The sequence below is a fragment of the Pseudomonas sp. UBA6323 genome (genome assembly GCF_002439135.1).
Lineage (GTDB): Bacteria > Pseudomonadota > Gammaproteobacteria > Pseudomonadales > Pseudomonadaceae > Aquipseudomonas.
In genome coordinates, this window is record NZ_DJSX01000066.1 from 1 (window position 1) to 111,782 (window position 111,782).

General features: G+C 62.6%; 108 protein-coding genes and 2 pseudogenes (1 of these 110 running past the window's edge). 76 read left to right on the plus strand and 34 right to left on the minus strand.

Annotated elements, in window-relative coordinates:
• From guaA to B3P22_RS15740, 4 genes are all read left to right on the plus strand, one after another.
• The coding region (gene guaA, locus B3P22_RS15725; RefSeq protein WP_296271629.1) for a glutamine-hydrolyzing GMP synthase at nt 1–846 on the plus strand (846 nt) is incomplete at its 5' end.
• A gap of 301 nt (nt 847–1,147) precedes the next feature.
• A complete protein-coding gene (locus B3P22_RS15730) occupies nt 1,148–2,404 on the plus strand; it encodes a site-specific integrase (RefSeq protein ID WP_296271630.1) in 1,257 nt (418 codons plus the stop codon).
• 60 nt (nt 2,405–2,464) lie between these two features.
• A complete protein-coding gene (locus B3P22_RS15735; protein WP_012019489.1) occupies nt 2,465–2,740 on the plus strand; it encodes a hypothetical protein in 276 nt (91 codons plus the stop codon).
• A 4-nt stretch (nt 2,741–2,744) separates the two neighbouring features.
• Nucleotides 2,745–3,269 (plus strand): helix-turn-helix transcriptional regulator, encoded by a 525-nt coding sequence (locus B3P22_RS15740; protein ID WP_296271631.1) that lies wholly within the window; start codon nt 2,745–2,747, stop codon nt 3,267–3,269.
• 14 nt (nt 3,270–3,283) lie between these two features.
• On the opposite strand, the gene B3P22_RS15745 is transcribed toward B3P22_RS15740, so the two are convergent.
• From B3P22_RS15745 to B3P22_RS15800, 12 genes and pseudogenes are all read right to left on the minus strand, one after another.
• Nucleotides 3,284–3,667, minus strand: coding sequence for an AlpA family phage regulatory protein (locus tag B3P22_RS15745; protein ID WP_349681635.1), 384 nt, complete (start codon nt 3,665–3,667; stop codon nt 3,284–3,286).
• 212 nt (nt 3,668–3,879) lie between these two features.
• Nucleotides 3,880–5,343: a restriction endonuclease subunit S gene (locus B3P22_RS15750; protein WP_296271632.1), complete on the minus strand. Its 1,464-nt coding sequence runs from the start codon at nt 5,341–5,343 to the stop codon at nt 3,880–3,882.
• On the minus strand, nt 5,336–6,883 hold the full coding sequence (locus B3P22_RS15755; RefSeq protein ID WP_296271633.1) for an HsdM family class I SAM-dependent methyltransferase: 1,548 nt from the start codon (nt 6,881–6,883) through the stop codon (nt 5,336–5,338). Before B3P22_RS15755 ends, B3P22_RS15750 begins: the two co-directional genes overlap by 8 nt.
• 132 nt (nt 6,884–7,015) lie before the next feature.
• Complete coding sequence (locus tag B3P22_RS15760) at nt 7,016–7,549, minus strand: hypothetical protein (RefSeq protein ID WP_296271634.1); 534 nt, start codon at nt 7,547–7,549, stop codon at nt 7,016–7,018.
• Entirely contained in the window at nt 7,546–8,733 is a 1,188-nt protein-coding gene (locus tag B3P22_RS15765; RefSeq protein WP_296271635.1) for an AAA family ATPase, read from the minus strand. Before B3P22_RS15765 ends, B3P22_RS15760 begins: the two co-directional genes overlap by 4 nt.
• A gap of 249 nt (nt 8,734–8,982) precedes the next feature.
• Nucleotides 8,983–9,642, minus strand: coding sequence for a hypothetical protein (locus tag B3P22_RS15770; RefSeq protein WP_296271636.1), 660 nt, complete (start codon nt 9,640–9,642; stop codon nt 8,983–8,985).
• A gap of 21 nt (nt 9,643–9,663) precedes the next feature.
• Nucleotides 9,664–13,140, minus strand: a complete 3,477-nt coding sequence (gene hsdR, locus B3P22_RS15775; protein WP_296271637.1) for a type I restriction-modification system endonuclease — start codon at nt 13,138–13,140, stop codon at nt 9,664–9,666.
• Between the two features lie 794 nt (nt 13,141–13,934).
• Nucleotides 13,935–14,180, minus strand: coding sequence for a hypothetical protein (locus tag B3P22_RS15780; protein ID WP_296271638.1), 246 nt, complete (start codon nt 14,178–14,180; stop codon nt 13,935–13,937).
• Nucleotides 14,177–14,410 (minus strand): hypothetical protein, encoded by a 234-nt coding sequence (locus tag B3P22_RS15785; protein ID WP_296271639.1) that lies wholly within the window; start codon nt 14,408–14,410, stop codon nt 14,177–14,179. The genes B3P22_RS15780 and B3P22_RS15785 overlap by 4 nt, the downstream gene beginning before the upstream one ends.
• Nucleotides 14,407–15,045, minus strand: coding sequence for a ParA family partition ATPase (gene parA / locus B3P22_RS15790; protein WP_296271640.1), 639 nt, complete (start codon nt 15,043–15,045; stop codon nt 14,407–14,409). The genes B3P22_RS15785 and parA overlap by 4 nt, the downstream gene beginning before the upstream one ends.
• Nucleotides 15,046–16,034: 989 nt before the next feature.
• Entirely contained in the window at nt 16,035–16,547 is a 513-nt protein-coding gene (locus tag B3P22_RS15795; RefSeq protein WP_296271641.1) for an antirestriction protein ArdA, read from the minus strand.
• Between the two features lie 372 nt (nt 16,548–16,919).
• Nucleotides 16,920–17,189 (minus strand): annotated as a pseudogene (locus tag B3P22_RS15800) (IS30 family transposase); the annotation flags it as partial.
• Here B3P22_RS15800 and B3P22_RS15805 point away from each other — a divergent pair.
• The 8 genes and pseudogenes from B3P22_RS15805 to B3P22_RS15835 form a co-directional block, all read left to right on the plus strand.
• Nucleotides 17,172–17,374: pseudogene (locus B3P22_RS15805) on the plus strand (transposase); the annotation flags it as partial. The pseudogenes B3P22_RS15800 and B3P22_RS15805 overlap by 18 nt on opposite strands.
• A 236-nt stretch (nt 17,375–17,610) precedes the next feature.
• Nucleotides 17,611–18,825, plus strand: a complete 1,215-nt coding sequence (locus B3P22_RS15810; RefSeq protein ID WP_296271642.1) for an ABC-three component system protein — start codon at nt 17,611–17,613, stop codon at nt 18,823–18,825.
• A gap of 4 nt (nt 18,826–18,829) precedes the next feature.
• Nucleotides 18,830–19,315: a three component ABC system middle component gene (locus B3P22_RS15815; protein WP_296271643.1), complete on the plus strand. Its 486-nt coding sequence runs from the start codon at nt 18,830–18,832 to the stop codon at nt 19,313–19,315.
• Entirely contained in the window at nt 19,312–21,252 is a 1,941-nt protein-coding gene (locus tag B3P22_RS15820; protein ID WP_296271644.1) for a DUF3732 domain-containing protein, read from the plus strand. The genes B3P22_RS15815 and B3P22_RS15820 overlap by 4 nt, the downstream gene beginning before the upstream one ends.
• An 84-nt stretch (nt 21,253–21,336) precedes the next feature.
• On the plus strand, nt 21,337–22,029 hold the full coding sequence (locus B3P22_RS15825; RefSeq protein WP_296271645.1) for an HNH endonuclease: 693 nt from the start codon (nt 21,337–21,339) through the stop codon (nt 22,027–22,029).
• The gene (locus B3P22_RS15830; protein WP_296271646.1) at nt 22,026–22,664 is read left to right on the plus strand and encodes a hypothetical protein; all 639 of its coding nucleotides are present in this window, start codon (nt 22,026–22,028) and stop codon (nt 22,662–22,664) included. Before B3P22_RS15825 ends, B3P22_RS15830 begins: the two co-directional genes overlap by 4 nt.
• On the plus strand, nt 22,664–23,050 hold the full coding sequence (locus B3P22_RS23740) for a nucleotidyltransferase domain-containing protein (RefSeq protein WP_349681637.1): 387 nt from the start codon (nt 22,664–22,666) through the stop codon (nt 23,048–23,050). Before B3P22_RS15830 ends, B3P22_RS23740 begins: the two co-directional genes overlap by 1 nt.
• Nucleotides 23,051–23,117: 67 nt before the next feature.
• On the plus strand, nt 23,118–25,832 hold the full coding sequence (locus tag B3P22_RS15835) for an ATP-dependent DNA helicase (RefSeq protein ID WP_296271647.1): 2,715 nt from the start codon (nt 23,118–23,120) through the stop codon (nt 25,830–25,832).
• 313 nt (nt 25,833–26,145) lie between these two features.
• Here B3P22_RS15835 and B3P22_RS15840 read toward each other — a convergent pair whose 3' ends face one another.
• On the minus strand, nt 26,146–26,442 hold the full coding sequence (locus B3P22_RS15840) for a LasR-specific antiactivator QslA (protein WP_296271648.1): 297 nt from the start codon (nt 26,440–26,442) through the stop codon (nt 26,146–26,148).
• Entirely contained in the window at nt 26,439–26,708 is a 270-nt protein-coding gene (locus B3P22_RS15845) for a hypothetical protein (protein ID WP_296271649.1), read from the minus strand. The genes B3P22_RS15840 and B3P22_RS15845 overlap by 4 nt, the downstream gene beginning before the upstream one ends.
• 778 nt (nt 26,709–27,486) lie before the next feature.
• On the opposite strand from B3P22_RS15845, the gene B3P22_RS15850 reads away from it, so the two are divergent.
• Nucleotides 27,487–28,113 carry a hypothetical protein gene (locus tag B3P22_RS15850; protein WP_296271650.1) on the plus strand — a complete coding sequence of 209 codons (627 nt, stop codon included), beginning with the start codon at nt 27,487–27,489 and terminating at the stop codon, nt 28,111–28,113.
• Between the two features lie 60 nt (nt 28,114–28,173).
• Here the strand turns inward: B3P22_RS15850 and B3P22_RS15855 are convergent, their stop codons facing one another.
• On the minus strand, nt 28,174–28,689 hold the full coding sequence (locus B3P22_RS15855) for a hypothetical protein (protein ID WP_296271651.1): 516 nt from the start codon (nt 28,687–28,689) through the stop codon (nt 28,174–28,176).
• 2 nt (nt 28,690–28,691) lie between these two features.
• Nucleotides 28,692–29,162, minus strand: coding sequence for a hypothetical protein (locus tag B3P22_RS15860; RefSeq protein ID WP_296271652.1), 471 nt, complete (start codon nt 29,160–29,162; stop codon nt 28,692–28,694).
• 180 nt (nt 29,163–29,342) lie between these two features.
• Here B3P22_RS15860 and B3P22_RS15865 point away from each other — a divergent pair, with 180 nt between their 5' ends.
• From B3P22_RS15865 to B3P22_RS15875, 3 genes are read left to right on the plus strand one after another with little or no spacing between them, the layout of a single operon-like run.
• Nucleotides 29,343–30,713 (plus strand): multicopper oxidase family protein, encoded by a 1,371-nt coding sequence (locus B3P22_RS15865; protein WP_296271653.1) that lies wholly within the window; start codon nt 29,343–29,345, stop codon nt 30,711–30,713.
• 40 nt (nt 30,714–30,753) lie between these two features.
• Nucleotides 30,754–31,230 (plus strand): tRNA adenosine(34) deaminase TadA, encoded by a 477-nt coding sequence (gene tadA / locus B3P22_RS15870; protein ID WP_296271654.1) that lies wholly within the window; start codon nt 30,754–30,756, stop codon nt 31,228–31,230.
• Nucleotides 31,231–31,263: 33 nt separating this feature from the next.
• Entirely contained in the window at nt 31,264–31,719 is a 456-nt protein-coding gene (locus B3P22_RS15875; RefSeq protein WP_197858523.1) for a hypothetical protein, read from the plus strand.
• 4 nt (nt 31,720–31,723) lie between these two features.
• Here the strand turns inward: B3P22_RS15875 and mltF are convergent, their stop codons facing one another.
• Nucleotides 31,724–33,190, minus strand: a complete 1,467-nt coding sequence (gene mltF / locus B3P22_RS15880; RefSeq protein WP_275545961.1) for a membrane-bound lytic murein transglycosylase MltF — start codon at nt 33,188–33,190, stop codon at nt 31,724–31,726.
• A 167-nt stretch (nt 33,191–33,357) separates the two neighbouring features.
• Here mltF and purL point away from each other — a divergent pair, with 167 nt between their 5' ends.
• The 3 genes from purL to B3P22_RS15895 all read left to right on the plus strand — a co-directional run bounded on the left by purL (nt 33,358) and on the right by B3P22_RS15895 (nt 38,355).
• Nucleotides 33,358–37,254 carry a phosphoribosylformylglycinamidine synthase gene (purL, locus tag B3P22_RS15885; RefSeq protein ID WP_296271655.1) on the plus strand — a complete coding sequence of 1,299 codons (3,897 nt, stop codon included), beginning with the start codon at nt 33,358–33,360 and terminating at the stop codon, nt 37,252–37,254.
• Between the two features lie 437 nt (nt 37,255–37,691).
• Entirely contained in the window at nt 37,692–37,868 is a 177-nt protein-coding gene (locus B3P22_RS15890) for a CDGSH iron-sulfur domain-containing protein (RefSeq protein WP_296271719.1), read from the plus strand.
• Between the two features lie 169 nt (nt 37,869–38,037).
• Complete coding sequence (locus B3P22_RS15895; protein ID WP_197858490.1) at nt 38,038–38,355, plus strand: YqfO family protein; 318 nt, start codon at nt 38,038–38,040, stop codon at nt 38,353–38,355.
• A 50-nt stretch (nt 38,356–38,405) separates the two neighbouring features.
• Here the strand turns inward: B3P22_RS15895 and tatC are convergent, their stop codons facing one another.
• From tatC to tatA, 3 genes are read right to left on the minus strand one after another with little or no spacing between them, the layout of a single operon-like run.
• Nucleotides 38,406–39,155, minus strand: a complete 750-nt coding sequence (tatC, locus tag B3P22_RS15900; RefSeq protein WP_275545958.1) for a twin-arginine translocase subunit TatC — start codon at nt 39,153–39,155, stop codon at nt 38,406–38,408.
• A complete protein-coding gene (gene tatB, locus B3P22_RS15905) occupies nt 39,152–39,451 on the minus strand; it encodes a Sec-independent protein translocase protein TatB (protein WP_296271656.1) in 300 nt (99 codons plus the stop codon). Before tatB ends, tatC begins: the two co-directional genes overlap by 4 nt.
• Nucleotides 39,451–39,693 carry a twin-arginine translocase TatA/TatE family subunit gene (gene tatA, locus B3P22_RS15910; protein WP_296271720.1) on the minus strand — a complete coding sequence of 81 codons (243 nt, stop codon included), beginning with the start codon at nt 39,691–39,693 and terminating at the stop codon, nt 39,451–39,453. Before tatA ends, tatB begins: the two co-directional genes overlap by 1 nt.
• A 143-nt stretch (nt 39,694–39,836) precedes the next feature.
• Between tatA and gspK the strand changes: the two genes are divergently transcribed.
• The gene (gene gspK, locus B3P22_RS15915) at nt 39,837–40,802 is read left to right on the plus strand and encodes a type II secretion system minor pseudopilin GspK (RefSeq protein WP_296271721.1); all 966 of its coding nucleotides are present in this window, start codon (nt 39,837–39,839) and stop codon (nt 40,800–40,802) included.
• A 91-nt stretch (nt 40,803–40,893) separates the two neighbouring features.
• Here gspK and B3P22_RS15920 read toward each other — a convergent pair whose 3' ends face one another.
• A complete protein-coding gene (locus B3P22_RS15920; RefSeq protein WP_275545957.1) occupies nt 40,894–42,942 on the minus strand; it encodes a PhoX family protein in 2,049 nt (682 codons plus the stop codon).
• 250 nt (nt 42,943–43,192) lie between these two features.
• Between B3P22_RS15920 and B3P22_RS15925 the strand changes: the two genes are divergently transcribed.
• The 12 genes from B3P22_RS15925 to B3P22_RS15980 all read left to right on the plus strand — a co-directional run bounded on the left by B3P22_RS15925 (nt 43,193) and on the right by B3P22_RS15980 (nt 53,834).
• Nucleotides 43,193–44,824, plus strand: coding sequence for a lipoprotein UxpA (locus B3P22_RS15925; RefSeq protein ID WP_296271657.1), 1,632 nt, complete (start codon nt 43,193–43,195; stop codon nt 44,822–44,824).
• Nucleotides 44,821–45,243 (plus strand): pilus assembly protein PilZ, encoded by a 423-nt coding sequence (locus B3P22_RS15930; protein WP_296271658.1) that lies wholly within the window; start codon nt 44,821–44,823, stop codon nt 45,241–45,243. The genes B3P22_RS15925 and B3P22_RS15930 overlap by 4 nt, the downstream gene beginning before the upstream one ends.
• 57 nt (nt 45,244–45,300) lie before the next feature.
• On the plus strand, nt 45,301–47,193 hold the full coding sequence (gspD, locus tag B3P22_RS15935; RefSeq protein ID WP_296271722.1) for a type II secretion system secretin GspD: 1,893 nt from the start codon (nt 45,301–45,303) through the stop codon (nt 47,191–47,193).
• 5 nt (nt 47,194–47,198) lie between these two features.
• The gene (locus B3P22_RS15940) at nt 47,199–48,647 is read left to right on the plus strand and encodes a GspE/PulE family protein (RefSeq protein ID WP_296271723.1); all 1,449 of its coding nucleotides are present in this window, start codon (nt 47,199–47,201) and stop codon (nt 48,645–48,647) included.
• Between the two features lie 3 nt (nt 48,648–48,650).
• Nucleotides 48,651–49,853, plus strand: a complete 1,203-nt coding sequence (gene gspF, locus B3P22_RS15945) for a type II secretion system inner membrane protein GspF (RefSeq protein WP_296271659.1) — start codon at nt 48,651–48,653, stop codon at nt 49,851–49,853.
• A gap of 14 nt (nt 49,854–49,867) precedes the next feature.
• Entirely contained in the window at nt 49,868–50,302 is a 435-nt protein-coding gene (gspG, locus tag B3P22_RS15950; RefSeq protein ID WP_197858498.1) for a type II secretion system major pseudopilin GspG, read from the plus strand.
• A 3-nt stretch (nt 50,303–50,305) separates the two neighbouring features.
• The gene (gene gspH, locus B3P22_RS15955) at nt 50,306–50,752 is read left to right on the plus strand and encodes a type II secretion system minor pseudopilin GspH (RefSeq protein ID WP_296271660.1); all 447 of its coding nucleotides are present in this window, start codon (nt 50,306–50,308) and stop codon (nt 50,750–50,752) included.
• A complete protein-coding gene (locus tag B3P22_RS15960) occupies nt 50,749–51,114 on the plus strand; it encodes a type II secretion system protein (RefSeq protein WP_296271661.1) in 366 nt (121 codons plus the stop codon). Before gspH ends, B3P22_RS15960 begins: the two co-directional genes overlap by 4 nt.
• The gene (locus B3P22_RS15965; protein ID WP_296271662.1) at nt 51,111–51,701 is read left to right on the plus strand and encodes a type II secretion system protein; all 591 of its coding nucleotides are present in this window, start codon (nt 51,111–51,113) and stop codon (nt 51,699–51,701) included. Before B3P22_RS15960 ends, B3P22_RS15965 begins: the two co-directional genes overlap by 4 nt.
• A 131-nt stretch (nt 51,702–51,832) precedes the next feature.
• On the plus strand, nt 51,833–52,798 hold the full coding sequence (locus B3P22_RS15970; protein WP_296271663.1) for a GspL/Epsl periplasmic domain-containing protein: 966 nt from the start codon (nt 51,833–51,835) through the stop codon (nt 52,796–52,798).
• Nucleotides 52,795–53,181, plus strand: a complete 387-nt coding sequence (gspM, locus tag B3P22_RS15975) for a type II secretion system protein GspM (RefSeq protein WP_275545948.1) — start codon at nt 52,795–52,797, stop codon at nt 53,179–53,181. Before B3P22_RS15970 ends, gspM begins: the two co-directional genes overlap by 4 nt.
• Nucleotides 53,178–53,834, plus strand: a complete 657-nt coding sequence (locus B3P22_RS15980) for a general secretion pathway protein GspN (RefSeq protein WP_296271664.1) — start codon at nt 53,178–53,180, stop codon at nt 53,832–53,834. Before gspM ends, B3P22_RS15980 begins: the two co-directional genes overlap by 4 nt.
• A gap of 4 nt (nt 53,835–53,838) precedes the next feature.
• On the opposite strand, the gene B3P22_RS15985 is transcribed toward B3P22_RS15980, so the two are convergent.
• Both B3P22_RS15985 and B3P22_RS15990 read right to left on the minus strand, forming a co-directional pair.
• Nucleotides 53,839–54,342: a L,D-transpeptidase family protein gene (locus B3P22_RS15985; protein ID WP_275545946.1), complete on the minus strand. Its 504-nt coding sequence runs from the start codon at nt 54,340–54,342 to the stop codon at nt 53,839–53,841.
• A 19-nt stretch (nt 54,343–54,361) separates the two neighbouring features.
• Complete coding sequence (locus B3P22_RS15990; protein ID WP_296271665.1) at nt 54,362–54,916, minus strand: NUDIX hydrolase; 555 nt, start codon at nt 54,914–54,916, stop codon at nt 54,362–54,364.
• A 150-nt stretch (nt 54,917–55,066) separates the two neighbouring features.
• Between B3P22_RS15990 and B3P22_RS15995 the strand changes: the two genes are divergently transcribed.
• Genes B3P22_RS15995 through B3P22_RS16015 form a run of 5 tightly spaced genes read left to right on the plus strand, consistent with a single transcriptional unit; the run spans nt 55,067 to nt 58,343 of the window.
• On the plus strand, nt 55,067–55,672 hold the full coding sequence (locus B3P22_RS15995) for a CoA pyrophosphatase (protein WP_275545944.1): 606 nt from the start codon (nt 55,067–55,069) through the stop codon (nt 55,670–55,672).
• A 22-nt stretch (nt 55,673–55,694) separates the two neighbouring features.
• Nucleotides 55,695–56,219: a gamma carbonic anhydrase family protein gene (locus B3P22_RS16000; protein ID WP_197858507.1), complete on the plus strand. Its 525-nt coding sequence runs from the start codon at nt 55,695–55,697 to the stop codon at nt 56,217–56,219.
• Nucleotides 56,212–56,409 carry a DUF1289 domain-containing protein gene (locus B3P22_RS16005; protein WP_296271666.1) on the plus strand — a complete coding sequence of 66 codons (198 nt, stop codon included), beginning with the start codon at nt 56,212–56,214 and terminating at the stop codon, nt 56,407–56,409. The genes B3P22_RS16000 and B3P22_RS16005 overlap by 8 nt, the downstream gene beginning before the upstream one ends.
• A 21-nt stretch (nt 56,410–56,430) precedes the next feature.
• Nucleotides 56,431–57,612: a formate-dependent phosphoribosylglycinamide formyltransferase gene (gene purT, locus B3P22_RS16010; RefSeq protein WP_296271667.1), complete on the plus strand. Its 1,182-nt coding sequence runs from the start codon at nt 56,431–56,433 to the stop codon at nt 57,610–57,612.
• Nucleotides 57,609–58,343 carry an SGNH/GDSL hydrolase family protein gene (locus tag B3P22_RS16015; protein WP_296271668.1) on the plus strand — a complete coding sequence of 245 codons (735 nt, stop codon included), beginning with the start codon at nt 57,609–57,611 and terminating at the stop codon, nt 58,341–58,343. The genes purT and B3P22_RS16015 overlap by 4 nt, the downstream gene beginning before the upstream one ends.
• Here the strand turns inward: B3P22_RS16015 and B3P22_RS16020 are convergent.
• Entirely contained in the window at nt 58,315–59,601 is a 1,287-nt protein-coding gene (locus B3P22_RS16020) for an HlyC/CorC family transporter (RefSeq protein WP_296271669.1), read from the minus strand. The genes B3P22_RS16015 and B3P22_RS16020 overlap by 29 nt on opposite strands.
• A 10-nt stretch (nt 59,602–59,611) precedes the next feature.
• Nucleotides 59,612–60,412: a cytochrome C assembly family protein gene (locus tag B3P22_RS16025; RefSeq protein ID WP_197858512.1), complete on the minus strand. Its 801-nt coding sequence runs from the start codon at nt 60,410–60,412 to the stop codon at nt 59,612–59,614.
• A gap of 157 nt (nt 60,413–60,569) precedes the next feature.
• Between B3P22_RS16025 and ffh the strand changes: the two genes are divergently transcribed.
• The 7 genes from ffh (at nt 60,570) to xerD (ending at nt 65,555) form a co-directional block, all read left to right on the plus strand.
• Nucleotides 60,570–61,949 carry a signal recognition particle protein gene (ffh, locus tag B3P22_RS16030; protein WP_197858513.1) on the plus strand — a complete coding sequence of 460 codons (1,380 nt, stop codon included), beginning with the start codon at nt 60,570–60,572 and terminating at the stop codon, nt 61,947–61,949.
• Nucleotides 61,950–62,133: 184 nt separating this feature from the next.
• On the plus strand, nt 62,134–62,385 hold the full coding sequence (rpsP, locus tag B3P22_RS16035; protein ID WP_009403592.1) for a 30S ribosomal protein S16: 252 nt from the start codon (nt 62,134–62,136) through the stop codon (nt 62,383–62,385).
• A 9-nt stretch (nt 62,386–62,394) separates the two neighbouring features.
• Nucleotides 62,395–62,931, plus strand: a complete 537-nt coding sequence (rimM, locus tag B3P22_RS16040; protein WP_090336176.1) for a ribosome maturation factor RimM — start codon at nt 62,395–62,397, stop codon at nt 62,929–62,931.
• 5 nt (nt 62,932–62,936) lie between these two features.
• Entirely contained in the window at nt 62,937–63,680 is a 744-nt protein-coding gene (gene trmD, locus B3P22_RS16045; protein WP_090336177.1) for a tRNA (guanosine(37)-N1)-methyltransferase TrmD, read from the plus strand.
• 42 nt (nt 63,681–63,722) lie between these two features.
• Nucleotides 63,723–64,073, plus strand: coding sequence for a 50S ribosomal protein L19 (rplS, locus tag B3P22_RS16050; protein WP_003246155.1), 351 nt, complete (start codon nt 63,723–63,725; stop codon nt 64,071–64,073).
• 80 nt (nt 64,074–64,153) lie between these two features.
• A complete protein-coding gene (locus B3P22_RS16055; protein ID WP_090336178.1) occupies nt 64,154–64,567 on the plus strand; it encodes an acyl-CoA thioesterase in 414 nt (137 codons plus the stop codon).
• 91 nt (nt 64,568–64,658) lie between these two features.
• Nucleotides 64,659–65,555 (plus strand): site-specific tyrosine recombinase XerD, encoded by an 897-nt coding sequence (xerD, locus tag B3P22_RS16060; RefSeq protein ID WP_090336180.1) that lies wholly within the window; start codon nt 64,659–64,661, stop codon nt 65,553–65,555.
• 74 nt (nt 65,556–65,629) lie between these two features.
• Here the strand turns inward: xerD and B3P22_RS16065 are convergent, their stop codons facing one another.
• Entirely contained in the window at nt 65,630–65,890 is a 261-nt protein-coding gene (locus B3P22_RS16065) for a DUF2790 domain-containing protein (protein WP_090336182.1), read from the minus strand.
• Nucleotides 65,891–65,948: 58 nt separating this feature from the next.
• Nucleotides 65,949–66,374 carry an organic hydroperoxide resistance protein gene (locus B3P22_RS16070; protein ID WP_090336184.1) on the minus strand — a complete coding sequence of 142 codons (426 nt, stop codon included), beginning with the start codon at nt 66,372–66,374 and terminating at the stop codon, nt 65,949–65,951.
• 302 nt (nt 66,375–66,676) lie between these two features.
• On the opposite strand from B3P22_RS16070, the gene B3P22_RS16075 reads away from it, so the two are divergent.
• The 3 genes from B3P22_RS16075 to thrC all read left to right on the plus strand — a co-directional run bounded on the left by B3P22_RS16075 (nt 66,677) and on the right by thrC (nt 70,280).
• A complete protein-coding gene (locus B3P22_RS16075) occupies nt 66,677–67,405 on the plus strand; it encodes a thioredoxin fold domain-containing protein (RefSeq protein WP_197856304.1) in 729 nt (242 codons plus the stop codon).
• 103 nt (nt 67,406–67,508) lie between these two features.
• On the plus strand, nt 67,509–68,813 hold the full coding sequence (locus B3P22_RS16080) for a homoserine dehydrogenase (protein WP_296271670.1): 1,305 nt from the start codon (nt 67,509–67,511) through the stop codon (nt 68,811–68,813).
• A gap of 57 nt (nt 68,814–68,870) precedes the next feature.
• Nucleotides 68,871–70,280 (plus strand): threonine synthase, encoded by a 1,410-nt coding sequence (gene thrC / locus B3P22_RS16085; protein WP_296271671.1) that lies wholly within the window; start codon nt 68,871–68,873, stop codon nt 70,278–70,280.
• Between the two features lie 45 nt (nt 70,281–70,325).
• On the opposite strand, the gene B3P22_RS16090 is transcribed toward thrC, so the two are convergent.
• Entirely contained in the window at nt 70,326–70,577 is a 252-nt protein-coding gene (locus B3P22_RS16090; protein WP_197856301.1) for a hypothetical protein, read from the minus strand.
• A gap of 294 nt (nt 70,578–70,871) precedes the next feature.
• Here B3P22_RS16090 and B3P22_RS16095 point away from each other — a divergent pair, with 294 nt between their 5' ends.
• The 10 genes from B3P22_RS16095 to B3P22_RS16140 all read left to right on the plus strand — a co-directional run bounded on the left by B3P22_RS16095 (nt 70,872) and on the right by B3P22_RS16140 (nt 85,158).
• Nucleotides 70,872–71,492 (plus strand): YjfI family protein, encoded by a 621-nt coding sequence (locus B3P22_RS16095; RefSeq protein WP_296271672.1) that lies wholly within the window; start codon nt 70,872–70,874, stop codon nt 71,490–71,492.
• A gap of 14 nt (nt 71,493–71,506) precedes the next feature.
• Nucleotides 71,507–72,202, plus strand: coding sequence for a PspA/IM30 family protein (locus B3P22_RS16100; protein ID WP_296271673.1), 696 nt, complete (start codon nt 71,507–71,509; stop codon nt 72,200–72,202).
• A gap of 50 nt (nt 72,203–72,252) precedes the next feature.
• Nucleotides 72,253–72,891, plus strand: coding sequence for an OB-fold-containig protein (locus B3P22_RS16105; RefSeq protein ID WP_296271674.1), 639 nt, complete (start codon nt 72,253–72,255; stop codon nt 72,889–72,891).
• An 83-nt stretch (nt 72,892–72,974) separates the two neighbouring features.
• Nucleotides 72,975–75,029 carry a flotillin family protein gene (locus B3P22_RS16110; RefSeq protein WP_296271675.1) on the plus strand — a complete coding sequence of 685 codons (2,055 nt, stop codon included), beginning with the start codon at nt 72,975–72,977 and terminating at the stop codon, nt 75,027–75,029.
• 56 nt (nt 75,030–75,085) lie between these two features.
• Nucleotides 75,086–75,415 carry a DUF4156 domain-containing protein gene (locus tag B3P22_RS16115; protein ID WP_296271676.1) on the plus strand — a complete coding sequence of 110 codons (330 nt, stop codon included), beginning with the start codon at nt 75,086–75,088 and terminating at the stop codon, nt 75,413–75,415.
• Between the two features lie 192 nt (nt 75,416–75,607).
• Nucleotides 75,608–75,847 (plus strand): hypothetical protein, encoded by a 240-nt coding sequence (locus B3P22_RS16120; RefSeq protein WP_296271677.1) that lies wholly within the window; start codon nt 75,608–75,610, stop codon nt 75,845–75,847.
• Nucleotides 75,848–75,947: 100 nt separating this feature from the next.
• On the plus strand, nt 75,948–81,200 hold the full coding sequence (locus tag B3P22_RS16125; protein ID WP_296271678.1) for a DNA repair ATPase: 5,253 nt from the start codon (nt 75,948–75,950) through the stop codon (nt 81,198–81,200).
• On the plus strand, nt 81,197–81,745 hold the full coding sequence (locus B3P22_RS16130) for a rhomboid family intramembrane serine protease (RefSeq protein ID WP_275545925.1): 549 nt from the start codon (nt 81,197–81,199) through the stop codon (nt 81,743–81,745). Before B3P22_RS16125 ends, B3P22_RS16130 begins: the two co-directional genes overlap by 4 nt.
• Before the next feature lie 15 nt (nt 81,746–81,760).
• Nucleotides 81,761–82,447 (plus strand): phospholipase D-like domain-containing protein, encoded by a 687-nt coding sequence (locus tag B3P22_RS16135; RefSeq protein WP_275545924.1) that lies wholly within the window; start codon nt 81,761–81,763, stop codon nt 82,445–82,447.
• Nucleotides 82,447–85,158: a DEAD/DEAH box helicase gene (locus tag B3P22_RS16140; protein WP_296271679.1), complete on the plus strand. Its 2,712-nt coding sequence runs from the start codon at nt 82,447–82,449 to the stop codon at nt 85,156–85,158. The genes B3P22_RS16135 and B3P22_RS16140 overlap by 1 nt, the downstream gene beginning before the upstream one ends.
• Before the next feature lie 8 nt (nt 85,159–85,166).
• Here the strand turns inward: B3P22_RS16140 and B3P22_RS16145 are convergent, their stop codons facing one another.
• Nucleotides 85,167–86,885, minus strand: a complete 1,719-nt coding sequence (locus B3P22_RS16145) for a hypothetical protein (protein ID WP_296271680.1) — start codon at nt 86,883–86,885, stop codon at nt 85,167–85,169.
• 190 nt (nt 86,886–87,075) lie between these two features.
• Between B3P22_RS16145 and B3P22_RS16150 the strand changes: the two genes are divergently transcribed.
• Both B3P22_RS16150 and recJ read left to right on the plus strand, forming a co-directional pair.
• A complete protein-coding gene (locus B3P22_RS16150; RefSeq protein WP_275545921.1) occupies nt 87,076–87,621 on the plus strand; it encodes a YaeQ family protein in 546 nt (181 codons plus the stop codon).
• Between the two features lie 276 nt (nt 87,622–87,897).
• Nucleotides 87,898–89,607 (plus strand): single-stranded-DNA-specific exonuclease RecJ, encoded by a 1,710-nt coding sequence (gene recJ / locus B3P22_RS16155; protein WP_296271681.1) that lies wholly within the window; start codon nt 87,898–87,900, stop codon nt 89,605–89,607.
• Between the two features lie 18 nt (nt 89,608–89,625).
• Here recJ and dapA read toward each other — a convergent pair whose 3' ends face one another.
• Nucleotides 89,626–90,492, minus strand: a complete 867-nt coding sequence (gene dapA / locus B3P22_RS16160) for a 4-hydroxy-tetrahydrodipicolinate synthase (protein WP_296271682.1) — start codon at nt 90,490–90,492, stop codon at nt 89,626–89,628.
• A 384-nt stretch (nt 90,493–90,876) separates the two neighbouring features.
• Here dapA and B3P22_RS16165 point away from each other — a divergent pair, with 384 nt between their 5' ends.
• Both B3P22_RS16165 and B3P22_RS16170 read left to right on the plus strand, forming a co-directional pair.
• On the plus strand, nt 90,877–91,611 hold the full coding sequence (locus B3P22_RS16165) for a tellurite resistance TerB family protein (protein ID WP_296271683.1): 735 nt from the start codon (nt 90,877–90,879) through the stop codon (nt 91,609–91,611).
• Between the two features lie 78 nt (nt 91,612–91,689).
• On the plus strand, nt 91,690–93,306 hold the full coding sequence (locus B3P22_RS16170; RefSeq protein ID WP_296271684.1) for a GMC family oxidoreductase: 1,617 nt from the start codon (nt 91,690–91,692) through the stop codon (nt 93,304–93,306).
• Here the strand turns inward: B3P22_RS16170 and B3P22_RS16175 are convergent.
• Entirely contained in the window at nt 93,301–94,944 is a 1,644-nt protein-coding gene (locus B3P22_RS16175; protein WP_197856287.1) for a diguanylate cyclase domain-containing protein, read from the minus strand. The two genes, B3P22_RS16170 and B3P22_RS16175, sit on opposite strands and share 6 nt — an antisense overlap.
• 165 nt (nt 94,945–95,109) lie before the next feature.
• Between B3P22_RS16175 and prfB the strand changes: the two genes are divergently transcribed.
• The 8 genes from prfB (at nt 95,110) to B3P22_RS16215 (ending at nt 102,588) form a co-directional block, all read left to right on the plus strand.
• Nucleotides 95,110–96,205, plus strand: a protein-coding gene (gene prfB / locus B3P22_RS16180) for a peptide chain release factor 2 (RefSeq protein WP_275545916.1) whose coding sequence is annotated in 2 segments (ribosomal slippage) — nt 95,110–95,181 and nt 95,183–96,205 — 1,095 coding nt in all. Because the reading frame shifts where the segments join, the coding sequence is not laid out codon by codon here.
• Nucleotides 96,206–96,285: 80 nt separating this feature from the next.
• A complete protein-coding gene (gene lysS, locus B3P22_RS16185) occupies nt 96,286–97,788 on the plus strand; it encodes a lysine--tRNA ligase (protein ID WP_296271685.1) in 1,503 nt (500 codons plus the stop codon).
• A gap of 166 nt (nt 97,789–97,954) precedes the next feature.
• Nucleotides 97,955–98,668, plus strand: a complete 714-nt coding sequence (locus B3P22_RS16190) for a TetR/AcrR family transcriptional regulator (protein ID WP_197856284.1) — start codon at nt 97,955–97,957, stop codon at nt 98,666–98,668.
• Nucleotides 98,669–98,710: 42 nt separating this feature from the next.
• Nucleotides 98,711–99,262, plus strand: a complete 552-nt coding sequence (locus B3P22_RS16195) for a hypothetical protein (RefSeq protein ID WP_197856283.1) — start codon at nt 98,711–98,713, stop codon at nt 99,260–99,262.
• A gap of 8 nt (nt 99,263–99,270) precedes the next feature.
• Entirely contained in the window at nt 99,271–100,560 is a 1,290-nt protein-coding gene (locus B3P22_RS16200) for a flavohemoglobin expression-modulating QEGLA motif protein (protein WP_296271686.1), read from the plus strand.
• 78 nt (nt 100,561–100,638) lie between these two features.
• The gene (locus B3P22_RS16205; RefSeq protein ID WP_296271687.1) at nt 100,639–101,385 is read left to right on the plus strand and encodes a TIGR00266 family protein; all 747 of its coding nucleotides are present in this window, start codon (nt 100,639–100,641) and stop codon (nt 101,383–101,385) included.
• Complete coding sequence (locus B3P22_RS16210) at nt 101,375–102,265, plus strand: alpha/beta hydrolase (protein ID WP_296271688.1); 891 nt, start codon at nt 101,375–101,377, stop codon at nt 102,263–102,265. The genes B3P22_RS16205 and B3P22_RS16210 overlap by 11 nt, the downstream gene beginning before the upstream one ends.
• Nucleotides 102,265–102,588, plus strand: a complete 324-nt coding sequence (locus B3P22_RS16215; protein WP_197856280.1) for a hypothetical protein — start codon at nt 102,265–102,267, stop codon at nt 102,586–102,588. Before B3P22_RS16210 ends, B3P22_RS16215 begins: the two co-directional genes overlap by 1 nt.
• 58 nt (nt 102,589–102,646) lie before the next feature.
• Here the strand turns inward: B3P22_RS16215 and B3P22_RS16220 are convergent, their stop codons facing one another.
• The 3 genes from B3P22_RS16220 to B3P22_RS16230 all read right to left on the minus strand — a co-directional run bounded on the left by B3P22_RS16220 (nt 102,647) and on the right by B3P22_RS16230 (nt 104,647).
• On the minus strand, nt 102,647–103,432 hold the full coding sequence (locus B3P22_RS16220) for an OmpA family protein (protein WP_275545915.1): 786 nt from the start codon (nt 103,430–103,432) through the stop codon (nt 102,647–102,649).
• Nucleotides 103,433–103,479: 47 nt separating this feature from the next.
• Nucleotides 103,480–103,893 (minus strand): DUF4398 domain-containing protein, encoded by a 414-nt coding sequence (locus tag B3P22_RS16225; protein ID WP_197856278.1) that lies wholly within the window; start codon nt 103,891–103,893, stop codon nt 103,480–103,482.
• A gap of 409 nt (nt 103,894–104,302) precedes the next feature.
• On the minus strand, nt 104,303–104,647 hold the full coding sequence (locus B3P22_RS16230; protein ID WP_275545914.1) for a pilin assembly protein: 345 nt from the start codon (nt 104,645–104,647) through the stop codon (nt 104,303–104,305).
• Between the two features lie 166 nt (nt 104,648–104,813).
• Here B3P22_RS16230 and ppc point away from each other — a divergent pair, with 166 nt between their 5' ends.
• The 7 genes from ppc to B3P22_RS16265 form a co-directional block, all read left to right on the plus strand.
• Nucleotides 104,814–107,450, plus strand: coding sequence for a phosphoenolpyruvate carboxylase (gene ppc / locus B3P22_RS16235; RefSeq protein WP_296271689.1), 2,637 nt, complete (start codon nt 104,814–104,816; stop codon nt 107,448–107,450).
• Between the two features lie 224 nt (nt 107,451–107,674).
• Complete coding sequence (gene adk, locus B3P22_RS16240) at nt 107,675–108,322, plus strand: adenylate kinase (RefSeq protein WP_197856275.1); 648 nt, start codon at nt 107,675–107,677, stop codon at nt 108,320–108,322.
• 182 nt (nt 108,323–108,504) lie between these two features.
• Nucleotides 108,505–109,278, plus strand: a complete 774-nt coding sequence (locus B3P22_RS16245) for a 5'-nucleotidase, lipoprotein e(P4) family (RefSeq protein ID WP_296271690.1) — start codon at nt 108,505–108,507, stop codon at nt 109,276–109,278.
• A gap of 115 nt (nt 109,279–109,393) precedes the next feature.
• Nucleotides 109,394–110,077 (plus strand): tRNA (adenosine(37)-N6)-threonylcarbamoyltransferase complex dimerization subunit type 1 TsaB, encoded by a 684-nt coding sequence (gene tsaB / locus B3P22_RS16250; protein WP_296271691.1) that lies wholly within the window; start codon nt 109,394–109,396, stop codon nt 110,075–110,077.
• A gap of 109 nt (nt 110,078–110,186) precedes the next feature.
• On the plus strand, nt 110,187–110,531 hold the full coding sequence (locus B3P22_RS16255) for a hypothetical protein (RefSeq protein ID WP_296271692.1): 345 nt from the start codon (nt 110,187–110,189) through the stop codon (nt 110,529–110,531).
• A gap of 53 nt (nt 110,532–110,584) precedes the next feature.
• The gene (locus B3P22_RS16260) at nt 110,585–111,454 is read left to right on the plus strand and encodes a DUF72 domain-containing protein (RefSeq protein WP_296271693.1); all 870 of its coding nucleotides are present in this window, start codon (nt 110,585–110,587) and stop codon (nt 111,452–111,454) included.
• 12 nt (nt 111,455–111,466) lie between these two features.
• On the plus strand, nt 111,467–111,782 hold the beginning of the coding sequence (locus tag B3P22_RS16265; RefSeq protein ID WP_296271694.1) for an extensin family protein. It continues 386 nt past the right edge of the window; 316 of the gene's 702 nt are visible here — the first part of the coding sequence; its start codon is at nt 111,467–111,469; its stop codon lies beyond the right edge, outside the window.

Below are 111,782 nucleotides of genomic sequence, written 5' to 3' on the forward strand. Positions count from 1 at the left end.
GCGCTGCTGCACAAGGCCATCGGCCCGCAGCTGACCTGCGTGTTCGTCGACAACGGCCTGCTGCGCCTGCACGAAGGTGACCAGGTCATGGCCATGTTCGCCGAGAACATGGGCGTCAAGGTCATCCGTGCCAACGCCGAAGAACAGTTCCTCGGCAACCTGGCCGGCGAAGCGGATCCAGAGAAGAAGCGCAAGATCATCGGACGCACCTTCATCGACGTGTTCGATGCCGAGGCCAGCAAGCTGGACAACATCCAGTTCCTCGCCCAGGGCACCATCTACCCGGACGTGATCGAGTCGGCTGGCGCCAAGAGCGGCAAGGCCCACGTGATCAAATCGCACCACAACGTCGGTGGCCTGCCGGAGGAGATGAACCTCAAGCTGGTAGAACCGCTGCGTGAACTGTTCAAGGACGAAGTGCGCAAGATCGGCCTGGAGCTGGGCCTGCCCTACGACATGGTCTACCGCCACCCGTTCCCGGGCCCTGGCCTGGGTGTGCGCATCCTCGGCGAGGTGAAGAAGGAATACGCCGACATCCTGCGCCGCGCCGATCACATCTTCATCGAAGAGCTGCGCAAGGCCGACTGGTACCACAAGACCAGCCAGGCGTTCGTGGTGTTCCAGCCGGTGAAATCGGTCGGCGTGGTCGGTGACGGTCGCCGCTACGCCTGGGTCGTCGCCCTGCGCGCCGTGGAAACCGTGGACTTCATGACCGCTCGCTGGGCGCACCTGCCCTACGAGCTGCTGGAAACCGTCAGCGGCCGGATCATCAACGAGATCGACGGCATCTCCCGCGTCACCTACGACGTGTCGAGCAAGCCGCCTGCGACCATCGAGTGGGAGTGATGTAGGGTCCTTCTGGGCTCATTGAGATGTATCGATAGCCAATTGCAACGTGTTGATTTAAAAGAAAATTCGTTGCAATGGTTATCGAGGCCTATCGCCGATCAGCAGAACGGATTGGCGGTAGCGGTGACGGTAGTAAACAGCGGTCGGATTGAGACCGTTCTGTTTACTATCCGGTCAAAACCGGTCTTTGACGGTAAATCGCTCCTTGGGAAAGCTTGCCCTGTGCGGCTTTCCCGGCATCAACAGGTCTCCTGACCCTTGACGGTAAAAGCCGTCATGAACAGGAGTAAAAACCTCGATGCTTACTGATACCAAACTGCGCAATCTCAAGCCCAAGTCCAAGCTGTACAAGGCTTCCGACCGCGATGGTATGTACGTGACGGTATCGCCTACCGGTACCGTCACCTTTCGCTACGACTACCGTCTCAATGGACGCAGAGAAACGCTGACCATCGGGCGCTATGGGCCAACTGGCATTTCCCTGGCCATGGCTCGCGAGAAGCTGCTCGATGCCAAGCGCATGGTCGCTCTGGGCAAGTCTCCCTCCCTGGAGAAGCAGCGCGCTAAGCGGCGCCTGAACGCTGCCAAGAATTTCGGTGAAACGCTGACGAAGTGGTTGGCCGGTGCGCGCATGGCGGACAGCACTCGCGCGATGCGTAGAAGCATCATCGACCGCGACATCCTGCCGGTCTTCGAAAATCGGCTGCTGACCGAAATCACCCCTGACGATCTGCGAGCCCTATGTGCCAAGGTGAAGGCTCGCGGGGCACCGGCAACTGCGGTCCATATTCGCGACATCGTAAAACAGGTCTATGCGTTCGCGATCCTGCATGGCGAGAAGGTCGAGAATCCGGCTGACGACGTTAAGGCGTCTTCCATCGCTATTTTCGCGCCGAAGGACCGGGCGCTGAGCCCGACCGAAATTCGGCTGGCCTTCCACCAACTGGAGACTATCGCCGCGTATCCCACGATCAAGCTGGCCTTGCGGCTGGTGCTGCTGACCTTGGTTCGCAAGAGCGAGTTGATCGAGGCGACCTGGGACGAGGTGGACTTCGAGAATGCCACCTGGACGATCTCCAAGGAGCGGATGAAGGGGCGTAACCCGCACGTTGTCTACTTGTCGCGCCAGGCCTTGGATATCTTCGTGGCCCTGCACACCTGTGCGGCCGGTTCCCGCTATGTGTTGCCCTCGCGCTATGACATCTACCGCTGCATGTCGCACGCCACCCTGAACCGCATCACCCAGCTCATTGCCTCACGTGCGAAGGAAGCAGGCCTGCCGTTGGAGCCGTTCACCGTCCACGACCTGCGCAGGACGGGTTCCACGCTACTCAACGAGGTGGGCTTCAACGGCGATTGGATCGAGAAATGCCTGGCTCACGAGGATGGTCGCTCCTCGCGCTCGGTCTACAACAAGGCCGAGTACGCGGAGCAGCGCCGGCACATGCTGCAGGAGTGGGCGGACATGATCGACGCTTGGATCGACGGCCGCACTCATGTTCCCAAGCTGCTGCCGGACAGCGTTGTAGTGCCGGTGTTGAGTGCCACGGTTTAAGGAAAGCGAAAGGTTGTCAGTTGACAACCTTGCCGATCATGCGAATACTGGAGATCACTGATGACCCGTCCTTCTCACTCGAAGAAAGAGGTCGAAGAAGCACTCAGGCATGCCGAAGAGCAGGGCTGGCGCATAGAGCTGGGTGGTAGCCACGCTTGGGGACGAATCTATTGTCCCTACAACGATGAAGAGTGCCGCTGCGGCGAGTTCTGCATCACCAGTGTGTGGAGTACACCGAAGAACCCAGGCAACCATGCGCGTGCCCTTCGGCGCGTCGTCGACAACTGCACCACGCACCGTAAACAGCGGCAGACCGCTGAAGGCGCAGAGGAGTAGCGCTATGGAATACATCTTCACACTGAAATACCAACTGGCCGACGATGACCGTGACCCGGAAGCGTTGGTCGAGCGCCTCGGCGAGGCCGGCTGCGACGATGCCTTGATCGGCATTGGTCAGCCAGGCCGACTGGCGCTGGAGTTCACCCGTGAAGCGGAGAATGCTGAGGCGGCTGTGTGCAGCGCACTGGCCGACGTGCGCAGTGCGGTACCGTCGGCAAGGCTGATCGAGGTGGCGCCGGATCTGGTCGGTCTCACCGATGTGGCGGAGATCGTCGGCGTATCGCGCCAGAACATGCGCAAGCTGATGCTGGCTTATCCGGGCAGTTTCCCTGCGCCGGTGCATGAGGGCAGTGCATCGATCTGGCACCTGGCGGACGTGCTGACCTGGCTGCAGGCCAAAGGCAGCTATTTGCTGCCTGGCGGTGTCTTGGACGTGGCTCAGGTGGCCCTGCAGGTCAATCTAGCCAAGGAAGAACGACGACTCACTCGCCCGACCTCCAAGGAACTTCAGGCCCTTGTCGGATGAGGCCGGCGCCGACTTCATGTTTGGCTTGAGCCCGCCCGGACAGGGCGGGTTTTCCTGAGGTAAACATCCGGCTTGCTGATATTGACCCGAGGCGCCCGCTTGCGCTCCTCGATCCAGGCTTCTACCTCGGCCAGGTCCCAGACCACGCAACGTGGTGTGAGGTTGAAGCGCCTGGGGAACTCGCCACGACGCTCCATCTCGTAGATCGTTGATTCAGCCAGGGGCACGATCTGTCTTAGCTCATGCTTGCGAATCGTGCGCCGGAAGGGCAGAGGACTGCCCTTCGGGAACTGCGGAAGCGACTCGTAGGCTTCCGTGCCCGGTAAGGGGAGGGACTGATCAGAGTCGGTATCAAAACTCTCGGTTGTACGCGAAGAAGTATCCATCTCTATCTCCATGATTACGCTCCATGGGGAGATGGTGGATGCCGGTATTTATCGGAACAACATGCTGTGGCGTAGCCTGGTGCAGATGCTGCTCCGTGTAGTGGTCAAGACCAGGGCCAGAAGTGCTACAGGAAAAATTTAGGGTTCATATATGCTGACCTCTCATGTTTGGCTATGAAGGGCACCATAACGAACCCCAAACCTATTTCAAGTCCTTACCTTGTTTATGCCGAAGCCTTTCTGCCGCGCTTGGCCTTGGGGGCGGCAGCGCGTTGGGCTTGGATGCGTTCCAGCAGCACGCTGGCCGGTTCGTCGCTCGGGTCTTGCGGCACCAGTTCACCACGGAAGGCTTTGGCCAAGATGCTTTGGGTCAGATGGTCGATACGGCTTTTGGCTGAGGCGACCTTGGCTTCCAGTTGGTCGGCGAAGGCAAACAGCTGCTCGACGCGGCGGACGATTTCGGTCTGTTCGACGCGAGGTGGCAATGGAATTTGGAGGGCTCTCACATCCCCGATGTTTATGCCGCGAACGGCTACACCACGGGTGGCGTTTTTCATTCGGCGCTGTGTTGAGTCCGCCAGCAATGCCCAATAGACGAAGTCAGCTGAAACTAGCGGTGATATTGATAGGCGGGCCGTATCCTGCGTGATATTCGCACCTTCAAGGTTCGCTGGAATTTTGATCAGACGCCCCACACTACCTCGAATGGATAACAGCAGGTCTCCCTCCATAAGACGCGCTCGCTTGAACTGCTCATCAATTTCTGAGCTGGTCTTTTTGATGTTTGCCATGTTGAGTTTGTTGCCTGGGAAGTCCGCAACTCGGATATACGGAATTCCCTCGTCCAACTCTGGGCCCGGCTTCAGAATGCCGTACGTGATCGGTCGTCCTGGGACACAAATGTCACGTAGTTCGGCTATATCCCAAGTCTCCGGTAAATCCTCCGGGCTTAGATCATGGGCTTCCTCTGTTGGGTCGGAGGCATTGCCACGGGCATGCCCACCTTCCGCTGCATGAGCCTCTTTAATTTGGCGGTGCAGTACATAGCCGTTATCAATGGAGACGCCATTTGAGCGCCACTCCTCCGTCAACCTCCCAGAAGCCGCTGCGGCGAGGACGGATTGGCGGAAGCGTTTGAGCAGTGCGGGGATGCTGTCGATGCGGACTTTGAGGGTGTCGACCTGGGTCAGTAGTTCATCCAGCTTGGTGGTGATGCGGGTTTGTTCGGCGAGCGGTGGAAGGCTCACTTCATGCGCTTTTATCACCGCTTGTGAAATATTTGGTTGAGCCCCTCCTTTCCCTTTCTTGATGAACGCATCTTTTTCGTTCTGCAGCAGTCGGTATAGGAACTCTGAAGAGGTCAAACCTTCGATTGGAGCACCCACAGCACAGGCTTGGTTCGTTGCAGCATCCACTCCAAGAATGGCCGTTTTTCCGATTGTGGCTCCGTACATAGCAATGGCTACTGAGCCCGCAGGAAAGATTTTGGCGCTGGATCCACTCACGGCAGCTTCAGTGATGTTCTCTTCAGTGCTTTTCACGTAGCGAGCATTTAGCTCGCCACTTTTAATCCAGGGTATTGAACCACCGTAGAAGTTCGACTCACTGCGCGAAGGAGTTCCGCCTGATCCCCACGTTGCGATCTCACCGAGTGAGCATTGAACCCACCCCTCTGGCAACTCACTCATCCCCCGCCTCCTGAACCACTGAAAGCCCCATCACCTCCGCCATCAGTTGCTTCTGCGCCGCCACTTCATCGCCGGCACCCAGCGCTTTCATCAGCTCTTCCAGCTCGTGCAGGGCTTCGGTCAGTTCGGCCATGGCTTCGCCGGCCAGCACTTCCGGGGCGGGCAAATCGGCCGCATCCAGGCTATCGGCATCCTTTAGCCAGCTGATGTCCAGGGAGTCGCCACGCTCGCGGATCTGCTCGCGGGTAAACACTCGGAAGCGGCTCAGTTCGCCGACACCTTCGACATTTTCGGCGCGTGGGCTGTTGCCGTTGGGGTCATCGCCGTAAGCGTCCTCGAAGGGCTTGAGGTGTTGAGCGCCGAACGGCGTGCGTTTGCCGAAGGTGGGCATATTGCTGCGCAGGTCATAGACCCATACGCGCTGGGTGCAGCCTTGTTCCTGTCGCGGGTTGGCGGCAGTGCCTTTCTGGAAGAACAGCACATTGGTCTTCACGCCCTGGGCATAGAAGATGCCGGTGGGCAGGCGCAGGATGGTGTGCAGGTTGCACTTGTCCATCAGGTCGCGGCGTACCTCGGTGCCGACGCCGGCTTCGAACAGCACGTTATCCGGCAGTACCACGGCGGCCCGGCCACCGGGTTTGAGGCCACGGTAGATGTGCTGCAGGAAGGCCAACTGCTTGTTGCTGGTCTTGTAGGTGAGGTCGTCGCGGGTTGGGCCGCCGCCGCCTTTGGCGGTGCCGAACGGCGGGTTGGAGAGAATCACCTCGACCTTGGGCTGGCTGGCGCCGACCTGGCCAAGGGCATTGCCGAGGTGCACCACGCCTTCCTCGTCGCCTTCCATGCCGTGCAGCAGGGTGTTCATCAGGGCCAGGCGGCGAGTGCCGGGCACCAGTTCGATGCCAACAAAGGCCTTGTTGCGCTGAAAGCTGCGGGCTTTCTCATCGAGGTCGTAGAGGTCGTCGGTGTGGCGCTTGATATACGCGTCGGCGGCAATCAGGAAGCCTGCGGTGCCAGCGGCTGGGTCCTGGATGGTTTCACCGGGCTGCGGCTTGAGGCAGTTGATGATGCTGTCGATCAGCGGGCGCGGGGTGAAGTACTGGCCAGCGCCAGATTTGGTTTCGTTGGCGTTCTTTTCCAGCAGGCCTTCGTACAGATCGCCGAGACCATCCTGGCGAGCGCTGAACCAGTCGATGCCGTCCAGGCTTTTGATCAACTGCTCCAGGTGGCGCGGCTCTTTCAGACGCGTTTGAGCATCGGCGTAGATGGCGGCGATCAGTGGGTCGCTGTTCTTGCCCAAATCCAGCAGCATCTGCCGATAGTGGTCGAGCAGGTTGAGACCGGATTTGTCGGTGAGATCCGGCCAGCGTGCGCCTGCGGGTAGCTTGTGCTCGAACTGGTTGCCGCTCTGGGCCTGTTCGAATTCCATCTTGATAAACAGCAGCAGCACCAGTTCGGTGACGTAGTCGCTGTAGTTGATGCCGTCGTCGCGCAGCACGTCGCAGAGGTTCCAGAGCTTCTGGACGATGTCGGAGTTGGTCATGGGGCTTCCTAGCAGAAATAAAAAACCCGCACGATTTGTGCGTGGCTGCCGGGGCAGTCAGAGGCATGGCGGGTATGTGGTTGCCGAGGGTAGTGGCCGAGGCAGGGCTTTTCAAGGATGGCCATATGAGCCTTAGTTGCCCGCTGGGGGCTGCAGTGCGGTACGTACCTGGGTGACGGCGGCATTGCGTCCGGCATCCAGTATCTGTCGGGTGAAGAGCGTTGCGTAGGCCGAGGCGTCAGTGTGCCTGCCATCCAGGCGGGGATGCAGGCGAGCCTTCAGCTGTTGGCTGTTCTCATGTTGGCCTACCGCTTCCCCCAGCGTATCGAGCAAAGCCCCTTCAAGGCATTGTGGCTGCCAAAGAATGATTTCATAGCCCTCTTTGGCAGCGCGTTTGTAGTCCGCTTCGTCAGGTGGCAGGTCGGCATCCAGCAGGAACAGGCGTCGGTCATAGTCCTTGCCCTGGTATTTGCGAATGGCGTGGGTGATGACGTTGCCCGGTGAGCCGCCATCACCTGCTTCGACCTTGACGCTGATGCCGCTGTCGCGTGGGCAGTAGAGCTGTTTCATATGGCTTATGAAGGCTCGGTCATCCGCACCTTCACCCACTACTAGCAGGGTGCTGCGCATAAGGTTGCGCTGCGCCTTGCGCACTGCTCGCTTCATAGATCCGGCACCCCACCGAGGGCACCTGCCATGTATTTGGCATAGAGGTTGTCGTCGGCTCGTAGGCCCTGAACTTCATCCAGGCGCCAGGCTTCGGAGCACTGGTCACGCTTCTCGCAGAGGTAGACCTGATGCTTCTGCAAATGGTTGAGCAACTCCGGTGTGTGACAGGTGAAGATCAATTGGGCTTGATGCGGGTTGCTGTGTTCGAAACGGAACCAGTCGAGCATGCGTGGCATCAGGTGCGGGTGCAGGTCGTTGTCGATTTCATCGATAACGGCGATACCGCCAAACTCCAAGGCATGCAGGATTTTCCCTAGCAGCACGAAAGCGGACTGTGTACCGCTGGATTCGTCAAAGAAGCTCAGCTCGAACTCGTAACCAGCGTTGTTTCGGTGCAGTCCAACGGGCTCATGCAGCGTACTTGTGCTGCCATCTTCACGGGTGATTTCGCGCTGGCGAATGGCGATGTCGCTCAAGCCAAGGTCAAACTCGCGCATGGCTTCTACCATGCGTGCCTTGATCTGCGGCGCCTGCTCATAATCCCGCGCAGCGACAAACACCTCCCCATGCTGGAAATGCTGCCGGCCCATGGCGTTGACGTTGCTGGTCACCCGCTCGAAATACTCGATGAAAGGCCTTGCTTCGCGAATGTCGTAGCTGTGGGCGGCGGCCAGCAGCGACGCATTGGCACGAATGCTTTCGGCCTGCGCCTTGGGGAAGGGAAAGCCTTTTTGCTTGAAGCTGAAGCCTTCGCCATTGCGCTCGCGGCGGAACAGGTAACTGAACTGGCTGCTGGTTCGTTGAAGCAGGACTTCTCGGATCACCTGCCCCGACTGAAGGGCGAGCTGGTAGCGATGTTCGACACCGGCCAGTAGGAAGTCGACTTCAATACGTGTCTCTTCAGCGGCGAGCAGGCGATGAGGGCGGTAGAGAATCGCGCTGTCCGGGTCGTTAGCCAGAAACGAATCACAGACAAACCAACCGAGAAACGCCAGCGGCTTGATGAGCTGTGTCTTGCCTGAACCATTGGCGCCAACCACCGCTATGACTTTATTCAGTCGGCTGCCATCAGCCAGGTCGATATCGAAGCCGGAGGGAGTGGGTTTTTTGCCGAGGGTGAAGTCGACTTCGGTTTCGTCAGCAAAGCTGTAGAAGTTCGAGATACGGATGGACTTGATCATATTCTTCGGCTTCTAACGAAATTTTGTCGATTCTTTGCTTTAACTAATTTTTTAGCAAGCTTAAAAATAGAGGGGTCTTAGCGTTTCGAGGCGAGCGAGTTGTGCTTGGCGCTCCCGCAGCGGGGGAGGCTGTGCGGCCGGGGGCAGGATGGGGTGCCGACGGGTTGCTCACCCAATGAGCCGATTAGCAGGTTTATTCGGCTCATTGGGTGAGCTGATTGTGTGGGCTAACCGGCTCTGCGTTTCGTTTCAGCAGCCAGGTACCCGCAGTTGCTGGCCGACAGTGACGGCTGTGACCTGAACAGCGTTGAGGGCTTGGCGGGCAACGGGGTCGAACTGGCGGTTGCAGTTGAACTGGCCATCCATAACCCAGTCCTCGCCCATGGTCTTGATCATCTGGTTACGCCAGATATCGGCGGCCTCAATGGCAGCGTCCTCAACCTGCACGGCTTCCAGCAGCACTTCCATAAAATCGACAGCGCGCGGGCCTTCCCAGTGGCCGTAAACGGATGGGTCGTATGAGTTTCCGCAACCGCTCAGGCAATCGGCGTGGTAGCTCAAGCCGCCGCCAGAGGCTTGTTCAAAAGCACCGAAAGTCAGGGGTTGGCCAGGGGCCGGAGCGTAGTCGCCAACGAATTGGGTCAGGTCAGCTTGGCACTGGGGGGTTAGTTCCAGGCGCAACGCACTGACGGTGTCTTCAGTAATGGTGGCGGTGATGTTGCAGCCCTGAACGCGGAACTTGTGCTCGTCGCCAAAAGATTCGCGGGGAATGCCCGCAATGGACTCGAAGTAGCGCTGGTTAGTGCCGAGCATTTCGCCGTTGAACACTTCAGCCACGGTGGTCGCCTGAACCAGGGTGCAGGCACCGAGCAGCACGCTGCCAATTAGGGTTTGGGGGAGCTTTTGCATGGGGACTTCCTTGCCGTTGGGTTAGCTGGCCTGGGGCCAGAGATGTTGGTTGAGCGTGTCCAGTACTGTATCCAGGTTGCCGCCTAGGTTGCGATCCAGCGCCTTGAGGCCGCCGTCATTACGGAAGGCATCGTTGACCTGCTGCGGATCAATGACCACTTCATGCACCAGTTGCTTGGCCAGGCGATCCAGCCATTTGCGTTGCACAGGCGTCCAGGGTTGCAGGGAGTAGATAGTCTGCATGGCCTTGGCCACACGTTGGTCGAAGGGCAGCAGGGCTTCGCCGATGGCCGCCTGGCGAATGTAGCCGATGATGCTGGCGGCGATTTCCTGGTTGGTCTGGTTGCGCCAGGCGCTTTTCAGGCTGGCTTCGCTGAAACCGTGCTGGTCGAGCAGCAGGCGGACTTCGCGCAGTTGCTCGCGAGTCAGATCCTTGGGGCGGTTGACCACAACGCCAAGGGCCGCTGACTGGTTGAGTTGGCTGCGAATAAAGTCGTTGAAGCTTTCCAGGTAGTCAGCCGGCTTCTGGTTTTGTCCGTAGTTTTGCTCGCGCAGCAGCAGTTCGTCGCTGTGGGTGGAGATAACCGGGTAGTTCTCCGAACCGAGCAGGGCGCTGACGGCAGCGAGCTGGTTGAGCAACTGGCTGTGTTGGCGGACGAAGTTGGCCGCTTGCTGCGGGCCAAGGTCGTGCAGGTGTTTGTGCAGTTGGGCAGGTTCGACCCCCCAGGCATCCTGCAGCTCATCGAGCTTTTGCTTCAGCGTGGGTTTGTCCTCGGCCTTGTGCTGGGCCTTGCGCAGGATGCGCATGACGCGCTGGCTCAGCTGGTCAAGCACGTCATGGGCGTGGCTGCTGTCGTCCTGACTGCCAGGGGCGTCATGGCTGGCTCCGCTGGTGAGTTCGCTGACCAGTTGCTCCAGGCTGATGTTGGGGTTCTTCACCAGGGGTTTCATGGTGTCGACCGCTTCCAGGCTGGCGTAAAGATCGACGGGGTCGTAGATGCGGAATACGGTTTTGCCGATGTCGTCGCAGCGGCGGGTGGCACGGCCTTTCATCTGCTCGTAGAGGATGCGTGAGCGCACCCGGCGCATGAAGACCAGGTTGCAGATCTTCGGTACGTCGATACCGGTGGTGAGCAGGTCGACGGTGATGGCGATATTGGGGTTGGGCTCGTTCTTGTAGCGGCGAATAAGCTGCTCAACCTTGTCGCTTTGCCCGGTGATGATGCGCACGGCCGCTTCGTTGTATTGCTCGCCGTAGGCCTCTTTGAAGGCATCGTCGAGCAGGTTCTTCACCCGTTCGGCGTGGGCCTGGTTGACGCAGAAGATCATGGTCTTCTCTTCGCCAAAGGGGTCCAGCTCCTTGGCCAGTTCAGCACAGATGACCTTGTCGAAGGCTGGGGTGATCACGCGGCGGTTGAACGACTCGATGTTGAAGTTGAGTTCATCTTCCAGCTCGGCTACGTCGACTTCGCCGGTCTGGGTGTTGATGACGCTGACCGACTCGCCTTTCTCGAAGCGGATACCGTGCTTGCTGAGCTGGGTTTCATAGCGGATCGGTGGTTCGTGATCCACCAGCCAGGCGTCGGCCACTGCTTCGCGGTAGCTGTAGGTGAATACCGGTTTGCCGAAAATTTCGCTGGTGTGCTTGGCCGGGGTGGCGGTGAGGCCGATGCGGCAGGCGTCGAAGTGGTCGAGCACGCGGCGGTATTGCGAGAGGTACTGGCTGTGATCACGCACGGCCAACTCACCTTCGGTCATTTCCTGGTCGAGGGTATAACCCCGGTGGGCTTCGTCAACGATGATGCAGTCGAATTCGCCCACGGGCGGCGGGTTATCCGAGCGGAAGATGCGGCTGACCATGGCTTGCACGGTAGCGACCTGGACGCGGGTCTCCGCCTCGGCGGCCATGTCGCCCAACTCTTTGATGTCGTAGATCTGCGCCAGGGTGTGGTTCTGCTCAAGCGTGGTGTCGTTGAACGAGTCAATGGCCTGTTGGCCGAGGGCGCTGCGGTCGACCAGAAACAGGATGCGTTTGAAGCGCTCGGCTTTCAGGAATCGGTACATCAGGCCAATGATGGTGCGGGTTTTACCGGTGCCGGTGGCCATGGCCAGCAGGCAGTCACGCTGATTGTTGGCCAGGGCCTGCTCCACGGCCTGGATGGCTTTCTCCTGGTAGTCGCGCAGCTTGAGGTAGGAGAAGCCTTCGGCCTTGAGCTTGGCCTCGGCGTCTGCCTGGCTCCGTTTGAGCAGGTCGAGCAGGTCATTCGGGGTGTGGAAATCAGGCAGCGGCCTGCGCGTGTTGGCCGGGCTACGTAGGTCACGGAACCAGGTTCCGGACTGTTCGGCGAGCTGCTTGATAAAGGGCCGGCCGTTGCAGGCAAAGGCAAAGGGCACGCGGAAGTGACCACCCTGGCCATCGTTCCAGGGCTGCGTCTGACCTGCCAGCAGCCAGGGCTGTTGATGCTCGGCCGCCAAGTTGAACTCGCGGGCATAGCGCTCGGCTTGGGGGATGCGGTCGGCGATATTGATGCGCTTACGCTTGGCTTCAACGATGGCGATGGGCGTGAGACCGGCGAACAGTACGTAGTCGGCGCATGCTTTGGGGCTACTGGTGGGCCACTCGGCGATGGCCTTGTTCTTGCCCTTCTCCGGGCGCGCTCCCTTGCCGTAGGTGAGGTCGAGAGAGTCGGCTTCCCAGCCGGCGTCGATCAACTGCTGGTCGATCAGGATGCGGGTGAGGTCCTCGGATAGATCGAAGCTGCTGCTGGCCTGCTGAGTCAGCTTGGCGACCTGTTGGCTGGCTTGTGGCTGGGCCGCCAGTTGTTGCTGCAGGGCTTTGAGGCTTTTTTCGTGCTCACTGCGCAGCTTTTGCAACGCGGCTTCGTGTTCAGCTGCTAGTTGCTTATGGCTGCGTGATTCGGCATCCATCTGCTCGGCAAGCACGGCGTATTCTTCAGCCTCCTGCTTGAGCAGGTCGGCCAGCTTCTGGTTGCTCTCCAGTTGCTGGCTGGACTCGCTGAGCTGCGTCTTGAGCTGTTCGATCTGGCTTTGCAGATCGCGCAGCGGTGCGCTGGGATCTGAGGGGGTGACGAAGGGGCCAGGTTTGAACGCATGAGCATTCTTGCCGAACGACTGGTGATACCAGATGGCCAGAGCGCGGGCGACCTTCAAACCATCCATTGCCTCGCGATGCTGGGTGCGGAACTCATGGGTGGCTCGGTTGCCCTCGACGCGCAGGGTATGGAACAGGCTGCGGATGTTCTGATCCAGCTGGATCTCGCGGCTGAGCTTGTAGAGTAGGTCGGACTGCGTGGTGGTGGCATCGAACTCGATACCAGCGCGGCTGGCCAAGTCCTGAGCCAACGCTTCGCCGAGTTGGCGCAGTTTGATCAGTGTGGTGTTGGGGTCGCTGGCGAAGACCTGCTCGGCTGTGCTCGCAAGCTGCAGGAAGACGGGGTCGTGCTCCTGGAGAAAGGCAAAGTTACTGCTGGCCGCCATGATCGATCCTTCGGTTGCGTTCCCACTTAATAAGCCCTGTATGGCTTTATCGTGCGTAAGTGAGGGCAGCTTAACCAAGATGAGCCGAGTTTGACCATGGCATTGAGCCACTCGGTGATCCAGTGCGTATCGGCTAGCTGGTCGGACAGCTAACCGTCAATGCAAGACCATTCAGAGAACCTCCAGCCTGATCGTAGTTTGGCGTGTTAGGCACGCTTCAGAGCCAGTGCTGGCGCAGGTTTGCGGTGTAGGCGGCACGCAGACGCATTGATTGGGTGCCGTCTCCAACCCCCGTGCAGACTGCTTTCCAGGCCAACGAAGTGCCGCCTCCTTTTATCTTGCCCTCCGCTTTTTTCGTGCCTTTGTGCTCCTGAACAGGGTAATCAGGCTGGGGGATACTAAGGATCTCGCAGTCGCTGGGTGGTAGCCGAGGGCAGAGGTATCCGCGGGGCCGCGGTGCTTGAATGCGCAGGCTGAACACACGCTATCGACATCCAGATCGACGCGACAATCGACAGCTCATCAGACATGAGTCTGACCTCAAGAGCTGCGCCCGAACGATCACCGCGCCGACAGACAACGGAACGAAGTGGCGGCTGTCGAATGACTTCGGGTTGATGCTGCTGAGCAGGAGCAGTTCATCGCCAACCAGGCGTCGACAGGCCTGCCAGACTAGCAGCGCGCGACTCTGTCGATCCCTGCGCAAGAGCCAGGCAATAAGGACGCCATTGATGTGCACAGCACCTGACTCTCTTGCATGCACATGTGTTGTGGCACCATCGCCGCCACGGTCTTCAATGGCGGTGCATTCGCCGGCAGGTGGCCGTGCTGCGCAGCCATTGTGGTAGGTGAACCAGCATCAGATTGCCAAGCGCCAGTGAGTTGGCCGGCGAAGTGCGATACCAGCCGACGGGCACGCTGTCGGACGCGTTGTAGACCAACTGCGGTGGCGACGTTGTGAGCGCCGCCCAACCCAGGGCGAATGTGCTGCCTGAGGGCAGTGTCAGCGGTCGCCATGCCTGGTGAGTCACCGGCGTCATGACCTGTCCTGCTGTTTCAGCACTTCGCGCAGCATCTCCGCCATCGTCACGCCACGGTCGAAGGCCGCCAGCTTGATCCGTGTGCGCAGCGCCGGCGTCACGTCCAGCGTCAGCCGGGCGCTGTAGCGCTCGACCTTGCCTTGATCGATGGCGACGCCCTGGCGTATCCAGGCTTCGGCCTGTGGATTTGCCAGTGGACGTGCACCGATACCGATGCGCTTGCCGCTCATGGCGACCACCTCAGCAACTCGTCCACCAGGCTGCTGACCTTCCGCGCGGCGGCACTGTCCGGCGCCAGTTCACGTGCCAGGCGACCGGCTGCCACGCTCTCGGCGAAGACGATGCGCTGGCGTACCTCGGCCTGCAGTGCAAGCATCGGTTGGTCGGCCAAAGCCCCGCGCGCTTCGCGGCCAATCACCGTGGTACTGACGCGGCGGTTGATAGCGAACGCCGCGCGCAGCGTCGGCCTGAACACCTGCGCCTCGCGGATCAGGTTGACCATCTCCGCGCTGGCCCACAGGTCGTAGGGGCTGGGCTGTACCGGGATCAATACGCGATCTGCTGCCAGCAACGCCGAGCGGGCGAGGGCGGCGATGCGCGGTGGCCCGTCGATGATGATGTGATCGGCGCGACGCGCTAGCTCTGGGGCTTCCTGGTGCAGCGTCTCGCGCGCCAGGCCGACAGCACTGAACAATCGCGGCAAACCTTGCTGGCTACGCCGTTGTGTCCAGTCCAGTGCCGAGCCCTGTGGATCGGCATCGAGCAGGATGACGTTCTTTCCACGCAGGGCCAGTTCACCGGCGATATGGGTGGCGAGGGTGGTCTTGCCCGCCCCGCCTTTCTGGTTGAGCAGGGCGACGATCATGGCCGGGTCTCCCTGGCCAAACCGCCCCGATCAGCACCTGTCCACACACAGGCGCTGCCCCAATAACAAGTTAGAGCTTTTAAGTTAGTTAAGTTAAGGGGAGCTGAAAGGCCCGCCAGCCGTGGCCTGTAGAGAAGTTTGTGCGCCTGATAGCACGAGAGTGGTGCGCCTGATAGCACGTGCAGTCGTGCGCCTGATAGCACGACTGCATTCACAGCTTTTCCCGAAGTTATCCCCGTGCCGTCTACGGCACGCGCCGGAGATCCGTTCGCCTGGAGGGCAAGCGCTGAGATGTTTCAGCGGTTTTCTAGGCATGGGCTGGCGCCGATCCCGGAGCAGGGTGCGGGCAGGCTCGAGATAACTTCGCTCAGGATAGGTGTCACAGATCTGCTGTGCATCGTCCTTGTGCTGGCGTTAGCGCCGATGGCTGCCCTCCGGGCCTGTGCGCGTTTGCCGGAAACGGTCCAGGAGCGCGTTGAGGCGCTTCAGGTGACTTGGGAAAGGACGCAGTTGGGGTAAAGCGGCTGGAGCGTTCAAAGGGGCTCTGGAGGCGTTTCTGGCCGCTGTCGTTGAGCGTGGCTCAAGGGTGAACAGGCGGGCCTAACTGGTAGACCCTGGCCTATTCGTGTGCGAACTCGCGTCTCGCAGTCTCGCCCAACGGGCGGCATATGGCGTGTGTGGCTGCAGTCTCCGAAGGTTCGGTTCTACGGCTTTCTGCAAAACCGGACAACCGCATCGGCGGGTTTCCGTAAATCCGTAAAAACGTAAATCCGCTTCCTCACAGATCCGTGGATACGGATCGACGGATTTGGGCAAAACCGTAAGGCCGTAACGGTCTCAATCAACTGGCAGCAAAACGCGGTTGCTCCAGGCTGATCGCCGGAAGCGCGCCCCCGCGCATCAGCCTTGCGGGTGGGGCGCGCGGGTGGCCGGCAGGACAGGGGCGCAAAAAAACAGGGCACCGGGTAGCCCCGGTGCCTTTCGCTGGTCTAGCGATTCCAGAACACATGCACCTGCTCGAAGCCGGTCTCCAAAGTGAATACGTCGCCGCTGTATTCCATGTCACGGGCCATAGCGCGGTAATCGATGTACATGACCAGGTGCGGCGGAATGCTGCTGGTTTCCTCGGTCAGCTCCTGGACGTAGTCAGCCAGCGAGGTGTAGCAGCCGCAGTAATCCTCCTCGGCCGCCTTGCGCGCTTGCTCCAGGTCGTTGAAATGAGCGAGCAGGGCACCGCCGAATTCGGGGTACTCCTCGATGAAACACGCGATCTCATGGGCGTTTTCGAGGCCGTCGTATTCGCCGATGCGGTAGCCCTCGAAGCCCTCGAAGTCGTGAATGGCATATTCCTCCGCACCCTCGACCGGCGAAGCCGCCAGCATGGCGTCGACCTGCGCCTGGATGTCGTCCAGCTCCAGGGTGGCGTCGAGCCAGACGCCATGCAGGTGACCGGCGTTGTAGGCGGCTAGGTCGGCAACGTAGATCCTGATGTGTTCGCTCATGGCTTTCGCTCCTTCGTCTTCAGGGTTCTGCGCTTGCGCTGCGCATGAACCCCTGCCGACTAGGGCGACTAAGGCGGTCGTGAAAAAATCAGGAAAAATCGCGGAGGCTCCACCCAGCGCAGCGGCCGGGTGGAAACCGTCTATTTTTCTTGATTTTGAGGGGGCAAGAACCCCTGTTTTTGCAACGTGGGGAACGTCACCACGTGTGGTGACCGCAACATGCTCCGTTAGTTAGCAACTGGCCGGAGCCGACTAGGAGTTGCCGCTCGCCTATCGCAGCTCCCGATTCCAAGCCCTCATTAAGGGTTTAGAAGCAGGAGCAAATCTCGCCGGAATTACCCTTGGCGGTTGCAGGAGCTGAGTACAACACGTTCATTGAATTGAAGCCGGCGCATCATGCCCCATAGCTATGGCCTTCTGCATCACCTCACCATAACTTCGATGGGGCGCTTGAAGTCGAAGCGCTTACGCGGTCGAATGTTCAGTTGTGGCGCGATGGCATTCAGTTCCTCTTGGCTGTGCGCCGACAAATCTGTTCCCTTGGGCACGTACTGGCGGGATCAGGCCATTAATTTTTTCGTTGCTACCGCGCTGCCAAGGGCTGTGGGGACCGCAAAAGAAAATCTCCAAGCCGGTTCTCTTTCCCGTCCTTCCTTGGGGGCGCGACGCGTCGCCGAGAAGGCGCTCGCGGCAGTGATCCAGGAGGCCTACGCCCAGGGCGCCTCGACCCGCGCGGTCGACATCTGGTCAAGGCCATGGGCAGCATCTTCAAGAGCCAGATGCCGCGCCTAGCGGGAGAGATCGACGAGCGCCTCCACGCCTTCCTCGACCTGAATGCGTGGTTCGGTGATGTTCCACCATTCGCAAACAGGCGTCATCGCCAGCCCCTGATCCGGCTTTGTTGCCTTCTATCTGACCGATGTGGAGGTAGAGCGCATCGACCAGCGTGAATGTCCGGCGGCGGTGAGAGGAAGCGCCCAGACTGCCTTATGTGATGGCACTCTGTTACTGTTTTCTAATGCAGGAATGTGGATCAAGTGCAGCAGAGGGAGGCGCTGGAGAGATGACGGAAAATATTGACTCGAACGCTGTTCATGAAGCGACAGCCGCTGCCCTTGGGTTTTATTTTCAGAGCCAGTTTGCGTTACTGACGCTCATTTCTCAGACGAATAGCGAAGCCGCCGTAGCGGTGGAGCGTTTGGACGATGTTGAGCTAAAGGTCGACGGGCAAAGCCTGCTGTATCAGCTCAAGCACTCCATCCAAAGCAATCCTCCCGCCGTAACTCTGGCATCCGTAGCATTCTGGAAAACCATCAAGGTCTGGATTGATGCCCTGCCTCTTGTTTCGCTTCCGGATACCACATTCCACCTTGTCTCAGTTGGCAAGGTACCCGCTGACTCACCACTAGCTGCCCTATGCAATCTGACCAGCGATCGCAATGCCCTGCTGCTGGCGATGGAAGAGGAAGCAGAACGCGTAGCCACTCAGCGAGCCAATGCTGAGAAAGCGGGTACCAAGCTTCCGCATGCGGCTCGGGCTTCTGGGTGTGATGCTTTTCTTAAGCTCGCCCCCAGCGTCAGGTTGAGCTTGATGCGCCGAGTCATTATTCAGCAGCGCAGCGTGACTATTGGGCAAATACCTGATGAGTTGGCCAAGTGGTTACATCTCATTCCGCGCCATCTACGGCAGCAGGCAGCGGAGCGACTGCTGCAGTGGTGGGATCAACAAGTCGTATTCGGGTTGTGTGATAGGCGCCAACGAGTAATTCAGCGTAGCGAAATGGAGCAGCAAATATCCTCCATCATCGCGGATCTGGAGGAGGGAGCTCTGGTTGCCGAATTCGCAAGCTTCACGCACCCTGAGAATTACGAGCCCGACGGAATGCTGACTCGCCAAATCGAGCTTGTGCATGGAAAACCCTCAGATATCGCGAAGGCTATTCGCGCACAATGGCGGGCCAAAGAGCAGCGATCCAGCTGGATCAACAGTAATCCGAAAATGCGCTCCACAATCGCGGGCTACGACAGCCTGCTAACCGAGCGCTGGTTTGATCGTCATAGCCAGATGGTAGAGGATTGCGCGGACCTTGAGCCGGCCCAAGTCGAAGCCAAGGGACTCGAGCTTCTTCGTTGGTCTCATGAGCTCGCGCCAAATCAAGTCGAACCTATCGCTCATGGCTGGAGTGCTCATTACTACGTACAAGGCACTTACCAGGTGCTTGCAATCGACCTTCACGTTGGCTGGCATGCAGACTACCTGAAGCTTCTCAAGGATTAGAGCGATGGGGATTGCCCACGACATTTTCGCCGAAACCAATCCGGCTTATTGCGCTTGTCTGTTGGCCACATTCGTCCGAGCTTATCGTGCCCAAAGTGGATCAGTGCCTGACATCACGTTGTGCTACGCCGCTCTGCCTTTGGCATTGTCCGGTGACCTGGCTCCAACGTTCGACAGCTCCAATCGCAAGACAGGATTATTGGAATGGCTGCGCCGCAGTCCCGTTATTCAGATCCGTCTTGCTGATCGGGTGAATGGGTCGTTGGAAATCGTTACGGAGGCGATCAGATTTGCTTGTTTCAGCAAGCTCTTGGCAATCACTACCGAGGGCAAAGTAGCCCCAGGCGCCTCGCCTGTACCTAAACATCTCAAGGCACAGCTGACTCAGGACACCCAGAACATTTTCGACAACATCGATCGCCTCGGTCATTGGTTCGCCCTGGCGGGCTCGACAAGGACGGTATTCAACCTCATGGGGCTTGAGCTATGAGCCGATGGAATATTTTAAACATCTTCTTCCTTGGCGAGGGAGGCCGCGTCCGTGTTCTCGACCTGAAGCGCGGCGAGGTGAACATCATCACCGGTGCATCGGGAACCGGTAAGTCGACGCTCATCAAAGCCATTGACTATTGCCTGGGGTCGAAAGAGTGTGAGCTTGCTGCCCATGTGAAACGCCACAGTATTGCTGTGGGCGTCAAATGGGTGCTGGGCGATGCGCAGATGATCACGGGCCGGGTCATTCCGCCTCTGGGACAAAACACCAGTACCAAAATGTTTGTGAGCAGTGGGCGCAATCTCCCAATCCCAGCGTCGTTGAAGGAGTTTGAAGGTGCGACAAACCTTCAGGCGGGCAAATCCTTTATCGAGCGGGCATTTGGGATCGGCGGAGTAGCAGACGCTTCGGATGAAAGCACTGTCCGAAAATGGCGACCAACATTGCGCCATGCAACGGCTTACATGTTTGTCCCCAAAGACGTGATCTATAACGAGACCGCTCTGCTTCATGGTCTGGATCAGGCCGATGAGGCACCGGCCATTATTGAAACGATGCCTTACTTCCTCGGGGTCGTCACTCCAGACACAGTGATTCAGGAGCGACAGCTACGCGATCTGCGCAAGCGGCTTGATCGGGAAGAACGTCAGCTTCGGGTTCGCCAGGCCGACGGTAGCGATTACAGAAAGCATGCAATGCGCTTGCTGATGGATGCCCATCGTTTTGGATTATGCGATCTCCCACCTGACGATGCTTCTGAAACTGATCTTCAGGACGCGCTCCAGAGGGTCAAGCGGCTTAAGATCGACAAAGGGCAGAACCCGAACGAAAGCGAACTATCCAGTCTCCACACGCAGCGGCGCAGCCTGCTCAGCGATATCGAAAACGCGAGGCGCAGTTCGCGAGCAACACAAGCGGCGCTCCAGGAAATGTTGGGGTTCGAGGGGGCGGTACGGCGGCAATACGAGAAGCTGAAAATTGCAGAGCATCTTCAGCCGGTGGCCCACTCATGCCCTTTGTGTGCTTCACCTAGTGAGCGCGGGATCGTTGCCGCTCAGGCCATCCGCCAATCAATGGAGGTCGTTCGTTCTGAAGGCGTAGCGGTTGAGAATGTACGACCTCGACTTGTGGAGCACGAGGACTCACTTCAGTTGGAGCTTGCGAGGCTCAACGACAAGCTCAAGGGCGTCGACGAGCGCATAAAAACCTGGATCCGGCAAAGTGGTGAAGCCAAGGAAATGGCTGACCTCGCCCAGTATCACGCACACCTGATGGGCAAGGTTTCGCAGTTCTTGGAAATGAATCCGGCGAAGCCGCTTCCAGGCCCTGACTTGGATGTCCTGCGCGGGCAGATTGAGGGGCTGGAGGCGCTCATCGATAACGACGCCAAGCAAGTGCTGCTCACACGCGCTGAGCGAAAGGTCTCGCAGTACCTGTCAGAAGCATTCGCTTTGCTGCCCACGGTTGATCCGTGCATTGGGGCCGATTTGGAGTTCTCCTCCAAACCGCCGGCCATCGCAATCATCGAGAAGGGTACTGAGGCGGTATTGCGGCTACCCGATGCTGGATCGGATGAAAACTACCTGGCAATCCACATCGCGTTGTCATTCGCTCTGCAGAAGTATCTCGGGACAATCAACGCACCGGTACCTGGCTTTCTGGTATTCGATCAGATCAGCCGGCCTTACTACCCCCAGCGCGGGGAGGACGAGGAAAGCATTGGTGAAAATGAGGAGGTCCTGGCAATGCGTCGGCACCTGGACTTCCTATTCAAAGCTACCTCTCAGCAACGTGACCTTCAGGTTCTGCTGATTGAGCATGCTTATTTCGGCGATGATCCCCGATATGTGGCTGCTACCCGTATGAGGTGGAACAAGTTATCTGGGGATGCCTTGATTCCTTTGGACTGGCCAAAGAGGGAGGGCAGCCTATGAGGATATCTGGCATGCAGCGGCCTGCCTCCTTGGGCTGTACCTTCAACGTCATTCCTAGTCACGTCGGATTTTAGGCTTCCAACCATGGCAGATCGCAAACATATACCTGCAGAGACGAAACTGCGGCTGTTTTCGGAGGCTGCAGGTCACTGCCAACATCCCAGCTGCCTCCAGCCCCTTTTCCCCGCTGAAATGGGCGGAGACAAACATATAGCCGAAATGGCCCATGTGATTCCGCACGGAGAAACAGGACCGCGCCACGAGGACAGACCCGCTGGTGTTTTTGAGGCTGACTCTTTTGAAAACCTGATCCTGTTGTGTCCAACCTGCCATACGATCATCGACAAGGATCCTGACGGATATAGCCGGGCCACCCTGCTAGGTTGGAAAAGTAATCACCTCGCTGCCTTGGCGCTTAAGCAAGGAATTTTTGCCTACGATGAGCGAAGCAAAGTTAGAGAGGCCGTGACCGCTGGCATGGCCGAAAACAAGGCTATATGGGAAGAGTTTGCTCCCGCCGATGGCTCCAGCTTTGAGTACGATCCTGAATCTGAATCTGCCCTGATGTGGGGGCAGAGGATGCGAAATGTCATTCTGCCAAACCATTTCCGCATTCAAGCCATTATCAAGGCGAACCTGCACCACATGACTGACGCAGAAAAGCAGACATTTGCTCGATACCAAGAACATGTTCGAGGTCTCTCAGAGCGTCACGTTTGTGGTGTCGCCGGCGGCGCTATTCGCTATCCCGAAGAAATGGATGAGGTTCTCACATGAGCTGGCAAGTGAATTACGCTCTAGAAAACATCCAACAAAACCGGAAGGTTACGTCGGCGCAATATATTCGTGGTGATGCTATTAGGATCACGATTCAAGAGCAGCCCGACGTAATTGCAGTCATCTCGGCCGATCGCACGATTAACGAAGAGATAGCGAGGCAGTATCATGCTGAGTTCCCTGATATGGATTTCCTGTGCGGATATCGAAAGGAATGTGCATGGGAAGGCGGTGCGATCACCTATCTCGAGAACAACGGAATAGGCTGGGGGAACTCAAGCACGCTCAGTTCCGCCATTCGCGATAACGACATAAATACTGCCGCCCATAAGGACTACTTCTTCTCGTACCGACTCATCAGGCAGAAGAGATCCGTTGCGAATATCATGCGAGAGTTTGATCGCGTCTTTACGATGACTCTCGTCGATGGGCGCTGCCTCAGGATAGGCATGATTATGGAGTACGAGCCAACTGCCGATGCCATTCGCACTTTCTGGGATCGGTTTGGCCGCATCGATATTGCCTGGCACATTAATCCCAACGGACATCCCACCCAGAACGCCATTGACGCAGGGCGGGAACTTGGATGCGGAGTAATGAAATGGGACGAACTGAGGGTGTTGATGGAGCGTTGATGACGGCATGTGAAGTCGCGAGGCACCTCATTCGAACCTGCGAGTCACTGCGGGAGTTCGAAGCCTTCATGTTCGGCTCGTCACTGTTGGGTGTGGGCAGCGATTTCGACATTTTGATAGTTGGCCCGTCTGGCGAGCCCCTGTCCCGACTGAAGGCGGAGTTAAGACATGCAGGAAAGGAGTTGCCGCTCGACGTTCTATATATGCTGCCGCAGGAGGCGGAGGAGACGGGATTTGTTACGAGCGAAGGATGCATAGCTCTAACACAATTGGCCGACTCCAAGAACGCGGACTTCTGTCGTGCAGACGGGTGCCAACCGGTTGAGCCTAACAGCGAAAGCGGGCAGTCCCTACTGAATTCAATAGAACGCATTATGAGTTTGTGATTCTCTAGGTAAGCGAGGGCTACTCAATCTACCGTGCATTCTTGAGCTAGAGGGGGCTGAAGAGCGTATGACTACGGTCACAAAGCAGATCCAGAACGCTGATGAGGCGATTTGTCGAAATATCGAATCGCTTGCTGACCAGCGGGCACTGCTCTCGCAGAATGTGCTCGCTCAGCTACGGAACTTAGTCGAGGGTGTAGCCGTTCGTCTACATACAAGTTCTCCCGATGCCGAATTTAATTACGCCGCAGTGGATCCAGGGCTGGCCTTCGTCAAAAGCAAGGGAAAGTTCAACTTCATCGGCCGGTTCCACAAACTGATCCAGCAAAGTGCTTCTCACTATACGTTGGACGGGGACGCTTCCGAGCGGTTGATGCTCAAGTACTATGAGTACCTCTGCCGCATCCGCAGCTTGCTTCAAGACAGCTGTAAATTGGCCGTACTGGCAAACTTAGAGGACTTCCCAGTCGACCTTGATCCCTCTCTTCGGGAGTATCACGAGAAGATCGCCGCACGGATTGATATGGCCCGCTTATCCCCGCCGGCGGCCAACAGCTCTCGTGATCGATACTACATCCATAAAACACGCCCGTTTTTCCTCTTCGGTCGGATTTACTACGAGGCTACCCTCTATCGCGCCGTAAACAAGGTGAGCAAGTTCGACCGCATCATCGCCTTCACTGATATCGACATGACGGATAAGTACGCGGCCATGTTAACGCTCCGGCGGGATTCGATTGAGGTGCTCGGCCAGACGATGCCGATCACGATCATCAGTGAGTGGGAAGTTTCAATCCGCCCGTGTGAGTTCGACAATTTCGCGCGTCTTCTGGGCTTTGCCTCTAAAGTGCGAGCCGCCTCGACGGAGTATCGTTACCTGATGTATCGGCTGACAGCTGGCTCAGGCAGTCTGCTTGATCTTCTGGACATCTCTGACGGCAGCTACGCTACGGCAAGAGCAGAGGCGACGGCTGGCGGCGCACAGCCACTGATCTTCCCGGTGCTGGATAAAGCGCGGCGGATTGTGAGGTCGCGAGCTCCGGGCCACAACGTCCTTCGGTATCTCATGCTGCGGATGCAGAACCAGATACTCAAGTCGCAGTACGACCGAGATGACTGCCGCATTCTGTCTGGACTGAAGCTTCGGTACGGCTGTGCTCCCTTTGACACTATGCCGTTTTGTACCTCGTTGTCCTCCCATAATCCGCGGTACTGGGATCTAGTCGAAAGCCTTGATACGACTGGAAGGGTTCATGAATTGCTCGCTCGACGCGTGAAGAACAACGTGGAGCGTCACGGAAACCTTTACACACCCGTGACTGCCCTTGAGGCGTTCGGAGATGTCAGTGGGTTGATCTCGACTTACAACATGAGGCTCTACTACAAGCATACAGAGCGCCAACTCCTGCTCGACAGAGGGCACGTCTTTGTCCGAGGGTATGAGAACGAGACTGTCTCCATCGTTGAGCTGCTTCAGAAATACTCATCGTCGAGGATCGAAGGCTTCACTCAGGCCGTCGAGCGCTGGCTCGATGAAACACCACGTCGAATCGACGATCCGATAAAAAAGGATGCTCTCAAGCAGTTGTTCAGCCATTCGCGCGTCGCACTGATCTATGGGGCAGCCGGTACTGGAAAATCAACGATGGTTGATCACATCGCTCACTATTTCAACGATAAAGAAAAGCTGTTCCTGGCGCACACAAACCCAGCGATCGACAACCTAAAACGCAAAGTGACCGCGCAGAACGCCGACTTCCGAACAATCAGCAGTCAGATTGGCAAGAAGACCTCTACCACGGAGTACGACCTTCTCGTTATCGACGAATGCAGCACCGTCAGCAATGCAGATCTCATCAAGGTGCTGGAGAAAACCTCCTTCAAGCTGCTTGTATTGGTTGGCGACGTCTACCAGATCGAGTCGATCCAGTTCGGCAACTGGTTCGAGATTATCCGATCATTTATTCCAAGCACGTCGGTGTTCGAGCTGACAACCCCCTTCAGAACCAAGAACGACTCATTATTAGGCTTCTGGAATAAGGTCCGTGCAATTGAAGATGACCTCACAGAGGTCATGGCCCGCAACGGGTATTCCACCGTGCTCGACAAGACGCTATTCGAGCCTCAAGGGCAGGATGAGATCATCCTGTGCCTGAACTACGATGGCCTCTATGGAATCAACAATATCAATCGATTTTTGCAGGCCAGCAATCCTGGTACGGCGACTACCTGGCGTGTCTCCACGTACAAAATTGGAGACCCAGTGCTCTTTCATGAGACCGAGCGGTTCCGACCAGTGATCTACAACAACCTCAAGGGGCGTATCGTTGGCATCGACAGCGTTCGTGGCCGGATTCAGTTCGACGTAGAGCTTGATCGACCGCTTAGCGAGTTCGACGTAGATAATGATGAGCTTGAATGGATAGAGGGATCGACCGTGCGCTTTTCTGTCTACGACTTGAATACTAGCGACGAAGACGACGACTCGCTAAACACTACCGTACCATTCCAAGTTGCTTATGCCGTGTCGATACACAAGGCGCAGGGTCTCGAGTACGACTCTGTCAAAGTCGTCATCACCGACGCCAACGACGACGACATTACTCACAGCATCTTTTACACAGCAATAACCCGGGCACGCGAGCGTCTGCGGATATTTTGGACTCCCGAAACGCAGCAAAAAGTTTTAGAGCGGATCCATCACGACGCGAATTCAAAGGATGTAGCTATTCTCTCTGCCCGGCGCGGTCTTACGCCGGCGCGAAACAGAGGCCTGACGTGAAGGACTGCTTTTGGCCAATTCTGTTGAAAAGGTCGGCTTCTGAGAGAACTGCTTTTCAGCAGCTCAAAAAATGCTCTATTTCGGCGTTGCTACGTAATAAATCAAGGCCGCTCCGTCTTCTGAGCGGACCAGATATCAACGTCGCTCGCGCTCTTTTATGGGTAAAGAACTCGACGGGACTTTTTCAACAGAATCGGCCGTTCTCGGCCTGTTCTAGGACGCCCTCACTATGGGGGCGATTCAGGTGTTCCCAAAATTTGAAGGCATGTGACGGTTAGCGCGAGCCGGCAAGGCCGGCTCGCGAACATCAGCTTTACAGCTCCAAGGAAAAGGGATTAGCCGACTGCCCGCAGCACTTGTGAGAGCAAAGCCGCTGATGAATGCGGCTTAGGAATCCAACCTCGAACGCGCGCCTTTCCATCGCGCAGGGCAGTAGATCTCGCTCGGCGATCATTACTGCCCAGAGCCAGCCGCTGCGGGCGTTGTCGAGCCAGGTCTGGGCTAGCTTCACGCCCTGGTTGAAGGCTTCTCTGCAGTCAGCAGCCCAGATGATTTCTACGCCTGGATGGCCATCATGAGGAGGCAGGCATGTCATGACACCCTTGCTCATGCGGCACCTCCTCGCACTTCGGAGAGAGCGCGGCGATAAAGCACGACCATCTCGTCGAGTAGATCCAGGGCTGAATATGCAGCGATCCGTACGCGCAGGTCTGCCGGCTGCAGCCCATCAGGTTCAGCCAGTTGATCCAGCAGATTGCCGAGCATGACGCCGCGCAGTTCAGCGGCAGCTTCAGAGGGTAGGGTAGAGCGTTCGGATTCATGCAGCGGGCTTCGCTGCAGCGGGAAAGGTACAACGCAGGATTCGAACTCAGCCATGGCGCACCTCCGGGTCAGAGGTGGACAGCAAGACCTGAAGCCCAAGGCGGAGCTCTCGGGTAAAAAAGGGGTAGCGCATTTTCCTTGTGCTCCTCAGACGATTAAGGAGCCGTCACCCGCCGTTGTCACTCGGATATGGGTGGCGGACCGTGCGGGGGTGACAAACCGGCGTCCGAGGGAACCGGCCAGGCAAAAGCCTGCCCCACACGGCCCGCCATAGAAGTTAAGCAACCAAGCAATCGTATTGCTGGCTACCTAAGCTATGGCGCTACCGCGCCTCGAACGAATCAGGTTGTCACACCCGGTCGTGGGATTTACCACGACGGGCGCACTCTAGCCCGAGGGTTTCAGGATGGCAACCTACTGTGGCGTAGGTGAGATTGAAGACGGGCAACACCTCGGCCCTGATTCAGCGACGGCATGTTCGGGTTCGTCTCGGGGGCGGCTTGCGGATAATATGTAGGCTGATTGATGATGGCGTTACCAGATCCGTCGCCCCGCAAATCGATCTATCTCTCGCCTTAGTAAAGCTCTGCGCGATTGACGGTAGAAGTGGCGGTAACGCCCATGTCAATTTCAGCCAGTCCCTTAAGCCAAGCGGGTTCGGGCGGCTTGTTGATGATCGAGTGGGAATGATGACCCTCCGAGCGTAGCTCGTGTGACGAAACCCCGGCCATGGTGCCGGGGTTTTGTTTTTCAGCGGTATGTGGCGTGTTTTCTGTCGTGCGCCGGCAGCTTTGGCTAGGGTTAGGCTTTTACTTTGTAAAAGGAAGCGCCCATGCCTGCCTGCTCGCCATCTGCCTCGTGCTCGCCCACTTTCCTGGCAGCGCTGCTGTTGTTCCTGGCACCCTGCGCATTGGCTCAGGACATCATCGAGCGTTTCGGCGAGCGCGCCTACACCGGTCGGGTCGACTTCAAGGTGGCGCCTCCCTCCGGCAAGTCGGCCACGCACTACGGTAGGGGAAGTGTGCTGCTGCAGCGCAGTGCACCAGGCAAGGCGAGCCTGCAGTTGCAGGGTAAGGTGCCGGACAGTACTACGCAGACCGAGCTTACTGTCCCCGGCATCTATGACGAGACCGGCTGGCGTAGCGAGCCGGGTGACGTGCAGATGAGCATCACTGCCGACGGGCGTGTCAGCGGTGGGGGCGTCAGCAACGGACGTACTTTCCTTTTTTCGGGCACGTTCAGCCCGACCGATGTGCGGCTGGAGGTGCGTGTCACGACGGCTCGTGAAGAAGGTGGTGCGCCTGCCGGAACCACCCTGACGTTCGATTACCGGGTCAAACGCGAATCGCTCGAGGCGCAGGCCGGTCAGGATGTAGAGGAAGGCTGCCGGCTGGTCATGCGACCCATCGCCAATTTCGGTGGCGGCATGACCATGGCTCAGGTGCCTGAGTGCGATTGAGCGAAGACACTCTGTCGGGCGGATACGGGCTCTATAAACCTGGAGCACCGCAGTGGGCGGTCAGCTCTGCAGTAATGACAGCGTCACTAGAAGGACGAACAGGCTCAGGCTCAGAAAGCCGATCAGCAGGATGCGTCTGTCCTGACGAATCTGGCTGGTGAGTATCGCCTGGCGCTGCTGCCAGTCGCAGGCGATCGTGACCCAGCGATTTTCCAGCAGCTGGCGCCAATCCTCGTCGCTCAGCCAGCAGGCAATGTGGTGTGCGGGTAGATCCAGGGCGGGAAACAACTCCTCGCACGTCAATGGGCCGAGGGATATCTGAAAGCGCAGACCATGGCGCTCACAGTCCAGTTCGAGGCGGACTTGTGGACGGGTATCCTGAACGTGAACGTCTTCGGGATCGGGTGTGAAGATTTCATAGGACGTGATTTGCGCCGTGCCCGGGCGCAGTAAGGCTCGGCGGATTTTTTCCCACAGTAGTCGCGCCAGCTTGTAGAAGCCCCAGGCGGAAAAGGCGGAAAGCAGCAAACTGATCAGCCACAGCAGGCCGCCGAACAGGATGAACAGCACGATCATGATCAATACCCTGCCAGCAGCGTCGGCGCGGCTTCCCAGATTAGGTAGCCCATGATCATCAGCATGATCGCGGCGAAGGGCGATGCGGCGTTTGGGGCTTCGGGCGTGGCATCGGCCGGGTTGGCTTTGGGTACATAGAGCAGGAAGGTGCCGGCCTGCTCGTTGAGCTCGACATGCTCCTGGTTGAGCACGAGGTGCTCCACTTCGTAGGTGCGCTGTGCGTACTCGTAACGTAGGCGATAGACCGGCTTGAGGGTGACCATTGTGGTTTTACCCACGCTGATGCGCGCGTTGACGAGCTTCTGATCGATGATCGCCGCGTTCACGATGTCGTGCGGACGGCTGAGCCTGTAGCAGTCCGACCAGATCATTTCGCCAAATGCGGCCATTAGCCCGATCCACATGAGCAGGATCATCGGGGTTATCGCCACCATCATGATGGCCAGGGGGGGGTCGAAGAAGAAACTGTCCATGTCCGGGGTAGCGCTTCCTGTGGATTGCCTGGCAATTCTATCCCTTTGAGCCTGTTCTATTCCCGGTGTTATCTCTCAGCCGCGGCCGCGGCAATTTGTCTTTGCAGATGCTCGTCTGCCTACGCATGAAAATGAGAAGATACCGCAATTGAGTATGCCTGCAGATTATCGAGGAAGAAGATGTCGTTTACCCGCAGACAAGTGCTCGCCGGCCTGGCCGGTCTGGGTGTGGTCGGCCTGGGCGCTGGCGGTGTGCGCTACTGGCTGGGACGCCCGGAAAATGTTGCCACCCATGATTACGAGCTGATCGCCGCACCACTGGATCTGCAACTGGTGCCAGGGCATGTGACGCCGGCCTGGGCCTATGGCGGCCAGGCGCCGGGGTTGGAGCTGCGTTGTCGTCAGGGCGAGCGCTTGCGGGTGCGCTTCATCAACAAGCTGGACGTGCAGAGCACCATCCATTGGCATGGCATCCGCCTGCCGCTGGAGATGGATGGCGTGCCCTACGTCTCCCAGGCACCGGTGCTGCCGGGCGAATACTTCGACTACGACTTCATCTGCCATGACGCCGGCAGCTTCTGGTATCACCCGCATACCGCCAGTGCCGAGCAACTGGGGCGCGGCCTGGTCGGGCCGCTGATCGTCGAGGAACGCGAGCCGACCGGCTTTCGCCATGAGCGCACACTGAGCCTGAAAACCTGGCATATCGACGAGCAGGGCGCCTTCACCGATTTTCTGGTGCCGCGCCAGGCCGCGCGCGAAGGCACGCGTGGGCGCCTGACCACCATCAACGGCGTGCCCAACCCGACCCTTGAACTGCCGCAAGGGCAGGTGGTGCGGCTGCGTCTTATCAATGTCGACAACACCATCACCTACCGCCTCAACCTGCCGGGCGGCGAGGCTCGCATCTATGCGCTGGACGGCAATCCGGTGCAGCCGCGGCCGCTGGGCAAGGATTACTGGCTGGGGCCGGGCATGCGCATCGATCTGGCGCTGAAGGTGCCTGCAGCCGGCGAGGAACTGTCCCTGCGCAACGGACCGCTGCGCCTGGCCACCTTGAAAGGCGTCGCCAGTGGCGACGCCGCCGGGGACTGGCCGCCACCCTTGCCCGCCAACCCCGTCGCCGAACCGGATCTGGCCCGCGCCGAAACCCTGCGCTTCAACTTCGAATGGGCGGCCATGCTGTCCGGCGATGTCGAGCGTGGCGGCAGCTACAGGTACTGGCAGATCAACGGCCAGGCCTGGGACATCAACGACAAAACCTGCGCCGATCGCCCTATCGCCACGCTGAAGAAGGACGGCCACTACGTTTTCGTGCTGCGCAACATGGCGCAGTACCAGCACCCCATCCATCTGCACGGCATGACCTTCAAGGTGCTGGGTTCGGATCGGCGCAAGATCATTCCGTACTTCACCGATACCTATCTGCTGGGCAAGAACGAGACGGCGCGCATCGCCTTCGTCGCCGATAATCCCGGTGTTTGGATGTTCCATTGCCACGTGATCGACCATATGGAAACGGGGCTGATGGCGGCCGTCGAAGTGGTGTAGGGTAGGCGCCGTTTTTCGCCGGCGCCTACGGATTGTTGCAATGAAAAGACCGCAGATCATCGACCGCTCGCGTGACGAGCACTTCATGCGCCTGGCGCTGGCGCAGGCGCGCCTGGGGGCCGAGCAGGGTGAAGTGCCGGTCGGCGCCGTGCTGGTGCAGGCTGGCGAGGTGCTGGGCCAGGGGTTCAATTGCCCGATTGTGCGGCATGACCCCAGTGCCCACGCCGAGATGGTGGCCATCCGCGCGGCGGCGCAGAGTGTGCAGAACTATCGGCTGCCCGGTAGCACGTTGTACGTCACCCTGGAGCCCTGCAGCATGTGCGCCGGCTTGATCGTGCATGCGCGCATCGCCCGTGTGGTGTTCGCTGCCAGCGAGCCGCGTGCGGGCGTGGCGATCAGTCAGGGGCAGTTCTTCGATCAGGGCTTTCTCAACCACCGCGTACTGGTTGAGGGTGGCTTGCTGGCGGAGGAGAGCGGGGCACTGCTGAAAGATTTCTTCAAGGCCCGGCGCGGCTGAGCGTCTTTAACGGGAGCGATCATGAACAAAGGGATGTTGAGCCTGCTGGCACTGCTGGCTGCGCCAGTTGTCGCGGCGCAGCCGGAGGTGTATCTGGTGGCCAGTGTGCAGTTGGGCGGCTCGAACCTGGCGCAGAGCATTTTCCTGCACGAGCCACAGATCACCACGCTGGAAGATTGCCAGGAGGCCGTGCGCGTCGGCCAGCGTGACCGCGACTGGCAGCGTTACCACCATATCTTCATGCGTGATCGCTTCCAGGGCTTTACCGGACACCTGGATTACCGCTGCGTATTCGCCACTCAACGTTTCAGCGACTGGAACGATCGCGCGCGCTACAACCATCCGTACCTGATCAGCATCGATGCGCAGGCCAACCTGCAGGTCGAGCGGGTGTCGAGTCAGGCGCAGTGCGCCACGCGTTTGAAGGGGCTGCCAGCGGCGCGCCAGGCCATCAGTCGCTGTGCGGCAGGCAATCAGAGCTTGTTGTAGGCAGTTACAGCGGCGGGGTTTCTTCTTCGGGCTTGCGCTTGTCGATGCCGGGCAGGTGGATACCGCTCTCGGCCACCTGGTTGCCTTCCAGCTGCGGCTGGGTCACCCAGGTGAGAATGTCGTAGTAGCGGCGGATGTTGCGCACGAAGTGCACGGGCTCGCCACCACGCGCATAGCCGTAGCGGGTCTTGCTGTACCACTGCTTCTGCGCCAGGCGCGGCAGGATCTTCTGCACGTCGGCCCATTTGTTCGGGTCCAGGCCTTCGGCCTCGGTCAGCTTGCGGGCATCTTCCAGATGGCCGCCGCCGACGTTGTAGGCGGCCAGGGCAAACCAGGTGCGGTCCGGCTCGGCGATGCTTTCCGGCAGTTGCTGGTGCACCTGGATGAAATAGCGGGCGCCGCCGTCGATGCTCTGTTTGGGGTCGAGACGGTTGGACACGCCGACCGACTGCGCGGTGCGCTGGGTCAGCATCATCAGGCCGCGTACGCCGGTCTTGGAGGTGGCGTTGGGTTGCCACAAGGATTCCTGATAGCCCATGGCTGCCAGCAGGCGCCAGTCGATCTGGTTGGTCTGGCCAGCGTTGCGGAACATCTTCTCGTAACGCGGCAGGCGCTTCTGCAAGTGCTGCGCGAAGGTGTAGGCGCCGACATAACCCAGCACGTCGACATGGCCGTAATAGCGCTCTTTCAAACGCTGCAGGGTGCCGTTGGCCTCGGAGCGTTCGAGGAAGGCGTCGATTTCTACCAGTAGGCTGTCGTCCTCACCGGCAGCCACCGCCCAGCGCATGGTATTGGTATCGCCCAGGTCGAAGGCGACCCGCACGTTGGGGAAGTACACCTGGTTCATCGCCAGTTCGTTGGAGTCCACCAGGGTCAGGTCGATCTGTCCTTCGTCGACCATGCGCAGCAGGTCGACCACCTCGACCGCGTCGGAGACTTCGAACTCCAGTTCCGGCTGTTCCAGCTTGAGGGCGGCCAGCTGTTCGGCGTGGCTGCTGCCGGCCAGCACCAGGATGCGCTTGCCGACCAGGTCTTCAGGCTTGGTCGGGCGGCTTTCACCCTGGCGATAGATGACCTGCGGCGTGACCTCAAGGTAGGGAATCGAGAAGCGCGCCTCACGCTGACGCTGTGGCGTGTCCACCAGGCCGGCGGCGGCCATGACCGGGCCCTTGTCGCGGCCCAGGCTGGCGAACAAATTATCTAGGTTGTCCGCGGTTTCGATCTTCAGTTCCAGGCCGAGATCGGTGGCGAAGCGCTTGGCCAGTTCGTATTCGAAACCGGTCGCGCCGTTGCGGTCCTGGAAGTAGGTGGCGGGGCTGTTACGAGTAACCACGCGCAGCTCACCCTCCGCCTTTGCCTGCTCGAGTACGCTGGGTTGGGCTTCTTCGCCACAGCCAGCAAGCATCAGGAGGGTTCCAATCGCCAACAGCCTTGTGGCGCAACGCATGCGTATCGCAGGTCGTGCAAACATCGGCGCAGTATACGCAAAGCGCAGGCGGCGCCATATCTCGACAGCGCTGCGCTTCTCTGATAGTGCGCGTTCGTCCTGAAAGCGCCTGGCTACAGGTGCCGCAGACCGCCGCTTTAAGGTAGAATGCCCGGCCTCCAGCACACCCCTTCCCAGAGGCTGTTCCGACGATGTTGATTCTGCGCGGCGCTCCCGCCCTTTCCGCTTTCCGCCATGGCAAATTGCTTGAGCAACTGACCAGCAAGGTGCCGGCCGTGACCGGGCTGTACGCCGAGTTCGCGCATTTCGCCGACGTGACGGGCGTGCTCAACGCCGACGAAGAACAAGTGCTGGCGCGGCTGCTCAAGTACGGCCCGAGCGTGCCGGTGCAGGAGCCCAGCGGCAAGCTGTTCCTGACCATTCCGCGTTTCGGCACCATTTCGCCCTGGTCGAGCAAGGCCAGCGACATCGCCCGCAACTGCGGCCTGGCCAAGGTCCAGCGCCTGGAGCGCGGTATTGCCTATTACGTCAGTGGCGAGCTGAGCGAGAGCGACAGCGCCGCCGTCGCCGCCCTGCTGCATGACCGCATGACCCAGCTGGTGCTGAGCGCCCTCGAGGACGCCGCCGCGCTGTTCAGCCACGCCCAGCCCAAGCCGCTGACCGCCGTGGACGTGCTCGGCGGTGGTCGCGCCGCGCTGGAGCAGGCCAATCAGGACCTGGGCCTGGCCCTGGCCGAGGACGAAATCGACTACCTGGTGAAGAGCTTCAATGACCTGGGACGCAATCCGCACGACATCGAACTGATGATGTTCGCCCAGGCCAACTCCGAGCACTGCCGCCACAAGATCTTCAATGCCAGCTGGGACATCGACGGCGAGAGCCAGGACAAATCGCTGTTCGGCATGATCAAGAACACCTACCAGATGCACAGCGAAGGCGTGCTGTCCGCCTACAAGGACAACGCCTCGGTCATCGTTGGGCACACCGCCGGGCGTTTCTTCCCGAACCCGGAAACCCGCCAATACGGCGCGGTGCAGGAGCCGGTGCACATCCTGATGAAGGTGGAGACGCACAACCACCCGACCGCCATCGCTCCGTTCCCCGGCGCGTCCACCGGCTCCGGTGGTGAGATTCGCGACGAAGGCGCTACCGGTCGTGGCGCCAAGCCGAAGGCCGGCCTGACCGGTTTTTCGGTCTCCAACCTGAACATCCCCGACTTCCTCCAGCCCTGGGAAAAACCCTACGGCAAGCCCGAGCGCATCGTCAGCGCGCTGGACATCATGATCGAAGGCCCGCTGGGCGGCGCTGCGTTCAACAACGAATTCGGTCGCCCGGCGCTCAATGGCTACTTCCGTACCTTCGAGCAGGCGGTCAGCAGCCCACGTGGCGAAGAAGTGCGCGGCTACCACAAGCCGATCATGCTCGCTGGCGGTCTCGGCAACATTCGTGAAGACCACGTGCAGAAGGGCGAGATCTCGGTCGGCGCCAAGCTGATCGTGCTCGGCGGCCCAGCCATGCTCATCGGCCTGGGCGGCGGTGCCGCTTCGTCGATGGCCACCGGTGCCAGTTCGGCCGACCTGGACTTCGCCTCGGTGCAGCGCGAGAACCCGGAAATGGAACGCCGCTGCCAGGAGGTCATCGACCGCTGCTGGCAGCTGGGCGATGCCAACCCGATCAAGTTCATCCACGACGTCGGCGCAGGCGGTATCTCCAACGCCCTGCCGGAGCTGATCAACGACGGCGGCCGTGGCGGTCGTTTCGAATTGCGCAAGGTGCCCAATGACGAGCCAGGCATGGCCCCGCACGAGATCTGGTGCAACGAGTCGCAGGAGCGCTACGTGCTGTCGGTCGATGCGGCCGACTTCGAGCGCTTCCAGGCCATCTGCGAACGCGAGCGCTGCCCCTTCGCCGTGGTCGGCGAAGCCACTGCCGAGCCGCACCTGACCGTTACCGACAGCCATTTCAGCAACACCCCGGTGGACATGCCGCTGGAAGTGCTGCTGGGCAAGCCGCCGCGCATGCACCGCAGCGTCAGCCGTGAGGCGGAGCAGGGCGATGACTTCAGCGCCGCCAGTGTCGATATCGAAGAAGCGCTGGGCCGTGTGCTGCGTCATCCGGCCGTGGCCAGCAAGAGCTTCCTGATCACCATCGGCGACCGCACCATCACCGGCCTGGTAGCCCGCGACCAGATGGTCGGCCCGTGGCAGGTGCCGGTGGCCGACTGCGCCGTTACCGCCACCAGCTTCGACGTCTACACCGGTGAAGCCATGGCCATGGGCGAGCGCACACCGCTGGCGCTGCTCGACGCGCCGGCATCCGGGCGTATGGCCGTTGGCGAGACCATCACCAACCTGGCCGCGGCGCGTATCGGCAAGCTGTCCGACATCAAACTGTCGGCCAACTGGATGGCCGCTGCTGGCCACCCGGGTGAAGATGCCCGTCTGTATGACACCGTCAAGGCCGTGGGCATGGAGCTGTGCCCGCAGCTGGGCATCACCATCCCGGTGGGCAAGGACTCCATGTCCATGAAGACCCGTTGGCAGGACGAGGGCGTCGACAAGAGCGTGACCGCGCCGCTGTCTCTGGTGATCTCCGGCTTCGCTCCGGTGCAGGACATCCGCAATACCCTGACCCCGCAACTGCGCATGGACAAGGGCGAGACCGACCTGATCCTGATCGACCTCGGCCGCGGCCAGAACCGCATGGGCGCCTCGATCCTGGCGCAGGTCTACGCGCAGATCGGCCAGCAGGTGGCGGACCTTGACGACGCCGAAGACCTCAAGGCCTTCTTCGCCGTGATCCAGGGTCTGAATGCCGACGGCCATCTGCTGGCCTACCACGACCGCTCCGACGGCGGCCTGCTGACCACCGTGCTGGAAATGGCCTTCGCCGGTCACTGCGGCCTGTCGCTGAACCTCGATGCGCTGGCAGACGAAGCCGCAGAACTGCCGGCCGTGCTGTTCAACGAAGAGCTGGGCGCGGTGATCCAGGTGCGCCAGGACGCCACCCCAGAAGTGCTGGCGCAGTTCAGCGCCGCCGGTCTGGACGACTGCGTGGCCGTGATCGGCCAGGCCGTCAATAACGGCGAGGTCAGCATCAGTTTCAACGGTGAGCCGGTATTCGCCGGTGAGCGCCGTCTGCTGCAGCGCCAGTGGGCCGAGACCAGCTATCGCATCCAGCGCCTGCGCGACAACGCGCAGGGTGCCGACCAGGAATTCGATCTGCTGCTGGAAGAAGACAACCCCGGCCTGTCGGTCAAGCTCGGTTTCGACGTCAACCAGGACATCGCCGCGCCCTACATCAAGAAGGGCGTGCGACCACAAGTGGCGATCCTGCGTGAGCAGGGCGTCAACGGCCAGGTGGAAATGGCGGCTGCCTTCGACCGCGCCGGTTTCTCGGCGATCGATGTGCATATGAGTGACATCCTGGCTGGCCGCGTCAGCCTCGAAGAATTCAAGGGCCTGGTGGCCTGCGGCGGTTTCTCCTACGGTGACGTGCTTGGCGCCGGCGAAGGCTGGGCCAAGTCGGTGCTGTTCAACACCCGCGCGCGTGATGCCTTCGCCGGCTTCTTCGAGCGCAAGGACAGCTTTGCCCTCGGTGTGTGCAACGGCTGCCAGATGATGAGCAACCTGCACGAGCTGATTCCGGGCAGCGAGTTCTGGCCGCACTTCGTGCGCAACCGTTCCGAGCAGTTCGAGGCGCGCGTGGCCATGGTGCAGATCCAGGAGTCGGCCTCGATCTTCCTGCAGGGCATGGCCGGTTCGCGCATGCCAATCGCTATCGCCCACGGTGAAGGCCATGCCGAGTTCGAAAGCGAGGAGGCGTTGCTGGAGGCCGATCTGTCCGGCACCGTGGCCCTGCGTTACGTCGACAACCACGGCAAGGTCACCGAAGCCTACCCGGCCAACCCCAACGGTTCGCCGCGTGGGATCACCGGCCTGACCAGTCGCGACGGCCGCGTCACCATCATGATGCCGCACCCGGAGCGCGTGTTCCGCGCCGTGCAGAACTCCTGGCGCCCGGACGAGTGGCAGGAAGACGGCGGCTGGATGCGCATGTTCCGCAACGCCCGCGTCTGGGTGAACTGATAGCGGCCTTCTGCTGAACCTCTCCCGCTCGCGGGGCAAAGAGGCGCGCTTTGGAAGCACCGCTTCCTGCGCCGATGAGCGCCTGATCGCGAAGCGATCAGGCCGGGGCGCGGAGCGGGGTGCCCGAAGGGCGGGAGAGGGAAAGCGGCCGCGCTCCGATCCAGCTTGAGCTTGTAAGTATTAGCGTCGGGGCGGGAGATGGGGTTATAGCCAACACCAAACCCTCTCCCCAGCCCTCTCCCATAAATGGGAGAGGGAGCCGATCGTGGAATAGGCCGTAGCCCGGATGCAATCCGGGAGAATCCACCCTTCCCGGATTTCATCCGGGCTACATGGGCCCAGCCATGGCCGATGATTTCCAGCAGATCCTTCCCGAAGTTCGCCTGGTCAAACCCGGTGAGACTCATCGCCTGTGCCGCTGCGGCCACTCCCCCGAGATGCCCAACTGCCCACCCGACTGCGCCCAATCCCTGATCCTGCATCCTGAACGTGAGCAGCGCCTGCTACTCTGCCGCTGCACTCGCTCTGCAAACCTCCCTTACTGTGACGGCAGCCATAACCCGCCGGCTCCCGCTCTGCGCGACAAATGGCGGCGCTTTTTCGGCAGGGGCTGACCCCTCTCCTGAACGCTATCGAGCTGATCGAGTCCAAACGGAATCGTCGGAACATTTCCTCTTTTTTTGCTTTCCTGATGGAGTTCTCGGAAACAAATTGAGGCAAAATGCCATCATTCTGGCGTCATTGTTGTGCCTGTTGTCGTGTTGCCCAATTGCGGAGAACTTGATGTACAAACTGTGCTTCTACGTACCGGAAAGTCACCTTGAGCCGGTGAAAAAAGCGGTCTTCGCCGCTGGTGGCGGTCGTATCGGTCGCTACGACAGTTGCTGCTGGCAGTCGCTGGGGCAAGGGCAGTTCCGGGCACTGGAAGGCAGCCAGCCGTTCCTGGGTACGGTAGGGCGAGTGGAGCAGGTTGCCGAGTGGAAAGTCGAACTCGTGGTGGCCGACGAGCTGATCCACGATGCCGTCAAGGCCCTGAAAAAGAGCCACCCCTACGAGACGCCGGCCTTCGACGTTTGGCGTCTATCGGACATGCAGTTCTGAGACCGATGATCAGGCCGTAGGCAGTTTCGCTGCCCGCGGCCTGATGCCCTTTATGGTTGTTCAACCAGTTCCTGAGCGCTGTCTTGTTCGGCGCGACGTTGCACAGTGGCGCAGGTCAGCAAGCCAAGTTCGAACAGCAGCCACATCGGTACCGCCAGCATGGTCTGAGAGAACACGTCCGGCGGTGTCAGCAGCATGCCGGCCAGGAAGCAGCCGACGACCACGTACGGCCGGCTCTGGCGCAGGGTCTGTACATCGGTAAGGCCAGCCCAGACCACGAGGAAAGTGGCCACCGGGATCTCGAACGCCAGGCCGAAGGCCAGAAACAGCGCCATGATGAAATCCAGATAGAGACTGATGTCGGTCATCATCGCCACGCCGGCGGGGGTGACGCTGGCGAGGAAGCCGAACATCATCGGGAACACCAGGAAGAACGCGAAGGCCATGCCGCTGTAGAACAGCACGATGCTCGAAACCAGCAGGGGCACGGCGATGCGCTTTTCCCGCCGATACAGACCGGGTGCAACGAAGCCCCAGGCCTGGTGCAACAGCAGCGGCATGGCGATGAACAGGGCGAGCATCATGGTCAGCTTGAACGGCGCCAGGAAGGGCGACGTGACGCTGGTGGCGATCATGCTTGCGCCTTCGGGCAGATAGCGGCGCAGCGGCTCCGATGCCAGTGTGTAGAGCGTCTGGGCGAAGGGAAACAGGCAGGCGAATACCAGGATTATCGCCAGAAGGCTGCGCAGCAGACGTCTACGCAATTCGCCCAGGTGGGCCGTCAGGGGCATCTCGCTCATGAGGCGCGCTCCAGGTTTTCCGTTTTGGCAATGTCGTTACCGGTTGGTGGTTGCAGGCTCACGCTGCGCCGCAGGTCCTGTTCGAGCTGGCGCAGAGGCGCTGCATCGAATTCCTTGTTCAGCGCCTCGGCGTTGAGTTCCTTCTCGAACTGGTCGCGCAGCATGCCCATGGCGCGCTTGGCCTTGCCCAGGCCGCGGCCTAGGGTACGGGCTGCGGCGGGCAGACGGTGCGGGCCAAGTACCAGCAGCGCCACGACGCCGACCAGCAGCATTTCGGTGAAGCCGATCTCGAACATCAGGCGTGACGATCCGCGTGTGCCTGGGGTTGGGTGGTGGCCTCAGCCTGCGCGGGCACGTGCTGCTGGACCTGCGCCGTGGCCTGCTCGTCGGTATCGGAGGTGGCCATGGATTTGCGGAAGCCCTGGATGGTTTCGCCCAGGTCTCCGCCCAGGCTCTTGAGCCGTTTGCTGCCGAACAACAGGAACACGATCAACAGCACGATGACCAGTTGCCAGATACCGATGCCACCCATGGAAATCTCCAAGCTCATGAAATTGAAGGCCTAATCCTGCCTGCGCTTTGTGACGCGAAAGTGACGTGGCGATTGCTGTCGGCAGTGGCTGCCATGCGCCTGAAACATCGGCGGTGTTGACTGGCGGCTTTCTCTACAAGGCGCTGAAGATGGTTGGTCAAAGGCAGCGAGGTGCGGCCCTGCTGATGGTGTTGGTGGTTCTGGCGATGCTGGCGGGTGGCCTGACCTGGATGGTCCAGGACGGCCGCCGCCAGGTCGATGCGGTGCGCCTGCAGCAGCAGCGCGTGCAGGCGCGGGCGATGGAGGTGGCAGGTCTGGCCTTTGCCGAGCAGGCGCTCCGGGACGCAACCTGGCGGCTGAGCCCGCTGTTCTGGCAGGCGCTGCGTGGGCAGCCACTAAGCTACGGTCTGGCCGACGGTTCGGCGAGCCTGCGCATTCGCGATCTGCACACCTGTTTCAACGTCAATGCCCTGGTCGGCGAAGAGGCGCAGCGCGCTGAGCGCCAGCTCAAGTACCTACTCGGTGATGACATGGCGGCCGAGCGGCTGGTGGATCGTCTGAGTGACTGGATCGATGCGGACAGCCAGAGTCGCCTGCAGGGCACGGAGAGTGATCATTATCTGCGTCGCTCACCACCGCATCTGGCGGCCGATCAGCCGATGGTGGACATGAGCGAGCTGAATGTCCTGCTGGCCGAGCAGGGTATCGCGCATACGCACTACCCACAGCTCTGCGCCCTGCCGCAGACGAGCGGGTGGCGGCTCAATGCCAACTCGCTGACCCAGGCGCACCTGCCGCTGCTCGACGCGCTTTACGAGGGTGCGTTTCCCCGCTCGCTGCTGAGCCGGATCCTCAGTGGCCGACCCGCCGGCGGCTATCCTGATGCATCCGCATTGCGTCAGGCGCTGGGGGCGGTGGACGATCAGACTTTCGAACGCCTGAGCGAAGGGTTGCTGCTCAACAGTGGCAATTTCCTCCTGCAGATGAGCTTCGAGCAGGACGGGCAGATCATGCGCAGCCAGTTCCAGGTGCAGGCCGAGGGCGTGGTACAGTGGCATGCGCAAGTGCCGGTGCAGCGTGTCAGAGTGATTACCCGCGAAGTACGGCCCTGGTAGAAGGTATTGGCGCAGCGGCGCGCCACTTGATCGCACAGGTAAAAAGAAACGGCCCGGGAAGTCCCGGGCCGTTGTTTTTGCATGCCTGACGTCAGACGCCGATTTCACCACCGTCATCGCGCTGGATGACCACCGTGGCAGCGCGTGGACGCACTGTGGTGGCGGATGGCGTGGCTTCGGTTGCGTCATCCGAGTACGGCCAGTTGCCCGGGTGCTGGATGTTGATGAACATCGTCTTGTTGTCCGGGGTGAAGGCGATACCCGTCACTTCGCAGCCATTGGGACCGACGAAGAAGCGACGCAGGTCGGCCTGGTTCTGGGCGTTGACCGGCACCTGGTCGCCATTGCTGTCGACGAGGTTGGTGGGGATGACCGCAAGCATCTGGTCGTTGGTGTAGCTGGTGAGGGTGGATTCGCCATTGTCGGTCTGGATCCACAGGATGCCGCGGCTGTCGAAGCTCATGCCGTCAGGGCTGGCGAACTGGTTGAGTTCGGTCAGGCCGGAGCGGTTGATGTCGGCGGTACCGGCAGCGTTGGCGCCGAACACGAAGATGTCCCACTCGAAGCTGGTGTGGTCGTCGTTGTCGTGCCAGCGGATGATGTGGCCGTGGCGGTTGTTGATGCGTGGGTTGGCCGGGTTGGCGACCGGACGGCTGTTGTTGTTGGTCAGGGTCAGGTACACGTCACCGTTGAGCGGGTTGACGGCCGTCCACTCCGGGCGGTCCATCGGCGTGGCGCCCAGCGCATCGGCTGCGCCGCGGGTGTTAAGGATGATGCCCGGCAGGTCGGTGAACTTGGCCCCCAGGGTGCTGTTGTCCAGGGTGGGGCTGTTCACGGTCAGCGGCAGCCACACGCCCTTGCCGTCTTCGTCGAAGCGGGCAACGTAGAGGGTGCCGCTATCCATGTACTTGGCGCCGGTGGCGAGGCGATCGCTGGGGTTGGCGTCGGCTTCATCCCACAGGGCGTCGGAGACGAACTTGTACAGGTACTCGTTGTTCGAGTCGTCACCGGTGTAGAACACGATTGGCTTGCCGGCCACTGCCAGGCCTGGCCAGCAGCCTTCGTGACGGATACGGCCAAGCGCGGTGCGCTTCACCGCACGGCTGGTGGCCGAGTAAGGATCGATCTCGACGATGTAGCCATAGGTGCTGGCTTCGTTGCGGTAGTCGTCGGTGGCGCTGGCGCCGTAAGGCTCCAGGTTGAAACGGGCGAACTCTTCGTTCTGCTCGCTTGGGTCGCCAGCGGCGGTTTCCCAGCGATAGCGTCCTTGGCGGGTGCTGACACCGATGCGCTGCTGGTCGACGGGCACCGAGCCGGTGGTGTTGATGAACACCGACGGCCAGTTCTCTTCACAGGTCAGGTACGTGCCCCACGGGGTGTAGCCGTTGCCGCAGTTGTTGTTGGTGCCGCGGGTTTCGGTGCCGTCGACCGAGAACTTGGTCTTGACGTGATCGGTGCCGCGCAGCGGGCCGGCGATGTCCATCACGGTGGCAGTGGTGAAGCGGCGGTTCAGCGGATCGTTGTCGACGACCTGCCAGCGGCCATTGACCTTGCGGATGTGCAGTACGCCAGCGCCATGGGCGTTGATTTCCTTGCGTACTTCCTCGGCCGGGCGATTGCCGGAGGCATCGTCGGTCTGGCCGTTGGGGTGCAGGGCGTCTTCATCGATGTATTCGTAGTTGATCGCCAGCAGGCCATCTTCGGAGCTGCCGTTGATCGGGAAGAAGTGCATGCCGTCATGGTGCATGCCTGCCGAGTTGGCCTGCTCATCGGCGCTGTTGCTTCCGTCATTCATCCAGGTGCCGCCGTTGCTGTTGAACGGAGTGCCCCAGGGCGCCAGGACATGGGCGCTGTAGCCAGCGGCCACGACGCAAGCATCGGTACGCGAGCCGGCGATGGATGCGAAGCCCAGAGCCAGTTTCGGCTCGGCAGGCGTATCGGGAGAGTTGTCGCTGCTGTTATTGCTGCTGCCGCCGCTGTCGAAGCAGCCGGTGAGGCCGGTGCCCGCGATCATGGCAATCGCGGCTCCCAGAGTGCCGCGCATTACGCTGCGGCGGCTCAGGTAGGCATCCATGACTGCAGCCATGGGGCGGTTGCCACTGAGGTTGCGGTCAAGGTTGTCGCCGGTATCTCGACTCATCAGGTCATGTCCTTTTTCTAGTGAAACGGCTTGAGGAAACCGGGACTGTAATGACCGTTTGTGATGATTCCTTGGCAGTTCCGTTAACGGAAATTGAACACTTGGTTACTGCCACCTGGCTGATTTACAAAGACTTTTCTGACGGTTTCGAAAAATTCCTGTCGATTAACTGCCATTAAACTGTCATGCAAGCTGCCCAGTATCGCGCCCCGACATTCGATCAAGGCAGGCGAGCATTACGATGGTGGACATGGCTAGGCGTGAGGTACTGGGCGGGATCGGCATGCTGGCGATGGCGCCCTTGCTCAGCGCCTGTTCTGGCCTGGCGACTCATGCCGGCGATTCGGCGCCGGGGCTGAATCTGCTTTATGTGGCCGACACGCTGGACGCACGCCTGCCAGGCCTGCCAGTGGTACCGGCGACGCGCCTGGGGCCGGTTTCGCATCTGGGGCGTGCACCTTGGATCAGTGGCGCCAGTGCCCGTCAGGGACAGGCTGAACTCGATGCCTTGCTCGATGCCCGGCTGGGCGCGCAGGCCACCACGGGCGGCTATGCCGTACTCGGCGCCCTGCTGGCCGATCTGCGCCAGCGTCTGGGCCGGGAAAACTGCCTGACCCTGGAAAACGGCCAATGCTGGAACGGCAGTGGCCTGGCTTACCTGACGCAGGGTGAAAGCGGGTTGCAGGGCAGCCAGTTACTGGGTTCCGAGGTGCGCGTCAGCAGCGACGAGCGCGTGCTCTGGCCGCAGAGTGGCGCTTCGCTGTATCGCCGCTTCGAGCGCCCGGTACTGGGGGCCGGTCTCGCGGCCGACCAGGCCGAGTCGCTCGGCGTGCAGCCTTATACGGTGCTGCGCAGGGCCGGCGTGAGGATCGCCATCGTCGGCATCACCGATCCCTATGCGCAGGATCAGCAGGCGTCGCTGAAACAGTGGTACCAGTCGCTGCTACCCGTTATCGAGGCTGCGCGCGGCGAAGCCGACCTGGTGGTGGCGCTGGCGGATGTCGGCACCGGCCCCGGCCTGTGGCTGGCCGAGCGCATGCCCGGGGTCGACTTGCTGCTGTGCGCGCGCGGGCAGGATTTCTGGCCGGCGCCGGTCCCGGTCTGGCAGGCAGGCGGGCGTCAGGTGCCGGTGATCTTCGCCGGTTGTCGGGCCAGCGGTGCCTTTCATATCAACTGTCGGCAACAGGGCGGGCGTTGGCAGTTCAGCGCGCAGTTCCATCCGGCCTTCGAGCGCGGCCTGTCCGCGGCTGCGCGCAGTGAGATGCAGAGACTGCAGCTCACCCTCGAGCAACAGCGCGCCGGGCATGCCGCCTGGCTGGACCAGCCGCTGGCGCGGGCGCCTGAGGCGCTCTGGCGCCGCGATACGCGCGCAGGCTCCTGGGATCGCTTGCTCTACCAGGCCCTGCGCGGCGACGAGCAGATCCCGGTGCTTTTGCCCGGGCTGCGCTACGACAGCCCCCTGGCGAGCGGGCAGACCATCACCCGTGAACACCTGATCAACCTGACGGGTGGCTATTCGGCGCCGGTGCTCGATGTCCCCGGCGAGCGCCTGGAACAGGTGCTGGAAAGCGCTGCCGAGCAACTGTTCGGCGACCCGTTGCTGCTCGACAACAGCCAGGATCTGCCGCGCCTGCTGGGACAGAGCTGGCAACTCAGCTACAGCCCGAGCGGCAGGCGCGTGGCTGGCCTGGCGCCGCCCACCGGTTTGTGCCGCACCTTCGGCCTGCAGCACCAGGCCAATGCCGGGGAACCGCTCTGGCAGCGCGTCGAAAACTGGCTGGCGCAGCAGCCCGAAGGCTGGCAGTTGCCGGCGCTGCATCTGCCCAGCATGCGCTACGTGCAGGGGCATCCGGGCTGGCACCCGCGCGAGCGACTCTCGTGAATCGAGTGCAGCGCGCGCTTCGTTTCGGCTGGCTGACGCTGGCCGCCTGGCTGGCGGCCCAGTGCGTGTTGCAGCTGGCCCGTGAACCCATGCCGGCCAGCGCCGGGCCAGGCGACCTGCAAGCGATGCCCGGCCTGCTGGTCGGACACTGGCAGGCCGCACAGTCCGATGGCCTGCCGCTGACGCGCCTGCCCGTGGAATACGTCGGCGGTCTGCGCGCCTGGCCGGCGAGCGCCACGGTGGTGGTGCTGCGTTATGGCCAGCAGGTGCGCAGCTACAGCCGCGGTCAGGCGCTGGCGCCCGGCATCGTGCTGCAGGACATCGATGACGAGGGCCTGATCCTCGATAACCAGGGGCGACGCGAGCGTCTGCCCTGGCCGCCACGGCCCACCGTGACCGGCTTCAAGCGGCAAGGATAAGAGATGAGCGTGCGCTATTGCCTGATCGGCCTGCTGGGCCTGCTGTCACCACTGGCCATGGCCGATGAGGTGCTGGATCTGCCGGTTGCCGAGTCGCCGCTGTACGAGGTGAATTTCGTCGATACCGAGCTGGGCGAGTTCATCGACAGCGTGTCGCAGATCACCGGTACCACCTTCATCGTCGATCCCCGGGTCAAGGGCAAGGTCACGGTACGCACCGTGGAGCGGCACGACAGCGAGGCCATCTACGATATCTTCCTGGCGCAGTTGCGGGCGCAGGGCTTTGCCGCCGTCAACCTGCCCAACGGCAGCGTGAAGATCGTGCCCGATCAGGCGGCGCGCCTGGAGCCGGTGCCGGTAGAGAGCGGCGAGCGCAAGGCCGGCGGCGACGGCATCGCCACACGTGTGTTCAGCGTGCGCAACGCAGCCAGCGAACAGTTGCTGGGCATTCTCAAACCTCTGATCGATGCACGCGTCGGGGTCATTACGCCTTATCCGGCGGCGAACCTACTGGTGGTGACCGACTGGCGCAGCAATCTCGAGCGCATCGACAGCCTGCTGGCCGAACTCGATCAGGTCAGCGACGAACCGCTGCAGGTGCTGCCGCTGCAGCATGCCAGCGCCGCCGATACCAGCCAGCTCGTCACCCGTCTGCTGGCGCGTGAGAAGGGCAACGACGATGTCCAGGTGGTTGCCGATCCGCGCAGCAACGCGCTGCTGGTGCGCGGCAGCGCGAGCGGCCGGGAGCGGGTGAGGGCACTGCTGGCGCAACTCGATCGTCCTGCCGGGCAGACCAAAAATTCCAATACCCAGGTCATCTACCTGCGCCACGCCAATGCTGCCGAGGTGGTCAAGGTATTGCGTGGGCTCAGCCAGGAGGCCGCTGTTGCCACAGGGGCGGGCCAGGAGGAGACGGTCGCGCGCCTGCCCGTCAGTGACTCGGGAGTGCGCCTGGAATACGAGGAGGGCACCAACGCCGTGGTCATGGTCGGCCCGGACAGCGAGCTGGCGACCTATCGCGCCATCGTCGAGCAGTTGGACATCCGCCGCGCCCAGGTGGTGGTCGAGGCGATCATCGCCGAGGTCTCCGACTCGCGGGCCGAAGAGCTTGGCGTGCAGTGGCTGTTCGCCGATGAAAAGTTCGGTGCCGGGGTGGTCAACTTCGGCGCTGGCGGGGCGAACATCTCGGCCATCGCCGGTGCCGTCGCCAGCGGCGACAACAAGGCGCTCAGTAAGCTGCTGTCGGGCGTCAATGGCGTCACGGCCGGGCTGGGGCATTTCGGCGGTGGCTTCAACTTCGCCGTGCTGGTCAACGCGCTCAAGAGCAACAGCGGCTTCAACCTGCTGTCGACGCCGACGCTGCTGACTCTGGATAACGCCGAGGCATCGATTCTGGTGGGGCAGGAAGTGCCCTTCGTTACCGGCTCGGTGACCCAGAACAACGCCAACCCTTACCAGACCATCGAGCGCCGCGAAGTCGGGGTGAAGCTGCGCATCAGGCCGCAGATCAACGTCGACAACAGCGTGCGCCTGGACATCGTGCAGGAGGTTTCCTCGCTGGCCGACAACGCCTCCGCCAGTGATGTGATCACCAACAAGCGCGAGATCAAGACCAAGGTGATGGTCGAGGACAACGGCCTGATCATCCTCGGCGGCCTGATCAGCGATGAAGTGACCAGCAACGCGCAGAAGGTCCCGCTGCTGGGCGACATCCCCGGTCTGGGCCATCTGTTCCGCTCCAACGGGCAGTCGGGTGTTAAGCAGAACCTGATGGTGTTCATCCGCCCGCGCATCCTGCGTGACGACGCCAGCATCGCGGCTTACAGCACCGACAAGTACCAGGGGCTGCGGCGCGAAACCGGGTTGCCGCTGTCTTCGCTGGACGATGCCGACAGCCTGCAGCGCCTGTTCCCGGCGAGTCGCGCACGTCTTGGCGAGGGCGCCTGGTGATGCAGCTGTTGCCCTACCGGCTGGCGCGCCAGGCCGGCCTGGCCGTGGTGCCGGGGGACGCCGGCTGGCAGCTGTGGCTGCGCGAGGACGCCGACAGTGCCCAATTGCAGGAGCTGCTGCGCGTGCAGGGGCGGCCCGCGTCGGTGTGCCAGTTGTCGCGGGCCGCCTTCGATGAGCGCCTGGGCGGTTTGTACCAGGCCGGCGAAGGCGCAGCCGAGGCGCTGATCGAAGGCATTGGCGAGCAGGTCGACCTGGACAGCCTGATGAGCGAAATGCCGCGTATTGAGGACCTGTTGGAAAGCGATGACGAGGCGCCGGTGATCCGCCTTATCAACGGCCTCTTTGCTCAGGCCCTGCAGCGTCAGGCATCGGATATCCACATCGAGACCTTCGAGCAGAGTCTGGTGGTGCGCCTGCGTGTCGACGGTCATCTGCAGGAAGTGCTGCGGCCGCCGCGTGCCCTGTCGGCCATGCTGGTGTCGCGGATCAAGGTCATGGCGCGCCTGGACATCGCCGAAAAACGCCAGCCGCAGGATGGTCGCATCACCCTGCGGGCCGCCGGGCACGAAGTCGATGTGCGCGTTTCCACTCTGCCGGGCATCCATGGCGAGCGGGTGGTGATGCGGGTGCTGGACAAACAGGCGAGCCTGCTGGCGCTGGACAACCTGGGCATGCCCTCGGCCGTTGCCCAGGGGCTGCGCGGTTGCCTGGCGCGGCCCAATGGCATCGTCCTGTCCACCGGGCCGACCGGCTCGGGCAAGACCACCACGCTGTACGCCTGCCTTAATAGTCTCAACGATGGCAGCCGCAATATCCTCACCGTCGAAGACCCGGTGGAATACGCCATCGCCGGCATCGGCCAGACGGCGATCAACCCGCGTGCCGGCCTGACGTTCGCCAGCGGCCTGCGTGCCATCCTGCGCCAGGATCCGGACGTGATCATGCTCGGTGAGATCCGCGACCGCGAGACGGCGCAGATTGCCGTGCAGGCCAGCCTTACCGGCCACCTGGTGCTTTCTACGCTGCACACCAACAGTGCCGTGGGCGCGGTGACGCGCCTGCGCGACATGGGCATCGAACCCTTTCTGATCGCCTCCTGCCTGCGCGGAGTGCTGGCCCAGCGTCTGGTGCGGCGCCTTTGCCATTGCGCCGAGCGCCGCCCGCTGCAACCGGCGGAGCAGGCGCTGCTGCCGGAACTGAGTGATCTGCAGCACAGCTATCACCCGCGTGGCTGCGAGCAGTGCCGCGGCACGGGCTACCAGGGGCGTCTGGGCCTCTACGAATTCGTCGAGCTGGATGCCGAGCTGATTGCCCTGTTGTACGACGGTGCGAGTGAAGTGGCCATGCAGCAGTACCTGCAAGGACGTCGGCAGAGCCTGTCAGGCATGGCGGCAGCCAGCGTGGCGGCAGGGCAGACCAGCCTTGCCGAAATCCTGCGAGCGGTGCAGGGCTGAACCATGCCGACCTATCGCTATCAGGCCGTCGATTTGGCCGGACGCAGCCACAAAGCCAGCCTGCAGGCCGAGAGCGAGCGCCATACGCGGCAGTTGCTGCGCGAGCAGGGGCTGTTCGCCCGCGATCTGCAACGGCATGAGAACGATCGCCAGCCGGCACGGCGCCAGCGCGTCGACCGTGCCCAATTGTGCGAGCTGACCCGGCAGCTGGCGACCCTGACCGGCGCGGGGATTCCCTTGGTCGATGCCCTGGCCACGCTGCAGCGGCAACTGGTGCAGCCGGCGCTGCGCAACCTGCTGGTGGCGGTCAGTGGCAGCCTCGCCGAGGGCCTGGGCCTGGCGCGCAGCCTGGCGCGCCAGGGCGGCGTCTTTTCACCGCTGTACTGCGCGTTGGTGGAGGCCGGCGAGCGCTCCGGGCGCCTTGCGCCGGTGCTGGAACGCCTGGCCGAGCACCTGGAGCAGAGCCAGCGCCAGCGGCACAAGGCGCGCACCGCGCTCATCTATCCCAGTGTGCTGATGGGCGTGTCGCTGGTGGTGGTGATTGGCCTGATGACCTTCGTCGTGCCACGCCTCACCGAGCAGTTCGCCCATGCCGGGCAAAGCCTGCCGTGGATCACGTCGCTGCTGATCGGCATCAGCAACGCCCTGCTGGTTTGTGGTCCGTGGCTGCTGGGCCTGGGCGTCGTGCTGGCGCTGCTGGCCGGTTGGCTTCTGCGCAAGCCGCAGTGGTGTCTGCGTCGAGACGATCTGCTGCTGCGCCTGCCGCGCCTCGGGGGGCTGTTGCAGGGGCTGGAAAGCGCGCGCCTGTCACGCAGCCTGGCGATTCTGGTCGGCAGTGGCGTGCCCCTGCTGGAGGCCCTGCAGGTCGCCGCTGCCACGGTCGACAACCGGCGCATCCGCCTGGCTCTGGAACGTGTCACCCATGAAGTGCGCGGGGGCGTCAGCCTGCACCGCGCTCTGGAGGCCAGCGGGCATTTTCCGCCGCTGCTGCTGAACATGGTCGCCAGCGGCGAGGCCAGCGGCACGCTGCCGGACATGCTCGAACGGGTTGCCGATAACCAGGAGCGCGGTTTTGCCCGCCAGGTGGACACCGCGATGGCGCTGTTCGAGCCGCTGATGATTCTGCTCATGGGTGCGGTGGTGCTGTTCATCGTCCTGGCCGTACTGCTACCGATCCTTCAACTCAACCAGGGCCTGACACTATGAAGAGGAGAACTGTCATGCACGACAAGCGAAACCACCAGCGCGGCTTCACGCTCATGGAAATCATGGTGGTGATCTTCATCATGGGCCTGCTCGTCGCCGTGGTCGCCCCCAGCGTGCTGGGCAGCCAGGACAAGGCCGTGAAGCAGAAGGTGATGGCCGATCTCTCGAGTCTGGAGCAGGCGCTGGACATGTATCGCCTGGACAACCTGCGCTTTCCCAGCAGCGAGCAGGGCCTGGCTGCGCTGATCAGCAAGCCTGTTGTCGAGCCGCTGCCACGCGCCTGGCGGGATGATGGTTATATCCGCCGCCTGCCCGCGGACCCCTGGGGCGCGCCGTATCAGTACCGTAGCCCCGGTGAGCATGGCCGTTTCGATGTCTTTTCCCTGGGTGCGGACGGCCTCGAAGGTGGCGAAGGGATGGATGCAGACCTGGGCAACTGGGACCTGTAAGCGGTGCGCGAGCGCGGGTTCAGTCTGCTCGAACTGCTGGTGGTGCTGTTCATCGCAGGCCTGCTGACCAGCCTCAGCGTGGCCTGGCTGGACGGCGAGCAGAGTGCTGCGCGCCAGGCCCTGGAGCGGCTTGCCGCGGCTGCGCGCAGCCAGGCCGGGCTGGCCGTGCATGCAGGGCAGGTGCAGGGCTTGCGCTGGACGGGCGAACGACCGGAGTTCGTGCGCCAGGTCGAGGGCGACAGCCGGCCGGCCTGGCAGGTCGAGCCAGTGGCCCTGGGCGACTGGCCCAGGGAGTTACGCCCGGACTGGCCGGCCAGTGACCAGCCGCGACTGGTGGTCTCGGCCACCGGTCTGGTGCGAGGTGATGCGCTGCGCTGGAGCTGGCCCGGTGGCGCCGAGGTTTGGCGCTGGGATGCCCAAGGGCGGCTGCAGCGGACGTTGCAGCCATGAGGCGCCAGCGCGGTTTCACCCTGCTGGAGGTTACGGTGGCCCTCGGTATTGCCGCCTTGCTCGCCGTCATCAGCAGCCAGGCGCTGCGTCAGCGCCTGGCGGTGCAGCAGAGCGTGCAGCAGCACCAGGCGGGGTTGTTGTGCGCCAGGGAACTGGAGGCGCGTTTTGCCGTGGAACGTTTCTGGCCGACAGGCTCTTCGGCTGCTGGCGTGCTTCGCCAGGGGCAGGTCGACTGCCACTGGCGCCTGCAGGTGCAGGGCACTGGCGTGAACCGGCTGCGCCGGGGCGATCTGAGTTTGTTCGCCGACCGGGACGGACGCGCATCGATGGGCCAGTACCTGGTGTTTCTGGTGCGCCCATGAGAACCGGACAACAGGGTCTGACCCTGATCGAACTGCTGGTCGCGCTGGCGCTCACCGCCATGCTCGGCGTGCTGCTCGCGGCACTGGTCAGCGGCTGGAGCAGCGTTCGCGAGCGCCTGCAGGACAGCGGGCAAGGCAGCGCCGTGCTGGATTTCTGCCTGGCGCTGGAACGACGTTTCGACACCCTGGTGCTGCGCCAGCTGTATGAGCGGAGGATGCCGCTGGAGGCCCGCTGGCTGGACTGGCACGAGGGGCAAGCTCAGTTGCAGTGGGTGGCCCTCGATGCCTGGGCGGGAGAGGCCGGCACCTCGCGCCTGCAGCGTCAGCGGCTGCGCTTCGACGCCCGTAACCAGCGCCTGGGCGTGTTTAGCAGTAACGATCTGTACGCCCCTGACCAGGCGCGCTGGGTCGCCCGCGAACAATTGTCGGGTGTGGACGCCGTGCAGCTGAGCTTTCGCCAGGAAGGACGCTGGGTGGCCGCGCCGTCCCCTGACCTGCTGCGGCCTGACCGCGGCGTACGCCTGACTTTCCAACGTGATGGAGCACCGTATGTATGCACCTTCGCCCTGCCCTGGGGGCGTCTATGAAGCCTGAACGCTGGCGGCGCAGCCTGCGTCCCTGGCTGCTGCTGCGGCCCTCGGCAGAGACTGAGTCGTGGCAGTGGGCCCGCGTGGAGGGCGGTCGGGTCCGCGCGTCGGGCAGCGGCGAGCCGCCGACAATGGCCAGGGCTCGTGTGGCGCTGTTGATCCCGGCGGAGGTCTGCAGTCACTTTCACCTGCAGGCACCACCGGGGCTGAAGCGTCACGAATGGCCGCTGTTGCTCGAAGACCGCCTGCTGCAGCCCGCCGAGCAGGTATCGATCGGCTGCATCTCCCGGCAGCCCGGCTGGCTGGAACTGGTCTGCGTCGATGCGCAGCGGCTGCAGCGCTGGTCGGCGTGCTGCCAGGCCTGGAGCCTTCAACCCGAGCGCTGCTGGGCCGAGCTGCAACTGCTTCCCCGGGCAGAACCCTCGCAAGTGCTGGGCTGGCAACGTGAGCCCGGGCTGCAGCTGTACAAGCGTGCCTCGGCCGCGGGACAGCAGTTCTGGCTGGCCTGGCCCGAGACGCTGGGTGAACTGCCAGAGTCTGGTGGATACGCGGGCGCTGCGGCGCAAACGGACGGCCCCTGGCCGGACCAACTTCCGCCACTCGACAACCTGCCCGGCACCTTCGACCTCCAGACCGGCAAGCGCCGCAGGCTCGCCTCCGGGCTGCGGCTGGACTGGCGCCTGCCCGCGGCCTGCCTGGCCCTGACCATGCTCTGGGGCGGGATCTGGGCAAGCCAGCAATGGCGCCAGCAGGCGCAGTACCAGCAGCAGGTGTGGGCGGTGACTGGCGCTGCCGAGCCTCTGCCCCAGGCTACCCAGCACCTCAGGCGTCTGCGTGAGGAAGCGGACGAGCAGCGCCTGCGCCTGCGTCAGGTCGAGCAATTGCAGGCGCGTGTCAGCCGGTGGTTGTCGCAGCAGGCTGCCTGGCAGCTTGACAGCGTGGCTTACGACGGCCGCAGTTGGCGCCTGCGATTGAACGGCGACGACGATGGCGCAGCTCCCTGGCAGGCGTTCGCCGACGAGGTGGGGGCGGTGGCCCGAGTCGAGCAGCAGCCTGGCAACCTGAACATATCCTTCGACCTGGAGGCCGGCCCATGACCTTCATCTTGTCGCCGCGCATGCGGCAGTGGCTGGCGCTGGGCTGCATCGGCGTGCTGTTGGCAATCCTGGCAGGGCGTGAAGTACTGGCCCGCTGGCAGACGCTGCAACAGTGGCGCAGCCTGGCCACGTCGGCGGCGGCTCTGCAGGTTCGCGCGCCGCTTGCCATCGAGCAGTTGCGCCAATCCGCCGAGCAGGGCCGGCTCAGCATCGAACTGGCCGAGGTGCGCGAGGGCAATTGGCTGCTGACGGGCAGGGTGAGCGATGAGCGACACCTGCACGACTGGTTGCTGCACATTCGCGGCGAAGGGGCCAAGCCTCTTGGCTGGAATCTGCAGCGGGGTGAATCCGATCTCGGCTTCGAAGTGGTGATCAGCCCATGAAGCGACGTGCTGCCTGGTGTGCGCTGGTTTTCCTGCTCACCTTGCTCAGCCAGTGGCCGGCGCGCTGGCTGGCCGAGCCCCTGGCGCTACCCGTGACGGGCTTGAGTGGCAGCCTCTGGCACGGCCAGGCCGAGCGGCTCGCCGAGATCGACCGGCCGGCCTGGCACCTGCAGCCCTGGCGCCTGCGGGCAGACTTCAGCGGGGGCTGGCAGGGGCAGCGCTGGGATCTGCGCATGCAGGGCTGGCCCTGGGACTGGCAGGTGCTGGTGCAACCCGGTGAACGCTATGCCGGCCAAGCCGGCAGCTACCGGTTGGCCGGGCAATGGCAGGGGCGTATTGCATTGCAGGGTAGCGCCACTCAGTGCCGGCGAGCGCAAGGGCAGGTGAGCGTAACCTCGCTCGAGTTGCAGGCACCCTGGCAACTGCCGCTAGGCCAGGCCGCCTTGCAGCTGGACTGTTCAGCCGGTATGAAACTGCTGGCGAAGCTGCAGCTGGCCGACCAGCACCAGGCCGAACTGGAGGCGGACATTCTCGGCCGGAGGGCGAAGCTGGAGGGCATCGTCGAGGCAGGGGCGGCGATCTATCCTGTGCTGGTCAGCGCCCAGTGGCTGACACCGGGCGACACGCGTCTGGCACGCAATATTCGCTGGTAGGCAGCTAGGGCCTGATTTCGATCAGCGTGCCATCCTTGACCAGGCTCCAGACCTCGCGCATGTCGTCGTTCTTCATGGCGATGCAGCCTTCGGTCCAGTCCAGCGTATGGAAGAACCACTCCGGGTACTCCTCGTCCAGCGGCGTGCCGTGGATCATGATCATGCTGCCTGGCGGTACGCCGGCTTCCTTGGCCTTGGCCAGGTCGCGGGCGTTGGGGTAGGAGATGTGCAGCGACAGCTGGTACTTGTCGCTCGGCTTGCGCCAGTCGATCCAGTAGAAGCCTTCTGGTGTACGCAGGTCGCCTTCGCGCTGCTTGGCGCCATCGGGCTGCTTGCCCAGGGAAATGCGGTAGGACTTGATGGTTTCGCCGCGCTGCTGCAAGTGCAGCTTGCGTTCGGACTTGAGCACCAGCACCTTGTCCACGGTGCGGCTGCCGGTCGCTGGCGTGGTGCTGGCCAGGGCGTTGAAGCTGAGAGTCAGGCAGAGCAGGGGCAACAACCAGCGCATCGGGGATCGTCCGCAAGGGTCAACGGGGTGTGTAATGGGCACGCAACGCTTCGAGTGGCTCGTTGCGTACCGGGAAGGAATTCTGCCGGCGGTCGGCGAAGAAGCATTCTAAGGTACGGCCTATGGTCGGGAAAGCCAGCTCTGACCAGGGGATCTGCGATTCCTCGAACAGGCGCACCTCCAGGCTTTCCTCGCCGACGGCGAAGTCCAGATCCACCAGTTCGGCGCGAAACATCATGTACACCTGGCTGATATGCGGCAGGTCGAACAGGGTGTAGAGGCTGAGGTCGCGTACACGCGCGCAGGCTTCTTCGAGGGTTTCACGGGCGGCGGCCTGTTCGATGGTCTCGCCGTTTTCCATAAAGCCGGCAGGCAATGTCCAGTAGCCCCGGCGTGGCTCGATGGCGCGGCGGCAGAGCAGCACCTGGTCACGCCATATGGGCAGGCAGCCGGCAACGATACGCGGGTTTTCATAATGCACGGTGGCGCAGTGACCGCAGACATGGCGCATGCGGTTGTCGCCGGTCGGGATCATGCGGGTGACGGGGTTGCCGCACTGATTGCAGAATTTCATGCCCGCTCCTCTTGGTTCTGGCGCTATCTTGGCGGCCGGTGCGATGACCGGCAAGCCTGCTTTTCAGGCCGCTCGGCCCTTTCCTCGGGGTTGGGCGGCCGGCTGCTTTCATGCCATGATGCCTGGCAAAACAAGACTCCGAGTATGCCCATGCTGGACGAGTTGCTCCATCGCGTGCGCGGCTACAGCCCGCACCCTCTGGAGACCGAGCGCAGCTTCCCCGAGGCGGCGGTGCTGGTCCCGATTACCCGCAGTGATGAACCTGAGCTGGTGCTGACCCTGCGCGCCAGCGGTTTGTCGACCCATGGTGGCGAGGTCGCCTTCCCGGGAGGCCGGCGCGATCCGGAAGATCGCGACCTGGTGGACACCGCGTTGCGTGAGGCCGAGGAGGAGATCGGCCTGCCACCGGGACTGGTCGAAGTGGTCGGGCCGCTCAGCAGCCTGGTGTCGCGGCATGGCATTCAGGTCACGCCTTACGTCGGGGTGGTGCCGGACTACGTCGAGTACAAGGCCAACGATGCCGAAATCGCCGCGGTGTTCTCGGTGCCACTGGAGTTCTTCCGCAGCGACCCGCGCGAGATAACCCACCGTATCGATTACCTCGGGCGCAGCTGGTACGTGCCGTCCTACACCTATGGCGAGTTCCGCATCTGGGGGCTCACGGCGATCATGGTGGTGGAGCTGGTCAACCTGATCTTCGACGATGCGCAGATCGCCCTGCACCAGCCGCCCGAACACTTCATACACCTGCGCTGACTAGCGCCGAGGACTGACGAGCATGAAATACCGTCTGGGAAGCTCCCGTGTCGATGCCCATCCCGATAGCTGGGTCGCGCCAAGCGCCGATCTGATCGGCAAGATCCGCCTGGAGGCGGGGGCCAGCGTCTGGTTCGGTGCGGTGCTGCGCGGCGACAACGAACTGATCCATATCGGTGAGAACAGCAACGTGCAGGACGGCAGCGTCATGCACACCGACATGGGCTTTCCGTTGACCCTGGGCAAGGGCGTCACCGTCGGCCACAACGTGATGATGCACGGCTGCAGCGTCGACGATTACAGCCTGATCGGCATCAACGCGGTGATCCTCAACGGCGCCAAGATCGGAAAGTACTGCATCATCGGCGCAAACAGCCTGATTCCCGAAGGCAAGGTGATCCCCGATGGCAGCCTGGTCATGGGCAGTCCGGGCAAGGTGGTGCGCGAACTGACCGAGCAACAGAAGAAGATGCTCGAAGCCAGTGCCGCCCACTACGTTCATAATGCGCAGCGCTATGCCCGAGAGCTGGTTGTTGACGATGAATGACGAGAAACCCGTGCGCTCGCCCTGCGTACATGTCTGTGCGCTGGACGAGCAGGACATCTGCATCGGCTGTCAGCGTACGGCTGCCGAAATCACCCGCTGGGGCCGCATGGACAATGCCGAGCGCCGCGAGGTGCTGCAACTTTGCCTGGCGCGCGCCCGCGCCGGCGGCCTGCTACTGACGCCTTCCTGATTCACTGTTCGAGGAAACCTCATGCCCCGTATTGGAACCCCTCTGTCGCCCTCCGCGACCCGCGTACTGCTGTGTGGCTGCGGCGAGCTCGGCAAGGAAGTGGTGATCGAGTTGCAGCGCCTGGGCTGCGAAGTCATCGGCGTGGATCGCTATGCCAATGCACCGGCCATGCAGGTGGCGCATCGCAGTCACGTGATCGACATGCTCGACGGCGCGGCCCTGCGCGCGGTGATCGAGAAGGAGCAGCCGCACTACATCGTCCCGGAGATCGAGGCCATCGCCACTGGCACGCTGGTCGAGCTGGAGGCCGAAGGTTTCAACGTGGTGCCGACCGCGCGCGCCGCGCAACTGACAATGAACCGCGAGGGCATTCGTCGCCTGGCGGCCGAAGAATTGGGGCTGCCGACCTCGCCATATCATTTCTCCGACACCTTCGAAGATTACGCCGCGGCGGTGAATTCTGTCGGCTACCCCTGCGTGGTCAAGCCGATCATGAGTTCTTCCGGCAAGGGCCAGAGCGTGCTCAAGAGCGACGCCGACCTGCAGCGTGCCTGGGATTACGCCCAGGAAGGTGGTCGTGCCGGCAAGGGCCGAGTGATCGTCGAGGGCTTTATCGACTTCGATTACGAAATCACCCTGCTCACCGTGCGCCACGCCGCTGGCACCAGCTTCTGCGCGCCGATCGGCCACCGCCAGGAGAACGGCGATTATCAGGAGTCCTGGCAGCCGCAGCCGATGAGCGCCAAGGCCCTGGCCGAGTCCGAGCGAGTCGCCCTGGCCGTGACCGAGGCGCTGGGCGGGCGGGGTCTGTTCGGTGTCGAACTGTTCGTCAAGGGCGATCAGGTGTGGTTCAGCGAGGTCTCGCCGCGCCCGCATGACACCGGTCTGGTGACGTTGATTTCCCAGGAGCTTTCCGAATTCGCCTTGCATGCGCGCGCCATTCTCGGCCTGCCGATCCCAGTGATCCGCCAGATGGGGCCGTCGGCGTCGGCGGTGATTCTGGTGGAGGGCGATTCGCAGCAGGCCAGCTTCGCCAACCTCGGCGCCGCGCTGAGCGAGGAAGATACGGCGCTGCGTCTGTTCGGCAAGCCGGAAGTCAAAGGCCAGCGGCGCATGGGCGTGGCGCTGGCGCGTGACGCCTCCATCGAAACGGCTCGCGCCAAGGCGCTGCGCAGCGCGCAAGCGGTTCGCGTGCAGCTGTGAGCCGGCACGCGCTGTGGTGGCTGGCGACCTTGCCGCTGCTGCCATTAGCGCTGCCCCTGGCCCTGCACACCCGGCGTACGGCGTTGCGCCTGCCGGTTGCGCAGGGCGAACCGAGCGGCATCGCTGCGGCACATTTGCCGGGTGAGCCGTTTCGCCTGCTGCTGATCGGTGAGTCGACCGTGGCCGGCGTCGGCGTCACCCGTTTCGATCAGTCTCTGGCGAGTTGCCTGGCCGCTACCCTGGCCGAACGTCTGGGCCGACCGGTGCGCTGGCGCGCCTGTGGCGAGAACGGCATCACCGTAGCTCAGGCACATGAGCGTCTGCTGCCGCTGGGGCTGGCGGAACCTGCCGATCTGGCGCTGCTGGTATTCGGCGTCAATGACACCACGGGCCTGACTGCGAGCAGGCGCTGGCTGCAGGCGCTTACGGCGATGGCCGATGCGCTGGCAGCTCGGGGTTGTCTCGTGGCGTTCAGCGCGGTGCCGCCGTTACAGCATTTCAGCGCCTTGCCCTGGTTGCTGCGGCAATTGATGGGTTGGCGCGCGCGTTTGCTCGATGGTGAATTGCAGAATCTCGCGCAACGCCTCGGGGCGATGCATTGCGCGCTGGAGCTACCGTTCGAGGCCCACTATCTGGCCGAGGATGGCTATCACCCGTCGGCGCTGGGCTACCGGCAGTGGGCGGCGGGACTTGCCGAACGCCTCACTCCGTTTCTGCAGCGTCCGGTTTGATCTTCTTCACCTGCCACACGCGCACGCTCTTCACCCGGTTTTCCGCGGCCTGGAGGATCTCCAGGCGATAGGGGCCGATCTTCAGGCAGACGCTGCTATCGGGGATGGTTTCCAGCGCCTCGGTGATCAGGCCGTTGAGGGTCTTGGGCCCATCGCTGGGCAGGTGCCAGCCGAGGGTCTTGTTCACTTCGCGAATGTAGGCAGCACCATCGATGACCAGCGTGCCGTCTTCCTGCGGGTGGATGTCGGGGCTGCGCAGGCTGTCCTGATTGCTGAAGTCGCCGACGATCTCTTCGAGGATGTCTTCCAGGGTGACGATACCGATCACGTCGCCGTATTCGTCGACGACGATGCCGATGCGCCGCTTCTGCTTCTGGAAGTTGATCAGCTGGGTCGCCAGCGGCGTATTTTCCGGGATGAAATAGGGTTCGTTGCAGGCCGCTAGCAGCGCGTCCTTGGTCAACTGGTTATGGGTCAGCAGGCGGGCGATCTGGCGCATGTGTACCACGCCCTCGATCTGGTTGATGTCGCCGCGGAACACCGGCAGGCGCGTGTGCGGCGTGCTGCGCAGCTGGCCGACGATGACCTCCAGGTCGTCGTCGAGATCGATGCCGGCCACTTCGTTGCGCGGAATCATGATGTCATCGACCGTGACCCGTTCCAGATCGAGAATGCCCAGCAGCATGTCCTGGCGGTTCTTCGGCAGCTCCGAGCCGGATTCGCGCACCACGCTGCGCAGCTCCTCGGTGGACAGGCTGTCACTGGCGCGCTGCGCCGGATCGACGCCGACCAGGCGCAGCAGGCCGTTGCTGATGACACCGGTCAGCCATACCACCGGGTAGAGCACGCGTTGCAGCAGGCTCAGCACGCGGCTGGCGGGGAAGGCGACCAGTTCCGGGCGCAGTGCAGCCAGGGTCTTGGGCGTGATCTCGCCGAAAATCAGTACGACGATGGTCAGGCCGGCGGTGGCGATGGCGATGCCGGCTTCGCCCCACATATCGACCGCCAGCACAGTGGCGATGGAGGCGGCGAGAATGTTGACCACGTTGTTGCCGACCAGGATGGTGCCGAGCAGGCGGTCCGGGCGGTCGAGCAGGCGGGTGACGCGTTTGGCGCCGCTGTGTCCTTCCTTGGCCAGATGCTTGAGCCGATAGCGGTTGAGGCTGAGCATGCCGGTCTCGGAGCTGGAGAAGAACGCCGAGCAGAGAATCAGAAAAATCAGCAGGCCGAGCAGGTAGGTCGAATGAAGGTCGTTCACGACGTCTGCCTCAGATGTGCAGGATGAATTCGCGCACCAGCTTGCTGCCGAAATAGGCCAGCATCAGCAGGCAGAACCCGGCGAGGGTCCAGCGAATGGCCTTGTGACCGCGCCAGCCGAGCTGGTGGCGACCCCACAGCAGCACTGCGAACACCACCCAGGCGAAACAGGACAGGATGGTTTTGTGCACCAGGTGCTGGGCGAACAGATCATCGATGTACAGCGCGCCGGACAGCAGCGACAGCGACAGCAGCACCCAGCCAGCGAAGAGGAAGCCGAACAGCAGGCTTTCCATGGTCTGCAGCGGGGGGAAGTTGCGGATCAGCCCGGATGGATGCTTGTGCTTGAGCTGATAGTCCTGCAGCAGCAACAGCACCGACTGGAACACGGCGATGGTGAGCATGCCGTAGGCCAGCACCGACAGCAGGATATGGGCGAGGATGCCGGGATGCTCGTCGATCGGGTTGATCGTGCCGCTGGGCATGAACTCGGCGGCCAGCACGGTCAGCGTGCCGAGCGGGAACAGCAACAGCAGCAGGTTTTCCACCGGTATGCGCACGCAGGCCAGAAGAATCAGGCCGATGACCGCGCAGGCGATCAGGCTGGCTGCATTGAAGAAGTCCAGGTTGAGGCCGTGTACGTCGTACAGCTGGAAAAACAGGCTGACGACATGCAGGCACAAGGCGAGCACACCAAGCGACGCCAGCAGGCGTTTGTCGGGAATGCTGCGCTGCGTCAGGCGCAGACCTTGGTAAGCAGCGGCGCCGGCATAAAGGAGGGCGGCGGCGAGGCTGGGCAACAGAGGGTGCATAAATCCGTGTAAGGCGAGCCCGAAAGGCGCTGAGTGTGGCACAGAAGGGCGTCGACACGAAAGACTGCCGGCGGTGTCGGCGGCTCGGCGACTCCGCTATAATCCGCCGCCTGTCGTACACCCGGCGCGCCGGGTCGCACCTATCAAAGGAACGCGCATGTTCGAAAATCTTACCGATCGCCTGTCCCAGACGCTGCGTAACGTCACGGGCAAGGCCAAGCTGACCGAAGACAACATCAAGGATACGCTGCGCGAAGTGCGCATGGCCCTGCTCGAGGCCGACGTGGCCCTGCCGGTGGTCAAGGACTTCGTCGGCAAGGTCAAGGAGCGTGCCGTCGGCACCGAGGTGTCCAAGAGCCTGACTCCGGGTCAGGCATTCGTGAAGATCGTCCGCGCCGAGCTGGAAGAACTCATGGGCGCGGCCAACGAGGACCTGGCGCTCAACGCCGCGCCGCCTGCCGTGGTGCTGATGGCCGGCCTGCAGGGCGCGGGCAAGACCACCACCGCCGGCAAGCTGGCCAAGTTCCTCAAGGAACGCAAGAAGAAGTCGGTGCTGCTGGTGTCCGCCGACGTCTACCGCCCGGCGGCGATCAAGCAGCTGGAAACGCTGGCGGGCGACCTCGGCGTCACCTTCTTCCCCTCCGATGCCAGTCAGAAGCCGGTGGACATCGCCAATGCGGCGATCCGCGAAGCCAAGCTGAAGTTCATCGACGTGGTCATTCTCGATACGGCCGGCCGTCTGGCCGTGGACGCCGAGATGATGGCCGAGATCCAGGCGCTGCACGCCGCCGTCAAGCCGGTCGAAACTCTGTTCGTGGTCGATGCCATGACTGGTCAGGACGCCGCCAACACGGCCAAGGCGTTCAGCGATGCGCTGCCGCTGACCGGTGTGGTGCTGACCAAGGTCGACGGTGATGCTCGCGGCGGTGCCGCGCTGTCGGTGCGCCACATCACCGGCAAGCCGATCAAGTTCATCGGTATGGGCGAGAAGAGCGACGCGCTCGAGCCGTTCCACCCGGATCGTATCGCCTCGCGCATCCTTGGCATGGGCGACGTGCTCAGCCTGATCGAACAGGCCGAACAGACCCTCGATCGCGAGAAGGCCGAGAAACTCACCAAGAAGCTGAAGAAGGGCAAGGGCTTCGACCTCGAAGACTTCCGCGACCAGCTGCAACAGATGAAGAACATGGGTGGCCTTGGCGGCCTGATGGACAAACTGCCGTCCATCGGTGGCGTCAACCTGTCGCAGATGGGCAGTGCCCAAGGCGCGGCCGAGAAGCAGTTCAAGCAGATGGAGGCGATCATCAACTCGATGACGCCCGCCGAGCGCCGCGACCCGGACATCATCAGCGGCTCGCGCAAGCGCCGCATCGCCCTGGGCTCCGGTACTCAGGTGCAGGACATCGGCCGGCTGATCAAACAGCACAAGCAGATGCAGAAGATGATGAAGAAATTCACCGCCAAGGGCGGCATGGCCAAGATGATGCGCGGTATGGGCGGCATGCTTCCCGGTGGCGGCGGAATGCCGAAATTCTAGGAAAGCAGCCACAAGCCACGAGCTTCAAGCCGCAAGAAAGAGCTGCAGTCTGAAAAACTGCTTTTACTTGTAGCTTGTGGCTTGAAGCCTACCGCTTTTGCTCATAGAATATGCGGCCTTTCGGGCCTAGGCCCATTTTTGATGTGTGCCTCAAGTTAGCACCGACTACAGGAACGATGTTCTCATGGTAACTATTCGTCTCGCTCGCGGCGGCTCCAAAAAGCGCCCCTTCTACCACCTGACCGTGACCAACAGCCGCAATGCGCGCGACGGTCGCTTCGTAGAGCGTATCGGTTTCTTCAATCCGATCGCCTCGGGTGCTGAAGTCAAGCTGTCCGTAAACCAAGAGCGCGCTACCTACTGGCTGAGCCAGGGTGCACAGCCGTCTGAGCGCGTTGCTCAGCTGCTCAAGGAAGCTGCCAAGGCTGCTGCCTAAGCATCTTCTATGAGTACGACGCCGGCCGTCGCCGAGGATCTGATCGTTCTCGGCAAGATTGTTTCGGTGCACGGCGTCAAGGGTGAAGTGAAGGTGTACTCCTTTACCGATCCCATCGATAACGTGCTCGATTACCGCCACTGGACGCTCAAGCGTGACGGTGAGGTAAAGAAAGTGGAATTGGCCAGCGGCCGCCTGCAAGGCAAGGTGCTGGTAGCCAAGTTGAAGGGTCTGGATGATCGCGAAATTGCGCGTACCTACGCCGGTTTCGAGATCTGCGTGCCGCGTAGCGAGCTGCCGGACCTTGATGATGGCGAGTTCTACTGGTACCAGTTGCAGGGCTTGAAGGTCATCGATCAGGCGGGGCAGTTGCTCGGCATGGTCGACCATCTGTTCGAGACCGGTGCCAACGATGTGATGGTGGTCAAGGCTTGCGCAGGCAGCCTGGATGATCGCGAGCGTCTGCTGCCCTACACGGACCAGTGCGTGCTTTCGATCGATCTGGCCGCTGGCGAGATGCGGGTCGACTGGGATGCGGATTTCTAAGGCTCATGCGCGTAGAAGTTATCACCCTGTTCCCGGAAATGTTCGCCGCCATCGGCGAGTACGGCATCACCAGTCGTGCGGTCAGGCAGGAGCTGCTCAAGCTCAACTGCTGGAACCCGCGGGACTACACGACGGATCGCCACCATACGGTGGATGACCGCCCCTTCGGCGGTGGTCCGGGGATGGTGATGAAGATCAAGCCTCTCGAGGACGCTTTGGCTAATGCCAGGCAGGCCGCGGGGGAGACGGCGAAGGTGATCTACCTGTCGCCGCAGGGGCGTAGTCTGAATCAGGCTGCGGTCCGCGAGCTGGCGCAGGAGGATGCATTGATCCTGATCGCCGGTCGTTATGAAGGCATCGACGAGCGTTTCATCGAGACGCATGTCGATGAGGAATGGTCGATTGGCGACTACGTCCTGTCCGGCGGTGAGCTGCCGGCCATGGTGCTGATCGATGCGGTGACGCGCCTTTTGCCTGGTGCATTGGGTCATGCCGATTCGGCCGAGGAGGACTCCTTTACGGATGGCCTGCTCGACTGCCCGCACTACACCCGCCCGGAGGTGTATGCGGATAAACGTGTTCCCGAAGTGTTGCTTAGTGGCAACCACGAACACATCCGGCGCTGGCGTTTGCAGCAGTCCCTTGGTCGGACCTGGGAACGCCGCGCTGATCTTCTGGATAGCCGCTCGCTTTCTGGAGAAGAGAAGAAGCTGCTGGAGGAATACATCCGCCAGCGGGACGATAGTTAACGTATCGATGGCAGGCCGGGAGGCTTGTCTTAGGAGCGAAGCATGACCAACAAGATTATCCAGATGCTCGAAGCCGAGCAGATGAACAAAGAAATCCCGACTTTCGCACCGGGCGACACCGTTGTCGTGCAAGTGAAAGTGAAGGAAGGCGACCGTCAGCGTCTGCAGGCTTTCGAAGGCGTCGTGATCGCCAAGCGTAACCGCGGTCTGAACAGCGCTTTCACCGTGCGCAAGATCTCCAGCGGTGTTGGCGTCGAGCGTACCTTCCAGACCTACTCGCCGCTGGTCGACAGCCTGAGCGTCAAGCGTCGCGGTGACGTACGCAAAGCCAAGCTGTACTACCTGCGCGACCTGTCCGGCAAAGCCGCGCGCATCAAGGAAAAGCTGTCCTAAGTTCGGACGCTTCTCTGGAAAAGCAGCCTACGGGCTGCTTTTTTCGTTTCTGGCGTCCAGTAATCATGAGTAGTAGTGGCATGACTCCAAGAGAGCAAGAAATCCAGCGGCGCATCGCGCTATCGGAAACCCGCGTGACCAAGGCGGTGTTTCCGCCGACTACCAATCACCACAACACCCTGTTCGGCGGCACCGCGCTGGCCTGGATGGACGAAGTGTCGTTCATCGCCGCCACGCGCTTCTGTCGCCTGCCGCTGGTGACGGTGTCCAGCGATCGGATCGACTTCAAGCATGCGATACCGGCCGGCTCGATCGTCGAGCTGATCGGGCGGGTGATCAAGGTCGGCAATACCAGCCTCAAGGTGGAGGTCGAGGTATTCGTCGAGGGGCTGTATCAGGAAGGACGTGAGCGGGCGATCAGCGGTAGCTTCAGTTTCGTCGCTGTCGATGAGCAGCAAAAGCCCGTGCCGGTCTTGCCAGGCTTCGTTAGCTAGTCAGCTGCCTGCCTGATTGTCAGGCTGGTCTGCTGGTGCGTCGGGTGCAGGCTGTGGAACACTTGCCTGCCCTGTAATTGAAGGTCACTCGATGCCTGCGCTGACTCACCCTCTAATCGAGCGCTTCCTTGAGGCGCTGTGGCTGGAAAAGGGGCTCTCGGCCCACACTCAGGCTGCCTACCGCAGCGATCTGGAACACTTCAATGCCTGGCTCGATGCGCGCGGCCTGGCGCTGCAGCACATTGGTCGCGATGCCATTCTCGATCACCTGGCCTGGCGTCTCGAGCAGGGCTATCAGGCGCGCTCCACGGCGCGCTTTCTCTCCGGGGTGCGCGGTTTCTACCGTTTCCTGCTGCGTGAAACGCTGATCAGTGAAGACCCAACCTTGCAGGTCGAGCTGCCGCAGATCGGTCGCCCTTTGCCCAAGTCGTTGTCCGAAGCGGATGTCGAGGCGCTGCTGCAGGCGCCGGATCTGGATGACCCCATTGGCCTGCGTGATCGCGCCATGCTCGAAGTTCTGTATGCCTGCGGCTTGCGCGTCAGCGAGCTGGTGAGCCTGACGCTGGAGCAGGTCAATCTGCGCCAGGGCGTGTTGCGGGTGTTCGGCAAGGGCAGCAAGGAGCGTCTGGTGCCGCTGGGCGAGGAGGCCATCGCCTGGATCGAGCGTTACATGCGCGAGGCGCGCCCGCTGTTGCTCGGCGGCAAGCCCAGTGATGTGCTGTTCCCCAGTCTGCGTGGCGAGCAGATGACCCGGCAGACCTTCTGGCATCGCATCAAGCACCAGGCGCAGGTCGCCGGTATCAGCAAGGCGCTGTCGCCGCATACCTTGCGTCATGCCTTCGCCACGCATCTGCTCAATCACGGCGCCGACCTGCGCGTGGTGCAGATGCTGCTGGGTCACAGCGACCTGTCCACTACGCAGATCTACACGCATATCGCGCGTGCCCGCCTGCAGGAGCTGCATGCGCAACACCACCCGCGTGGCTGACTGGCCATAAACGAAACCCCGTCACCGTTGCCGGTGGCGGGGTTTCGCTGCGCTTGGCGAGCGGCTCGGGGCGATCAGCTCTGCAGTGTGCAGGCGCTGGAAAGCTGCTCGTAGCTGAGGGTTTCCACCTCACCCGTACTGTTGCGGTAGGTCATCTGCGCCGTGACCACTTCGCACTGGGCGCTATTGGGCACGTCGATGGAAATCACCTTGGCGATATCCAGGTTCTGGCCGTAGTGGTAGGGCGTGGCCTCGGCGCTGTGGGCGAGGGTGGTGAGCGACGCGCTGAGAGCGATGGCGGTCAGAGCGTTGGCGAACAGGGTGCGGGTTTTCATGGTGATTCTCCTCTTGAGCCGCGCTCGGGCTATGGCCGCGAGCGCTGACTGCTATCTGTCAGACGATGGTCAAAGTGACGTCGATGTTGCCGCGGGTGGCGTTGGAGTACGGGCAGACGATGTGCGCGCGATCCACCAGGGTTTGCGCGGCGTCGCGCTCCAGGCCGGGCAGGCTGATGCGCAGTTCCACTTCGATGCCGAAGCCGGTGGGGATGGCGCCGATGCCGACGGTGCCTTCGATGAAGGTGTCAGCCGGGATGCTCAGCTTGTCGCGGGCGGCGACGAATTTCAGGGCGCCGAGAAAGCAGGCGGAGTAACCGGCGGCGAACAGTTGTTCCGGGTTGGTGCCGTTACCGCCGGCGCCACCGAGTTCTTTCGGGGTGGTCAGGGCGATGTCGAGGATGCCGTCGGAGGAGACGGCGCGGCCTTCACGGCCACCAAAGGCTTCAGCGGTTGCACGGTAGAGAACGTTTTCGATAGTCATGGCGGTGATCCTTTTAGGTAATGTGGTGATGGAGTGGTTCGCTAATGTCTTGCGCGCTAACCGTTTCCATAGGGCGAACTGTAGTGTGCAAAACATTAGTTCGCAAGATAAATATACGGATCTTTTTGCTATATGCCTTAAGGTTATTGGAATAAGGCTTGGAAGGCCGCGTCCCGGTTGTGGGTGTGGCCGTTGGTGCTGGCGAGGCTTATGCGTCGTCTGCTACCTGATCGGCTGTCTGGCGCGCCATCTGTGGTAGGCTGTAGCGATTTTCACCGGTCCGTCGTTCGACAGGAGTGTTCATGTCCCTGACCCGTATTTCCATTGCTCTGGCGCTCATGCTGGGCAGTAGCGTCACGCTGGCTGCCGACCCCGATCAGGTCATTCGTCAGTCACTGAAGTCGCTCGACGCCAGCCTGCCGATCGAGGCCATTGCCGAGAGTCCGATGACCGGCATTTATCAGGTGCAACTGGAAGGTGGTCGCCAGCTCTATACCAGCGCCGACGGGCAGTTCCTGCTGCAGGGCTATCTGTTCCAGGTCAAGGACGGCAAGGCCGTCAACCTGACCGAAATCGAAGAAAGCCGCGCCGTGGCCAAGCAGATCAACGCCATTCCAGCCAAGGAAATGGTGGTGTTCGCGCCCAAGGCGCCGAAGACCCATATCACGGTCTTCACCGATACCGACTGCGGCTATTGTCAGAAGCTGCACAGCGAAGTGCCTGAACTCAACCGCCTGGGCGTCGAAGTGCGTTATGTTGCCTTCCCGCGGCAGGGGCTGAACAGCCCGGCGGCCAAGGAGCTGGTCAGCGTCTGGTGCGCCAAGGACCAGCAGGACGCGATGAATCGCGCCAAGACTCGCAAGGGTGTAGCCGATGCGACCTGCGACAACCCGGTGGCCAAGCAGTATCAGTTGGGTCAGATGATCGGGGTCAACGGCACCCCAGCCATCGTCCTGGCCAACGGCAAGATGATTCCGGGCTATCAGCCGGCACCGCAGCTAGCCAGAATCGCTTTGGAATCGAACGACTGAGTCGTGGATTGACTAACAAACAGCCGCTTCGTAAGGTGCGGCTCTTTATCTGCGGCCGGGGCATGCTCCGGCCGTTTCGTGCAGTGCTGATGGGGAATTGAGTGTGAAGCCGGTCAAAGTGGGCATCTGTGGGTTGGGCACCGTCGGTGGCGGTACTTTGAATGTACTCAAGCGCAATGCCGAGGAGATTACTCGGCGCGCCGGTCGCGGCATCGAGATTGCCCAGATCGCCATTCGCTCGCCCAAGCCGCAGTACGACACCACCGGCATTGCCATGACTAGCGATGTGTTCGAGCTGGTCAACAACCCCGAGATCGACATCGTCATCGAGCTGATCGGCGGTTACACCCTGGCCAAGGAGCTGGTGCTCAAGGCCATCGACAATGGCAAGCACGTGGTTACCGCCAACAAGGCGCTGATCGCCGTGCACGGTAACGAGATCTTCGCCAAGGCGCGTGAGAAGGGCGTCATCGTCGCCTTCGAGGCCGCCGTGGCCGGTGGTATCCCGGTGATCAAGGCGATCCGTGAAGGCCTGTCGGCCAACCGCATCAACTGGTTGGCCGGCATCATCAACGGTACCGGCAACTTCATTCTCACCGAAATGCGCGAGAAGGGCCGTGCCTTCGAAGACGTGCTCAAGGAAGCGCAGGCGCTGGGTTATGCCGAAGCCGATCCTACCTTCGACGTCGAAGGTATCGATGCCGCGCACAAGCTGACCATCCTGGCCTCCATCGCCTTCGGCATTCCGTTGCAGTTCGACAAGGCCTACACCGAGGGCATCACCAAGCTGACCACGGCTGACGTGAACTACGCCGAGGCGCTGGGCTATCGCATCAAGCACCTGGGTGTCGCGCGTCGTACCGACGCCGGCATCGAGCTGCGCGTGCACCCGACGCTGATTCCGGCGGACCGTCTGATCGCCAACGTCAACGGCGTGATGAACGCGGTAATGGTCAATGGCGATGCGGTTGGCAGCACGCTGTATTACGGTGCCGGTGCCGGCATGGAGCCGACCGCATCTGCGGTGGTGGCCGACCTGGTGGACGTGGTGCGTGCGCTGACCACCGACCCGACCAATCGCGTGCCGCACCTGGCCTTCCAGCCGGACTCGCTGTCCGATCACCCGATCCTGCCCATCGAAGCGTGCGAGAGCGCTTACTACCTGCGCATCCAGGCCAAGGATCATCCCGGCGTGCTGGCGCAGGTCGCGAGCATCCTTTCCGAGCGCGGCATCAACATCGAGTCGATCATGCAGAAGGAAGCCGAGGAGCAGGACGGCCTGGTGCCGATGATCCTCGTGACCCATCGCGTGGTCGAGGCGCGTATCATCGAGGCCATCTCCGCCATGGAAGCGCTGGATGGCGTGACCTCGCCGGTCATGCGTCTGCGCGTCGAACAGCTCAATTAATCCCGTGTCCACCCGCAGGCGCAGGTCTGCGGGTGCAGTCGAACGAAGGTTTATCCCATGCGCTATATCAGTACCCGCGGCCAGGCGCCGGCCCTGAATTTCGAAGATGTGCTGCTGGCTGGCCTGGCCAGTGATGGTGGCCTCTACGTGCCGGAGAATCTGCCGCGCTTCACCGTCGAGGAAATCGCTTCCTGGGCCGGGTTGCCCTATCACGAGCTGGCCTTCCGGGTGATGCGCCCGTTCGTCGCCGGCTCCATCGCCGATGCCGATTTCAAGAAGATCCTCGAAGAAACCTACGGCGTGTTCGAGCACAACGCGGTCGCGCCGCTGCGCCAGCTTAATGGCAACGAGTGGGTACTGGAGCTGTTCCACGGCCCGACCCTGGCGTTCAAGGACTTCGCCCTGCAACTGCTCGGGCGCCTGCTCGACCATGTGCTGGCCAAGCGCGGCGAGCGCGTGGTGATCATGGGTGCCACCTCCGGTGATACCGGCTCGGCGGCCATCGAGGGTTGCAAGGCCTGCGACAACGTCGACATCTTCATCATGCACCCGCACAACCGTGTGTCCGAAGTGCAGCGCCGGCAGATGACCACCATTCTTGGTGAGAACATCCACAACATCGCCATCGAAGGCAACTTCGACGACTGCCAGGAGATGGTCAAGGCCAGCTTCGCCGATCAGGGCTTCCTCAAGGGCACCCGTCTGGTGGCGGTCAACTCGATCAACTGGGCGCGGATCATGGCCCAGATCGTCTACTACTTCCACGCCGCGCTGCAGCTCGGCGGGCCGGCGCGCTCGGTAGCTTTCTCGGTGCCGACCGGCAACTTCGGCGACATCTTCGCCGGCTACCTGGCGCGCAACATGGGCCTGCCGGTCAGCCAGCTGATCGTCGCCACCAACCGCAACGACATCCTGCACCGCTTCATGAGCGGCAATCAGTACGTCAAGGAAACCCTGCACCCGACCCTGTCGCCGTCGATGGATATCATGGTTTCGTCCAACTTCGAGCGCCTGCTGTTCGATCTGCACGGCCGCAACGGCGCTGCCATCGCCAGCCTGATGGATAGCTTCAAGCAGGGCGGCGGTTTCAGCGTCGAGGAAGATCGCTGGACCGATGCGCGCAAGCTGTTCGATTCGCTGGCGGTAAACGACGAGCAGACCTGCGAGACCATCACCGAGGTGTACAAGGAGTGCGGCGAGCTGCTCGACCCGCACACCGCTATCGGTGTGCGCGCCGCGCGTGAGTGTCGCCGCAGTCTGGCCACGCCAATGGTGGTGCTGGGTACGGCGCACCCGGTCAAGTTTCCCGAGGCCGTGGAGAAGGCGGGTATCGATGCGGTTCCGGCGTTGCCGGCGCATCTGACCGACCTGTTCCAGCGTGAAGAGCGTTGCACGGTGCTGGCCAATGACCTGAAGACCGTGCAGCAGTTCGTTGCCGCTCACGGCAATCGCGGCAAACCGCTCTGAGGCTGTCGCTTCGATAAAGCCGGCGCCTCGTGGCGCCGGTTTTGTTTACAGAGCGAAGATCAGGCCGGCGAGCGCCATCAGGATGATCAGCGTCACCCAGATCAGCGCGTTGAGGCGGCTGGCGCGGACCACGCCAGCGCCACGAAGGTGCACCGGCGGATCGTTCTCCAGGTATTGATCGATACGGCGTTCGGCCTCTTGCTGGTCGTTTGCCAGGTACTCACTCAGCAGGTCGATGGCGGCCTGGCGTTGGCCGGCATGCACGAGCTGGCGTACCGCGGGTGGAAGTTCGTTCATGGCGCTGCCTGTCTCTCGGGTTGACGGGTTCAGGGTCGCAACTGCGACCCGGTTCGCGCTTTTCTCCGTGCGCAACGGAAGCGTCTGCGGTTTAATTCGACACCTCGCGAATGGAAGCGTTTTGCCCGAATCATGGATGAGCCTGGTGCCTACCTTCTCTTCTCTCCCATTTATCTTTCCGTTCTTCGGCATTCGTACCGAGGATGATCTGCGCGCGTCGATCTGACGAACGGCATCACATTTATTACATGTAATTGCTTTACGGTTTACATGTAAGGGGCTAGGCTGCGTCTCATGGATAGCAAATCATCAGCCCATTACCAGCGTCTTTATCGTCAGCGCCTGCGCGAGCAGGGCTTGGTGAAGAAGGAAGTCTGGATCTTGCCCGAGCATGCGCCGCTGCTGGTAGCGTTCGAGCGCAAACTGCGCCAGCCACAGTCACTGCTGGCTTCGATGGAGAATGAGGAGGGTATGAACATGCCTCAAGTTTGGACCGCCCAGGCGCTGCACGAAGCCCTGGCGGCAACGGAACTGTTCCAAAGCGGCCAGGCCGGCATCGAGCTGATTCAGGGCGCCGACGCCAGCCTGCACATCACCATGCGCGAATACGGCGACCTGCCGCTGTTCATCGCCGTGTACGGCGAGCAGATCATCGTCGAGGCACTGCTCTGGCCGGCCAGCGACGTACGTGATGCCGCCGCCTTCAACGAAGAAGTGCTGCGTACCCACAAGCTGTTCCCGCTGTCGTCCATCGGCCTGGAGAAGATGGTCGACGGGCGCGACTGCTACACCATGTTCGGTGCGCTGAGTTCCTACTCGAGCCTGTCCGACGTGGTGTTCGAGATCGAGCTGCTGGCGGACAACGTGATCAAGGCCACCGAAGCCTATGAAGGCTTCCTCAAGACCGGCGCCTGAGAGGAGATAGGACGATGAATGTCTGGAGCAAACTGCTGACGGCGCTGCGTGGCGGTGCCAATGAAATGGGCGAAGCGGTGGTCGACAGCCAGGCGCTGCGCATCCTCGATCAGGAAATCCGCGACGCCGATGTCGAGTTGCGCAAATCCAAGGAAGCGCTGGCCGAGATTATGGCCAAGCACAAGCTGGCCAGCGACAAGGTGAGCAAGAGCGCGGCCAGCATTGCCGAGTATGAGCAGTACGCGCTCAAGGCGCTGGAAGCGGGCAACGAGACCCTGGCCAAGGAAGTGGCCGAAAAGATCGCCAACCTGGAGATCGAACAGGCCAGCGAGCGCGAGCAGGCCGAAGGGTTCGCTGCCAGCGTGGCGCAACTGCGCAAGGCCGTGACCCAGGCCGAGGGCAATATCAAGCGCCTCAAGCAGCAGGTGGATACGGTCAAGGCCACCGAGAGCGTGCAGAAGGCGCAGATGGCCGTGGCCCAGCGCTACGGCGGTTCGCAGGCCAAGCTGCAGACGGCGGTCGAGTCGCTCGAACGCATCAAGCAGAAGCAGGCCGAGCGCGCGGCGAAGATGGAGGCCTCGGCCGAGCTGGCAGCCACCAGCGCGCCGGACGATTCGCTGGAAGCCAAGCTGCGTGCCGCCGGCATCAAGGCCGACAACGCCAGCGCCGACAGCGTGCTGGCGCGCCTGAAGGACAAGTCCAAGGCTTGAACGATGCGGGGCGTTCGCGCCCCGTTTCCCTACCCCAGGGAAAGGAAAAAATGGAACTCTTCCTGCAGACAGCGCTGTCATTCCCCACCGCCATCTACAGCTTCCTGCTGTGCGTGGCGGTCATCTATTGGCTCGTCGTCGCCGCCGGCCTGCTCGAAGTCGACCTGCTCGACGTCGAAGCCGATTCGGTCATGGAAGGCGGCCAGACCGAAGGCCTTGCCGGCCTGCTCTACAAACTCAAGCTCGACGGCGTGCCGGTGACCCTGGTGCTGACGCTGCTGTTCTTCTTCGGCTGGTTCATCTGCTATTTCATCGAGCTGTGGCTGTTGCGTCATCTGCCGCTGGGCATTCTGCGCTACCCATTGGGGCTGGTGGTCATCGCCGGCGCCTTCGTCGTGGCGGCGCCGCTGTGCGCGGCGATCTGCCGGCCACTACGGCCGCTGTTTCACAAGGTCGAGGCGATCAGCAGCAAGTCGGTGCTGGGGCAAGTGGCGGTGGTGCGCAGCGGCCGTGTCACTGCCCGCCATGGCGAGGCGGTTCTGGAGGACGGCGGCGCCGGGCTGATTCTGCGCGTACGCGCCGATGAGGCGCTGGGTTTCAAGCGTGGCGACCGTGTCGTGCTGCTGGAATACCTGGCCGCCGAACACGCCTACCGCGTCATTACCGAAGAAGAGTTTCGCGGCGTCTAGCCACAATCGCTACGTAACAGACGACTGGCAGGGTAAGGCAGCGCCAAACCTGCCTGCACAATTAGCAAAGGAGTAAAGCTGTAATGGAAAACTTCATTCCCTTCATCGTCGGGGCGGGGCTGGTCGTCCTCTTCGTGATCGCCTTGATCGCTCTGTTCAAGGCCTTCTACATCAAGGTTCCGCAGGGCACCGCGCTGATCGTCAACGACATGAGCTCGACGCCCAAGGTGCACTTCACCGGCTCCCTGGTGTACCCGGTGATCCACCTCAAGGAGTTCATGAAGATCTCCCTGATCACCCTGGAAGTCGACCGCCGCGCCAAGGACGGGCTGATCTGCCGCGACAACATGCGTGCCGACATCACCGTGGCCTTCTACCTGCGCGTCAACGAGACCCAGGAGGACGTGCTCAAGGTGGCCAAGGCCATCGGTGTGGATCGTGCCTCCGATCGTGCTGCGGTCAACGAACTGTTCAACGCCAAGTTCTCCGAAGCCCTGAAAACCGTGGGCAAGCAGTTCGATTTCGTCGAGCTGTTCGAGAATCGTCAGGACTTCCGTGATCGCATCGTCGAAGTGATCGGCAATGACCTGAACGGTTACGTGCTGGAAGACGTGGCCATCGACTACCTGGAGCAGACCTCCAAGGCGTCGCTGGACCCGAGCAACATTCTCGATGCCGAAGGTATCCGCAAGATCACCGAGCTGACTGCCGCGCAGAACGTCATCACCAACGAGCTGGAACGCAACGAAGAGCTGGCGATCAAGAAGAAAAACGTCGAAACCCGCGAGGCGACCCTCTCGCTGGAACGCCAGCAGGCCGATGCCGAAGCGCGCCAGAAGCGTGAGATCGAGACCATCCGCGCCCGTGAGGAAGCGGAAACCCTCAAGGTGCGCGAGGAAGAGCGCCTGAAGGCCGAGCAGGCCCGCATCCAGACCCAGCAGGAGCTGGACATCCGCGCCGAAAACCACCAGCGCGAAGTGGAAGTGGCTCAGCAGAATCGCCAGCGTGCCGTGGTCATCGAGGTGGAAAAGGTCACCCGTGCCAAGGACCTGGAGGTGGTATCCCGCGAGCGTGAGGTCGAGCTGCAGCGCATCGAGAAGGAAAAGGCGCTGGAAGAAGAGCGCAAGAACATCGCCGCCGTGGTGCGCGAGCGCGTGGCGGTCGAGAAGACCGTGGCCCAGGAAGAAGAGCGCATCAAGGAAGTGCGTGAAGTCTCCGAGGCCGAGCGCCTCAAGCAGGTCACCGTTCTCAATGCCCAGGCCGAAGCCGAGCAGGAGCTGGTGCGCCAGGTCAAGCAGGCCGAAGCCGACGAAACCCGCTCCAAGCACAAGGCCGTGGAGATCAACACCCTGGCCCAGGCCGAGCTGGAAGCAGCCGCCAAGAGCGCCGAAGCCAAGAAGAAACTGGCCGAAGGTATCGAAGCCGAGCGCGCCGCACCTGGCCTGGCCGATGCGCGTGTGCGTGAAGTCACCGCTGCAGCGAAAGAGAAGGAAGGTCTGGCCGAGGCTCGCGTACAGGCCGAGCGCCTGATCGCCGAAGCCAAGGGCGAGCAGGAAAAAGGTCTGGCGCTGGCGCGTGTCACCGAAGCGCAGGCTGCCGCCAAGGAAAAAGACGGCTTGGCCGACGCCAAGGTGCTGGAAGAGAAGCTGGGCGCCCAGGCGCGCGGCGAAGAGCAACTCGGCACCGCCAAGGCCAAGGCCACCCAGGACCTGGGTATGGCCGAGGCGCAGGTGCTGCTGGAGCGTCTGAACGCCGAGGCGGAAGGCCTGGGCAAGAAGTTCGGCGCGCTGGATGCGCTCAGCGACAACGCCCGTGCCCACGAAGAGTTCCGCATGCAGCTGGAGAAGAGCTTCGAGGAGGCCATGGCTGCCATCGCCGCGAATAAGGACATCGCCAAGGACCAGGCCGAAGTGCTGGCCACCGCGCTGGGCAAGGCGAAGATCGAGATCGTCGGCGGCGAGGGCGACTTCTTCAACTCCTTCGCCAAGTCGCTGTCGGTGGGCAAGGCCATCGAAGGCGTGGTCGGCAAGAGCCCGGTGGTGCAGGACGTGCTCTCGCGTCTGCTGGCCGGCAAATCCGGCGTTGTGCCGGCGGCGAGTCCGGCCAGCAATGGCAAAGACGCCGCTGAACTCCAATAAAAAAACGTGCCGGGCCTGATCCGGGCTCGGCCTTCACAAGCAAGGGAGCATCAACGATGAAACATCTCGGAACCGTATTGCCAGTGCTGCTGGGCGCACTGTTGTTGCAAGGTTGTGCAGGCACCGCGCTGAGCACCGAAGGGCAAAGCGTGCGCATCATCTCCGCCGACGAGGCGAAGAAGTGCAAGTTCGTCGACTCGATCAGCACCAACAACCAGCACACTCTGGTGGGTGAGCCTGAGGAAGACGCGCGTAACCAGGCCCGTAACCGTGTTGCCAGCCTCGGTGGCAACGCACTGCTGATCAAAGGCACCAACAACCAGATTGCGCCGTCGGGTGTGGGCTCGATCTTCACGGTGAATGGTGAAGCCTACACGTGCCGATAAACCCGGCCCGGTAGTCAGGGCGCCGCGCTGATCCTCAGTGCGGCGCCAGGGGGCAAAGGGGCGCGAGTGCGCCTGATGCCCGCGAAGTACAGTATGCCCGGCGCTTTAATCCGGGCTGTTTTGATCGATACCCCTGTCCGCGGCAGCCCGTGGACAGCCACAACCGCCTCTTCAATGCACAAGGAACCTTGCATGTCAGAACCAAGAGATTATCTGGAGATGTCTTTCCGTTCGATCCAGTGTTTCAGCAATGACGGCCGCCTGGACGTGCAGGAGCTGGGGGAGCTGTTGACCATTGCCGAGCGCGATGGGGTGATTGACGACAACGAGATTCGCGTACTGAAGAAAATCATCGCCCACCTCAAGCCCGAGGAAATCGACCCGGCGATGCGCGACAAGATCGCCGAAGTCGCGAAGAAGATCGGCGCCTAAGCGCGCCTCACCGTTTCTCGCCAGGGGGCTCGCTCTCTGGCTTCGCCCCGGATACCAGGGGCCGCATGCTTGCAGACACCGCAGATTCAGGAAGACCACGATGTCGGATGCTCCAGCCGTAGCCCAACCACAGGATGTATTGGACAAAGCCGTCGCTGAAGGCGGCGCCTATGAGGTGCTGCACAAGCGCCTGCAGGAGCAGGGGCAGCGCCTGCGCGGGCTGACCGAAGCGCTCAATGGCCAGCGTCTGGCCGAGTTTGGCAGCAGCCATATGGAAGCCATCGGTCGGGTACGCATCCGCACCGAGAACAACTGCATCGCCCGCGATATCGTCCAGGTCGGTGAGTGCCTGCTGTTCGGCTACAACGTGTTCATCGGCCTGAAGAAGGAAACCAGCGTCGCTGACGTGTTCTCTCTCTACCGCCTGGTCGAGGGTGGCGAAGGCTTTGAGGCCGAGTCGTTGCCACTGGACGGTAGCTTCCTGGCCCAGGCCAGTTTCGTCGCCGACTTCAACGAGCTGTACACCTACTACAAGAACACCCGCCTGCTGCAGCTGGCCATCCGCGACGGCAAGCTGCTGGCGAGTTTCCAGATCGGCGAGCGGATCAGCGACATCCGCGTGTTCCGCTGGTCGATCTCCACGGACGGCAAAGACGTCCGCTATATCGACAACCGCGGCGAGCGCGATATCGCGCTGCCGGCGCCGTTCGACTTCGAGTGGCAGAAGACCTCGCGTGAAATGGTGGTCAGCGGCCGTCATCCGCACATGAACATCCTCGACACCGTATTCGTCGAGACCATCGGCGGCGACCTCACCATCAAGGTCGAGAACAACACCCAGGACGGCCTGGGCATCTACCGCGAAGCGGTGGTGGACAAGACCCAGTCGCTGGATGATGCGCAGATCGAATACGCCCGCCTGGGCAGCCTGATCCTGCTGAAGATCCTGCCGTACCGCGAGGAGCAGTGGCGCTACCTGGTGTTCAACAGCCTGACCAACCAGGTCGAACGTATCGACGCCATCGGCCTGGCCTGCGTGCAGTTGCCGGAAGACCACGGCATCATCTTCCCCGGCGGCTATTACCTGCAGAGCGGCGAATACAAGACCTTCGAACAGCCCATGGGCGGCATGCGCTTCAAGCGCTCGGTGCGCTCGCCCAACGGCGAGGACGTGCAGTACATCTTCTACCACCCGGAAGAAGGCCGCTCGGCGCTGTTCACCTACAACATGATCAACCGCCAACTGCATAACCCGATCTTCGGTCACGGTTACGCGCGCCTGGAAGACGGGCGCATGGTGATCTTCTCCGCCGAGGGCAGCGAGCCGACCCGCATCCACCCGATGCAGATCTGGCAGACGCCGTTCGAGAGCGACGATTACGCCGCCCGCCAGCCGGCGCGCAGCGGTTTCTTCGGGCGTATCGGCAATGCCGAGCTGGTGCGTGGCGTGTCCGACCTGCTCAATCTCAGCCGCGAGATCGACAGCCGCGAAGTGTCGGTGGCGCGCTACACCCAGCTGTGCCAGAACACCCGTCGCCTGTTCGACGTTTATCACTGGCTCGGCGATGCCCAGTGCGCCGAGCTGGCGCCGCTGTTGCGTGAAATCGGCGCCACCGGCGAGCTGGTGCTCGACGAATTCGAGAAAGTCGAGAGCATTCGCCAGCAGTCGGCCCGCGCCATGGCCGAGGCCGAGACGCAGCAGAAGAGCCTGCTCTCCGGCCTGCTGGTCGACAGCTTTGACGAGGTGCAGCACTTCGTCGAGGCGCTGGGCGCCATCACCGCGCAGCGCGGCCAGTTGCTGACCATCCGCGATTACCGCTACATCGACGTGGCGCGCATCGACGCCATGGAAGCCGAACTGCTCGAAGCCCAGGAGCGCGTTGCGACGGCCACCTCTGCCTTCCTCGCCAGCGACGCTGCGTTGCAGCCCTATGTGCAGCGCCTGGGTGAACTGGACGGCCTGGCGCAGAAGGCCGAGAGCGTCACCCAGCTGAACGAGCCGCTGGTCGAGATGCAGGAGATGGCCGGCAACCTCGACATGCTGTCGAGCCTGATGGCGTCGCTTAAGATCGACGATGCCACCCAGCGTACCGCCATCGTCGAGTCGATTTCCGAGGTCTACGCCCACCTCAATCAGGCCAAGGCGCGTGCCGAACAGCGGCGCAAGGGTCTGGGCTCGGCCGAGACGGTGGCGCAGTTCGGCGCCCAGTTCAAACTCTTCAGCCAGGGCATCACCAATGCCCTGGCGCTGGCGCAGGACCCGGAGAAGTGCGACGAGCAGTTGTCGCGCCTGCTGGTGCAGCTCGAAGAGCTGGAAAGCCAGTTCGGCGATCACGAAGAATTCTTGAGCGACATCCTCGGCAAGCGCGAAGAACTGCTGGAGACCTTCGAGTCGCACAAGCAGAGCCTGCTCGACGACCGCCAGCGCCGCGCTCAGGGTGTGCTCGACGCCGCTCAGCGCATCCTCGACAGCCTGGGCCGGCGCACCGCGCGGCTGACCCAGATGGAGGAGCTCAACGCCTTCTTCGCCGCCGATCCGCTTATTCTCAAGCTGCGCGAAATGGCCGAGCGCCTGCGCGAGCTGAAGGACAGCGTCAAGGCCGATGACGTCGAGGCGCGCCTGAAGGCTGCCCGCGACCAGGCCGTGCGTGCCCTGCGTGATAAGAGCGAGTTGTTCGAGGAGGGCGGCAACGTCATCAAGCTCGGCCCGCGTCACCGCTTCAGCGTCAACACGCAGGAACTCGACCTGACCCTGATGCCGCGCGGTGATCAGCTCTATCTGCACCTGACAGGCACCGATTTCCTCGAACCGCTACGCGACGAGAGCCTGGAAGGCCTGCGCGACTTCTGGCAGGTGTCGCTGGAGTCCGAGTCGCCCTCGCTGTACCGCGCCGAATACCTCGCCGGCCTGGTGCTCGACGCCGCGGTGGGCGGCCGTGAAGGCCTGAGCCTGGATCTGCTCAAGACTCACCTGGCGCAGCCGGAAACACTGACCCGGCTGATCCGCGATTTTGCCGCGCCGCGCTACAAGGATGCCTACGAGAAGGGTATCCACGACCACGACGCGGCGCTGATCCTCAGCCAGTTGCTGCCGCTGCGCGAAAGCGCCGGGCTGCTGCGTTACGCGCCGGCGGCGCGGGGCTTTGCTGCGCTGTTCTGGAATCGCTGGGGGCAGGACATCGAGGCCGAGCTGTGGCCGGAGCGGGCGCGCAGCAGCCTGCACCTGCGCCGGTTGTTCGGCAGCGACGGCGGCGTGCAACGTCTGCGCGACGAGATCGACGCGGCCATGCAGCGCTTTCTCGCCCAGCATCCGTTGCCGGTCGACGCCGCACAGCGCCAGGCGGCTGCCGCCTATCTGGTCGAGGAACTGGCAGCCAAGCCGATCGAGTTCAGCTTCAGCAAGTACGCCCGGCAACTGCTCGACACCCTTCAGCAGCGCATGCAGGCCAGCCATGTCTGGGACGACTACCGCGCTGCGCTGGACAACCTGCGTGGCCGCCCGGTGCAGCGCTGGTCGCTGGCGCAGACCTGGTTCGACGGCCTGTGCGCGCAGGATGCCAGCATGGCCGAGCTGGCCGACTACGTGCCCGAGGCGATCGCCGTCAGCCTTCTGGATGAGGAGTTTCCGCGGCGTTTCACCGAGGTCGATCTACGCTTCACCGTCAGCGGCCTGCTTGGCGACCACCCGCGTGTGCAGAACGGCACGCTGCTGTTGGCCATCGACGATTATTTCGCGCGCCTGCAGCAGCACCTCGATCACTTCGTGCCGCAGCTGCAGCGCTACCAGGCGTTGCGCCAGGAGGTCATCAACCGCGAGCGCGACGCGCTGCGCCTGAGCGAATTCAAGCCGCGGCCGTTGTCGTCCTTCGTGCGTAACAAGCTGATCAACGACGTGTACCTGGGTTTCATCGGCGACAACCTGGCCAAGCAGATGGGTACCGCTGGCGAGAACAAGCGCACCGACCTGATGGGCCTGCTGATGCTCATCTCGCCGCCCGGCTACGGCAAGACCACGCTGATGGAATACGTGGCGCACCGCCTGGGCCTGATTTTCATGAAGGTCAACGGCCCGGCGCTGGGTCACGAGGTGCGCTCCATCGACCCGGCCCAGGCGCCGGACGCCACCTCGCGCCAGGAGCTGGAGAAGCTAAACCTGGCGCTGGAAATGGGCAACAACGTGATGCTCTATGTCGATGACATTCAGCACACCCACCCCGAGTTCCTGCAGAAGTTCATCTCGCTGTGCGACGGCACGCGGCGCATCGAAGGCGTGTGGAAAGGCAAGACCAAGACCTACGACATGCGCGGCAAGAAATTCTGCGTGGTGATGAGCGGCAACCCGTACACCGAGTCCGGCGACGTGTTCAAGATTCCCGATATGCTCGCCAACCGCGCCGACATCTACAACCTCGGCGACACCCTGGGCGGCATGCAGGAAGCCTTCGCGCTGAGCTATATCGAGAACAGCCTGACCTCCAACCCGGTGCTGGCGCCGCTGGCCACCCGCGACATGGCCGACGTCTACCGCTTCGTGGCCAAGGCCGAGGGCAAGCCGTTCTCGGCCAACGAGCTGAGCCACACCTACAGCGCCGCCGAGATCAACGAGATTTCCTCGACCCTGCAACGCCTGATGCAGGTGCGCGATGTGGTCGGCCGGGTCAACCAGCAGTACATCGTCAGCGCCGCGCAGGCCGACAGCTACCGTACCGAGCCGCCGTTCAAGCTGCAGGGCAGCTACCGCAACATGAACAAGATGGCCGAGAAGATCAGCTCGGTGATGAACGATGCCGAGCTGCTGCAACTGATCGCTGACCACTACCAGGGCGAGTCGCAGCTGCTCACCACCGGCGCCGAGGAAAACCTGCTCAAGCTCGCCGAGCTGCGCGGCAACCAGACGCCCGAGCAGGCCGAGCGCTGGACGCAGATCAAGCGCGACTTCATGCGCAACAAGGCCATGGGCGGCAGCGACAGCGATGTCGGTGGTCGCGTGGTGGCGCAGCTCAACGACCTGGTCGAGAGCGTTCGCGGCCTGGGGGCCGGCGGTAAGCCGGCCAGTGAGGCACCGAGCATTCCCTGGGAGCAGTTGCTGGCCGGGCTGAACAAGCTTGGCGAGCTGCGCCCGCAGGTGGAGGTGGTTGCGCCGCCGCAGCCGGGCACGCAAAAATTGCTCGAAAGCCTGGCCGATAGCCTGGAAAACAGCTTTCTGCCGCTGATCAAGGCGATGGACAAGAAGATCGACATCGATTTGCGCACTCACAACCGCATGCTGGAAATCTCCACCCAACTGCGCGACCTCGGCACGTTGCTCGGCCATGAGCGGCGCAGCGATGCCGCGGACGACGAGGCGCCGTGAGGCGAGGCTGGCTGATCGAGCTTCGCCCGCTGATATTGATCAGCGGTGCGATGCTGCTGGTGCAAGTGGTCAATGGCGCCCTGGGCGGCGCCTTGAATCTCTGGGGCCTGGTGCCCCGGCATATCGAGGCGCTGCCCGGCATCCTCATCGCGCCCTGGCTGCATGGCAGCTGGGCGCATCTGCTCAGCAACCTCAGCGGCCTGCTGGTGCTCGGCAGCTTGGTGCTGCTGCGCTCACGGCGCGATTTCTTCTTCGCCAGCGCCTTCATCATCATCGGCAGCGGCGTTCTGGTCTGGCTGTTCGGCCGCACCGGTCTGCACGTTGGCGCCAGCGGCTGGCTGTTCGGCTTCTGGGGACTATTGCTGGCGCGGGCCTGGTTCGAGCGCAGCCTGCTCGACCTGTTGCTGGCGGCGCTGGTGTTCTTCCTCTACGGCGGCTGGTTCTTCGGCCTGCTGCCGCGTGCCGGCGTTTCCTTCGAATACCACCTGGCGGGGGCTTTTTGCGGTGTGCTGTACGCCGCCCTGAGCCGCCGCCGTAATCAATGACGCAAGGGAATCTGCATGGATTTCAACCGACTCGACCAAACCCTGCGCGACAGCCTCGCCGATCTGCGCCTGAGCAACGAGGAGCGCGATGAGCTGCGTGAGCTGGGCAACGACCTCAGCCCGGATCAGGTGCGCTTCATGCGCAACCGCGCCTTCGCGCTGGTGCGTGAGCTGATCCTGAGCCCCGAGGACGCGCTGCAGGCGCTGAAGTGGCTGGAGCAGGTGATCAAGACCCTGGAAGTGCGCTGTTCGCCGGTGCGTGATCACAGCAGTGCGCATTTCAGCCCCGGCGAGAGTTGCCGCCAGCGCATCCGCGACCTGTGCCGCCAGGCGCGCGTCAGCGTGGACATCTGCGTCTACACCATCTCCGACGATCAGCTCAGCGAGGAGGTGCTCGCCTGTCATCAGCGTGGCATTGCCGTGCGGGTGATCAGCGACAATGAAAAACAGTTCGATGCCGGCAGCGACATCCAATGGCTCAAGGACAAGGGCGTGCCACTGCGTATCGACGCCGGGCCATTCCACATGCACCACAAGTTCGCCTTGTTCGATGGTCGTCTGCTGCTCAACGGCAGCTTCAATTGGACGCGCAGCGCCACCACCAGCAACGAGGAAAACCTGCTGGTGACCGACGACCCGCATCTGGTGGCCGAATACCGGCGCGAGTTCGACAAGCTCTGGGCCCGTTACGCAGGTAACTGATGGACCATCCTCACGCCCGCCAACTGCTCGGCTTCTATCGCAGCTGCTACCTGGCCGACAGCCGCGACCTGGATCTGGACAACCTGAGCAAGCTTCCCGCCAGCCGCTGGGCCTGGCTCGATGGGCGCGAGGAGCTGGCCAGCGGCGGCATACCGCTGTTGCCATTGTCCGCCGAGTTGGGCCGCAGCCTGGCCGAGGCGCAGGCGCTGTATCAACGCGAACTGCAACTGATCTACGGCGTGCTGCCGATCTGCGGTCGCCTGCAACTCGATAGCGGCGCCTCGCAGGTGATCTGCGGGCCGCTGTTCTATTACGAGGCCAGCCTGCAGGCGACGGCCGACGGCCAGAGTCAGCTGCTTGCCATCGATCCGCAGCAGGTGCGAGCTAACTGGCGCTTGCTGCGCCGTGTGTTCGATGAGGGCAGCAATGACAGCCTCGACGGGCTGCCGCTGCCGACCGGCACGCTGGACGCCGCCTCCCTGGGGCAATTGCTGGCCTGGGTAGCGCGCAACACGCAAGTGGGCGAAGTCAGTGAGGCGGCGGGGTTCCCGCAGCTGGCAGATGCCGAGACCTTGGCCAAGGCTCAGCGTCGTCGCAGCCTGTCGCTACAGGCCGGCGCCTTCGTCGCCCTGGTGCCGCGCGGCAGCGGCAGTCGCGGTATCGCCCATGAGCTGCAGCTGCTGCAGGAGGCCGAGCAGCTTTCGCCCGCCTTGTTGCAGCTACTCGGTGAAGTGCCTGCCTTGCAGTCCACGGGCTCCATCAGCGCGCCGCAGCGCCTGCCGGCGCAACTCAGCGCGGCCCAATGCCGGGCGTTGGCCAATGCCGCGCGCTATCCGCTGAGCCAGGTTTCCGGCCCGCCCGGTACCGGCAAGAGCTACAGCCTGGCGGCCCTTGCGCTGGATCGCTACCTGCAGGGCGAGAGCGTGCTGCTGGTCAGCCGCAGCGTACAGGCGGTGCGGGTCATCGCGCACAAGCTGCGCGAGGATTTCGGCCTGCGCGACGGCGTGCTCGAAGGCGATGGCCAGAGCCTGCGCCAGGCCTTGCGCGAACGCTTGCAGCGCATGCTGCAGGGTGAGATTCCGGAGGTCTCCGAGCAGCTCGAGGCGCGTCAGCGCAGCGAGCTGGAGGTGCTGACCCAAGCCGAGCGGCGCCTCTCGACAGACTTCCGCAAGCGCTGCGAACAGGCCGTGCGCTGGAGTCGCCTGCTGTTGCGTGCCGAGCGCGGCAGCCTGGCCTTCTGGCAACGCTGGCTGCAGGTGCCCTGGGTGCGCAAACGGCTTGGCGCCAGCGTGCGCCCCTGGGCCTTACTGGACGAACTGCGTGACAGCCAGCGGCGCCGCCAACTGCTCAGTCGCGAGCACCTCAACAGCCATCGCAGCCTGGCACTCAAGCGCCTGTTGATGACCGACCGTGGGCTGTTCGTGCGCTACAACCAGGCCATCCGCGCGCGTAATTCGCAGCGCCAACTGGCCCTGTTCGAGGATATCGACCCGGCGCGCCTGCTCGCTGCCTTCCCGATCTGGGTGGTGACGCTGGACGAGCTGCACCGGCTGTTGCCGCTGCGCCCGGAACTGTTCGACGTGATGGTGATGGACGAGGCGACCCAGTGCGACATCGCCTCGGCACTGCCGGCTTTCCAGCGCTGCAAGCGCGCGGTGGTGACTGGCGATGCGCGCCAGCTGCGGCACATCTCCTTCCTTTCCCGCGTGCGCGAGACGCAGTTGTTGCAGCGCGCCGGCCTGCAGGCCGAAGAGCGAGAGGCCTGGAGCTACCGAGACAATAGCGTGCTGGACCTGGTCGGCCTGCAACTGGCCAGCCAGGACGCCGTGGTGTTTCTCGACGAACACTTTCGCAGCCGCCCGGCGCTGATCCGCTTCAGCAACGAATTGTTCTACGACCGGCGTCTGCGAGTGATGAAGGAGCGCCCTGGCTTCGATGCCTGCGACAGCCTGCAGCTGCTGCGCATCGAGGGGCGGCGTGGGCGCAATGGTGTCAACGAGGCGGAAGTGGAGCGCGTACTGGCACTGGTCACGGCGCATCTGGCCGAGTACCTAGGCAGCCCGCTCAAACCCAGCATCGGCATGCTGTCACCGTTTCGCGATCAGGTCGAACGCATCCGCGCGCGCATCGGCGAAACCCTGCCGCTGGAGCAATTGCGCGAGTTCCGCCTGCTGGTGGATACACCTTATGGATTCCAGGGCGAGGAGCGCGACCTGATGATCCTCAGCTTCGCCATCGATAGCGAGTCGAGCCAGGCTGCGGCCTATCTGAATCGCGCCGACCTGTTCAACGTCGCCATCACCCGCGCCCGCGAGCGCCAGGTGCTGCTGTTCAGTGGCGACGAGCGTCAGTTGCCGGCCACTCACCTGCTGCGGCGTTATCTGGAGTACCTCGAGAAGCCCGGCGCGGTCTGGCAACCCGGCGCCACCGACGCGGCGCGGCAGACCCTGTGCGAAGCGCTGCAGGCCCGCGGCGTCAGCGTCTGGAACCACTATCCGCTGGCTGGCCAGGTACTGGACCTGTTCTGCCGCCGTGGCGACAAATGCCTTGCCATCGACCTGATCGGCTTTCCGGGGGAGGGCGAGGGCTTCCTCGAGCTGGAGCGCTATCTGGTTCTGACGCGCGCCGGTCTGGAAACCCTGCCGCTGAGCTACGGCCTCTGGCGCGAGGCCCCGCAACAGGTGTTGGAGGCGATACTGGCGCGCCTCTGACGGGTGCTTCAAGCAGCCGCGGGGCGCGGCCAGAAATCATCGCTCGTGAGTCTGTCGAGCAGTCGGTGATTCAGCGCGATGGCCACTTCATCCTCGGTTTCCTGCAGTTTCGTCAGCAGCTTGTCGAGTGCCTGCTCTGCGTCGAACAGGTCCATGTAGCTCAGATGTTCCACTGCATGCTCGAGGTGATCCTGCTCGACCAGCACTTGCAGCCATTCCGATGCAACGTTGTGATCGGTTTGGATGTTGGCACGCAGTGCGAGCGCTTGCTCAAGGCGACCGAGTCGCAGGTAGGCAATGGCCAGACCCTCCTGCAATAGGGCCAGGTCGTACTCATCCAGCGCCTCGTTCAGTTCGACATTTTGCAGCTTGAGATGCACGGCATTCAGTAGGGCGTGCGCGTCGTCCAGGCGCCCCAGGCGCTGTAGCAGCAGAGCGCGTTGCTTGAGGTTGAGCATCTGGTTGTACAGCGGTTGGCGGTCGGTAAGACGCTGCATTTCCTCCAGCGCCCGGCGCAGCTCGTAGCTGTTGCGCTGGCGCTCGGGCTGGCTGAGCTGAATCTCCAGTTGCGCCTCGATCACGAACAGGCGCAGCTGGTCACGTTCCTCGCCGTCAGGCAGGGCTTCGACGCGCTGCTCGGCCTGGTCGAGCAGGCAGGCGGCGACTTCGGCGTGGCTCTGCCGATAGAGCTTCCAGAGTGACAGGCATAGATCGATGCGCAGGGTTTCGTGGCGCGCAAACTGCTCAATATCCTGTTGCACGCCGTCGGCCTTGCCGTGATCGAAACGCCATCTGAGCAGACGTAGAAGCAGCCGCTCTTGCACGCTCTCATCCGCCGCGGTGATGAGCTCTTCGGCCTGCTGCAGGTAGCCGCGCTGCAGCAGCGTATCGAGCAGTAGTTCGTAGGAAGCGCTGCGCCACAGAATATCGAGGCGTTCGATCTGCTCGATGGCCTGCTCGAATAGGCCGGCTTCGATCAGCGCGGCAATGAACGGATTGTCGCGCTCAAGCCTGAGCGTCGCGGCGCTTTCCAGCAGGCGCTGGATATCGCCCAGGCGAGCCAGCTCGCCTGCGCACAGGTCCAGACCCAGCATGTCCTGCGCATCGGCGCTTTGTTTGAGCGTCCAGAACTGTTCCAGACTGCGGCGGGCCCCCTCACGATCGCCCTGTTCGCGTTGCTGGCGAGCGAGATCCAGCCATTGCAGTTCGGAAAGCTGCCCGCTGCCAAGCAGGTCTTCCAGGGTTTCACGGGCCTCGTCCGATTTACCTTGAGCGGCCAGCAGGCTCGCGCGCAATAGCGGTTCCTCTGGCAGTTCCTCGCCGAGCTGCTCAAGCAGGGCGACGGCCTCTCCGGCTCGCCCGGCGTCGACCAGCTCCTGAAGTAGCGTGATCAATGCCTGCTGGCGGTGATGGCTGTCCAGGCGCGAACGCAGCGCCTGTGCCTCATCCCGTCGGTGCAGGTGCCAGAGCGTTGCATAAAGAGGCGCGTTGACGACCTGCCAGGCGTCGCCCTCCAGGCGTGCGGCCAGTTGCAGCGCCAGCTCCGGCGCGAGCATGCGCAGCATGGCGATGCGGTTGACCTGGGCGACCTCGGTCAGCGTCAGTTGCGCAGGGGTTCCGACAATGGCCAGGCGAGGCTCTGGTCCTCCATCTGCTGGCGACGCCAGCACGGCGCCGACGATGATCGCCAATATCGACGCGACTAAAAGAATCGCGAAAACTTCCATGAAACCTCCTTGTGGCACGCTTTCCCTTGGGGCATCCGTCAGAACGGCCCGGCGTAGCGCTTTATACGGATCACCCCTCATGCTGACAACCGCGCGCAGCGCCATTTGCCAAACCGTTCATTCCAGCGTCGGCATCAAGGTAGCGATTCACGGTAGACTTGCGCTCTTTCGACCAGCCAAGAAGCCCGCCATGGCCCTGCCATCGACCACCTACAAGATCGAGCTCAACCTCACCGACATGGATCGCAGCGTCTACGAGAACCTGCGTTTCACCGTCGCGCGCCACCCCTCGGAAACCGAAGAACGCCTGGCCGCGCGGTTGATCGCCTATGCGCTGTTCTATCACGAGCAACTGGCGTTCGGCCGTGGCCTGTCGGATGTCGACGAGCCGGCATTGTGGGAAAAGAGCCTGGACGATCGCGTGTTGCACTGGATCGAGGTCGGCCAGCCGGACAGCGAGCGCATCACCTGGTGCTCGCGGCGTACCGAGAAGTTCAGCCTGGTGGCCTACGGCAACCTGCGGGTGTGGCAGACCAAGTGCCTCGACCCGGTGCGCAGCCTGAAGAATATCAACGTGGTCGCGCTGGGGCAGGAGGCGTTGGCCGACCTCGCGCTGGACCTACCGCGTTCGCTGTCCTGGAGTGTGATGATCAGCGATGGCGAACTGTTCGTCACTGACGAGCGCGGCCAGCACGAGATTCCGCTGGAGTGGCTGGCTGGCGAACGCGGAGCTTGATGAGTAGCGTAGGGTGGACGACGCTCTTTTCGTCCACCACAAGTGCGCAAGGTGGACGGATGAAGCGTCGTCCACCCTACGAATCTGGCCGGCGAGCGTTGAAGCCTAACCCGGATTGCATCCGGGCTACGGTCAGTTCCCTCTCCCCTCGGGGAGAGGGCTAGGGAGAGGGGGATCTCGGCGACTCGGTGTTGCTGGATGAACCCTCTCCCCCAGCCCCTCTCCCATAAATGGGAGAGGGGAGACAAACCCCGTCTCACCTGAAATAGACCCAACATGCGTATCGAAGCCCGTCCCTTACCCACGCAACTGCCTGACCTGGGCAACCTGCCGCCGCTGCTCACCCGTCTCTACGCTGCCCGTGGCGTACAGTCCGCCGAGGAGCTCGACAAGGGCCTGGCGCGGCTGATCCCCTACCCGCAGCTCAAGGGTATCGACGCCGCCGTCGAGCTGCTGGTCGAGGCGCTGGCGCAACGCCAGCGCATCCTGATTGTCGGCGACTTCGATGCCGACGGCGCCACTGCCAGCTCGGTCGGCGTGCTTGGCCTGCGCCTGCTCGGTGCGGCGCATGTGGACTATCTGGTACCGAACCGCTTCGAATACGGCTACGGCCTGACCCCGGAAATCGTCGCCGTGGCGCTGGAGCGTCAGCCCGACCTGCTGCTGACCGTGGACAACGGCATCTCCAGCGTCGATGGCGTGGCCGCGGCCAAGGCGGCGGGGCTCAAGGTGCTGGTCACCGACCATCACCTGCCAGGGCCGGAACTGCCGGCGGCCGACGCTATCGTCAACCCCAACCAGCCGGGTTGCGACTTCCCGAGCAAGGCCATGGCCGGCGTCGGCGTGATGTTCTACGTGCTGCTGGCGTTGCGCGCGCGCCTGCGCGAGACCGGCTGGTTCGCCAGCCGTGCCGAGCCCAATCTGGGCGAACTGCTTGACCTGGTGGCATTGGGTAGCGTGGCCGACGTGGTGCCGCTGGATGCCAACAACCGCATCCTGGTGCACCAGGGCCTGGCGCGCATTCGTGCCGGCCGTGCGCGCCCGGGCCTGCGGGCGATCCTCGAAGTGGCTGGGCGCGACCACCGGCGCATCACTTCCACCGATCTCGGTTTCATCCTCGGCCCGCGACTGAATGCGGCCGGGCGTCTGGACGACATGAGCCTGGGCATCGAATGCCTGCTCTGCGACGACGAGGCGCTGGCCCGCGACATGGCGGTGCAGCTCGACCAGCTCAACCAGGACCGCAAGGCCATCGAGCAGGGCATGCAGCGCGAGGCGCTGGCCCAGCTCAAGGATCTGTCGCTGGACGACATGCCGTTCGGCCTGTGCCTGTTCGAGCCGGACTGGCACCAGGGTGTGATCGGCATTCTTGCCTCGCGTCTGAAGGAGCGTTACCACCGCCCGGCCATCGCCTTCGCTGATGCGGGTGAGGGGATGCTCAAGGGCTCAGCGCGATCGGTGCCGGGGCTGCATATCCGTGATGCGCTGGACGCCGTGGCGGCGCGCCATCCGGGGCTGATCAGTAAGTTCGGCGGGCATGCCATGGCTGCCGGCCTGTCGTTGCCGGAGGCCAACTTCGGTGCCTTCGCCGCCGCCTTCGACGCCGAGGTGCGGCGTCAGCTCTGCGAGGACGACCTGACCGGCCGCCTGCTGTCCGACGGTCAGCTCGACGCCACCGAGTTCCACCTGGAGCTGGCCCGTGCCCTACGCAACGCCGGCCCCTGGGGCCAGCATTTCCCCGAACCGCTGTTTCATGGGGTGTTCCAGATCGTCGGTCAGCGCATCGTCGGTGAGCGCCATCTGAAGCTGGTGCTCAAGACCGAGTGCGGCAGCGTGCAGCTCGACGGCATCGCCTTCAACATCGACCGCGACGTCTGGCCCAACCCGACGCTGCGCTGGGCCGAGCTGGCCTACAAGCTCGACCTCAACGAGTTCCGCGGCAACGAAACGGTGCAACTGATGGTGGCGCATATCGCTCCGCGTTAAGGCGGGGCAGTGCATTAGCTAATCCGCCAACGTGGCCAGCACTTGACGCAGGCGTTCGCGGTTTTCCTGCGAGCAGGGCAGTATCGGCGCGCGTACCTCGTCGTGGGTCAGTTCCAGCAAGGCCAGGGCCGCCTTTACGGCTGCCGGGTTGGCTTCGCTGAACGCCGCCTGCATCCAGGGCAATAGACGGTAGTGCAACTGCCGGGCGCCCTGCAGATCGCCTTGAGCCACACATCGCTGCATCTCCACGTAAAGGTCGGCGCGAATATGCGCCGATGCCGAGATGGCACCCGCGCCACCCAGGCACAGGGTATTGAAGATCTGCACGTCCTCGCCGGCCAGCACCTGCACCTGGCCGTCGGCGATCAGCGCCATGGTGGTTTCGGCATCGCCCGCGCAGTCCTTGATGGCTTGGATATTGGGATGACGGACGATGCGTCGCAGCGTCTCGCGCTCGATGCGCACGCCGGTGCGGTAGGGAATGTCGTAGAGCACCAGCGGCACCTCGGCGGCGTCTGCCAGCGTGGTGAAGAAGTGCTCCAATCCTGCCTGCGACGGACGGATGTAGTAAGGCGCCGGTACCAGCAGACCGGCCAGCGGGCGGCGCTGGATTTCCCGTTGCAGATCGAGCAAAGCCCTCAGCTGGTTACCGGCCAGGCCCATGATCACACGCTCTGCCGGCACGCGCTGGAGCACGGCATCCAGCACTGCCAGTTGCTCAGCCTGGCTCAGTGCGGCGGCTTCGCCAGTGGTGCCGCAGACCACGAAACCCGCGACACCGTCCTTCAGCAATTTGGCCGTCAGCCGGTCTAGGCTGGCGAAATCGATCTCGCCGTTGTGAAAGGGGGTGACCAGCGCCACCCAGATACCTTGAAAAGCGGACATGCGAAACTCCTTGCGACTGACCGTCTTGGTCGCCGTCAGGGAGGGTGCGGGATACGAGCGGGAGGGGGATCTTCAATCTGGCGCTTGTCCTGTCAGCCCATCTGACGGGACAGCACGCCCCGGTCAAATGAGCGACTGTTTCTTGGATTTCTTGGCAACGACGACGCACGCGCACTGCCAGGCGATGGAACCTGGGAGCAGTGCTTGGTGGTCGAAGGTGGCGTACATGAAGAACAGCCCGTTGCCTGAATCGTCCGGCGATGGTGCTTGGACGCTGGCGCGGCTGTCAAGCGGCCCCGGCGGTAATATCTGGAAGCATTCGGCTAGCTGCCGGGCCAATGGCCGAGGCCTACACTCGGCGAGATTTCCTCAGGAGAATGCGCGATGAATACCCGTGGCTTGCTCGATCAACTGCTCAAATCCGGTCAGGACCTGCTGCAACAGAAAGGCGCTGGCGGAGCCTCTTCCGGGCTTGGTGGCACGCTGGGTGGCCTGCTCGGCGGTGGCGCGGGCAAGAGCGGCGGCGGTGATCTCGGCTCGATGCTCAAGGGCGCCGGTGGCGGCGCTGCGCTGGCCATGCTGCTGGGCAACAAGCGGGTGCGCAAGGTCGGTGGCAAGGTGGCGGTCTATGGCGGCCTGGCCGCGCTTGGCGTGCTGGCCTACAAGGCCTACGGCAACTGGCAGGCGCAACAGGCCCAGCAGGGCGGGGCGCAGCCGGTCGAGCCGCAGACGCTCGATCGCCTGCCGGCGCCGCAGGCCGAGCAGCACAGCCACGCCATTCTCAAGGCCCTGGTGGCGGCGGCCAAGGCCGATGGCCATGTCGATGATCGTGAGCGTCAGCTGATCGAAGAGGAACTGGGCAAGCTGGCGCAGGACGCCGAGTTGCAGGCCTGGCTGCACACCGAACTGAACAAGCCGCTGGACCCGGCCGATGTCGCGCGTGCCGCCACCACGCCGGAAATGGCCGCGGAAATGTACCTGGCCAGCGTGCTGATGGTGGACGAGGAGCACTTCATGGAGCGTGCCTACCTCGAAGAGCTGGCGCGCCAGCTGCAGTTGCCGTCGGCGCTGAAGAGCGAGCTGGAGGCACAGGTGCGGGTCGAGTTGCAGCGCGTTTAGACGAAAAGATCATTCATTCTCGCGCTCGGCTTGTTTTAGGCTGAAGGCCAACGACAAGAACGACACGCGAGGATGCCCATGTCGCAAGCGCCCCTGGATGCCTATGACTACCTGATCGTGGGGGCCGGCCCGGCCGGCTGCCTGCTGGCCAATCGGCTGTCTGCCGACCCGGGCGTCAGCGTACTGCTGATCGAGGCTGGCGGGCGCGACAACTATCCCTGGATTCATATCCCGGTCGGCTATCTCTACTGCATCGGCAACCCGCGTACCGACTGGTGCTACAGCACCGAGGCCGATCCCGGCCTGAACGGTCGCAGTCTCAAGTACCCGCGTGGGCGCGTGCTCGGCGGCTGTTCCTCGATCAACGGCATGATCTACATGCGCGGTCAGGCGGGTGACTACGACGCCTGGGCGGCTGCAGGCAATGCCGGTTGGGCCTGGCGCGACGTGCTGCCGCTGTTCAAACGCGCGCAAAATCACTTTGCCGGCGCCAGCGACCTGCATGGCGGCGACGGCGAGTGGCGGGTCGAGCGCCAGCGCCTGTCCTGGGAAATTCTCGAAGCCTTTCGTGCGGCAGCGGCGCAGAGAGGCATAGCCAGCGTCGATGACTTCAATGGCGGCGACAACGAAGGCTGCAGCTACTTTCAGGTCAACCAGAAACGCGGCGTGCGCTGGAATGCGTCCAAGGCGTTTCTACGTGACATACGCCGGCGCGCCAATCTGCACGTGCTGACCGGTGCTGAAGCCGAGCGCCTGGAATTGGAGGACGGCCGCGCCAGCACCTTGCATCTGCGTTGGCAGGGCCAGGTCGTGCGGGTCAGGGCGCGCCGCGAGATCGTGCTATGCGCAGGTGCCATCGGCTCGCCGGCCTTGCTGCAGCGTTCCGGCATTGGCCCCCGGCCGCTGCTCGAGCGCCTTAGCATCGGCGTGAAGCATGAGCTGGCAGGCGTTGGCGAGAACCTGCAGGACCACCTGCAACTGCGGCTGATCTACCGGGTCGAGGGGGTAAAGACCCTCAATCGCATCGTCGCCACGCCCTGGGGCAAGCTGGGCATGGGCCTGGAATACCTGCTCAAGCGCAGCGGGCCGCTGTCCATGGCGCCCAGCCAGCTGGGCGCTTTCGCCAAATCCGACCCCGGCCAGGCGCGCGCCAATCTGCAATACCACGTGCAACCGCTGTCGCTGGAACGCTTCGGTGAGCCCTTGCACGACTTCCCAGCGTTTACTGCCTCGGTGTGCAACCTGCGCCCGCACAGTCGTGGGCGTGTCGCGATCACTTCGGTTGACGCTGCCGTCGCGCCATCGATCCAGCCCAACTACCTGAGCGACGAGCGCGACCTGCAGGTGGCGGCCGATGCCATCCGTCTGACCCGGCGCATCGTCGCTGCACCTGCCCTGGCCGGCTACCGGCCCGAGGAATACAAGCCGGGGCCGGATTACCAGAGCGAGGCCGATCTGCAGCGGGCAGCGGGGGAGATAGGCACCACCATCTTCCACCCGGTGGGCACCTGCGCGATGGGGCAGGGGCAGGGTGCGGTGGTCGATGCTCGATTGCGCGTGCACGGTATCGCCGGCTTGCGGGTGGTCGATGCGTCGATCATGCCGACCATCGTCTCGGGCAATACCTGCTCGCCGGTGCTGATGATCGCGGAGAAGGCCGCGCTGATGATTAAGGAGGATGCGCTGAGGTCATGAGGCCTCGGTCGACTCGTCCTGGAACCGGACGTGGTTGCGCCCGTCCTGTTTGGCCCGATGCAGGGCCTGATCGGCTAGATCCAGAGCGCTGCCGAGATCTTCGTGATCCAAAGGCCAGACTGCGCCCCCGATGCTGCACGAAATACTGACGAGAGCGGTTTCCAGACTGACCGGTTGGCGCACCGTGATCAAGGTGCGTTCGGCAATATGCTGCGCCTGCGTGCGAGCCTCTCGCTCGGGCACCTGCAGCACCATGAGAAACTCGTCTCCGCCCAGGCGTGCCACCATGTCGCCGTCGCGTAGGCCGCGGCGCAGGCGTTGGGCTACCTCGCGCAACAGGTGGTCACCCAAGGTCGTGTCGTGCACCTCGTTGATCGCCGTGAAATCGTCCAGATCCAGGTAGAGCAATGCCAGGCAACTGCCTTGCTGCGTGCTGAGCTGCTGCGCCTGCAGCAAGCATTTCTCCAGAGCCAGACGGTTTGGCAGCCCGGTCAGCGGGTCCTGGTGTGCGAGGTTCTCCATGGCGACGAGTGCGCGCTTCTGCAGGGTCAGGCGTTCTACCAGTTTGCGAATCGACTGGCTCAGCTGGGCGATTTCACGGCTCCCGTGCAGCTCGGGAATCTCGCTGATCTGGCCGGCGCTGAGGCGATCGGCGGCCTCGACGATGTCGTGCAGCGGGCGGGTGTAGTGGCCGCTGAGCATCCAGCCGGCCAGGGCGAATACCACGGCCAGGCCGCCACCCCACATCAGGATGGTCAGCATCAGCGAGCGTGCCGGGGCGTAGGCGAGTTCGAGGTCCTGGCGCGCTACCACCGTCCAGCCCAAACCGGGGTAGTCCTGATAGCCCTGGCTGAGAGTCATGCCGGTCAGATATTCGGTGCCGTCCGGCCAGCGCTGCACGGCCCAGTGGCTGGCCCCAGGACGCAGACCTTCCAGGGCAGGCAACTGCAGCGACTGGCCGATCATTTCCCTTGGACCAAGGAGGATGCTGCGGTCCTTGCCAATGATGAAGAACTCGACGTTGCGGCGTTTCTGTATGGGAGCCAAGATTGCCTGGCGCACTTCGTCGGCCCAGCGCCATGACAGGTGCGACGCGAGTACAGCTACAGGCTTGCCGCGGTCGGCGCTCATCGGCAAGCTGATATCGACGAATTTCATCGCCTCGCCAGTGGGGTTGGGTAGCAATTTTGCCAGCAACACCGCTTCGTGTACGTCACCGATGAACAGTCCTTTCTGCGCCTCCATATAGACCGGTCGCTGGGCGATGCTGGCACCTTCCAGCACACCATTGCTGGACGCCACCACGGTGCCCTGTGCGTCGGTGAGGCCAATCCAGGCGAAGCTGGGAACCTCCCTCTGCAGGTTGTCGAGCAGGTGCCTGACCTGTTTCGGGTCCTGCGGCTCACGCAAGGTCTGCAGGCTGGCCAGTACCCTTAGCATGGCGGCGCGCCCGGCCATGTCGCGATCTAGGCGATCGACCATGGTGTAGGTCTGCTCAGCCATATCCCGACCTACCTCTTTGCGAATCTGCTCGCTGCTGTATTCGCCTATCAGTGTGCCCAGCAGCCAGGTAAGTGCGGCCACAAGCAGGGCGATGATCAGGGCGAAGCGGCTGCGTAGACTGTGCGAGAAGGGCATGGATGGGGCTCCGAGATTGCCATTCTTATGAAACTTTGGGCGCAAGTATAGTTCGCCCTTAGAGCTGAGTTATGCGACCTGCGGGCCGTGACAGGCTGCCAGCGGAGCTGCGTTTGGGTATAATCGCCGGCTTTTCCGTCCGATTTGCCGCGAGCGCCGACTACCATGGAAATCAATCCGATCCTCAACGCCATCAAGGACCTGTCCGAACGTACCCAGTCAATTCGGGGGTATCTTTGACTACGATCACAAGCATGATCGTCTGGTCGAAGTAAACCGCGAGCTGGAAGACGCCAGCGTCTGGAACAAGCCCGAGTACGCCCAAGCCCTGGGCCGTGAGCGCGCCATGCTGGCGCAGATCGTCGAAACCATCGACGACCTCACCGGCAGCCTGGCCGATTCCAAGGATCTGCTGGAAATGGCTGCCGAAGAGAACGACGAAGGCGCGGTCAGCGACATCGTCGCCGAAGTCGAGCGCCTGCGCGAAATTCTTGAAAAGCTGGAATTCCGCCGCATGTTCAGCGGCGAGATGGACCCGAACAACTGCTACCTGGATATCCAGGCCGGTTCCGGCGGCACCGAGGCCCAGGACTGGGCCAACATCCTGCTGCGCATGTACCTGCGCTGGGCCGACAAGCGCGGCTTCAGTGCCGAGATCGTCGAGCTGTCCGAGGGTGAAGTCGCCGGCATCAAGGGCGCCACCGTGCACATCAAGGGCGAGTACGCCTTCGGCTGGCTGCGTACCGAGATCGGCGTGCACCGCTTGGTGCGCAAGAGCCCGTTCGACTCCGGTGCGCGTCGTCACACCTCGTTCTCGGCGGTGTTCGTCTCCCCCGAAATCGACGACAAGGTGGACATCGAGATCAACCCGTCCGACCTGCGTATCGACACCTACCGCTCCTCCGGCGCCGGTGGTCAGCACGTAAACACCACCGACTCGGCGGTGCGTATCACCCACGTGCCGACCAACACCGTGGTGGCCTGCCAGAACGAACGTTCGCAGCACGCCAACAAGGACACCGCGATGAAGATGCTGCGGGCCAAGTTGTACGAGCTGGAGATGCAGAAGCGCAACGCCGCCTCACAGGCGCTGGAAGACAGCAAGTCGGACATCGGCTGGGGGCACCAGATTCGCTCCTACGTGCTCGACGACTCGCGCATCAAGGATCTGCGTACCGGTGTCGAGCGTAGTGACTGCCAGAAGGTGCTCGATGGCGACCTCGACGGCTATCTCGAGGCCAGCCTCAAGCAGGGCCTGTAAGCTCAGTAACCCATCCGTAGGCGTCGGACAGCCGGCGCCTGCTCAAATTTTGTACGAAACGCCAGGCAGATAAAGCGACCATGAGCGACCAACAACTCGACCAGAACGAACTGCAACAGGAAGAAAACAAGCTGATTGCCCAGCGCAAGGAAAAGCTTGCTGCCGTCCGTGAGCAGGGCATTGCCTTCCCCAACGATTTCCGCCGTGACAGCCTGTGCGCCGACCTGCAGAAACAGTACGAGGGCAAGAGCAAGGAAGAGCTGGAGGCCGCTGCCATCCCGGTGAAGATCGCCGGTCGCATCATGCTCAACCGCGGTGCCTTCATGGTGCTGCAGGACACCTCCGGTCGCCTGCAGGTCTATGTCAACCGCAAGACCCTGCCGGCCGAGCAACTGGAAGCGGTCAAGCATTTCGATCTGGGCGACATCATTGCCGCCGAGGGCACCCTGGCACGTTCCGGCAAGGGTGACCTGTACGTCGACATGCAGAACGTGCGTCTGCTGACCAAGTCGCTGCGCCCGCTGCCGGACAAGCACCATGGCCTGACCGACACCGAGCAGCGCTATCGCCAGCGCTATGTCGATCTGATCGTCAATGAGGAAGTACGCCACACCTTCCGCGTACGCTCGCAGGTGATCGCGCATATCCGCCGCTTCCTCAACGAGCGCGGTTTCCTCGAAGTAGAAACCCCCATGCTGCAGACCATCCCCGGTGGCGCAGCGGCCAAGCCGTTCGAGACCCACCACAACGCGCTGGACATGGCCATGTTCCTGCGTATCGCCCCGGAGCTGTACCTCAAGCGGCTTGTTGTGGGTGGTTTTGAGAAAGTGTTCGAGATCAACCGCAACTTCCGTAACGAAGGCGTTTCGACCCGACACAACCCCGAGTTCACCATGCTCGAGTTCTACCAGGCCTACGCCGACTACCGCGACAACATGGACCTCACCGAGGAGCTGTTCCGCGAACTGGCCCTGGCCGTGCTGGGCAGCACCGACGTGCCGTATGGCGACAAGGTGTTCCATTTCGGCGAGCCGTTCGTGCGCCTGTCGGTGTACGACTCGATCCTCAAGTACAACCCGGACATCACCGAGGCTGACCTGAACGACGTCGACAAGGCCCGCGCCATCGCCAAGAAGGCCGGCGCCAAGGTGCTCGGCCACGAAGGCCTGGGCAAGCTGCAGGTGATGATTTTCGAGGAGCTGGTGGAGAGCAAGCTGGAGCAGCCGCACTTCATCACCGAGTACCCGTTCGAGGTGTCGCCGCTGGCCCGTCGCAACGACCAGAACCCCAACGTCACCGACCGCTTCGAACTGTTTATCGGCGGCCGTGAGATCGCCAACGCCTACTCCGAGCTCAATGACGCCGAAGACCAGGCCGAGCGCTTCCTCGCCCAGGTGGCCGAGAAGGACGCCGGTGACGACGAAGCCATGCACTACGACGCCGACTTCGTGCGCGCCCTGGAATACGGCATGCCGCCCACCGCCGGTGAAGGCATTGGCATCGACCGCCTGGTGATGCTGCTGACCAACTCGCCGTCGATCCGCGACGTCATCCTGTTCCCGCATATGCGCCCGCAGGCCTGACGGTAATACGAAAAGCCGCCTTCGGGCGGCTTTTTGCTGTCTGTGACTCCATCATTCGGCGTGATTTCTCCGGGTGGCGGGCTGGCAAGCGAAACGGAGTCTTTTGGTTGTCTGTCCAACCCATTACTCTCCTTGCCATCACCAGAGCGTAGAGGAACGACCTATCGTGAGCTCCGTACCTGCGTCCCCGAATGCCACCCAGGCTGCCAATGCCGTTGCCGAAAGCGTCCAGTACCAAGGCCGCAAGGCCAGTCGTCAGGGCAGCGAGCAGCGCCGCCAGGCGATTCTCGATGCCGCCATGCGCATCATCGTGCGCGAGGGCGTGCGCGCCGTACGCCATCGCGCGGTAGCCGCCGAGGCGCAGGTGCCATTGTCGGCCACGACCTACTATTTCAAAGACATCGATGACCTGATCACCGATACCTTCGCCCTGTTCGTCGAACGCAGTGCGGCGCAGATGGCGGCATTCTGGGCCGGTACCCGGGGAAAGCTGGAGGAGATGGTCGGTCGCCTGGACGGCAGCGAGCAGGCGCGTCGGCAGTTGGCTGAGGAGATCGCCGAGCTGGCGGTGCAGTACGTGCAGCGCCAGTTGCGAGAGCGTCGCGATCACCTGATCGCCGAGCAGGCGTTCCAGCAGGAAGCGTTGCTCAACCCGCGCCTGCGCGAACTGGTGCGGGCCCACCGGCAGATCCTGCAGCAGGGCGTGACGCACTTCTTCGAGGTGCTGGGCTCGCGCCAACCGGAGCAGGATGCCGTGTTGTTGACGGCCACCATCGTGCGGATGGAGTATCAGGGCCTGCTGGATGGCGTGGATCATCTGGACAGCCAGGAAATGCTGGCCATCCTTAAGCGCTACATGAATCTGGTTCTGGGGCTGTAACCGTCGACCACCGGGTCGAACGGCCTGCACAAGGAGAGCGTAATGAAAGCCTGGCGCGTACTGGTCGCCCTGTCATTCCTGCTGTTGAGTGGTTGCCTGGTCACCTTCAAGGACCCGATCCCGGCCAACGAGGCCGCGCCCATTCCGCTGCTGGGCGAGTGGACCCGGCAGGACGAGTGGGGCGATCAGCTGTATCTGGAAATCACACGCGCCGGCTCCAATCTTTATGAAGCACGCATCTACGAAGGCAGCCCGGATAACGTGAGCAGCCTCGAAGAGTTCGGCTTCACCGTCGCCCATCATGGCCGCCGTTGGTATCTCTCGGCGGGCTTGCCGAAAAGCCTGGGCGCCAACTTCGCCATCGCCGGTTTCGAATTGACCCGTGACAACGAGCTGGTGCTGTACAACCTCGACACCGACCGCATCCTGCAGGACATGAACAAGGGCCTGCTGGAAGGGCAGACCGTTGTCATGCCCGAAGCGGACGGCGCATTGATCACCAGCCCGCTGGACAAGGTATTCGCCTACCTCGACGACCCGGCCAACGCCGACCTGTTCGTCGAAGTTGCGCGTTACCAGCGGGTGGCCGAATAGGACTTGCCATGAACAGCCAGCAAAAACTGGACGACTATCAACTCTGCATCCGCGTCCTCAGCGACCGCATCGTCGAAGCGCAAACCCCCATTCGCGTGCTCGATGCGGTGAAGTGGGACGACGGCATCCGCGATGGCTTTCTCAAGGCCAAGGGCAAGCAAGCGCCAGCGGTGGATCGTGACTACTACTTGAACCGGCCACTGGCCTTCGATGCGGCGGCGAAGAAGCTGGAATTCCAGAACATCGAGCGCGACATCACCCGCCAGCTCGGCCAGTTCAACCCGGTCGGGCAGATCATGCGGCGCATGTGCAAGGAATACCGCATGGTCATCCGCATGCTCGAAGCGCGCGGCACCGAGGACTTCGGCCTGATCAGCCAGGAACTCTACGGCTCGGCCTCCGATGCCTTCCACGCCGGCGACCCGACCCTCGCCGACCTCGGCCTGATGCTCTCGGACTACCTCAACAACATCGCCGCACGTGGTGATCTGGAAGACGAGCCCAAGGTGCTTGGCGCCAGTGACGCGGTGAGTATCCTGCAGCAGCGCCTGGCCGGTGTTTTCGGTGATGACACCATCCGCGTATTCGAATCCGACGGCATCCTCGCCGACGCTGCGGCGGGTGCCGACTACATCAAGATCCGCAGCGATGCGCGCTTCAACGAGCGCGACGTCAAGGCGCTGGAAGTGCATGAAGGCCTGGTGCACGTCGGCACCACGCTCAACGGCCTGAACCAGGCGATCTGCACCTTCCTGGCCAAGGGGCCACCCTCGTCGACCGTCACCCAGGAAGGCCTGGCGATCCTCATGGAGGTGATCGCCTTCGCCTCCTATCCGACCCGCCTGCGCAAGCTGACAAACCGCACCCGCGCCATCCACATGGCCGAGGAGGGCGCGGATTTCCTCGAGGTGTTCGAGTTCTTCCGCGAGCAGGGTTATGGCCTGGAAGGCGGCTACAGCAATGCCAGTCGGGTTTTCCGCGGTTCCGTGCCTAGTGGCTTGCCGTTCACCAAGGACCTGTCGTATCTGAAGGGTTTCATCCTGATCTACAACTACATCCAGCTGGCGGTGCGCAAAGGCAAGCTGGAGCAAATCCCGCTGCTGTTCTGCGGCAAGACCACCCTGGAAGACATGCGCACACTGCGCAAGCTGGTGGACGAGGGCCTGGTGCTGCCGCCCAAGTACCTGCCGCCGCAGTTCCAGGACATGAACGCGCTGTCGGCCTGGATGTGCTTCTCCAACTTCCTCAATCACCTGAGCCTGGATCGCATCGAGGCGGACTACGCCAATATTCTCTGAATCACGCCGCATGTAGGTGCGCCGCGCGCACCGCTGCCGTAGCCCGGATGAAATCCGGGAAGCCCTGGAGACCGCCCTGTGCCCAGTCATCAACTCGAATACGAAATCCTCGGCGCTTCGGCGCAATCGGTGGAGATCATTCTCGACCCTGGCGAGACGGTGATCGCCGAGGCCGGGGCGATGAACTATATGACCGAGGGTGTGCGCTTCGAAACGCGCATGGGCGATGGTTCGTCCAGTGGTCTGCTGGGCAAGCTGTGGAGCGTCGGCAAGCGCATGCTCACCGGCGAGTCGCTGTTCATGACCCACTTCAGCAATGCCGGAAAAAGTCAGGCAAGAGTGGCCTTCGCCGCGCCTTATCCGGGCACGGTTGTACCCATCGACCTGGCGAAGATCGGCGGCCGGCTGATCTGCCAGAAGGACGCCTTTCTCTGTGCCGCGCACGGCACCAGTATCGGCATCAGTTTCGCCAAACGCCTGGGTGCCGGTTTCTTCGGCGGTGAGGGCTTCATCCTGCAGAAGCTCGAAGGCGATGGCCTGGCATTCGTGCATGCCGGCGGCACGGTGATCCGCAAGGAGCTGAACAACGAAACCCTGCGCCTGGACACCGGTTGCCTGGTGGCCTTCAGCAGCGGCATAGACTACGACATCGCCCTGGCCGGCGGGCTGAAAAGCATGCTGTTCGGTGGCGAAGGGATTCTGCTGACGACGCTCAAGGGCACCGGCACGGTGTGGATTCAGAGCCTGCCGTTCTCGCGCCTGGCCGAGCGCGTCTATGCGGCGACCGTACAGGCCCGTGAAGAGGTGCGTGCCGGTGGCAAGTAGCCTGAGGACGCTGGCGTTTGTGCTGGCCAGCCTGTGGCTGGCCGGTTGCAGCGGTCTGCTGTTCTACCCCGAGCCGGGGCTGCCGATCACCCCTGAACGCGCCGGCCTGGAATACCGCGATATCGAACTGCGTGCCGCCGACGGCACCCGGTTGCACGCCTGGTGGCTGCCGGCCAAGTCTGGTGTTGCGGTCAAGGGCACGGTGCTGCATTTGCATGGCAATGGCGGCAACCTGGCCTGGCACCTGGGCGGGGTGCACTGGCTGCCGGAGCAGGGCTACCAGGTGTTGATGCTGGATTACCGCGGCTATGGCCTGTCCGAAGGTAAGCCACGTTTGCCCGAGGTCTATCAGGATATCGACGCGGCCTTCACCTGGCTCGACCAGACGCCGCAGGTCAAGGGCAAGCCGCTGTTCCTGCTGGGGCAGAGCCTTGGCGGTGCCCTCGGTGTGCATTACCTGGCGCAACAACCCGAGCGCCAGTCTACCTTGCAGGCCATCGCGCTCGATGGTGTGCCGGCCAGCTACCGCGATGTCGGCCGCTATGCCCTGAGCAAATCCTGGCTGACCTGGCCGCTGCAGGTGCCGCTGTCCTGGCTGGTGCCGGACGGCGACAGCGCGATTGCGAGCATTGATCGACTCGCCGGTGCGCCTTTGCTGATCTATCACAGTGTTGACGACACGATCGTGCCGCTTTCCAATGGCCAGCGTTTGTATCAAGCTGCGCACCCGCTGCGGGCCTTTCAGGCGACCCGTGGGCCGCATGTGCAAACCTTCGCCGAGCCCGCCTGGCGTCAATCGCTGCTGGCGTTCTTCGCCGCGCCGCAGGCTTACGTCGAACGGCTGGGGCCGGCCACCGAATCCGCAACAGAGAGTCCGTAATGACCGAACGCAATCCCATTCCACTGATCCTCACCGGCGTCGCCAGCATCGTCGGCACCGTCGGCGTCCTCTGGTACTACGGCTACGTGCATTTCGCCAAACCGGAAGATGCCTTGCTGCTGTCCGACTTCACCATGCTCAAGACCATCCCCGGCGAGGACTACAAGGTTTCACTGAAACCGGCCGATCAGGTGGCGCAATGCATCGACGGCGTAGTGGTGCTGTTCGACCTGCAGCAGAAGGGGCTGACCGGCGTGCTGGTGGATAACAGGAAGCAGGCCGTGCGTTGCATGGGCCAGGAGACTCCGCAGTTGGAGCAGTAAGGTCAGCAACCAAAAAGAAACCCGCCATCAGGCGGGTTTCTTCATTGCAGCGGTGTGATCAGGCGCCAGCAGAGGAGCGCGGTGCCACCGGCTGGTTGTCGTTGGAGATGGTCACCTCCACGCGACGGTTCTGCGCACGACCGGAATCGCTGGCGTTGTCCGCAACCGGATACTCCTTGCCGTAGCCCTGAGCGACGATGCGCGTCGGTTCTACGCCGGCGCGAATCAGCGCACGACGCACGGACTCGGCGCGACGCTCGGACAGGCCCTGGTTGTAGCTGGCCGAGCCGACGCTATCGGTGTAGCCCTCGACGATCACTTGGCGCTCCGGGTTTTCCTGGAGAAAGCGCGCCAGTTGCGTGACGTTGGGCAGCGCGCTGCTCTTGAGTTCGGCCTTGTTGAAGTCGAACAGAACGTCACCGAAGGTCACCAGCGTGCCGCGTTCGGTCTGCTTGGCGTTGAGGCTGTCCTGCAGCTTGCGGATCTGCGCATCGCGGGCATCGAGTAGGGCCTTGGCACGTTGCGCGGAGCTGTTCTTCAGCTCGGCTTCAGCAGTGCGCAGGGCGATGGTCTGCTTGGCCACCTCGACACGCTTGTTGGTCAGGTAGGCCAGTTGGTCGACCTTCTTCTCGTCTTCCTTGTCCATGTAGGCTTTGTCGGCCTTGTTCAGCCATTCCTGGGCTTCCTTGGTCTCCAGTGCGGCCACCTTGGTCGCCTGCGGATCGCTCTGCAGCGAGGAGAAGTTGCTACGCGCCGACTCCAGGTTGGCGTTGGGCTGGTGCGAGCAGGCGGCGAGGCCAACGCTCAGGGCCAGAAGGGCGGGGATCATCACGTGTTTACGCATGGCGTTCATCCTTTGATCTTTCAGCGAATGGGTGGGTGGCAAGGCGCTCATTGAGCGTTTCGCATGCCTTCCTCACGCAGCTCCTCGACACCCTTGCGGGCGTCCTGCACGGCTTGCTCGGCCTTGGCGGCCTGGGCCTTGCGCTCGGCGACGCGGGCGTCCCATTCGGCCTGTTCGGCCAGGCGGCGGGCCTTGTCATACTCTTTCTCGTGCATGGCCAGCTCGGCTTCCTTGAGCTTGTCCTGCGCAGACTTCATTTCCACTGCAGCGAACTCGGTACCGCCAGCGCTGATCGCCGAGTTGACGGCAGACTGCGTCACGGCATATTGCTCGGTCGGTGGGTTACCGGCGCAGCCGGCGAGTACCAGGCTACTGCCCAGCACCAGTGCAGCCAGTTTGATCCCCTGCAGGCGGCTGCGTGGGGCTTTATCGGTATGGGTCTTCATGGTGGCTAACTCCATTTGAAACACTCCTATGAATGACGATATCCGTGGCAAATGACCCAACGTGCTATGCGTCCGCCAAGGCCGTTGGCGACGCTGGCTTGCCACGAGGGGCCTGCAGTTGGGACCTGAACTTTTCTTGAATGGTTCAGAAAAAAAGACAGCCTACTTATGATTTCAGGCATGACCATTTAGTCAGGTATTGAAAGCTCTACGCCCGCCCCCTAAGACCGAGAGCACGTGCAAAAAAGATTCATCTCCCCTTGTAGTTCGTGGGCGTCGATAGGTTTTTTTCAGGCCGAACACGGCCGCAGCGAGCGCTCCGCCGAAGCCGGGCAGCCTGCTGCCGTTGTTGCCTAGAAGCGTTTCGGTAACGGCGCTTCCATGGCCTAAGTACGCGAATTTGAACGTTATATCGAACGAGCGCTCAGTGGCTTGTGCCCTTGGCCGACTCATTGAGCTGGCGCAGGTACTTGCGCGACAGCGCCAGAAAGCGCGGTGTCGGCCCGACGTCCTCGTAGAGAGGGTCGCCCTGTTCATCCAGCGCTACCACCTTGTTGCCCTTTACATAGGGCAGGCTGGCTTCCAGCTCTTCCAGTGCCGCGCCAATCAGTTCGCCGAGCAATTCTTCGCTGTGGTGCTTGGGGTACATCTCGGTGAGCGCCGCCAGGCGTGCGGCCGATTCGACATCCAGATGGATGTGGTAGCGGGTCGGGGTCAGGTGCCCCTTGGCATTCTGTTCCCAATGTTTTGCCAGTTCGCGAATTCTCATGTCGTCGCTCCTTACGGGGGCGCAGGCAATGCCGGTTGGACATTCCTCTGCGCCTGTCAACAAGCCTAGACCCAGCACTCAGCCCCACTTGGGTGCAGGTCGCACCCTTGTAAGAAGTTGGCGCGCTGGGCACTCTGTTGACAATGGTCAGCAGAAGGAGTGCGACATGGCGGAAATAGATGCGCGCCTGCGTGAAGAGGTGCACCTGCTCGGCGAGCTGCTCGGGCATACCATCAGCACCCAGTTGGGCGACGAGTTTCTCGACAAGATCGAGCGCATACGCAAGGCGGCCAAGGCCGGTCGCAGCGGCACCGATGCGGATGTCGAGCAGTTGACCAGCACCCTGGGCGACCTCGGTGACGACGAGTTGTTACCCGTGGCGCGGGCGTTCAACCAGTTCCTCAATCTGGCCAATATCGCCGAGCAGCAGCATCGTGTGCGCCGCCGCCGCGCGGGCGAAGCCGAACCTTTCGAGCTGCGTGTGCTGGACGAGTTGCTCGAGCGTCTGCTCGCCGAGGGACAAAGCAGCGACGAGCTGGCGCGCCAGCTTGGGCGTCTGGACATCGAACTGGTACTGACTGCGCACCCCACTGAAGTGGCGCGGCGTACCCTGATTCAGAAATACGATGCCATCGCCGCACAGCTCACGGCACTGGATCACAGCGATCTGTCGCCGGCAGAGCGCGAGCGCATCGTCGAACGCCTGCAACGGTTGATCGCCGAGGCCTGGCACACCGAGGAAATCCGCCGCAGTCGGCCCAGTCCGGTGGACGAAGCCAAGTGGGGCTTTGCCGTCATCGAGCATTCGCTGTGGCAGGCCGTGCCGCAGTTCCTGCGTCGTGCCGACCGCAGCCTTGAGGCCGCCACCGGCCTGCGCCTGCCGCTGGAGGCCGCGCCGATTCGTTTCGCCTCGTGGATGGGCGGTGACCGCGACGGCAACCCCAATGTCACGGCGCGGGTAACGCGCGAGGTGCTGCTGCTGGCACGCTGGATGGCGGCCGATCTGTACCTGCGCGATGTCGATCACCTGGCGGCCGAGCTGTCCATGCAGCAGGCCAGCGATGAGCTGCGCGCGCAGGTGGGCGACAGCGCCGAGCCATACCGCGCACTGCTCAAGCATCTGCGCGAACGCCTGCGCGAGACGCGCAGCTGGGCGCAGCAGGCGCTGACCGTCGATATCGCTGCGGGGCCTTCGGTGTTGCAGGACAACCGCGATCTGCTGGCGCCGCTGCAGCTATGCTACCAGTCGCTGCATCAGTGCGGCATGGGCGTGGTCGCCGACGGCCCGTTGCTCGATTGCCTGCGCCGGGCCGCGACCTTCGGTCTGTTCCTGGTGCGGCTCGACGTGCGTCAGGACTCCGCCCTGCACGCTGCGGCGCTGTCGGAAATCACCGATTACCTCGGCCTTGGTCGCTACACCGACTGGGACGAAGAGGCGCGCCTGGGTTTCCTCCAACGTGAACTGGACAGCCGCCGGCCGTTGCTGCCGAGCGACTATCGCCCTTCGGCCGATACCGCCGAGGTCCTCGCCACCTGCCGTGAGGTGGCTGCTGCTCCCGCTGCCTCGCTGGGCTCCTACGTGATCTCCATGGCCGGCGCCGCTTCCGACGTGCTGGCAGTGCAACTGCTGCTGAAGGAGGCCGGGTTGCGCCGGCCGATGCGCGTGGTGCCACTGTTTGAAACCCTGGCCGACCTCGACCACGCCGGGCCGGTGATGGATCGTCTGCTCGGCTTGCCCGGCTATCGCGCGCGCCTGCATGGCCCGCAGGAAGTGATGATCGGTTATTCCGATTCGGCCAAGGATGCCGGTACCACCGCCGCTGCCTGGGCTCAGTACCGTGCGCAGGAGGAGCTGGTGCGCCTGTGCCGCGAGCATCAGGTCGAGTTGCTCCTGTTCCACGGTCGCGGTGGCACCGTCGGGCGTGGGGGTGGCCCGGCCCATGCGGCCATTCTGTCGCAACCGCCGGGCTCGGTGGCGGGACGCTTCCGGACCACCGAACAGGGCGAGATGATCCGCTTCAAGTTCGGCCTGCCGGATATCGCCGAGCAGAACCTCAACCTCTATCTCGCTGCCGTGCTGGAAGCCACGCTGCTGCCGCCGCCTGCGCCGCAGCCGAGCTGGCGGGCGATGATGGATCGCCTCGCCGATGTGGGTGTGAAGGCCTACCGCGGCGTGGTGCGCGAGCATCCGCAGTTCGTCGAGTATTTCCGCCAGGCCACACCGGAGCAGGAACTGGGCCGGCTGCCGCTGGGCAGTCGCCCGGCCAAGCGGCGTGAGGGCGGCGTTGAGAGCCTACGTGCGATCCCGTGGATCTTCGCCTGGACCCAGACGCGACTGATGCTGCCGGCCTGGCTCGGCTGGGAGCAGGCGTTGGGGCAGGCGCTGGCGGGTGGTGATGCCGAACTGCTGAAGGACATGCGCGAGCACTGGCCGTTCTTCCGCACGCGCATCGATATGTTGGAGATGGTGCTGACCAAGGCCGACGCCAGTATTGCTGCGCTGTATGACGAGCGTTTGGTCGAGCCGGCGCTGCAGCCGCTGGGTGTGCAGTTACGCGACCTATTGTCGCAGGCCTGTGCCGCCGTACTGGAATTGACCGGACAGTCGCGCCTGCTCGCGCACAACCCGGAAACCCTCGAATCGATCAGCGTACGCAACACCTATCTCGACCCGCTGCACCTGCTGCAGGCCGAGTTGCTGGCGCGCTGCCGGCAACGCGAGCAGGTGCCGGAGAGCCCGCTGGAGCAGGCCTTGCTGGTCAGTGTTGCGGGCATCGCAGCGGGCTTGCGCAACACCGGCTGAGGGATCCAGTGCGCTGGCGCAAAGGTGTGCGGCCAGCGCCGTGTACGGGGTGCAGGCCGCCGCGAGGAGGGTTTTTATCCGACTTTTGGCGGCTTGTGCGCCTGGGGTGCGCTGTGTATCTTGAGCAGCCTTTTTGGCCGCTGCGGCTGCCGCACAACATTCAAGAGATTGGCCCCACGAGGCGAGTCCGACCGATTACTACATAACTCTTGAGGAGCACATCGATGCGCGTGATTCTGCTGGGGGCGCCCGGTGCCGGCAAAGGTACCCAGGCTCGCTACATCACCGAGAAGTTTGGCATTCCGCAAATCTCCACTGGCGACATGCTGCGCGCAGCGGTCAAGGCTGGCACCGAGCTCGGCCTGAAAGCCAAGAGCGTAATGGACGCCGGCGGTCTGGTCTCCGATGACCTGATCATCAACCTGGTCAAGGAGCGCATCGCTCAAGACGATTGCGCCAATGGCTTCCTGTTCGACGGTTTCCCGCGCACCATTCCGCAAGCCGAAGCGCTGCGCGATGCCGGCGTAGCCCTGGATCACGTGGTGGAAATCGCCGTCGACGACGAGGAAATCGTCAAGCGCCTGTCCGGCCGTCGCGTACACCCGGCTTCCGGGCGCGTTTACCACACCGAATACAACCCGCCGAAGGTTACCGGCAAGGACGACCTGACCGGTGAGGAGCTGGTCCAGCGCGAAGACGACAAGGAAGAGACCGTGCGTCATCGCCTGTCCGTCTACCACTCGCAGACCAAGCCGCTGGTGGACTTCTACCAGAAGCTCTCCGCCGCCACCGGCACGCCGAAATGCAGCCACATTCCGGGCGTCGGCAGCGTCGAAGAAATCACCGCGAAGACCCTGGCTGCTCTGGACTGAGTCCACGCCGCCAGCCGTCATCGCACCAAGGCCCCGAAAGGGGCCTTGGTCGTTTATGGAACACGGGTACGTTGTGGTCGCTCTCAAGCATGGTCCCGAGTGACGGGTCGGCTAGTATCGATGGTGCAAGCCTCCGGCCTGCGTCGGGGCCTGTCGATAACCTATAAGGAAGAGGGCATTAAATGACCGAGAAACGCATTTGGCTGGGCCTTGCGGTATCGTTGTTGACCACTCCGCTGGTATTTGCCGAGACCGCCGCGCAGAGCAAGACCGACTGTTCGGTCGCGGAATTCACCATGGGCTTGCGTTTTCAGCAGCAGTCCGCGGAGGTCCAGGCGCTGCAGTTGCAGGCTTACAACATCGCCACCGAGAAGCTCGACAAGGCCGTCGCAGCGGCGAAGGATCCTTCCAAGCTGGCCATCGTCACCGACCTCGATGAAACCGTGATCGACAACAGCGCACTGCTGGCACGCGACCTGGCCAACTGTCACCAATATGATGCCTGGGATACCTGGCTGCCCTGGGAACGCGACGGCACGCCGGCGCTGATCCCGGGGGCGAAGAAATTCCTCGAGCATGCCGACAAGCTCGGTGTGACCATCCGCTACATCTCCGACCGTGCCGACGAGCAGAAAAAACACACCCTGGCCACCCTGAACAAGCTGGGTCTGCCGCAGGTGTCGGAAGACAGCGTGCTGCTGCTTGGCCCGCCCAAGGTCGAACGCCGCGCCATCGTCAGCGCCGATCAGCAGATCATCATGCTGCTGGGCGACACGCTGCACGATTTCGATGCACGCTTTCGCAAGACGCCGCTCGACGCACAGCGCAAGACCGTTGCCGACGAGGCTGAAAAGTGGGGTGTGGAGTGGATCGTGTTCCCCAATGCCGGCTACGGCACCTGGTCCAAGGCACCGCTCAAAGGCTGGGAGGCCGAGCCGGTGGTCGAGCCCTGGTAAGACCGCGCTGATCGCCACCGGTCGCTCGGCTCGGGCCGGGCGCCGTCATGGCGCTGGAAAAAAACTCGTCGAGCCGGTCTAATGCCGGCTCTTTTTCTTCAGCCGTCCGAATGCAATGACCACTTTCCTGGCCCTGGATACCGCCACCGAAGCCTGCTCCGTCGCCCTGCTGCATGACGGTCGCGTGCTCAGCCACTATGAAGTTGCCCCGCGTCTGCATGCGCAGCGCCTGTTGCCGATGATCCAGCAGCTGCTGGGCGACGCCGGCATCGCGGCTTCGGCGCTGGATGCCATCGCCTTCGGCCGTGGCCCCGGTGCCTTCACCGGCGTGCGCATCGCCATCGGCGTGGTACAGGGCCTGGCCTTCGCACTGGAGCGGCCGGTGTTGCCGGTCTCCAACCTGGCCGTGCTGGCCCAGCGCGCGCTGCGAGAGCAGGGCGCGACTCAGGTCGCCGCGGCGATCGATGCGCGCATGGATGAGGTCTACTGGGGCTGCTATCGCGCCGAGGCAGGCGAGATGCGTTTGCTCGGCCAGGAGTCGGTGTTGCCGCCGGAACAGGCCGAGGCGCCGCTTGGTAGCAGTGGTGAATGGTTCGGTGCCGGTACGGGGTGGGGCACCTTTGCCGCGCGTATCGCCCTCAAGCCCGCGAGCATGGACGGCAGCATGCTGCCGCATGCCGAAGACCTGCTGAACCTGGCGCGTTTCGCCTGGGCGCGCGGCGAGGCTGTGCCGGCCGATCAGGCGCAGCCAGTTTACCTGCGTGACCAGGTCGCCACACCGAAAGCACCACCGGTATGACAGCTTGTCGGATGCTTGGCGTCAAAAACCGCTTGGTATTTGCCAAGACCGGTACTCGCCGTTACATTGCCAGCACTGTCCATTGTTAGCCGAGCCCGAGCAGTCCTAAATGCGGATCGACGGTTACCTACCTCCCTACTCGCCAGATCGCGGCCCCCGTTCGGGGACTGCGGTCACGCCCTATCGCGAGGCGCAGCGGGAAGTCGAGGCCCGACGTGAGCAGCCAGCTGCCCCGGCGAGCAGCCAGGGTCTCGAGCAAGCCCCACAGATTCGTCGCGTGCAGGCCAGCAGCAGTAATAGCGATAGCCTGCCGTCCCGCGCCCAGGACCTGGGTTATCAACAGCCCGCGCTGAGCAATCGTGCTGCTCAGGCGTTGGCCAGCTACAGCACCACCGCTGCCTACGCTAATGAGTACGATGCGCAGCAAGTGCTCGGCCTCGATCTCTACGCGTAACTCCGTTTCACGGCGTGGCTCACGCCCCTCAGCCTGGTCCGTTGCATAGATCGATGAGTGTTGCGCTTCCCTATTTTCTTGGTTGTCCATCCTGGAGCGAAGCGGCCTGGCGCGCCACGCTCTATCCGCAGGACACGCGTCCCACGGATTTTCTCGGCCGCTATACCGAGGTGTTCAACGCGGTAGAAGGCAACACCACCTTCTACGCCAGGCCCAGCGAGCAGACGGTCGCCCGCTGGGCGCTGGCGATGCCGGCGCACTTTCGTTTCTGCGCCAAGTTGCCGCGCGATATCAGCCACAGTGACGACCTCTGCCAGCAACTCGAAGAGGTCGAAAATTTCCGCCAGTTGCTGGCGCCGCTCGGCGCGCGGGTCGCGCCTTACTGGCTGCAACTGCCGGCTGCATTCAGTCCTTCGCGGTTGGCCGAGCTGGCTGCATTCATCGAGCACTGGGGCGATTGGCCGCTGGCCGTCGAGGTGCGTCATCCGGAGTTCTTCGCCAAGGGCGATGCCGAGCGTGTGCTCAATCGCCTGTTGCACGAGCGCGGTATCGAGCGCATCTGCCTGGACTCGCGAGCGCTGTTCAGCTGCGACTCGCAGGAGCCCGCCGTGCTCCATGCACAGGCCAAGAAACCGCGCCTGCCGACCCGGCCCACGGCGTTCAGCCAGCATCCACAGCTGCGTTTCATCGGCCACCCTGAGCTGCTGGCCAACGATCCCTTCATGCTGCCCTGGCTGGACAAGGTCGCTGGCTGGATCGAGCAGGGACTCGCTCCGTACGTCTTCGCGCACACCTCCGATAACCGCCTGGCGCCCGAACTGGCCCGGCGTTTTCACCAGCAACTGATGCAGCGCCTGCCAGGCTTGCCGGAATTGCCGGTGCTGCGAACCGAACCGGAACTGGAGCAGCTCGGCCTGCTCTGATGAAGGATGAACATGCTGATACGGATAATCGGTCGTTTGCTGTTTCTTTCCCTGCTGCTGGGCGCCGCACTGCTGGTGGCGCTCTGGCGTGGCTGGGTTGAGGTGGCGCCGCGTTTCAATCCCTGGGCGCCGCTGAACGTGCGAGAAGCGCCAAACCTGCTGACCTCATTCAAGCTCTGGCGACTGAGCGAGGATCGTGCGCTGTGCGACCTGGCCCTGGCGACGTCCGACCTGCGTTTCACGCGCCTGGATGACAGCACGCCGCACCCCGGCTGCCCGATTGAAAACGCCGTACGTATCCAGGGCGCTGACGTTGGCCTGAGCAGCA

Coding starts and splice junctions, on each gene's coding strand:
- B3P22_RS16000 (WP_197858507.1), top strand. CDS start 55,695: ATGAAATACCGTCTGGGAAGCTCCCGTGTCGATGCCCATCCCGATAGC.
- B3P22_RS15990 (WP_296271665.1), bottom strand. CDS start 54,916: ATGAAATTCTGCAATCAGTGCGGCAACCCCGTCACCCGCATGATCCCG.
- B3P22_RS16055 (WP_090336178.1), top strand. CDS start 64,154: ATGACTCCAAGAGAGCAAGAAATCCAGCGGCGCATCGCGCTATCGGAA.
- B3P22_RS16100 (WP_296271673.1), top strand. CDS start 71,507: ATGAATGTCTGGAGCAAACTGCTGACGGCGCTGCGTGGCGGTGCCAAT.
- B3P22_RS16115 (WP_296271676.1), top strand. CDS start 75,086: ATGAAACATCTCGGAACCGTATTGCCAGTGCTGCTGGGCGCACTGTTG.
- B3P22_RS15855 (WP_296271651.1), bottom strand. CDS start 28,689: ATGATCGTGCTGTTCATCCTGTTCGGCGGCCTGCTGTGGCTGATCAGT.
- lysS (WP_296271685.1), top strand. CDS start 96,286: ATGAGCGACCAACAACTCGACCAGAACGAACTGCAACAGGAAGAAAAC.
- gspG (WP_197858498.1), top strand. CDS start 49,868: ATGCACGACAAGCGAAACCACCAGCGCGGCTTCACGCTCATGGAAATC.
- B3P22_RS23740 (WP_349681637.1), top strand. CDS start 22,664: ATGACGGCATGTGAAGTCGCGAGGCACCTCATTCGAACCTGCGAGTCA.
- tsaB (WP_296271691.1), top strand. CDS start 109,394: ATGACCACTTTCCTGGCCCTGGATACCGCCACCGAAGCCTGCTCCGTC.
- B3P22_RS16260 (WP_296271693.1), top strand. CDS start 110,585: ATGAGTGTTGCGCTTCCCTATTTTCTTGGTTGTCCATCCTGGAGCGAA.
- B3P22_RS15965 (WP_296271662.1), top strand. CDS start 51,111: ATGAGAACCGGACAACAGGGTCTGACCCTGATCGAACTGCTGGTCGCG.
- B3P22_RS16005 (WP_296271666.1), top strand. CDS start 56,212: ATGAATGACGAGAAACCCGTGCGCTCGCCCTGCGTACATGTCTGTGCG.
- B3P22_RS15835 (WP_296271647.1), top strand. CDS start 23,118: ATGACTACGGTCACAAAGCAGATCCAGAACGCTGATGAGGCGATTTGT.
- gspM (WP_275545948.1), top strand. CDS start 52,795: ATGACCTTCATCTTGTCGCCGCGCATGCGGCAGTGGCTGGCGCTGGGC.
- B3P22_RS15825 (WP_296271645.1), top strand. CDS start 21,337: ATGGCAGATCGCAAACATATACCTGCAGAGACGAAACTGCGGCTGTTT.
- tatB (WP_296271656.1), bottom strand. CDS start 39,451: ATGTTCGAGATCGGCTTCACCGAAATGCTGCTGGTCGGCGTCGTGGCG.
- B3P22_RS16200 (WP_296271686.1), top strand. CDS start 99,271: ATGAACAGCCAGCAAAAACTGGACGACTATCAACTCTGCATCCGCGTC.
- B3P22_RS15925 (WP_296271657.1), top strand. CDS start 43,193: ATGGCTAGGCGTGAGGTACTGGGCGGGATCGGCATGCTGGCGATGGCG.
- B3P22_RS16220 (WP_275545915.1), bottom strand. CDS start 103,432: ATGCGTAAACACGTGATGATCCCCGCCCTTCTGGCCCTGAGCGTTGGC.
- B3P22_RS15730 (WP_296271630.1), top strand. CDS start 1,148: ATGCTTACTGATACCAAACTGCGCAATCTCAAGCCCAAGTCCAAGCTG.
- B3P22_RS16105 (WP_296271674.1), top strand. CDS start 72,253: ATGGAACTCTTCCTGCAGACAGCGCTGTCATTCCCCACCGCCATCTAC.
- B3P22_RS15795 (WP_296271641.1), bottom strand. CDS start 16,547: ATGAGCGAACACATCAGGATCTACGTTGCCGACCTAGCCGCCTACAAC.
- B3P22_RS16070 (WP_090336184.1), bottom strand. CDS start 66,374: ATGACTATCGAAAACGTTCTCTACCGTGCAACCGCTGAAGCCTTTGGT.
- B3P22_RS15735 (WP_012019489.1), top strand. CDS start 2,465: ATGACCCGTCCTTCTCACTCGAAGAAAGAGGTCGAAGAAGCACTCAGG.
- B3P22_RS16150 (WP_275545921.1), top strand. CDS start 87,076: ATGGCCCTGCCATCGACCACCTACAAGATCGAGCTCAACCTCACCGAC.
- B3P22_RS16195 (WP_197856283.1), top strand. CDS start 98,711: ATGAAAGCCTGGCGCGTACTGGTCGCCCTGTCATTCCTGCTGTTGAGT.
- purL (WP_296271655.1), top strand. CDS start 33,358: ATGTTGATTCTGCGCGGCGCTCCCGCCCTTTCCGCTTTCCGCCATGGC.
- B3P22_RS15820 (WP_296271644.1), top strand. CDS start 19,312: ATGAGCCGATGGAATATTTTAAACATCTTCTTCCTTGGCGAGGGAGGC.
- B3P22_RS15980 (WP_296271664.1), top strand. CDS start 53,178: ATGAAGCGACGTGCTGCCTGGTGTGCGCTGGTTTTCCTGCTCACCTTG.
- B3P22_RS15970 (WP_296271663.1), top strand. CDS start 51,833: ATGGCCAGGGCTCGTGTGGCGCTGTTGATCCCGGCGGAGGTCTGCAGT.
- ppc (WP_296271689.1), top strand. CDS start 104,814: ATGGCGGAAATAGATGCGCGCCTGCGTGAAGAGGTGCACCTGCTCGGC.
- tadA (WP_296271654.1), top strand. CDS start 30,754: ATGAAAAGACCGCAGATCATCGACCGCTCGCGTGACGAGCACTTCATG.
- B3P22_RS16065 (WP_090336182.1), bottom strand. CDS start 65,890: ATGAAAACCCGCACCCTGTTCGCCAACGCTCTGACCGCCATCGCTCTC.
- B3P22_RS16165 (WP_296271683.1), top strand. CDS start 90,877: ATGAATACCCGTGGCTTGCTCGATCAACTGCTCAAATCCGGTCAGGAC.
- B3P22_RS15810 (WP_296271642.1), top strand. CDS start 17,611: ATGACGGAAAATATTGACTCGAACGCTGTTCATGAAGCGACAGCCGCT.
- recJ (WP_296271681.1), top strand. CDS start 87,898: ATGCGTATCGAAGCCCGTCCCTTACCCACGCAACTGCCTGACCTGGGC.
- B3P22_RS15920 (WP_275545957.1), bottom strand. CDS start 42,942: ATGAGTCGAGATACCGGCGACAACCTTGACCGCAACCTCAGTGGCAAC.
- B3P22_RS16140 (WP_296271679.1), top strand. CDS start 82,447: ATGGACCATCCTCACGCCCGCCAACTGCTCGGCTTCTATCGCAGCTGC.
- B3P22_RS15815 (WP_296271643.1), top strand. CDS start 18,830: ATGGGGATTGCCCACGACATTTTCGCCGAAACCAATCCGGCTTATTGC.
- B3P22_RS15960 (WP_296271661.1), top strand. CDS start 50,749: ATGAGGCGCCAGCGCGGTTTCACCCTGCTGGAGGTTACGGTGGCCCTC.
- B3P22_RS16245 (WP_296271690.1), top strand. CDS start 108,505: ATGACCGAGAAACGCATTTGGCTGGGCCTTGCGGTATCGTTGTTGACC.
- xerD (WP_090336180.1), top strand. CDS start 64,659: ATGCCTGCGCTGACTCACCCTCTAATCGAGCGCTTCCTTGAGGCGCTG.
- B3P22_RS16170 (WP_296271684.1), top strand. CDS start 91,690: ATGTCGCAAGCGCCCCTGGATGCCTATGACTACCTGATCGTGGGGGCC.
- B3P22_RS16145 (WP_296271680.1), bottom strand. CDS start 86,885: ATGGAAGTTTTCGCGATTCTTTTAGTCGCGTCGATATTGGCGATCATC.
- parA (WP_296271640.1), bottom strand. CDS start 15,045: ATGATCGTCGCCCTGCTCAACCAGAAAGGCGGGGCGGGCAAGACCACC.
- B3P22_RS16215 (WP_197856280.1), top strand. CDS start 102,265: ATGACCGAACGCAATCCCATTCCACTGATCCTCACCGGCGTCGCCAGC.
- B3P22_RS16230 (WP_275545914.1), bottom strand. CDS start 104,647: ATGAGAATTCGCGAACTGGCAAAACATTGGGAACAGAATGCCAAGGGG.
- B3P22_RS15865 (WP_296271653.1), top strand. CDS start 29,343: ATGTCGTTTACCCGCAGACAAGTGCTCGCCGGCCTGGCCGGTCTGGGT.
- B3P22_RS15895 (WP_197858490.1), top strand. CDS start 38,038: ATGTACAAACTGTGCTTCTACGTACCGGAAAGTCACCTTGAGCCGGTG.
- B3P22_RS15780 (WP_296271638.1), bottom strand. CDS start 14,180: ATGACGCCGGTGACTCACCAGGCATGGCGACCGCTGACACTGCCCTCA.
- B3P22_RS15760 (WP_296271634.1), bottom strand. CDS start 7,549: ATGAAGCGAGCAGTGCGCAAGGCGCAGCGCAACCTTATGCGCAGCACC.
- tatC (WP_275545958.1), bottom strand. CDS start 39,155: ATGAGCGAGATGCCCCTGACGGCCCACCTGGGCGAATTGCGTAGACGT.
- dapA (WP_296271682.1), bottom strand. CDS start 90,492: ATGTCCGCTTTTCAAGGTATCTGGGTGGCGCTGGTCACCCCCTTTCAC.
- rplS (WP_003246155.1), top strand. CDS start 63,723: ATGACCAACAAGATTATCCAGATGCTCGAAGCCGAGCAGATGAACAAA.
- B3P22_RS15890 (WP_296271719.1), top strand. CDS start 37,692: ATGCCCAACTGCCCACCCGACTGCGCCCAATCCCTGATCCTGCATCCT.
- B3P22_RS15750 (WP_296271632.1), bottom strand. CDS start 5,343: ATGAGTGAGTTGCCAGAGGGGTGGGTTCAATGCTCACTCGGTGAGATC.
- B3P22_RS15850 (WP_296271650.1), top strand. CDS start 27,487: ATGCCTGCCTGCTCGCCATCTGCCTCGTGCTCGCCCACTTTCCTGGCA.
- B3P22_RS15770 (WP_296271636.1), bottom strand. CDS start 9,642: ATGCAAAAGCTCCCCCAAACCCTAATTGGCAGCGTGCTGCTCGGTGCC.
- B3P22_RS15995 (WP_275545944.1), top strand. CDS start 55,067: ATGCTGGACGAGTTGCTCCATCGCGTGCGCGGCTACAGCCCGCACCCT.
- B3P22_RS16025 (WP_197858512.1), bottom strand. CDS start 60,412: ATGCACCCTCTGTTGCCCAGCCTCGCCGCCGCCCTCCTTTATGCCGGC.
- rimM (WP_090336176.1), top strand. CDS start 62,395: ATGAGTACGACGCCGGCCGTCGCCGAGGATCTGATCGTTCTCGGCAAG.
- mltF (WP_275545961.1), bottom strand. CDS start 33,190: ATGTTTGCACGACCTGCGATACGCATGCGTTGCGCCACAAGGCTGTTG.
- hsdR (WP_296271637.1), bottom strand. CDS start 13,140: ATGGCGGCCAGCAGTAACTTTGCCTTTCTCCAGGAGCACGACCCCGTC.
- thrC (WP_296271671.1), top strand. CDS start 68,871: ATGCGCTATATCAGTACCCGCGGCCAGGCGCCGGCCCTGAATTTCGAA.
- gspK (WP_296271721.1), top strand. CDS start 39,837: ATGGTTGGTCAAAGGCAGCGAGGTGCGGCCCTGCTGATGGTGTTGGTG.
- gspD (WP_296271722.1), top strand. CDS start 45,301: ATGGCCGATGAGGTGCTGGATCTGCCGGTTGCCGAGTCGCCGCTGTAC.
- B3P22_RS15765 (WP_296271635.1), bottom strand. CDS start 8,733: ATGATCAAGTCCATCCGTATCTCGAACTTCTACAGCTTTGCTGACGAA.
- rpsP (WP_009403592.1), top strand. CDS start 62,134: ATGGTAACTATTCGTCTCGCTCGCGGCGGCTCCAAAAAGCGCCCCTTC.
- gspF (WP_296271659.1), top strand. CDS start 48,651: ATGCCGACCTATCGCTATCAGGCCGTCGATTTGGCCGGACGCAGCCAC.
- B3P22_RS16095 (WP_296271672.1), top strand. CDS start 70,872: ATGGATAGCAAATCATCAGCCCATTACCAGCGTCTTTATCGTCAGCGC.
- B3P22_RS16075 (WP_197856304.1), top strand. CDS start 66,677: ATGTCCCTGACCCGTATTTCCATTGCTCTGGCGCTCATGCTGGGCAGT.
- B3P22_RS16255 (WP_296271692.1), top strand. CDS start 110,187: ATGCGGATCGACGGTTACCTACCTCCCTACTCGCCAGATCGCGGCCCC.
- adk (WP_197856275.1), top strand. CDS start 107,675: ATGCGCGTGATTCTGCTGGGGGCGCCCGGTGCCGGCAAAGGTACCCAG.
- B3P22_RS15860 (WP_296271652.1), bottom strand. CDS start 29,162: ATGGACAGTTTCTTCTTCGACCCCCCCCTGGCCATCATGATGGTGGCG.
- B3P22_RS15785 (WP_296271639.1), bottom strand. CDS start 14,410: ATGAGCGGCAAGCGCATCGGTATCGGTGCACGTCCACTGGCAAATCCA.
- B3P22_RS15755 (WP_296271633.1), bottom strand. CDS start 6,883: ATGACCAACTCCGACATCGTCCAGAAGCTCTGGAACCTCTGCGACGTG.
- trmD (WP_090336177.1), top strand. CDS start 62,937: ATGCGCGTAGAAGTTATCACCCTGTTCCCGGAAATGTTCGCCGCCATC.
- purT (WP_296271667.1), top strand. CDS start 56,431: ATGCCCCGTATTGGAACCCCTCTGTCGCCCTCCGCGACCCGCGTACTG.
- B3P22_RS15875 (WP_197858523.1), top strand. CDS start 31,264: ATGTTGAGCCTGCTGGCACTGCTGGCTGCGCCAGTTGTCGCGGCGCAG.
- B3P22_RS16090 (WP_197856301.1), bottom strand. CDS start 70,577: ATGAACGAACTTCCACCCGCGGTACGCCAGCTCGTGCATGCCGGCCAA.
- B3P22_RS15840 (WP_296271648.1), bottom strand. CDS start 26,442: ATGAGCAAGGGTGTCATGACATGCCTGCCTCCTCATGATGGCCATCCA.
- B3P22_RS15985 (WP_275545946.1), bottom strand. CDS start 54,342: ATGCGCTGGTTGTTGCCCCTGCTCTGCCTGACTCTCAGCTTCAACGCC.
- B3P22_RS16125 (WP_296271678.1), top strand. CDS start 75,948: ATGTCGGATGCTCCAGCCGTAGCCCAACCACAGGATGTATTGGACAAA.
- ffh (WP_197858513.1), top strand. CDS start 60,570: ATGTTCGAAAATCTTACCGATCGCCTGTCCCAGACGCTGCGTAACGTC.
- B3P22_RS15740 (WP_296271631.1), top strand. CDS start 2,745: ATGGAATACATCTTCACACTGAAATACCAACTGGCCGACGATGACCGT.
- B3P22_RS16120 (WP_296271677.1), top strand. CDS start 75,608: ATGTCAGAACCAAGAGATTATCTGGAGATGTCTTTCCGTTCGATCCAG.
- B3P22_RS16135 (WP_275545924.1), top strand. CDS start 81,761: ATGGATTTCAACCGACTCGACCAAACCCTGCGCGACAGCCTCGCCGAT.
- B3P22_RS15830 (WP_296271646.1), top strand. CDS start 22,026: ATGAGCTGGCAAGTGAATTACGCTCTAGAAAACATCCAACAAAACCGG.
- B3P22_RS16225 (WP_197856278.1), bottom strand. CDS start 103,893: ATGGAGTTAGCCACCATGAAGACCCATACCGATAAAGCCCCACGCAGC.
- B3P22_RS16175 (WP_197856287.1), bottom strand. CDS start 94,944: ATGCCCTTCTCGCACAGTCTACGCAGCCGCTTCGCCCTGATCATCGCC.
- B3P22_RS15845 (WP_296271649.1), bottom strand. CDS start 26,708: ATGGCTGAGTTCGAATCCTGCGTTGTACCTTTCCCGCTGCAGCGAAGC.
- B3P22_RS15745 (WP_349681635.1), bottom strand. CDS start 3,667: ATGGAGATAGAGATGGATACTTCTTCGCGTACAACCGAGAGTTTTGAT.
- B3P22_RS16110 (WP_296271675.1), top strand. CDS start 72,975: ATGGAAAACTTCATTCCCTTCATCGTCGGGGCGGGGCTGGTCGTCCTC.